Source organism: Methylomonas sp. Uni0009 (assembly GCF_054188105.3).
Genome location: NZ_JBTAFN010000001.1, coordinates 2294457 through 2409799 on the forward strand (window position 1 = coordinate 2294457; position 115343 = coordinate 2409799).

Annotated in this window: 108 protein-coding genes, 1 tRNA gene, 1 rRNA gene, 1 other RNA gene, 1 pseudogene and 1 riboswitch (2 of these 113 cut by a window edge); of the genes and pseudogenes, 47 read left to right on the plus strand and 65 right to left on the minus strand. The window is 52.7% G+C overall.

Features of this window, described 5'->3' with window-relative positions; translation table 11 throughout:
• From ACWAU0_RS10910 to ACWAU0_RS10925, 4 genes are all read right to left on the minus strand, one after another.
• Positions 1 to 133, minus strand: partial view of a 2OG-Fe(II) oxygenase gene (locus tag ACWAU0_RS10910; RefSeq protein ID WP_458139132.1) — the 5' portion only. The gene continues 797 nt to the left of window position 1, outside the view; 133 of the gene's 930 nt are visible here — the first part of the coding sequence; the start codon lies at positions 131 to 133; the stop codon falls past the left edge of the window.
• A 132-nt stretch (positions 134 to 265) separates the two neighbouring features.
• Complete coding sequence (locus ACWAU0_RS10915) at positions 266 to 1576, minus strand: hemolysin family protein (RefSeq protein WP_458139133.1); 1311 nt, start codon at positions 1574 to 1576, stop codon at positions 266 to 268.
• A gap of 89 nt (positions 1577 to 1665) precedes the next feature.
• Complete coding sequence (locus ACWAU0_RS10920; RefSeq protein WP_458139134.1) at positions 1666 to 2463, minus strand: transglutaminase domain-containing protein; 798 nt, start codon at positions 2461 to 2463, stop codon at positions 1666 to 1668.
• A 99-nt stretch (positions 2464 to 2562) separates the two neighbouring features.
• Positions 2563 to 4233 carry a glycoside hydrolase family 17 protein gene (locus ACWAU0_RS10925; protein WP_523070787.1) on the minus strand — a complete coding sequence of 557 codons (1671 nt, stop codon included), beginning with the start codon at positions 4231 to 4233 and terminating at the stop codon, positions 2563 to 2565.
• Positions 4234 to 4595: 362 nt separating this feature from the next.
• Between ACWAU0_RS10925 and ACWAU0_RS10930 the strand changes: the two genes are divergently transcribed.
• From ACWAU0_RS10930 to ACWAU0_RS10975, 10 genes are all read left to right on the plus strand, one after another.
• Positions 4596 to 5114, plus strand: coding sequence for a sigma-70 family RNA polymerase sigma factor (locus ACWAU0_RS10930; RefSeq protein ID WP_458139136.1), 519 nt, complete (start codon positions 4596 to 4598; stop codon positions 5112 to 5114).
• A gap of 137 nt (positions 5115 to 5251) precedes the next feature.
• Entirely contained in the window at positions 5252 to 6400 is a 1149-nt protein-coding gene (locus tag ACWAU0_RS10935; protein ID WP_458139137.1) for a FecR family protein, read from the plus strand.
• Positions 6401 to 6702: 302 nt separating this feature from the next.
• On the plus strand, positions 6703 to 9237 hold the full coding sequence (locus ACWAU0_RS10940) for a TonB-dependent siderophore receptor (RefSeq protein WP_458139138.1): 2535 nt from the start codon (positions 6703 to 6705) through the stop codon (positions 9235 to 9237).
• Positions 9238 to 9315: 78 nt separating this feature from the next.
• Positions 9316 to 9394, plus strand: a riboswitch (cyclic di-GMP riboswitch).
• Between the two features lie 72 nt (positions 9395 to 9466).
• Positions 9467 to 10255, plus strand: a complete 789-nt coding sequence (locus ACWAU0_RS10945; RefSeq protein WP_458139139.1) for a hypothetical protein — start codon at positions 9467 to 9469, stop codon at positions 10253 to 10255.
• Positions 10256 to 10410: 155 nt separating this feature from the next.
• Positions 10411 to 11253, plus strand: coding sequence for a hypothetical protein (locus ACWAU0_RS10950; protein ID WP_171697581.1), 843 nt, complete (start codon positions 10411 to 10413; stop codon positions 11251 to 11253).
• Positions 11250 to 12110 (plus strand): hypothetical protein, encoded by an 861-nt coding sequence (locus tag ACWAU0_RS10955; protein WP_171697582.1) that lies wholly within the window; start codon positions 11250 to 11252, stop codon positions 12108 to 12110. Before ACWAU0_RS10950 ends, ACWAU0_RS10955 begins: the two co-directional genes overlap by 4 nt.
• On the plus strand, positions 12107 to 13888 hold the full coding sequence (locus tag ACWAU0_RS10960; RefSeq protein WP_523070788.1) for a hypothetical protein: 1782 nt from the start codon (positions 12107 to 12109) through the stop codon (positions 13886 to 13888). Before ACWAU0_RS10955 ends, ACWAU0_RS10960 begins: the two co-directional genes overlap by 4 nt.
• 118 nt (positions 13889 to 14006) lie before the next feature.
• The gene (locus tag ACWAU0_RS10965) at positions 14007 to 14588 is read left to right on the plus strand and encodes a cohesin domain-containing protein (RefSeq protein ID WP_458139141.1); all 582 of its coding nucleotides are present in this window, start codon (positions 14007 to 14009) and stop codon (positions 14586 to 14588) included.
• Positions 14589 to 14729: 141 nt separating this feature from the next.
• The gene (locus ACWAU0_RS10970; protein ID WP_458139142.1) at positions 14730 to 15266 is read left to right on the plus strand and encodes a GNAT family N-acetyltransferase; all 537 of its coding nucleotides are present in this window, start codon (positions 14730 to 14732) and stop codon (positions 15264 to 15266) included.
• 54 nt (positions 15267 to 15320) lie between these two features.
• Positions 15321 to 16256, plus strand: coding sequence for a hypothetical protein (locus ACWAU0_RS10975; protein ID WP_033159075.1), 936 nt, complete (start codon positions 15321 to 15323; stop codon positions 16254 to 16256).
• Between the two features lie 469 nt (positions 16257 to 16725).
• Here ACWAU0_RS10975 and ubiH read toward each other — a convergent pair whose 3' ends face one another.
• Genes ubiH through ACWAU0_RS10990 form a run of 3 tightly spaced genes read right to left on the minus strand, consistent with a single transcriptional unit; the run spans position 16726 to position 19795 of the window.
• The gene (gene ubiH, locus ACWAU0_RS10980) at positions 16726 to 17940 is read right to left on the minus strand and encodes a 2-octaprenyl-6-methoxyphenyl hydroxylase (RefSeq protein ID WP_033159074.1); all 1215 of its coding nucleotides are present in this window, start codon (positions 17938 to 17940) and stop codon (positions 16726 to 16728) included.
• Positions 17941 to 17943: 3 nt separating this feature from the next.
• Complete coding sequence (gene pepP / locus ACWAU0_RS10985; RefSeq protein WP_033159073.1) at positions 17944 to 19251, minus strand: Xaa-Pro aminopeptidase; 1308 nt, start codon at positions 19249 to 19251, stop codon at positions 17944 to 17946.
• 16 nt (positions 19252 to 19267) lie between these two features.
• Positions 19268 to 19795, minus strand: coding sequence for a UPF0149 family protein (locus ACWAU0_RS10990; protein WP_101054119.1), 528 nt, complete (start codon positions 19793 to 19795; stop codon positions 19268 to 19270).
• Between the two features lie 103 nt (positions 19796 to 19898).
• Here ACWAU0_RS10990 and ACWAU0_RS10995 point away from each other — a divergent pair, with 103 nt between their 5' ends.
• The 7 genes from ACWAU0_RS10995 to ACWAU0_RS11025 all read left to right on the plus strand — a co-directional run bounded on the left by ACWAU0_RS10995 (position 19899) and on the right by ACWAU0_RS11025 (position 26702).
• A complete protein-coding gene (locus ACWAU0_RS10995) occupies positions 19899 to 20126 on the plus strand; it encodes a TIGR02449 family protein (RefSeq protein ID WP_033159102.1) in 228 nt (75 codons plus the stop codon).
• Entirely contained in the window at positions 20123 to 20422 is a 300-nt protein-coding gene (locus ACWAU0_RS11000) for a cell division protein ZapA (RefSeq protein ID WP_033159071.1), read from the plus strand. Before ACWAU0_RS10995 ends, ACWAU0_RS11000 begins: the two co-directional genes overlap by 4 nt.
• Positions 20423 to 20445: 23 nt before the next feature.
• A non-coding RNA gene (ssrS, locus tag ACWAU0_RS11005) (6S RNA) lies at positions 20446 to 20625 on the plus strand.
• 226 nt (positions 20626 to 20851) lie between these two features.
• Positions 20852 to 22750, plus strand: coding sequence for a GspE/PulE family protein (locus ACWAU0_RS11010; RefSeq protein WP_458139143.1), 1899 nt, complete (start codon positions 20852 to 20854; stop codon positions 22748 to 22750).
• 22 nt (positions 22751 to 22772) lie between these two features.
• Entirely contained in the window at positions 22773 to 23609 is an 837-nt protein-coding gene (locus ACWAU0_RS11015) for an HDOD domain-containing protein (protein WP_458139144.1), read from the plus strand.
• Positions 23610 to 23770: 161 nt separating this feature from the next.
• Positions 23771 to 25300, plus strand: coding sequence for a hypothetical protein (locus ACWAU0_RS11020; RefSeq protein ID WP_458139145.1), 1530 nt, complete (start codon positions 23771 to 23773; stop codon positions 25298 to 25300).
• 460 nt (positions 25301 to 25760) lie between these two features.
• Complete coding sequence (locus ACWAU0_RS11025; protein WP_458139146.1) at positions 25761 to 26702, plus strand: DUF1152 domain-containing protein; 942 nt, start codon at positions 25761 to 25763, stop codon at positions 26700 to 26702.
• A 367-nt stretch (positions 26703 to 27069) separates the two neighbouring features.
• On the opposite strand, the gene ACWAU0_RS11030 is transcribed toward ACWAU0_RS11025, so the two are convergent.
• From ACWAU0_RS11030 to nifH, 9 genes are all read right to left on the minus strand, one after another.
• Positions 27070 to 28032 (minus strand): hypothetical protein, encoded by a 963-nt coding sequence (locus ACWAU0_RS11030; protein WP_020483293.1) that lies wholly within the window; start codon positions 28030 to 28032, stop codon positions 27070 to 27072.
• Positions 28025 to 28789: a 4Fe4S-binding leucine-rich repeat protein gene (locus ACWAU0_RS11035; RefSeq protein WP_033159065.1), complete on the minus strand. Its 765-nt coding sequence runs from the start codon at positions 28787 to 28789 to the stop codon at positions 28025 to 28027. Before ACWAU0_RS11035 ends, ACWAU0_RS11030 begins: the two co-directional genes overlap by 8 nt.
• Positions 28790 to 28798: 9 nt before the next feature.
• Complete coding sequence (locus ACWAU0_RS11040; protein ID WP_026603355.1) at positions 28799 to 29065, minus strand: DUF6129 family protein; 267 nt, start codon at positions 29063 to 29065, stop codon at positions 28799 to 28801.
• Between the two features lie 2 nt (positions 29066 to 29067).
• A complete protein-coding gene (gene nifX / locus ACWAU0_RS11045; RefSeq protein ID WP_033159064.1) occupies positions 29068 to 29760 on the minus strand; it encodes a nitrogen fixation protein NifX in 693 nt (230 codons plus the stop codon).
• A gap of 4 nt (positions 29761 to 29764) precedes the next feature.
• Positions 29765 to 29965, minus strand: a complete 201-nt coding sequence (locus ACWAU0_RS11050) for a 4Fe-4S binding protein (RefSeq protein WP_020483289.1) — start codon at positions 29963 to 29965, stop codon at positions 29765 to 29767.
• Between the two features lie 4 nt (positions 29966 to 29969).
• Entirely contained in the window at positions 29970 to 30191 is a 222-nt protein-coding gene (nifT, locus tag ACWAU0_RS11055) for a putative nitrogen fixation protein NifT (RefSeq protein ID WP_020483288.1), read from the minus strand.
• A gap of 98 nt (positions 30192 to 30289) precedes the next feature.
• A complete protein-coding gene (gene nifK, locus ACWAU0_RS11060) occupies positions 30290 to 31873 on the minus strand; it encodes a nitrogenase molybdenum-iron protein subunit beta (RefSeq protein ID WP_033159062.1) in 1584 nt (527 codons plus the stop codon).
• Positions 31874 to 32022: 149 nt separating this feature from the next.
• Positions 32023 to 33504 carry a nitrogenase molybdenum-iron protein alpha chain gene (nifD, locus tag ACWAU0_RS11065; protein WP_033159061.1) on the minus strand — a complete coding sequence of 494 codons (1482 nt, stop codon included), beginning with the start codon at positions 33502 to 33504 and terminating at the stop codon, positions 32023 to 32025.
• Between the two features lie 103 nt (positions 33505 to 33607).
• Positions 33608 to 34486 carry a nitrogenase iron protein gene (gene nifH, locus ACWAU0_RS11070; RefSeq protein WP_033159060.1) on the minus strand — a complete coding sequence of 293 codons (879 nt, stop codon included), beginning with the start codon at positions 34484 to 34486 and terminating at the stop codon, positions 33608 to 33610.
• A 488-nt stretch (positions 34487 to 34974) separates the two neighbouring features.
• On the opposite strand from nifH, the gene ACWAU0_RS11075 reads away from it, so the two are divergent.
• The 3 genes from ACWAU0_RS11075 to ACWAU0_RS11085 all read left to right on the plus strand — a co-directional run bounded on the left by ACWAU0_RS11075 (position 34975) and on the right by ACWAU0_RS11085 (position 39825).
• Positions 34975 to 36300 (plus strand): cyclic di-GMP phosphodiesterase, encoded by a 1326-nt coding sequence (locus tag ACWAU0_RS11075; protein WP_458139147.1) that lies wholly within the window; start codon positions 34975 to 34977, stop codon positions 36298 to 36300.
• 153 nt (positions 36301 to 36453) lie between these two features.
• The gene (locus ACWAU0_RS11080; protein ID WP_458139148.1) at positions 36454 to 36930 is read left to right on the plus strand and encodes a type IV pilin protein; all 477 of its coding nucleotides are present in this window, start codon (positions 36454 to 36456) and stop codon (positions 36928 to 36930) included.
• A gap of 15 nt (positions 36931 to 36945) precedes the next feature.
• On the plus strand, positions 36946 to 39825 hold the full coding sequence (locus tag ACWAU0_RS11085; protein ID WP_458139149.1) for an EAL domain-containing protein: 2880 nt from the start codon (positions 36946 to 36948) through the stop codon (positions 39823 to 39825).
• On the opposite strand, the gene ACWAU0_RS11090 is transcribed toward ACWAU0_RS11085, so the two are convergent.
• From ACWAU0_RS11090 to ACWAU0_RS11110, 5 genes are all read right to left on the minus strand, one after another.
• Positions 39812 to 42886 (minus strand): multidrug efflux RND transporter permease subunit, encoded by a 3075-nt coding sequence (locus ACWAU0_RS11090; RefSeq protein ID WP_458139150.1) that lies wholly within the window; start codon positions 42884 to 42886, stop codon positions 39812 to 39814. The two genes, ACWAU0_RS11085 and ACWAU0_RS11090, sit on opposite strands and share 14 nt — an antisense overlap.
• Positions 42883 to 46005, minus strand: coding sequence for an MdtB/MuxB family multidrug efflux RND transporter permease subunit (locus tag ACWAU0_RS11095; protein ID WP_458139151.1), 3123 nt, complete (start codon positions 46003 to 46005; stop codon positions 42883 to 42885). Before ACWAU0_RS11095 ends, ACWAU0_RS11090 begins: the two co-directional genes overlap by 4 nt.
• Positions 46006 to 46007: 2 nt before the next feature.
• The gene (locus ACWAU0_RS11100) at positions 46008 to 47216 is read right to left on the minus strand and encodes an MdtA/MuxA family multidrug efflux RND transporter periplasmic adaptor subunit (RefSeq protein ID WP_458139152.1); all 1209 of its coding nucleotides are present in this window, start codon (positions 47214 to 47216) and stop codon (positions 46008 to 46010) included.
• A gap of 114 nt (positions 47217 to 47330) precedes the next feature.
• Entirely contained in the window at positions 47331 to 47606 is a 276-nt protein-coding gene (locus tag ACWAU0_RS11105) for a cupin domain-containing protein (RefSeq protein WP_033159054.1), read from the minus strand.
• 62 nt (positions 47607 to 47668) lie between these two features.
• Entirely contained in the window at positions 47669 to 49135 is a 1467-nt protein-coding gene (locus ACWAU0_RS11110) for a GumC family protein (protein WP_458139153.1), read from the minus strand.
• A gap of 691 nt (positions 49136 to 49826) precedes the next feature.
• On the opposite strand from ACWAU0_RS11110, the gene ACWAU0_RS11115 reads away from it, so the two are divergent.
• Together ACWAU0_RS11115 and ACWAU0_RS11120 are read left to right on the plus strand one after the other, a co-directional pair.
• Entirely contained in the window at positions 49827 to 51050 is a 1224-nt protein-coding gene (locus tag ACWAU0_RS11115; RefSeq protein ID WP_205451302.1) for an HD-GYP domain-containing protein, read from the plus strand.
• 46 nt (positions 51051 to 51096) lie between these two features.
• Positions 51097 to 51615 (plus strand): DUF3391 domain-containing protein, encoded by a 519-nt coding sequence (locus ACWAU0_RS11120; RefSeq protein WP_458139154.1) that lies wholly within the window; start codon positions 51097 to 51099, stop codon positions 51613 to 51615.
• Between the two features lie 12 nt (positions 51616 to 51627).
• Here ACWAU0_RS11120 and waaC read toward each other — a convergent pair whose 3' ends face one another.
• Genes waaC through ACWAU0_RS11135 form a run of 3 tightly spaced genes read right to left on the minus strand, consistent with a single transcriptional unit; the run spans position 51628 to position 54648 of the window.
• Positions 51628 to 52638, minus strand: a complete 1011-nt coding sequence (waaC, locus tag ACWAU0_RS11125) for a lipopolysaccharide heptosyltransferase I (RefSeq protein ID WP_458139155.1) — start codon at positions 52636 to 52638, stop codon at positions 51628 to 51630.
• A 3-nt stretch (positions 52639 to 52641) separates the two neighbouring features.
• Positions 52642 to 53667, minus strand: coding sequence for a lipopolysaccharide heptosyltransferase II (gene waaF, locus ACWAU0_RS11130; protein WP_458139222.1), 1026 nt, complete (start codon positions 53665 to 53667; stop codon positions 52642 to 52644).
• Positions 53668 to 53721: 54 nt separating this feature from the next.
• Complete coding sequence (locus ACWAU0_RS11135) at positions 53722 to 54648, minus strand: branched-chain amino acid transaminase (protein ID WP_415879082.1); 927 nt, start codon at positions 54646 to 54648, stop codon at positions 53722 to 53724.
• A gap of 360 nt (positions 54649 to 55008) precedes the next feature.
• Between ACWAU0_RS11135 and ACWAU0_RS11140 the strand changes: the two genes are divergently transcribed.
• On the plus strand, positions 55009 to 55218 hold the full coding sequence (locus ACWAU0_RS11140) for a hypothetical protein (protein ID WP_033159049.1): 210 nt from the start codon (positions 55009 to 55011) through the stop codon (positions 55216 to 55218).
• 62 nt (positions 55219 to 55280) lie between these two features.
• On the opposite strand, the gene ACWAU0_RS11145 is transcribed toward ACWAU0_RS11140, so the two are convergent.
• Genes ACWAU0_RS11145 through ACWAU0_RS11155 form a run of 3 tightly spaced genes read right to left on the minus strand, consistent with a single transcriptional unit; the run spans position 55281 to position 58806 of the window.
• Complete coding sequence (locus ACWAU0_RS11145; RefSeq protein ID WP_458139156.1) at positions 55281 to 56675, minus strand: DUF3526 domain-containing protein; 1395 nt, start codon at positions 56673 to 56675, stop codon at positions 55281 to 55283.
• Entirely contained in the window at positions 56672 to 58084 is a 1413-nt protein-coding gene (locus ACWAU0_RS11150) for a DUF3526 domain-containing protein (protein ID WP_458139157.1), read from the minus strand. Before ACWAU0_RS11150 ends, ACWAU0_RS11145 begins: the two co-directional genes overlap by 4 nt.
• A complete protein-coding gene (locus tag ACWAU0_RS11155) occupies positions 58081 to 58806 on the minus strand; it encodes an ABC transporter ATP-binding protein (protein WP_458139158.1) in 726 nt (241 codons plus the stop codon). Before ACWAU0_RS11155 ends, ACWAU0_RS11150 begins: the two co-directional genes overlap by 4 nt.
• A 540-nt stretch (positions 58807 to 59346) precedes the next feature.
• Here ACWAU0_RS11155 and ACWAU0_RS11160 point away from each other — a divergent pair.
• Positions 59347 to 59616, plus strand: a complete 270-nt coding sequence (locus tag ACWAU0_RS11160; RefSeq protein ID WP_458139159.1) for a site-specific integrase — start codon at positions 59347 to 59349, stop codon at positions 59614 to 59616.
• Between the two features lie 63 nt (positions 59617 to 59679).
• Entirely contained in the window at positions 59680 to 60207 is a 528-nt protein-coding gene (locus tag ACWAU0_RS11165) for a site-specific integrase (protein ID WP_458139223.1), read from the plus strand.
• Positions 60208 to 60217: 10 nt separating this feature from the next.
• On the opposite strand, the pseudogene ACWAU0_RS11170 reads toward ACWAU0_RS11165, so the two are convergent.
• Positions 60218 to 60785 (minus strand): annotated as a pseudogene (locus ACWAU0_RS11170) (IS5 family transposase); the annotation flags it as partial.
• A 277-nt stretch (positions 60786 to 61062) separates the two neighbouring features.
• On the opposite strand from ACWAU0_RS11170, the gene ACWAU0_RS11175 reads away from it, so the two are divergent.
• Positions 61063 to 62040: a glycosyltransferase gene (locus tag ACWAU0_RS11175; protein ID WP_458139160.1), complete on the plus strand. Its 978-nt coding sequence runs from the start codon at positions 61063 to 61065 to the stop codon at positions 62038 to 62040.
• Positions 62041 to 62076: 36 nt separating this feature from the next.
• On the opposite strand, the gene ACWAU0_RS11180 is transcribed toward ACWAU0_RS11175, so the two are convergent.
• The gene (locus ACWAU0_RS11180; RefSeq protein ID WP_458139161.1) at positions 62077 to 62529 is read right to left on the minus strand and encodes a transposase; all 453 of its coding nucleotides are present in this window, start codon (positions 62527 to 62529) and stop codon (positions 62077 to 62079) included.
• Here ACWAU0_RS11180 and tnpA point away from each other — a divergent pair.
• The gene (gene tnpA / locus ACWAU0_RS11185; RefSeq protein WP_458139162.1) at positions 62480 to 62917 is read left to right on the plus strand and encodes an IS200/IS605 family transposase; all 438 of its coding nucleotides are present in this window, start codon (positions 62480 to 62482) and stop codon (positions 62915 to 62917) included. The two genes, ACWAU0_RS11180 and tnpA, sit on opposite strands and share 50 nt — an antisense overlap.
• A gap of 119 nt (positions 62918 to 63036) precedes the next feature.
• Here the strand turns inward: tnpA and efpL are convergent, their stop codons facing one another.
• From efpL to ACWAU0_RS11230, 9 genes are all read right to left on the minus strand, one after another.
• Positions 63037 to 63603, minus strand: coding sequence for an elongation factor P-like protein EfpL (gene efpL, locus ACWAU0_RS11190; protein ID WP_033159245.1), 567 nt, complete (start codon positions 63601 to 63603; stop codon positions 63037 to 63039).
• A 3-nt stretch (positions 63604 to 63606) separates the two neighbouring features.
• Positions 63607 to 64329 (minus strand): arginyltransferase, encoded by a 723-nt coding sequence (locus ACWAU0_RS11195; RefSeq protein ID WP_458139163.1) that lies wholly within the window; start codon positions 64327 to 64329, stop codon positions 63607 to 63609.
• A complete protein-coding gene (gene aat / locus ACWAU0_RS11200) occupies positions 64326 to 65018 on the minus strand; it encodes a leucyl/phenylalanyl-tRNA--protein transferase (protein ID WP_458139164.1) in 693 nt (230 codons plus the stop codon). The genes ACWAU0_RS11195 and aat overlap by 4 nt, the downstream gene beginning before the upstream one ends.
• Before the next feature lie 121 nt (positions 65019 to 65139).
• The gene (locus ACWAU0_RS11205) at positions 65140 to 65868 is read right to left on the minus strand and encodes a response regulator transcription factor (protein ID WP_523070789.1); all 729 of its coding nucleotides are present in this window, start codon (positions 65866 to 65868) and stop codon (positions 65140 to 65142) included.
• A 13-nt stretch (positions 65869 to 65881) separates the two neighbouring features.
• Positions 65882 to 67468, minus strand: coding sequence for a sensor histidine kinase (locus ACWAU0_RS11210; RefSeq protein ID WP_458139166.1), 1587 nt, complete (start codon positions 67466 to 67468; stop codon positions 65882 to 65884).
• Between the two features lie 5 nt (positions 67469 to 67473).
• A complete protein-coding gene (locus ACWAU0_RS11215; RefSeq protein ID WP_458139167.1) occupies positions 67474 to 68049 on the minus strand; it encodes a hypothetical protein in 576 nt (191 codons plus the stop codon).
• Positions 68050 to 68054: 5 nt separating this feature from the next.
• On the minus strand, positions 68055 to 69506 hold the full coding sequence (locus ACWAU0_RS11220) for a sensor histidine kinase (protein ID WP_458139168.1): 1452 nt from the start codon (positions 69504 to 69506) through the stop codon (positions 68055 to 68057).
• A 327-nt stretch (positions 69507 to 69833) separates the two neighbouring features.
• A complete protein-coding gene (locus ACWAU0_RS11225; RefSeq protein ID WP_101052424.1) occupies positions 69834 to 70310 on the minus strand; it encodes a NifB/NifX family molybdenum-iron cluster-binding protein in 477 nt (158 codons plus the stop codon).
• Positions 70311 to 70488: 178 nt separating this feature from the next.
• Entirely contained in the window at positions 70489 to 70806 is a 318-nt protein-coding gene (locus ACWAU0_RS11230) for a hypothetical protein (protein ID WP_240348097.1), read from the minus strand.
• A gap of 399 nt (positions 70807 to 71205) precedes the next feature.
• On the opposite strand from ACWAU0_RS11230, the gene ACWAU0_RS11235 reads away from it, so the two are divergent.
• Positions 71206 to 72768 (plus strand): hypothetical protein, encoded by a 1563-nt coding sequence (locus ACWAU0_RS11235; protein ID WP_458139169.1) that lies wholly within the window; start codon positions 71206 to 71208, stop codon positions 72766 to 72768.
• 157 nt (positions 72769 to 72925) lie between these two features.
• Here ACWAU0_RS11235 and ACWAU0_RS11240 read toward each other — a convergent pair whose 3' ends face one another.
• The 14 genes from ACWAU0_RS11240 to ACWAU0_RS11305 form a co-directional block, all read right to left on the minus strand.
• Complete coding sequence (locus ACWAU0_RS11240; protein WP_523070790.1) at positions 72926 to 73234, minus strand: hypothetical protein; 309 nt, start codon at positions 73232 to 73234, stop codon at positions 72926 to 72928.
• A gap of 157 nt (positions 73235 to 73391) precedes the next feature.
• Positions 73392 to 74300 (minus strand): flagellar hook-associated protein FlgL, encoded by a 909-nt coding sequence (gene flgL, locus ACWAU0_RS11245; RefSeq protein ID WP_445367994.1) that lies wholly within the window; start codon positions 74298 to 74300, stop codon positions 73392 to 73394.
• A 9-nt stretch (positions 74301 to 74309) separates the two neighbouring features.
• Positions 74310 to 75977, minus strand: a complete 1668-nt coding sequence (gene flgK / locus ACWAU0_RS11250) for a flagellar hook-associated protein FlgK (RefSeq protein WP_458139171.1) — start codon at positions 75975 to 75977, stop codon at positions 74310 to 74312.
• Positions 75978 to 75986: 9 nt separating this feature from the next.
• The gene (gene flgJ, locus ACWAU0_RS11255) at positions 75987 to 77033 is read right to left on the minus strand and encodes a flagellar assembly peptidoglycan hydrolase FlgJ (RefSeq protein ID WP_458139172.1); all 1047 of its coding nucleotides are present in this window, start codon (positions 77031 to 77033) and stop codon (positions 75987 to 75989) included.
• Positions 77034 to 77078: 45 nt separating this feature from the next.
• Complete coding sequence (locus tag ACWAU0_RS11260; RefSeq protein ID WP_458139173.1) at positions 77079 to 78167, minus strand: flagellar basal body P-ring protein FlgI; 1089 nt, start codon at positions 78165 to 78167, stop codon at positions 77079 to 77081.
• A 22-nt stretch (positions 78168 to 78189) separates the two neighbouring features.
• Positions 78190 to 78894: a flagellar basal body L-ring protein FlgH gene (gene flgH / locus ACWAU0_RS11265; protein WP_051670499.1), complete on the minus strand. Its 705-nt coding sequence runs from the start codon at positions 78892 to 78894 to the stop codon at positions 78190 to 78192.
• Between the two features lie 15 nt (positions 78895 to 78909).
• Positions 78910 to 79698 (minus strand): flagellar basal-body rod protein FlgG, encoded by a 789-nt coding sequence (flgG, locus tag ACWAU0_RS11270; RefSeq protein ID WP_458139174.1) that lies wholly within the window; start codon positions 79696 to 79698, stop codon positions 78910 to 78912.
• Positions 79699 to 79749: 51 nt separating this feature from the next.
• Positions 79750 to 80493 (minus strand): flagellar basal-body rod protein FlgF, encoded by a 744-nt coding sequence (flgF, locus tag ACWAU0_RS11275; RefSeq protein ID WP_033159263.1) that lies wholly within the window; start codon positions 80491 to 80493, stop codon positions 79750 to 79752.
• Positions 80494 to 80509: 16 nt separating this feature from the next.
• A complete protein-coding gene (gene flgE, locus ACWAU0_RS11280) occupies positions 80510 to 81841 on the minus strand; it encodes a flagellar hook protein FlgE (protein ID WP_033159264.1) in 1332 nt (443 codons plus the stop codon).
• 13 nt (positions 81842 to 81854) lie between these two features.
• A complete protein-coding gene (locus ACWAU0_RS11285) occupies positions 81855 to 82535 on the minus strand; it encodes a flagellar hook assembly protein FlgD (protein WP_033159265.1) in 681 nt (226 codons plus the stop codon).
• A 7-nt stretch (positions 82536 to 82542) separates the two neighbouring features.
• A complete protein-coding gene (gene flgC, locus ACWAU0_RS11290) occupies positions 82543 to 82959 on the minus strand; it encodes a flagellar basal body rod protein FlgC (RefSeq protein ID WP_033159266.1) in 417 nt (138 codons plus the stop codon).
• Positions 82960 to 82961: 2 nt separating this feature from the next.
• The gene (flgB, locus tag ACWAU0_RS11295) at positions 82962 to 83357 is read right to left on the minus strand and encodes a flagellar basal body rod protein FlgB (protein WP_033159267.1); all 396 of its coding nucleotides are present in this window, start codon (positions 83355 to 83357) and stop codon (positions 82962 to 82964) included.
• Positions 83358 to 83535: 178 nt separating this feature from the next.
• Positions 83536 to 84402 (minus strand): CheR family methyltransferase, encoded by an 867-nt coding sequence (locus tag ACWAU0_RS11300; RefSeq protein ID WP_051670501.1) that lies wholly within the window; start codon positions 84400 to 84402, stop codon positions 83536 to 83538.
• A gap of 38 nt (positions 84403 to 84440) precedes the next feature.
• The gene (locus ACWAU0_RS11305) at positions 84441 to 85373 is read right to left on the minus strand and encodes a chemotaxis protein CheV (RefSeq protein ID WP_020483236.1); all 933 of its coding nucleotides are present in this window, start codon (positions 85371 to 85373) and stop codon (positions 84441 to 84443) included.
• 117 nt (positions 85374 to 85490) lie between these two features.
• Here ACWAU0_RS11305 and flgA point away from each other — a divergent pair, with 117 nt between their 5' ends.
• The 7 genes from flgA (at position 85491) to ACWAU0_RS11340 (ending at position 90469) form a co-directional block, all read left to right on the plus strand.
• Positions 85491 to 86180, plus strand: coding sequence for a flagellar basal body P-ring formation chaperone FlgA (gene flgA / locus ACWAU0_RS11310; RefSeq protein WP_033159268.1), 690 nt, complete (start codon positions 85491 to 85493; stop codon positions 86178 to 86180).
• Positions 86181 to 86249: 69 nt separating this feature from the next.
• A complete protein-coding gene (flgM, locus tag ACWAU0_RS11315) occupies positions 86250 to 86555 on the plus strand; it encodes a flagellar biosynthesis anti-sigma factor FlgM (protein WP_033159269.1) in 306 nt (101 codons plus the stop codon).
• 4 nt (positions 86556 to 86559) lie between these two features.
• Positions 86560 to 87054: a flagellar protein FlgN gene (locus tag ACWAU0_RS11320; protein ID WP_033159270.1), complete on the plus strand. Its 495-nt coding sequence runs from the start codon at positions 86560 to 86562 to the stop codon at positions 87052 to 87054.
• Positions 87055 to 87087: 33 nt separating this feature from the next.
• Positions 87088 to 87867: a flagellar brake protein gene (locus ACWAU0_RS11325; protein ID WP_033159271.1), complete on the plus strand. Its 780-nt coding sequence runs from the start codon at positions 87088 to 87090 to the stop codon at positions 87865 to 87867.
• A gap of 32 nt (positions 87868 to 87899) precedes the next feature.
• Positions 87900 to 87976: transfer RNA gene (locus tag ACWAU0_RS11330), tRNA-Arg, on the plus strand.
• Positions 87977 to 88863: 887 nt separating this feature from the next.
• Complete coding sequence (locus ACWAU0_RS11335; RefSeq protein ID WP_033159282.1) at positions 88864 to 89370, plus strand: hypothetical protein; 507 nt, start codon at positions 88864 to 88866, stop codon at positions 89368 to 89370.
• A 241-nt stretch (positions 89371 to 89611) separates the two neighbouring features.
• Positions 89612 to 90469 carry an SDR family oxidoreductase gene (locus tag ACWAU0_RS11340; RefSeq protein ID WP_458139175.1) on the plus strand — a complete coding sequence of 286 codons (858 nt, stop codon included), beginning with the start codon at positions 89612 to 89614 and terminating at the stop codon, positions 90467 to 90469.
• A gap of 50 nt (positions 90470 to 90519) precedes the next feature.
• Here ACWAU0_RS11340 and ACWAU0_RS11345 read toward each other — a convergent pair whose 3' ends face one another.
• From ACWAU0_RS11345 to ACWAU0_RS11390, 10 genes are all read right to left on the minus strand, one after another.
• Complete coding sequence (locus tag ACWAU0_RS11345; RefSeq protein ID WP_458139176.1) at positions 90520 to 92022, minus strand: B12-binding domain-containing radical SAM protein; 1503 nt, start codon at positions 92020 to 92022, stop codon at positions 90520 to 90522.
• Positions 92023 to 92340: 318 nt separating this feature from the next.
• On the minus strand, positions 92341 to 95355 hold the full coding sequence (locus ACWAU0_RS11350) for a FimV/HubP family polar landmark protein (RefSeq protein ID WP_458139177.1): 3015 nt from the start codon (positions 95353 to 95355) through the stop codon (positions 92341 to 92343).
• A 69-nt stretch (positions 95356 to 95424) separates the two neighbouring features.
• On the minus strand, positions 95425 to 96447 hold the full coding sequence (locus tag ACWAU0_RS11355; RefSeq protein ID WP_033159286.1) for an aspartate-semialdehyde dehydrogenase: 1023 nt from the start codon (positions 96445 to 96447) through the stop codon (positions 95425 to 95427).
• Positions 96448 to 96452: 5 nt separating this feature from the next.
• Positions 96453 to 97532: a 3-isopropylmalate dehydrogenase gene (leuB, locus tag ACWAU0_RS11360; RefSeq protein WP_458139178.1), complete on the minus strand. Its 1080-nt coding sequence runs from the start codon at positions 97530 to 97532 to the stop codon at positions 96453 to 96455.
• A 21-nt stretch (positions 97533 to 97553) separates the two neighbouring features.
• A complete protein-coding gene (gene leuD / locus ACWAU0_RS11365) occupies positions 97554 to 98192 on the minus strand; it encodes a 3-isopropylmalate dehydratase small subunit (RefSeq protein ID WP_171697639.1) in 639 nt (212 codons plus the stop codon).
• Positions 98193 to 98195: 3 nt separating this feature from the next.
• Positions 98196 to 99602 carry a 3-isopropylmalate dehydratase large subunit gene (gene leuC, locus ACWAU0_RS11370; protein WP_033159289.1) on the minus strand — a complete coding sequence of 469 codons (1407 nt, stop codon included), beginning with the start codon at positions 99600 to 99602 and terminating at the stop codon, positions 98196 to 98198.
• Positions 99603 to 99698: 96 nt separating this feature from the next.
• The gene (gene adk / locus ACWAU0_RS11375) at positions 99699 to 100337 is read right to left on the minus strand and encodes an adenylate kinase (RefSeq protein ID WP_319963125.1); all 639 of its coding nucleotides are present in this window, start codon (positions 100335 to 100337) and stop codon (positions 99699 to 99701) included.
• 163 nt (positions 100338 to 100500) lie between these two features.
• Entirely contained in the window at positions 100501 to 101292 is a 792-nt protein-coding gene (rsmA, locus tag ACWAU0_RS11380; RefSeq protein ID WP_445368010.1) for a 16S rRNA (adenine(1518)-N(6)/adenine(1519)-N(6))-dimethyltransferase RsmA, read from the minus strand.
• 8 nt (positions 101293 to 101300) lie between these two features.
• Positions 101301 to 102281, minus strand: coding sequence for a 4-hydroxythreonine-4-phosphate dehydrogenase PdxA (gene pdxA / locus ACWAU0_RS11385; RefSeq protein ID WP_458139179.1), 981 nt, complete (start codon positions 102279 to 102281; stop codon positions 101301 to 101303).
• 86 nt (positions 102282 to 102367) lie between these two features.
• A complete protein-coding gene (locus ACWAU0_RS11390) occupies positions 102368 to 102940 on the minus strand; it encodes a MarR family winged helix-turn-helix transcriptional regulator (protein ID WP_253734776.1) in 573 nt (190 codons plus the stop codon).
• A gap of 204 nt (positions 102941 to 103144) precedes the next feature.
• On the opposite strand from ACWAU0_RS11390, the gene ACWAU0_RS11395 reads away from it, so the two are divergent.
• From ACWAU0_RS11395 to nirJ, 9 genes are all read left to right on the plus strand, one after another.
• Positions 103145 to 104725 (plus strand): cytochrome D1 domain-containing protein, encoded by a 1581-nt coding sequence (locus ACWAU0_RS11395; RefSeq protein WP_458139180.1) that lies wholly within the window; start codon positions 103145 to 103147, stop codon positions 104723 to 104725.
• Positions 104722 to 105033 carry a c-type cytochrome gene (locus ACWAU0_RS11400; RefSeq protein ID WP_033159293.1) on the plus strand — a complete coding sequence of 104 codons (312 nt, stop codon included), beginning with the start codon at positions 104722 to 104724 and terminating at the stop codon, positions 105031 to 105033. The genes ACWAU0_RS11395 and ACWAU0_RS11400 overlap by 4 nt, the downstream gene beginning before the upstream one ends.
• A gap of 3 nt (positions 105034 to 105036) precedes the next feature.
• Positions 105037 to 105339 (plus strand): c-type cytochrome, encoded by a 303-nt coding sequence (locus ACWAU0_RS11405; protein WP_458139181.1) that lies wholly within the window; start codon positions 105037 to 105039, stop codon positions 105337 to 105339.
• Positions 105340 to 105423: 84 nt separating this feature from the next.
• On the plus strand, positions 105424 to 106602 hold the full coding sequence (locus ACWAU0_RS11410; protein WP_458139182.1) for a cytochrome D1 domain-containing protein: 1179 nt from the start codon (positions 105424 to 105426) through the stop codon (positions 106600 to 106602).
• Between the two features lies 1 nt (position 106603).
• A complete protein-coding gene (locus ACWAU0_RS11415) occupies positions 106604 to 107059 on the plus strand; it encodes an Lrp/AsnC family transcriptional regulator (protein ID WP_171697647.1) in 456 nt (151 codons plus the stop codon).
• Positions 107052 to 107618 carry a siroheme decarboxylase subunit beta gene (gene ahbB / locus ACWAU0_RS11420; protein ID WP_445368017.1) on the plus strand — a complete coding sequence of 189 codons (567 nt, stop codon included), beginning with the start codon at positions 107052 to 107054 and terminating at the stop codon, positions 107616 to 107618. The genes ACWAU0_RS11415 and ahbB (ACWAU0_RS11420) overlap by 8 nt, the downstream gene beginning before the upstream one ends.
• Before the next feature lie 2 nt (positions 107619 to 107620).
• Positions 107621 to 108064 (plus strand): Lrp/AsnC family transcriptional regulator, encoded by a 444-nt coding sequence (locus tag ACWAU0_RS11425; RefSeq protein WP_458136726.1) that lies wholly within the window; start codon positions 107621 to 107623, stop codon positions 108062 to 108064.
• Positions 108064 to 108543: a siroheme decarboxylase subunit beta gene (gene ahbB, locus ACWAU0_RS11430; protein WP_458136727.1), complete on the plus strand. Its 480-nt coding sequence runs from the start codon at positions 108064 to 108066 to the stop codon at positions 108541 to 108543. The genes ACWAU0_RS11425 and ahbB (ACWAU0_RS11430) overlap by 1 nt, the downstream gene beginning before the upstream one ends.
• 3 nt (positions 108544 to 108546) lie before the next feature.
• The gene (nirJ, locus tag ACWAU0_RS11435) at positions 108547 to 109686 is read left to right on the plus strand and encodes a heme d1 biosynthesis radical SAM protein NirJ (RefSeq protein WP_458136728.1); all 1140 of its coding nucleotides are present in this window, start codon (positions 108547 to 108549) and stop codon (positions 109684 to 109686) included.
• A gap of 16 nt (positions 109687 to 109702) precedes the next feature.
• On the opposite strand, the gene sixA is transcribed toward nirJ, so the two are convergent.
• The gene (sixA, locus tag ACWAU0_RS11440; RefSeq protein ID WP_458136729.1) at positions 109703 to 110200 is read right to left on the minus strand and encodes a phosphohistidine phosphatase SixA; all 498 of its coding nucleotides are present in this window, start codon (positions 110198 to 110200) and stop codon (positions 109703 to 109705) included.
• A gap of 237 nt (positions 110201 to 110437) precedes the next feature.
• Here sixA and erpA point away from each other — a divergent pair, with 237 nt between their 5' ends.
• Positions 110438 to 110770 (plus strand): iron-sulfur cluster insertion protein ErpA, encoded by a 333-nt coding sequence (gene erpA / locus ACWAU0_RS11445; protein ID WP_033159303.1) that lies wholly within the window; start codon positions 110438 to 110440, stop codon positions 110768 to 110770.
• Here erpA and ACWAU0_RS11450 read toward each other — a convergent pair.
• Positions 110762 to 111877, minus strand: a complete 1116-nt coding sequence (locus ACWAU0_RS11450) for an anhydro-N-acetylmuramic acid kinase (protein ID WP_458139224.1) — start codon at positions 111875 to 111877, stop codon at positions 110762 to 110764. The two genes, erpA and ACWAU0_RS11450, sit on opposite strands and share 9 nt — an antisense overlap.
• A gap of 4 nt (positions 111878 to 111881) precedes the next feature.
• Positions 111882 to 113174, minus strand: coding sequence for a peptidoglycan DD-metalloendopeptidase family protein (locus tag ACWAU0_RS11455; RefSeq protein ID WP_458136730.1), 1293 nt, complete (start codon positions 113172 to 113174; stop codon positions 111882 to 111884).
• Between the two features lie 147 nt (positions 113175 to 113321).
• Between ACWAU0_RS11455 and tyrS the strand changes: the two genes are divergently transcribed.
• Complete coding sequence (tyrS, locus tag ACWAU0_RS11460; protein WP_458139225.1) at positions 113322 to 114515, plus strand: tyrosine--tRNA ligase; 1194 nt, start codon at positions 113322 to 113324, stop codon at positions 114513 to 114515.
• Positions 114516 to 114890: 375 nt separating this feature from the next.
• A 16S ribosomal RNA gene (locus ACWAU0_RS11465) occupies positions 114891 to 115343 on the plus strand; it runs 1081 nt beyond the window's last position.

Below are 115343 nucleotides of genomic sequence, written 5' to 3' on the forward strand. Positions count from 1 at the left end.
CCCCATCCCGATGTTGCCACTCGGCATCCAGCAAAAATAAACGCTCAAGCGCCGCGCACTGCGCCTGGGAAAATGCCGAATTGTCGTAAAAAAACGGGAACGGGCTATCGTGGTGGATGGGCTGTGAGAGCAACAGCTAAGCTCCTATTAGAATCAAACTGAGAGGTAGCAATACAACTACAACTGATCATTCCCGCGATTACGCTTCGCTAATTGCGGCTACAAGGGGTGGCTGAGTCGCTAGCTACACTGTGAGCTTTTCACATTATTGCTTCGGATAAACCTGTACCCACTCGATGCGCGGGCCGTTCATTTCCTTGACGACGATTTCAAAGTCGTTAAAGGCGATGCGTTCGCCGGCATCGGGGATGTCGCGCAATTGCGCAAGGATCATGCCGCCCACCGAGTCGACATCGTCCAGATCCAGCTCTTCGTTTTCCACGTCGATGCCCAGAATCCGTTCCAGCGAGAAAATCGGCAAGCTGCCTTTACCCAGCAAGCTGCCGTCGTCCTGACGGGTCCAGTCGCTTTCGGTTTTCCGAAATTCGTCGCGAATTTCACCGACCATGGCCGACAGCAAATTGTCCAAGGTGATAAAGCCGTGTGGCTTGTGGCCTTTCTGACCGATGACGGCAAAGTGCGGTGAGCCTTGGGTAAAGCGGCGGAATAATTCCAGCGCCGGCATATGCGCGGAGATGTGTTGAATCGGCCGTAAATAGGGTTCCAAATCGTCGATTTGCTGGCCGTGTTGTTGCGCCAAAAATAAGTCCTTCAAATGAATCACGCCCAAGACGTCGATGCCGTTGCCATCGAAATACGGGTAGCGGCTGAAGCAACTGTTGTAAACCGTATCCAACATTTCTTGCTGAGATTGCCCTTGATACAGCGCGGTGATTTCGTGGATAGGCCGCATTAAATCCGACACTTCCAGCTTGCCGAAATCCAGAGCCTTGGCCAGCACATTGCATTCGTCGCTGGTCAGGTTTTCACCGGCCCGGCTGGAGCGCAAAATCAGTTTCAATTCGTCGTTGGAATAGTGGCTGTCTTGATTGTGGCTGTTGCTCAAGCCGGCTATGCGCAACACCAGATTGGCGCTGCCGTTCAACAACCAAATCGCCGGATACATCAACCAATACATCGCATACAGCGGTCCGGCGCTCCATAAACCTATGCCTTCCGGATTGCGGATCGCCAGCGATTTGGGCGCTTGTTCGCCCACCACGATATGCAGAAAGGAGATGGTGCAAAACGCAAAGCCAAACGAGATATTGTGGATGATTTCCGGAGAGGTGATGTCGGCTTTGGCAAACAGCGGGACTAACAGGTCGGCGAAAGCCGGTTCGCCGATCCAGCCCAAACCCAGGGAGGCGAGGGTAATGCCGAGCTGGCAAGCGGATAAGTAGGCATCGAGCTGTCTGTGTACTTTGGCAAGTATCCTGCCTCGCCAACCTTCGGTTTGTTCAATGGCTTTAATCCGGGTTTGCCGCAATTTAACTAAACTGAACTCGACTGCGACAAAGAAGCCGTTGAGACATACCAGCAGCAAGGCGCAGGCGACCAGGACAAGATTACTCATAGATAAAGCATTGATTACAGCGGAAGCAGCATTATACCGGTAATCCGGGTCTTTGCTTGTTACGTGATGTTGCTAAACTCAGACCGCGCTTATTCGGGCGGGCCGAGAAGGTGTTCAACATTGGCGGCCATATGCGTTGGATATAGCGCCGGGCCGAATTGGGTAAAGATTGCCACATCCGCCGCATCGTGGCCGTAAGCGACGATGACCCGGCCGCCGCAAGGCTCGGCTTGGGTGGGATCGAAGGTGTACCAGCGCCCATCCACATAAGCCTCGAACCAGGCGTGAAAATCCATGGGCTGCAAACCGTATAAATAACCGACCACCATTCGCGCCGGAATGCATAAAGCCCGGCACAGGGCGATGCCCAAATGCGCCAGTTCGCGGCACACGCCTTCGCCGGCCAGATTGGTTTCAACCGCCGAGAGCTGGAAATGCGGCGAATCCGGATTGAAGCGGATATTCTCGCGCAGCCAGCGGTGCACGGTGGCGACTTGGTCATAGCCCGGGATGGCGTCGGCGACGATGTCCTGGGCCAGGTCGATAAACCGGTCGGATTCGCAATAGCGGGTGGGTGTCAAATAGGTCAGCACACTATCCGGTAAATGTTGCACTTCGGTAAACGGTGCGCCGGGGCAGACGTCGATATGTTCATGGGTGTGAATATCGGCGCTGGTGCGCACGGCAAACTCGCCGGGTGGGGCAATCAGGCGCTGGCAGAGATTCCCGTAGTAGTCGGTAAACTCGAAGACCGGCACCGTCGGTGTCAAGGTATACGACTCCCGCGCCACCCATTGATTTGCGCCGCTACGCGGCCGCAGCATCAAAATAAAAGGGGTGTCGATGCTGACATCGAAGGTTATTTCGCAACTCGTGCGCAGCCACATATGAGGGTCCTGGTGTTGATTATCGAAAAATCAGCGTTGATGGCAAGCGCAGCCCGTTAGATGCCGATACCAGCCGCTTGAGCCACTTGGTCTTGCAGGTTAAATCTTGGCGTTGCCTGAGCGGAGAGGCCAGAACGGGATCGACAGCACCAGTATACACAGCAACCACGCGACGAGTTGCTGATTGTAAAACGTATACCCCAGCGCGACCGGCAAACCTTCACTAAAGCTGGGATGCGCTTGGATGAAATCGTAGGCCGCCATGAACTCGTGGGTCTCGCCTATCACCACAGCGAATGTGCCGGCGCTTAAAAAATAGGCCAGCAAGCGGTCGCGTGGCGTTTGCGAATCCCCGCCGGATAGGCTGTCAAAGCGCAGCATCTGCCGGTAAAAGCGCCGCTGGGCCAGGCATAGGCACACGATCAAACCGCAGACGCCGAGGGCCGGAATCGCGAATTGTTCGACGGGAAAGCTTAGATACCGACCGTTGAACGCCAGGCTGTAAGTTTTGTACAGCGCTAAAATCCCGAAAAATAGATAGGTATTTCTCAAACGATGGGCCAGGGTCGGCGCTACGGATTGCTCGGCTAAAATCGCATAACTGCGTTGCAGCAGCAAAGCGCTCAACACGCCGTTGGCGGCGATAATCAAGAGGGCGTAAGCCTGTTGCCAGAGGCTATAGCTGGTAAACCACGCAAAACTTGCCAGCGTGACCAGACAAACGCTAAATACTTGGGTCAGCGTCAAAAACACAATCTGGCGCGGCCAAGGCAAATGGGCCAATTTTTTAAAGTAGGCCGCAACCATTACCAGCCACAAACCCGTCGCCCAGGCAAAATGCGCTAGCCAGTCCGGATTTTCGTAAACCGGGCCGGTCAGCGGAAATACCGGTTCGCGGTTGATAGTCAGCAATCCCCAATTGGCGCCGACCACGCCTTCGTTATGGCTTTTCCAAGGTTGGTTAAAGGCTTCGACGATGTTGTAATCCAAACCGTGCCGGTTTACTACGTCAATCAGGCTGCGGATGAAGCGGGTTTCGTTGACCACGCTGGGCACCGCTCGGCCGCGCTGGCGGCCGGCGGCCGGCCAGCCGGATTCGCCGATTAGAATCGGCTTGTTCAGGCCCATGCTGTGGGCTTTGGCTTCGATTTGTTGGACGATCTTCTCCACATGTCCGGCCGCCTCCTCAATCGCCACCGGCTCGTCTTCCCAATAGGGCAGAATGTGTACGGTAATAAAGTCGACTTCCTGCATCAGTTGCGGATATTTCAAGTAGATAGACCAGACATCGGCATACGACACCGGCTGTTTCACCGCCTGTTTAACCTGGCGGATATAGCCGATCAGCGTGTCTACATCCATGTCTTTCCGTAGCAGCACTTCGTTACCGACCAGCACTCGTTTGATCACGTCCGGATGGGCGTTGACCGCTTCGATCAGCGCGGTGATTTCCTTTTTATTGCTGGCATGCCCATCTCCCAGCCAGCCGCCTTGGATCATTTCCACCCCGTGTTTGCGCGCAAATTCGGGCGTCGGCTGCATACCGCCGAGGATGGAGTAAGTACGGATGGTATGGGTTTTATCGGCAATCAAGCCCAGGTCGGCGTCGATATGCTCGGGCAACGGAAACTTTTCTTCAATTGGGCTAAACCCCTCGCGATAAGGCGCAAACGACAAACTGCGCAATTTACCCGAAGGCACATCGACACCGGCGTCCTGGGGGCGATTCAGGCTCCAGGCGATAGCGCCGTGAACGGCAAGGATGAACATGAGGCAGAAAAACAGATGGGTGGTGCGCATGACTGGGGGATGGTTAAGCTGAGTGAATAAATATGTGGGATTGCCGGGATTATACAGTCTTGGCGCGCGCTAAAAATCAAAGTCGGTGAGTCTGGCGGCGATTCTCGATAAAACTATGTTATCTGCCGGTTATGCCGCAGGTTATTTGCCGCATTCGCGGGCGGCCTGCCACTAAGGAGCAAAGCAGGGCAGGACGCCGGGCGGGGCTTGCCGGCAATATTCGCCTTTGGTTCGATAATTGCAAACGCTCTGACGCAGCTATGTGGTAAGGCTTTGGCGGGGTGCCGGCCGGCTGCTGTTTTTGATTGAAGCTTTGGATATTTCCGATACGCATGAGTGCACAGCCAATGACCGATATTTCCGCGTTCTGGACCGAGTCCTTGGCCGATGAGTTATTGCGCTTTTTAACCGGGCGCTTGAAATGCCCGGACATTGCCGCCGAATTAACCCATGACACCTACCTGGGACTGCGGCAAATAGCCGAGAAAACGCCGCCGGATAATGCACGGGCCATGGCGTTTCGGATTGCGATTAATCTGACCATCGATCATCAGCGCAAGACCATGGTCAGGGACCGTTACGGTGCCGACGAAGATATTGATGCGCTGGTTGATACCCTTCCCGGTAACGCCGCGCCGCCGGAACAGGTGTTGATCGGCCAACAACGTCTGGCCGCGTTGCAGCATGCGCTGGGCGAGTTGCCGCAAGCCTGCCGCACAGTGTTTTTACTGCATGGGGTCGATGGCCTGACCTATACCCAAATCGCCGAACGTTTGGGGATTTCCAAGTCCCTGGTCAATAAGCTGCTGGCCCAAGCCATGGCGCATTGCGCCCGGCAACTGGCCGATTAAACAGCAAGCCCGCATTATTTTTCCGCAACCCACTTCATCCCGATGCCGTTGACTGCCGCCGCTTGCCTTACTTGGTATGATCGCTTTCGCGCCTCGCACGTCTTTATCAATAACAGCCTTGCATAATGGGAGATTGCATGCCAGCGCCGTCCGACAAATCCGCTCACACCAGTCTGCAAGATCAGGCCATCGCCTGGTTGATTTGTCTGCGCGACGACAGATTGGACGATGCGGAACTCGAAGCCTTCGCCGATTGGTTGAGCCGCGACCCATTGCATGCCCAGGCATTTACCGAGGCTGAGGCTTTGTTCAGCGATATGGTGCTGGCAGGCAGTTTGTCCAGTGCGAGCGAATCGCTGCAACCCGCGTCTCGACACGCTGCGGAAAAAAATGCTGCCGCTGACCAGATTATTGACCCAGCCCTATTTATCAGAGGTATTCCGTGTGAGCCGAGCTCTTCGACGTTCAGGCAGATGCCCCCTCCGACAGGCTCAGGGCGAATGGTAATCAAGAGCCAGGCCGATAAACCAGCCAGCCGCCGGCCGTTGGCCAGGCCGCGCCGGCCCTGGTTTGCGGCCGGGCTGGCCGTCGCGGCGATGTGGCTGTTGGCGATTAGTCTGATCATGCCGCAACAAGCGCGCTTATTTAGCGATTATTTCAGTGACTACCGCACGCAAACCGGTGAAATTCGCGAGATTCAACTCAGCGACGGCAGCCGTTTGCTGCTGAACACCAATAGCGCGGTTTCGGTAGCGTTCACCGCCGCGGCCAGACGTATCATCTTGCACCACGGCCAGGTGCAATTTACGGTGGCAAAGGATAGCCGGCGGCCTTTCGACGTAGTGGCCGACGATTTGACGGTCCGCGCCTTGGGCACGGTGTTTGAGGTGTATAAAACCGCGACCGGGCCTACCGAGGTGAGCGTCCAGGAGCATGCCGTAGCGGTCAGTATGGCGGGTCAGGACAGTGACGTTACCGTCGCCCAGGGGCAGGGCTTGGTCTATCAACCCGGACTGCCGCTGCCGCATCCGCGGGCCGTGGGCGCGGAACAGTCCGCTTGGCGGCAGCATCGCCTGGTGATCAACGATAGACCTTTAGCTGACTTGATCAGCGAGTTGGAGCGCTATCGATTGGGACGGATATTTTTGGCGGATGCCGCACTTAAAAATCTGCGGGTAACCGGGGTGTTTTCTCTGGATGCGCCCGATGAGGCACTGTCCTCGGTGCGCAAAGCGCTTGCTTTGCAAGAAACCCGTATCGGTCCCTGGGTGTTACTGCATCGCTGATTTTTTGGGTGCTGTAAGCCACTCCGGGCAGCGCGCGCATGTCAAAAACGGTTTGGCGCATATGGGTCGAAAAATCCAGCCCACCGGCTCAAGCCTTCAACGGCTGTTCCCCATTTACCCGCATTCAAGCAAAAGTCGTCCTTCCGCCGGAAACTTCCTCAGGCGCGCAGCGCTGCGATTTTTTCAACGCAGTTTTGCCGGAATGGAGACGATTTTTTGCCAATCAGGAAATTTTTGTGATCGATTTTTGTGCTGAAACGACTTCTATGTTGAGAAACATTATTTTTCGGACAGGACGGATCTTGAAAGCACGGATTAACGATTTTCGCTACCCGCTGGCAGTGGGTGTATGGCATCGGCCAGCCGTATATCTGTGCTATGCGCTGAAAGGCAACCGTGTCGGTGTCGATACCTGGGTGTTGATCGGGCTGGTGGCGGCCGGCGGACAATTGAGCAGCAGCCAGGCGGTCGCTGTGGAAGTGGTTCGCCACTTCAATATCGGCGGCCAGTCCTTGAATAACGCGCTGATTCAATTTGCCGCGCAAGCCGAGTTGGAATTGATTTTTTCAGCAGATATGTTGCGTGAGCTCGCCAGTCCCGAACTGCGCGGCGACATGTCGGCAGAGCAGGCGTTGACACACTTGCTGCATGGTAGCGGTTTTACCTACCGTTTTATCGATACCGACACGGTGACTTTGGAACGCAGTCCGGCGGCAACAGAGCTGTCTAGCCTGCCGCCCCCCGTTACCTTGGATGCCATGACTGTCGTGGGCTCGAAAACAGCGGAGGCCGGTGCGGAAATCGCCACCGAGCCGATGCTTGACGAGGCGCGGACCTATGCCGTCAGGCATATTGCCAGCGCTACCGGAACCGACACGCCAATCAAGCAAATCCCGCAGTCCGTGCACGCGCTTAACCGCCCCTTGTTAGACGACCAGCAAACGATCAACCTCAGCGAATCCTTAGTCAATGTCAGCGGCATAGTGGCGCGCAATACGCTCTATAGTCCGGTTATCGAAGGCACATTGATTCGCGGCTTTCGTTCCGAACAACTGCTGGACGGCTTTACCCAGTACTACAACCCCGGTGACCGGGAAAGCACTATTAATATCGAAAGAATCGAAGTGCTGAAGGGTTCAAACGCCTTGCTTTACAGCGGCGGTTCGGGCTCGCCGGTGGGTGGGGTGGTGAATCTGCTTGCCAAATTGCCGCAGGCCAAAGCCTTCGGCGAAGCGGGTTTTAGAATCGGCAGTCACAGCTTTTATCAGCCGTTTTTCGATGTCAATCAACCGCTAAACGCCAATATTTTGTTGCGCATGACGGGCGAATATACCAACGCCAGAGATAACATCGACATAATCGAAACGCAGCGTTTTAACCTTAACCCGGCCCTGACGCTGACCGATAACGAGCAAACCCGTTTGACGATCCAAGCCAAACTGTCGCGTTGGCAGCAACCGGAGTACCAGGGCTTGCCCGCCACCGGCAGCATTGCCGGCGATTTTGCTACCCGGCCCGATCTGTTCCCGGGGCCGGCCAATCTGCCCGATAGCCATTCGGATGCCGATGCGGTATGGGCTACGCTGGACCGGCAGCTCACCGGGAGCTGGCGCTTAAACCTGAAGGCGCGCTATGCGCAGGCTAAATTCGACGAGAAAATTCAGACCCTGTTCGGCAGCGATGGCCTGGTCGCGGATCGGCCCTTGCTGCCGGCATCGCACTGGGCATTAGTGAACGCCGAATTGTTTCAACAACAGCATGAACGCAGCGTATTGGGCAATTTGCAGGGCAAATTTAAGCTGGGTCCCAGCGAAAATAATTTGTTACTGGGCGCGGATTACAGCCGTTTGCAAGATGCCGGCTTTATCGAGGGCGATTTCGGCGCCTTAGGATTCGGCGTAGGTACGGTCGATCTGCGGGCACCGCTATTTGACTCCCCTTATGCCGTACCCGGTCCGGGCCGGGAAAATCAGTTCATCGAAAACCTCACTTACGGCGCTTACCTGCAGTGGCAAAGCACGCTGTACCGGCGTTTGCATTGGCTGTCCGGTCTTAGGCTGGGCAAGGTGGGTATCGATTTTAATAACGCGCAAACTGGAGTAAATGTCACAACGGATACGCTGAAATGGTTGCCGCGCCTCGGCGGCGTGATCGACCTAAACGACGAGGTTTCCTGGTTTATTTCCCATAGCGAAGGCATGCGCGGCCAACCGTTTGTCAATTTCGTCGATACGCCGGCGCCGGAATTGTCGAATCATCTGGAAACCGGTCTGAAATTCAATTTTGCGAATGAATTCAGCGGCCAACTGGCGCTCTACCAAATCGAGCGCAGCCAGGTCGCGGTCACCGACAGCAGCGATTTCCTGCGGCGTTCGGTCGCCGCAGGGCAACAACGCTCGCGCGGTATCGAAATGGATTTGCTCTGGCAACCGGTCGAGGGCTTCAGCGTGCTGGCGAACTATGCGCATACCGACGCCCGCTTCATGGACGACAAAGCCGGGGTGGCTGCCGGCAATCGCTTGGCTCAAGTCCCGGAAGATGCCGGGCGGCTCTGGGCGCATTACCGTTTTCAGCAGAATGAGTTGCAAGGTTTTAGCTTGGGTTTCGGCGTGTACGCCCGCGCCGGCGCTTATTTATCCAATAACAATCGCTTTAAAACCGCCGGCTACCACAGCTTCGACGCGGCGTTGGCTTACGAAACCGGGCGTTTCAAATGGGCGGCCACGGTCAAGAATCTCAGCGATGAGGATTATTTTCAGCCCTACGGCTATTTCGAGGGTCGGGTAGCACCGGCAGCCGGTCGCGCCGGGTTTCTAAGTTTTTCAATCAAGTACTGATGCCGTCGTTAACTATTTGCCACAGGAGTTTTTCAGGAGCACCTCACTCAGGGATTTAGAGTGATGTCGTAAGGATCGCGACAAACATGCCACATCCGCCGCGAGACGGAGCCGGAAAGCCACGGGTCTTGGAGATTAAGACAGCCGGGTTACCTGCCAGTTTAAGACCCGAAATTCGGGTTGGCGATTTGCAGATTAACTTTAACCGTAATTTATTAAGGAATAAAAAATGACAATCTTGCACTACAACCGCACTCAATGGGCAAGCGCCGGCCTGCTCGCCTTCAGCGCATTGACCGCCGTTTTGGCGCCTGCTACAGCCAGCGCTGCACAAGTCAGCGGCGATGCCACCATTACCATCAACAATGCCGCTTTTGCGGCGGCATCGGTCAATGTTGGCAGTGGCTATCCGAATGGCTGGATTGTCGCGAAACATTGGGGTGCCAGCGACAATTTGCTGGGTATCACCGGCGCAACCACCGGCGGAACGACGCTATCGGCAACCGCCAGCACAGCGATGTCGTTTGCGGTTAACGCCAACACCACGACCAACAGCTATCCGGCTGCCGGCCCCTATGGCCGTACCGAACAAGCCACGACGATGGACGCCGGCAATACCTCGGTCGGTCAAATCGGTCTGAGCGGCGCCTGGTTGTTGACCAGCCAAGGCGGCAGCGGCATTTTGACGCCCTACGACTTTAGCCTGGTAAAAACCGGAAGCACCTGGAATATCAAAACCTACGATACCGGTTTTGGGTACCAAAATTTCTTGAAGCTGACCAACGTCTCCGAGTCGCTAAGCAGCAATGGCGAATTACTACTGAGCGGCGATTTGCAATGGACCGGATTGTGGGCCGGTTTGGTTGGAGCCAATACCAATGCCGTGGTCGGTACTTTTAGCCTGGCGCCCAGCACGGCGCCATCGGCGGTACCGGTACCGGCGGCGGTCTGGATGTTCGGCAGCGGGCTGCTGGGCTTGCTGGGTAAAAGTCGTAGAAAAGCCTCGGTCGCGGCCTAACTCGCAAATTGGGCTTGGGGCGGTCGCCAAGATTCGCTTCGGGCCCGGACTTTCGGCAATAAATCCCTCTTCGTGCCCGCATGCCGTCGACTACGGCCGCTTGTGTATTTAGGCAGGGAGAGGGCTTATTCTGACCATCCGCTGATAGGGATTTTATGAAGATCAACAAAAACTGTGGCTATCCCGCTTTGGTGGTACGGGCGATGCTAGCCATCGGTATGGGAATGGCCTCGGCAAGCGCCGACGCCGCGACATTGAATGCGCCATCCGGCGGTACGTTTACGATGAACCTGGACCGGAATGCGCTGGCACCTTATGCCGGGGGCTATTACTTGTCGACGTTTTGGAGTACGGCAACGTCCAATGCTGATAATCCGGCCAATACCGGCGACCATTTGCTTAGCCAACTCAATACCACCGAGATTTCCGGACTCAATCAGGTGTTCGAGTTGACGGCTATCGGTAGCGATCCCAGTCCGCAAGCCAGCCAGCGTTACGTCAAAGCCACATCAGCCGATTTTGCCATCGATACCGGCACGCTGGCCGGCGTGGCCGGGGCACAAGTGGGCATGACCGGCGTGCAGGGTTTTTATGCGCCGAACTGGCCGCCGACTGGAGCCGGCTTGGTCAACGGCGATTTTTCGCTGTTTTACGATGCCAACCGGCAAACTTTGGGCCGCACCGGTTGGTACCTGGCCAATAACATTTATTTCACGATGGCGGTGTACGACTTAAACAACCTGAGCCTGAGCTTTAGCAACCCCGGAAACTGGCAGTTGAGTGGCGATTTACTGATGTCGCCGGAAAACGCCGGCATGTTGCAAGGCGCGCAACTGGTCGATGTCGGCAGTTTCTGTTTGGGCACGGGTGCCTATGCCGGTTGCGGACAGGTATCGGCGGTGCCGCTACCCGCTGCGGTCTGGTTATTCGCTAGCGGCTTTTTGGGCTTTATCGGCATAGGCCGTAGGCCATATCTTTCAAGGAGTGTGACATTATGAAAATCAATAATCATCGATCATCCACCTGGCTATTAGCCGTTTTCGGTGTATTGTCGATCAGCCAAGCCCACGCCGCGACAGTCAGCGGCGGTGCGCTGGTCCTTAACCTAAACCGCGATGTGCTAATCGCCAGCCTTGATGTGAACGATTATCCGGACACGCCCACCGCGGACTTTCCGATTTGCTGCCGGCCTTCTATTTATCTGGAAGAGTTTTACGACGCTTCGGCGGCATCAAAAACCTTTGTTGAGCTGCGGGACGGCAATACGCCGGATTTGTACGATACGGTGGCCGATGAAATTCCGGCAACCGGGTTGCAATTTAGTGTCAACGGGGTGAGTCCGATAGTCAATCCGGGCGGGCGGCAGAACAGAAATACCACTTTCGCGTTCGAGCCCGGCAATTTGTTCAGCACTGCCAGCGGTAGTATCGGTCTGGGCGGTGTCATGCGTTTTAGAGTGGACGTCGATCCACCGACCAATCGAGTGTTGTTGGGCGATATGACCTTGGAATACGATCCTACACTTGAAGCGGCAACGCCCGGGCGTTCCGGCTGGGTGATTACCAATCACATCGGTTTCGATGCGGGCGGTTTTGAGTTGTTTGATGTCACCACCGCAATAGTCGGGAATACGTTAAGCCTTAACGGCAATCTTGGGTTAGGGTGGGGCTTCGATCATCTGGGCGCTCGCGACGCTCGCTTGCGCGATACGCGCATTGGTACTTTCAGCTTGCAAACCACCGTGGTGTCGGGAGAAACGCCGGCGGCGGTGCCTTTGCCGACGGCGGTATGGCTGTTTGCCAGTGGCTTGGCGGGATTGGTTATGAATGGTCGTTCTAAAAGAGAGATCGTGTGATGAAACGGGATGAAGTTGCAGGATTGACTCGGCCGCTAACTGCCCCTGGCGAATGGCGTACACCCCTTTTCCGTAACGTTAGGCTGGTAAAAATCGCGGCAGGCTTAGGCATCGTTTTGACATTGACGACAGCCGCGCAGGCAGGGCCTTCCCCGGTAATAAGCTTTGGACAGTACCGTAGCCATCAAGTCAATGTCGATGCGGAGGGGCAAAACATCGCCGGCGACAAAGGCAACGAGCCGACGCTGGCCTTGAATCCGCTAAATCCCGCCAATATTGTCGTGGGCTGGCGTAAGTTCGATTCACCGCCCACTGCCGTCAAACACGGCGGCTATGCCTATAGCTTTGACGGCGGCGCGAGTTGGACTACCGGCATGCTGCCGGCCTTGCCGCTGCAAACTCGCACCGATCCGGTGTTGGAGGTCGATGCCTTGGGCAATTTCTATTACCAGTCTTTGGCGGTATCGGATAGCACTTCGGTGTTTAAATCCGGCGACGGCGGCGTGACTTGGTCGGAGCCCGTGTATCAGTTTAAAGGCGACAAGAACTGGCTGGCCATCGATAAAACCGGCGGTCCCAGCGACGGGTATATGTACAGCACCTGGCGGCGGCCGGCCGACAGTAACCCCGATCCAAATTATGTCCCCAAATATTTCATCCGATCCACGGACGGCGGTGTCAGCTATCAAGAACCGGATGCGGCATTGCCGGTGGCAAACTTTGGCTTTGGCCGGCTGACCATCGGCGCGGAAGGCGAGGTTTATCTATTCGGCGTCGATGAAACGATTTTGTCCGTCAGTGCCTTGGGCATAGTGCGTAGCGGGCACTATTTCCTGAAATCGGTTGATGCCAAAGATCCCGCCGCTTCACCCACCTTTACCGCGCAAAAGGTTGATATGGGCGGCAACAGCATGATGTTCCTGTCGCCGAGCTTGCAGTTGCCCAATCCCTTGGGTGGCGACGGCGATGTGCAAATTGCCGCCGATCAATCGGCCGGGCCGTTGCGCGGCAATATTTACCTGCTGGCGCATGTCTCCCCCTATGCCTGGCAAACCGGCGGCGATCCGCAGGATATTCATTTCGTGCGCAGCAGCGACGGCGGCGTTACCTGGTCGGCGCCGGTGCGGGTGAATGACGATCCACCCGCCGCCAACGCTTACCAATGGTTCCCGATGCTGGGCGTGGCGGCCAACTCCCGCCTCGACGCGGTGTGGTACGACACCCGCAACGGCAGCGGCAGCGCGCCGTATCGCTATTCGCAGCTTTACTACGCCTACTCCTGGGACGGCGGCGTAACCTGGAGCAAAAATCAGGCGGTCACGCCGGTGTTCAATACGCATCTGCCGTATAACATCGTGAACGGCGAAGAGCGGCAAGGCGACAAAATGGGCGATTACACCCAGTTAGTCTCCGACGCCAACGGCGCGCACATTGCTTACACCGCCACCTACCACGGCGAGCAGGATGTGTATTACCTGAACGTGTTTCCGGACTGTAACAACAACGGCAAATCGGATGTGCTGGATATTCAAAACCGGGTCAGCGGCGATACCAATTTGAATCATCTACCGGATAGCTGCGAGAACATCGCGGTAAAAGGCGATCTGGACGGCGACCGCGATGTCGATCAACTGGATTTGAACGTGGTCATTGCGGCACGCAACCAACCGGCTACCGGAATAGCCGATCCCCGTGATCTGGATAAAAACGGTGTGATCAATGTGTTGGATGTGCGCAAGCTGACTTTGCTGTGTACGCGCTCGCGCTGTGCGATTTAAACGAGCTTGATTCAAGCGGCTGGTAGTCAGATTTCTCCAATCTGACGCACGCACCGAAATTACTCCGTCATTCCCGCGCACGCGGGAATCCAGGGTGCCGAATATAGGACTAACAACGATGATGAAACAACTAAAAGCCGGCCTGGTCGGTATAGCATTATTCGCCGCCAGCGGTGTGGCCGATGCGGCCATTGATTTACATTTCACGCCCCGTAGCCAAACCGTCGAAGCCATTGAAATCGGTTTGAACATTTCCGGTTTGGGCGGCGCTGCGTTAGCAACGTATGACTTTAATATTCAGTTTGACCCAACACGTTTGGCCTTCGCCGGCGCGGTTTTCGGCGATCCGGTGTTGGGTGACGAACTGGATGTGTTTGACTTGGGTGGCAACAGTACCGCCGCCGATTTGCTCGCTTCCGGTGTGTTGAATCTGTTCGAGTCGTCCTTGGACGACGCGGCCGATTTACAAGCCCTGCAAGCCGACAGCTTTACGTTGGCGATCATCCGTTTCAATGTGCTGAGCAGCGGTAGCAGTCAGCTTGATTTACTGATTAACGGTCTGGCGGATGCCGGGGGTGACGGCTTGTCGGCAAACACAGCGCCGCTCACCATCAACCCGGTCGCCGCTGTGCCGTTACCGGGGATGGTTTGGCCGATGATCGGTGGGGTTTGGGTGGTGCTTAGGCGGCGTAGGAGTTAGTCAAAGTAGCCTGGATGAAGCGGAGCGTAATCCAGGCGCTCTTTGGAAATACTCCAGTTTTCGTTGCACTTCATTCTGACTTATTGCTAAGCACGTGTTTGGGTGATATACGGAACTTTGAATTACTTGTTAAGCATCACAATGTCCGACGCTCCCAAATACATCGTTCGCAGGCTCGAGCTCTCAGATGCCGGGGCCTTCTATTCAGCCGTCCGCGAGTCTATTGATGAACTCGTTTACTGGATGCCATGGTGCTCTAAGGACTATACACCGCTGGATGCGGAAAACTGGATCAAGACTACCATGCAACTCTGGGAAGCAGATGCCGAGTATCCTTTGGGCATCTTCGATGCTGTCTCAGGCGCAGTGATTGGCGGGACAGGCGTCAACCACATCAACCGAGCCTACCGGATTGGCAATATCGGTTACTGGGTGAGCTCGCGGCATACTGGTCAGGGAGTCGCTAGGTTCGCAGCACACCATTCGGCACTACTTGGATTCAGTCAACTGGGCCTGACCCGCCTTGAAATTGTCGTGCTTACTCACAACAAAGCAAGCCAACGGGTGGCTGAGTCGCTCGGTGCCAAACTGGAATGCGAAGCGAGGAACCGTCTCTACTTTCAAGGCAAGCCGCACAATGCCTTGGTTTATTCGCTCGTACCCGGTGACTTGCGGTGATGCCTAAGCCCTGCCCCGGCGGGCGGCTTAGCTCGAAGATTGGATTCTAGAGTGATGTTCAGAAACGTTTTGATCATCGCTGCCGCGGCAGCTACTGCACTAGCCGCTTATTCCCTGTATGTGATGCAATCGGCGAAATCGAGCGCCGAGGAGACGGCATCAACATTTCCTTACTGCATTCAGATCGCTACTGGCGGCTCAGAGTACAAAAGTATCAGAGGCTTGATCGAACTGGCCGGTCTCTACATGAGAAGCAACGGAACTATAAACCACGCCGTGCTGGTCATCGGCAACCCAGATCAGCCCGTTCTTTATCATTGGTCGTATATGGAGAACCAATTTATAGAAGGCGTTTTCGGCGAGCCGCCGATTTACTGTGAGCCGGCCAGACACTTTTTGAGCAAAGTGGGCCTGTATGGAGCACCAGGAGCGCCAGGATCGAATTTTCGATTTCGCGGGTATCAGTTTTCGATTCCAAGCGAGTATGCGCCACTGGTTAGTTTCACATCTCCTACGCACATCGCTATCGCGGCGCTTTCGCCAACGTTTGCCCCGCAAAAGTCATATCAATGCGGGGAGGCGCCGTGCAACTATGTTGGTATAACCATTGGCTTCGACAGCAAGTTGGATGGCTGGCTCGACAAGGCTTCGAGGGTGAACCAAATCGAAGCCCTCGGACAACACAAGGGGTTAATCAAAGAGCGGATCTTGTCTCGATCATCGCACTCGCCGCGAATTCAGTACTACCGTCTAGGCCCGGACGGAAGAGTGAACACGCTCGTGCATTGCTTTGAGGGAAGCGAGCTTCAATGCACGCATTTGTTCACAGATGGCGAGTTCTCCTACTATTTTCACCATATGTCTGCGGATCCAGATAGTTGGTCAGACTTGCAGCAAAGTCTAATCACAACAGTATCCAAATTTATCGTCGGTAGACCGGCCCAACGAGCCGTTCGAGCCGATCACCGCGAAAACGCGGCTCCGGGTTAAATGGGGCCTCGTAGGTCAGGGTGCGCGTTAGCGTTCCTTGACATACACCGAAGCGAGTATTGAATGTCACATAACCGCTTCCGCGGCAATATGACCTACGGCTACAATTCGCACGAAACGCGAAAGCCGCATTCCATGTTGGTATCAAGCGCGACATTTTGTTCCGGGAGGTTCAAATCGGTTTCAGATGGTTGTTGCACCTGGCAGGTGCCATTCTCGCAGTCGCTTTGGGAGTCGGCTTGTGGAAGCAGTGGACATTAATCTGCAACGAAGCGTGTGCGCCGGGGCGGGCGTTAATGATGATTTTGCTGAGCTTCATACTGCCGGCTTCTGCATATTGCACGCTGTTGCTATGGACGGCTGCACGTCCTAGGCCCGTTGCCCGAGTTATCTCCGCTGCTTTGACTTTAGCTAGTCTTGTGGCGGCGATTTGGCTAAGTTTTTTTGCGTGAGGTGGTGTGGTTTGGGTTTATTTGCGTTCGCCGATTTTTGGCAGCCTATCCGCCAAGCCCATCGCATGCCGCGTCAGTAGTTTTTTCGCAAACGGCAGGTGGTCCAGCATGGTCAATCCGGCGTTGCGGACGGCGGCCAGCGGCAGGTTGTCGTTGGAGAACAGTTTCACCAAGCTATTGGTAAAACCGATGGTTTTACCGTGGTCTTGTTGGCGTTGCCGGCTGTAGTTTTTCAGCAGGCGGGCATCGCCCAAATCGCCATCGCGTTCGTGTTGGTCTATCAGCATTTCCGCCAGCAAGGCCACATCGCGTATCCCTAAATTAAAACCTTGGCCGGCGACCGGATGCAGTTGATGTACGGCGTTGCCGATAATGACGGTGCGGCCGGAGACCATGCTTTCGGCGCGGATCAGGCTTAACGGAAAGGCGCGGCGCGGCGCGGCTAATTTCAGTTCGCCTAAGCGGTAACCGAAGCAGTTTTGCAGTTCGGCAAGAAATTCGCGGTCGCTGACGTTAATCAGGGTCTCGGCCTGCTCGTGCGTGCGCGTCCAGACCACCGCCGATTGTTTGCCGGCCACCGGCAGCAAGGCCAAAGGGCCGAATTCGGTGAAGCGTTCGAAGGCAATATTGCGATGCGGCAGCGCCGATTGTACGGTGGTGACCAGCGCGGTCTGGCCGTATTCGGTGACTTGCTGCGGAATTTCCAGCAGCTTGCGCACCGTGGAATTGCCGCCGTCGGCACCGATCAGCAATTGGGCGCTGACATTTAGCGAGCTGCCGTCATGCTGTTTCAAACTGACGTTGACCGCATCGCGGCCGGACATTAAGCCGGCTACCCGAGTTTGATATAAGCAAACCGTGTCGGTTTTCTCGACCAGATCGGCCATATGCTGTTCGATGTCGCGGGCGACGATGACGTAACCCAACGCTTCGACACCTTGATCTTCCGCTGCCAAGCGGGTCTTGCCGAAATGACCGCGATCCGAGACGTGGATGTGTTTGATGGCGGTGGCTTTATCGGCCACGCCGCGCCAGGCGCCCAAGTCGTTGAGTAACTCCACCGTGCCGGCGGCCAAGGCCAGCGCGCGGTCGCCGGCCGGCGAGTGGCGCAATTGTTCGCGGCTATTGGCTTCGACCAAGGCTATCTTCAAGCCGCTGTTTTTCAGCGCCAGGGCCAGACAGTTACCGGCCAGGCCGGCGCCGACGATGATCAGGTCGAAATCGTGTTGCATTGCTTAGCCCGCCATCAGCGCTTCGATGTCGGCGATCGATTTCGGTACGCCGTGGGTGAGAATTTCATGGCCGTCTTTCGTCACCAACACATCGTCTTCGATGCGAATGCCGATGCCGCGCCATTGTTTATCCACCGTTTCGCAGTCGGCCGGCACATACAGGCCCGGTTCCACGGTTAACACCATGCCCGGTTCCAGCAAGCGCCATTCGTCCTTGATCTTGTAATCGCCGACGTCGTGCACGTCCATGCCCAGCCAATGGCCGATGCGGTGCATGTAAAACTGTTTGTATTTTTCGTCTTTGATCAGTTTTTTGGGTTTGCCTTTTAACAAGCCCAGTTCGATTAGGCCTTTGGTCAGGGTTTCTACCGAGGCGTCATGAGCTTTATTCCAAGGATTGCCGGGTTTGATTTCGGCCAGCGCCGCGGCTTGGGCATCCAGCACCAATTGGTATAACAACCTTTGCGGTTCGCTGAACTTGCCCGACACCGGAAAGGTGCGGGTGATGTCTGCGGCGTAATGGTCGCATTCCACGCCGGCGTCGATCAGCAGCAAATCGCCTTTGTTGAGTTTGTCCTTGTTTTCCACGTAATGCAGCGTGCAGGCGTTTTTGCCGCCGGCGACTATGGACGGGTAGGCCACCGCACGCAGGCCGTCCTGAATAAATTCGTGGATCAATTCGGCTTCGATTTGATACTCGTACAAGCCGGGTTTGCAGGCTTGCATGGCGCGAATATGGGCTTTGGCGGATACTTCGCCGGCGCGGCGCATCAGTTTTAGTTCTTCCGCGCTTTTGAATAAGCGCATTTCGTGGACGATGTGTTCCAGCGACACCAGTTCGCCCGGAGCGGTGACGCCGGTACGCGACTGCTTGCGGATGTGATTAATCCACTCCAGCAGCTTGTGGTCCAGATCACTGTCCTTACCCATCGGGTAGAACACTTTGCTTTTGTTTTCCAGCATGCCGGGCAGGATGTCGTCCAGATCGTCTATCGGGAACGAATCGTCGGCTTCGTAATGTTTGGTGGCGCCTTCCAGGCCGGCGTGGGCGCCTTCCCATTGCGCTTTTTTCTCGTCGAATTCGCGGCAGAACAGAATATATTCGCCTTGCTCACGGCCGGGGATGAACACGGCCATCGATTCGGCTTCGTTAAAGCCGGTCAGATAATAAAAGTCGCTGTCTTGACGGAACGGGTAGTGGACGTCGCGATTGCGGGTGCGCTGCGGGGCGCTGGCAATGATGGCGATGTTGCCCTTGCCGATTTGCTTCATCAGGCTGGCGCGGCGTTTTTTGAATTCGCTTTGTTTCATGGTCGATCTACTTAGATTAATGCGTTTGCGATGGGCCGAGTTCGGCAAATTGATCGCGCACGGTAAACACGGCGGCGCGCACATATTCGCGGAGTTCGACCAAGGCATTTTCGTCGTCTTCATCGCCGACGTCGGTGTCGATTTTGGTGAGCTCTATCATGTCGCGCATCACTTCAGCGGTATCGCCCGGCCAGTCGGCGCCGGTTTGCGCATAACCCACGCCGAACAAAAAGCCCTGGCACCAACAGCGCAAGGCTTCCACTTGCTCGTCGAGCGGATCGTCGTCGTCCGGCATCAGCAAATCGAAGGCGAAATCGTCGTTTTGATTTTCCAGCAATACTCGGGTTCTTTCGAACACACCATGCAGCAGCGCTTTGTCTTCGTCGATCAACTGTTGCTCGTCGTCAATGAGTTCCCGTAGCCAGTTTTCCGCATCGGCGCGGATTTCGACGCAGAGCATGCCGGTGGCGATACCGTGCGCCTCGGCAGCGCCGATGTCGGCGTCATGTTGCTCTAAAATTTCTTCAACCGAACGGTAGGTCATCTGGGCTGCGTTTCCTATATAAAGCTGTTTAATAACATGGCTTATGCTAACATTCTTAACCATCTTCGATGATTATAACGTCATATCGGCCCATACTCTTGCTATGTCTCAAACAGAAAAAGATCCATCAACCGAACTGGAAGCATTGGAAGCGAAACTGGATACGCTCATTGCCCAATTCAATCAAGTCAAAAGCGAGAATAAGTCCTTGAAAGTTAAACAGGATGCCTTAGTTAAGGAAAAAGCCAAGCTGCTGGAAAAAACCACGTTGGCCAAAACCCGGGTGGAAGCGATGATTGCCCGCTTGAAAGCTATGGAGCATGATTCGTGAGTAAAGCCGTCCAGCCCGTTTCACTGAATATCCTGGATAAGGAATATAAAATCGCCTGTGCCGCCGATGAAAAAGAGGGGTTGATCAACTCTGCCCGGGAACTTGACAGGCAGATGCGCAAAATCCGTGACACCGGCAAAGTCAGCAGCACCGACCGCATCGCCGTGCTGGCCGCCTTGAACTTGGCTCACGACTTGACGGCATCCAGCAAGAACGAAGCCAACGGCAGTTTGGATATTGGTCAACGCTTAGCCGATTTGCGCAGCAAAATAGAAAACGTTTTGGAAAATTCGTAAATCATCCGGTAGACTATCAGTCCAATCTCCTGCGGCGTTCGAGCAGTACTGGGTGTTTCCTGAACCTGTTTTTACCCCGGAAACTTTTTGCCATTCATGGTGCGCATGCCTGTTTATTCAGGAAGCCTAATTGACTGGATTTGGTTTCCACTTGAACCTTCGGTTCAAGGACGAAAGTATCAGACGGCGCAGGCGGGAGATCTCTTGATTTTGCTTGTCTCGGTTTCTCGTCTTCGTTCGAAGACCCCCTCGTGTTTGTTGTTAGTCTGCTGGTAGGTGGCGCGCAGGGTGGCGTAAGGCCTGGCGACTGTAGTCGCGGCTTAAAATTCGTTTAGCTAGCGCTGTATAGACTATGATCCATCCTCCAACACCTGTTGATAGCATGCCCCCTTTCTTTTCGCTCCGCTGGACAACGACGATTACGCGGCAATGAACATAAGCAACAGCAACGCTGGTGATTCCGGCAAAAGCTTCACAGAAAACTTCTTGGGCCTATTGGTTGATCAGGGCCTGATCGATGCCGAAAAACTGAAATACGCCTTGCGGGTGCAAGGCAAACTGGAGTCGCCAAAGCCGATTTTGTTGGTGCTTTGCGATCTGGGTTATGTCACCCACAACCAACTGGTCGAGTTGTTTCGTAACCACCCGGTCAAAGTCAAGTTAGGCCTGTTCCTGGTGGAGTTCGGGTACATCACCAACACCGACCTGGATTTAGCGCTGGCCGAGCAACGGCAAAAAGCAGGACGCAAACGCCTGGGCGAAATTCTGGTGGAACGTAATCTGATATCAGAAATGAAAATGCTCGAGGTTTTGGCGGACCTGATGGGCATTTCGGTTATCGATTTAAGTACTGCTGTGATCGATCAGACGCTGATGACCAGGCCGATGTTGAAGTCCGCCAACAAGCATTGTTTTTTGCCTATCGAAAAACAAATGGACGGCGTATTGGTGGCTTTCGGCGACCCGCTGGATCAAAACGCCATCGAGATGGCCCGGCACGTCTTGGGCGCCGAGATCATTCCGGCGGTGGGGCGGTATTCGCAGATCATGCGTTTTCTGCTCAATTACGAGCGTAATACCGGCGCCGAAAAAGTAGCTGTCGGCGAGCAGTCGGCCGTCGCGGTTGCCAACCGGATCTTTGAAGACGCGATACGCCAGGGAGTCAGCGATATACATATCGAACCGCTGGAGCATAAGGTCCGGGTGCGGCAACGGATCGACGGTGTAATGGTGCACTACCGGGACTTTCCGGTCGAAATTGCCCAGGCCTTGATTAGTAGGATTAAAGTGATGGCCGGCGCCGATATTGCCGAAAAGCGCCGGCATCAAGACGGTCGGGTCATGTTCGAACAGGCCAGCAGCAATCGCGTGATCGACATGCGCGCTTCGTTTTTCAGTACCATCAACGGCGAAAAAATCGTCTTGCGGCTATTGAACCGCAAGACAGAATTGCTGGACATACACGAAGTAGGCATGGCGCCCTTGATGCTGGAACGCTTTGTTCAAGATTCGCTGGACGTGCCGACCGGTGTTGTCATTATCACCGGACCGACCGGTTCGGGTAAAACCACGACGCTGTATAGCGCAGTGGATTACCTGAACGCCCCGGAAGTCAGCATCGTTACCGCCGAAGACCCGGTCGAATACGTGATTGACGGCGTCGCGCAATGTTCGATCAATCCGAAGATCAATCTGACTTACGAAGAAACCCTGCGCCACATCGTGCGCCAGGACCCGGACATCATCGTACTCGGTGAAATCCGCGACAAGTTTTCCGCGGATACCGCAATCCAGGCGGCCCTGACCGGCCACAAAGTGTTGACCACATTTCACACCGAGGACAGCATCGGCGGCCTACTGCGGCTGCTGAACATGGAAATCGAGGCCTTTCTGATTTCTTCGACCGTGGTTTCGGTAGTCGCCCAGCGCCTGTTGCGCCGAGTGTGCCGGCATTGTGCCGAACCGTTCAAGCCCGATCCGGCTTTGCTGCGCCGGCTGAATGTGACGCCGGATGACATTGCCGGTGCTCAATTTTTGTTGGGCAAGGGCTGCGAAAAGTGCCGTTTTACCGGATACTCCGGCCGGGTATGCGTGTTCGAGCTATTGTCGATGAACGAATTGGTCAAAGATGCGATATTGCAGCGTAAAACCTCCTACGAAATCCGGCGGGTGAGCTTGGAGACGGCGGGCTTGGTTACCCTGCTAGAGGATGGTTTGGTGAAAGCCGCCGCCGGTGCTACCTCGCTACAGGAAGTGATCCGCAATCTGCCGCGTTTTGGAAAACCCCGCCCTTTATACGAACTGCGCCGCTTGTTGGGCAGTCGATGAGCCAATAATACAATCCAATCTTATGAGTGAAAAATCGCTTTCCGAATTGATAGACGAGGCCATTACCTCGGGAGCCAGTGCCTTACCGGTATTTCCGCGGGCGGTAACCGAGCTGCGTTTGGCCTTGCAAGACGAAAATCGCTCGCTGGACGCGATTGCCAAACAATTGGCGATGGACGCCAGTTTAGCCAGCCAAATTTTGCGCGTTGCCAACTCGTCATTCTATGCCGGCTTGGGATCAATCAACACCGTCAAGGATGCTCTGGTCCGCTTGGGTTTGCCGCGCATCGTCCAGATTGCCACTTTGGTTACGCAGAAAGGCTTGTTTGCGGCAAAAGATGCCGCCACTCAGCAATACATGGTCAAACTTTGGCAGCATAGCGTTGCGGTGGCCTTGGGCGCCGAATGGCTGGCCAAGCGTTTGTCGTTCCAGACGATAGCGGAAGAAGCCTTCATGGCCGGCCTGTTTCACGACATTGGTGAACTGTTGCTGCTGCGCTGCTTGGAAGATCTGGCGGCCAAGGACCCCAATCTAAATTTACCCGCCGATTTGCAGCGAGAACTGATCATCCGCCAGCACGAGAGCAAAGGCGCATGGTTGCTGCAAGAATGGAATTTACCGGAAACCTATCGTACGGTTGCCGCCAACCATCATCAGCCGGCCACCGAACATACCGGCACAGTGGAACTGTTGGTGCGCGTAGCCGACATGGTCGCCTACAAACTGGGTATTGCGCCGCGGCCGCAGCCCGATCTGGTGATCTCCAGCAGCGAGGAAGCCGGTCGGCTCGGCCTGTCGGAGATTATGCTGGCCGAGCTGGAAATCGCGCTGGAAGATTCGCTGGCCTTGTCTGCCTGACACGCCAACCCCGTTCATACACCTGCGATGCAGGGTAATCCTGTTGCTACCGATTCCACCGGCTCGACTAATTGCCTTCGCTAAAACGCGAGGCTTTGCTTTAGAATGGCCGTCAGCCGGCATGGCCGCTTTCCCAAACTTTGCATAACCACGTTGGAACAATGACCATCGAATTTTTGATCAATTTTCTGATTCTGTTGCTCGGCACTCTGGCCGCCGGGTTTTTGGCTTACCGCTCGTTTCAAAAGCGCCGGATCCAGCTCGGAGCGGAACCGACCTTGCCGCAGTACTTTATCCGGCGCAGTACATACTGGAGTGGGATTGTCCTTTACTGCTCGTTGATGGCTGGATTGTTTTTATTGCTGACTTGGCAATGGCTGCCGCTGGAGCCGTTGGTAACGCTGATCGTTAGTCATTTACGCGCCGGTGAACTGGTGAATCTGCTCTACGGTCTGGATGGTAACAAACTGTTCCCGCTAATTGCTGCCGGCATCATGCTGTTTTTCGTCGCTTGGGAAAGCCCATTTAATCCGTTGTTGATTTTACGGGACAGCATTCACGACGCCTTTGCGATTCCGACCAAAGCCGTCGAAGTGTATAACGCGCTGATCAAATCCCGGCTGTCGGCGGCGGACGACAAGATAAAAGCCCAAATCGCTGATCGTCTGTTGGTGCAAAGCATCGACGCCGGCGATTTCGATAAATCCGGCGCCACGGTCGAATACAAATGGGCGCATAACAGCCTGCTGTTCGACCAAATCCAACACTATGCCGATCAATCTTCGTATCGTCGCCTGTTTAGCGAACCCTCGCTGAAATGGGGCGAGATTTGCATCTCCTATAATGCAATGTCGGAAAAGGTGAATATTTGGAAGGAAGCCGAGCCGCATTACACCAAGACTGTCAACTTGCTGAAGGATTTGGACCGACTGACCGGACTGCTGTGCCGATTGCTGGCGGCGGCGGTGGTATTCGGCAGTCCCAGCGAAAACGACATGTGGGAGACGGTCAGAAAACTCGGCGGCAATGTGCACGAAGCGCGCTTGAAGCACACCTATAAATATCTGCTGATATTCGCCGCGGCGACGGCGTTTGGCGTGATTTTGGGGCGGGAAGTGTCGGTGGCGTTGCACAACGTGTTTCTGTTTCCGGACAAACCGTTACCGCATTTTAGCTATACCACCCTGCGCTGGATAGCCTATTCAATCGCCATTTACGTGGTGCCCATTACACTGGTTTTTGCTTTGCGGAGCGTCGCATTCCGGCACCAACAGGAACCCGCCGAACATAATTACGGCTTTTACATGGCGATAATGTTCGTCTGCTTCCTGGTCAGTACCACCATCTCGACCTTTATCCTGGAGTTAACCTTTTATCGCCGGGATGATTTTAATTTCCTGGACAGTTTCCTCGATCACGCCCGCTGGGGGATTATGCCGGCGCTGATTTGCGGTTTTGTCGCCTACCGGATGGACGCGCCGGCCAGCGAAGCCGAAGCCCTGAGCAAAACCATCCTCTCCGCTGTGTTGGGTTTTCTGGCTTGGGGTGGGATTGCGGTGATTTTCATGCTGTATGCGACGGACGATTTGGCGATTGAGAAGCTGAATTTGCGGTTTACGTTGGTGGGGACGGCGTTTTTTGTTACTGGTTTGTTGGGGGCGGCGGCTCGGTTTAAGACGGCTAGTGATTGAGGTTTGTTTTTTGTGTCGCTAACGCGACGGCTTAATTTAATGTCGGGTCTCGGCCCGACAGCCGAGATACTTTCTTTTGCTTGGCCAAAAGAAAGTATCCAAAGAAAAGCCACCCGGATGCCGCTTGATCCTGCGCGCCGAAGCTTTTATCGAGGGTCGGCAGAAGGGGCTTCCCAGCCCCTCCGCCGACGTGCGGCATGCCCGAAAAAGCGGGGCAGGCTCTCCCTGCCGCACCCCTTCGGGCAATTCTCGATAAAAGCTCCGGTGCTCGGCGCGGCATACGGGAGAAACCCCGCGCGGAACTCGACAGATTATTTTGTATGAAATTTTGTAGGGCGCATTAGCGACAGCGTAATGCGCCGAATGATTTAAAGCCAACATACGGCGCAATACGGCTACGCCTATTGACGCCCTACCCATTGCAACTTACGGCCTTACATCACTAAGCTAAAGGTTTTACGTGAACATTCCATTTTTCGATGCGTTGGCAAATGGACAACGCTTTTTAATTGCTGGGGTTGGCGGAGGATTTGATATTGTCAGTGGTGTCCCCATCTACCTATATTTGCGTCGCCTTGGTAAGCAAGTCACGATGGCTAATCTCTCTTTTACAGAGCTTGGCTTAACGAATTGCGAAGAAATTTGCCCTGGCGCTTTTCTTGTCAATAAACAATCTGCCGACTTGCCGTATTTTCCAGAGAGGTGCATTTTGGAGTGGTTGTCGTCTCGGGGAGAAGAGTCGGCAATGTATGCGTTTTCGAATGAAATTGGCGTCTTACCGTTGAGAAGTGCTTACGCCGAAATAGTCGAGCGTCATCAAATCGATACGCTGGTATTGGTTGATGGTGGCACCGATAGTCTGATTTTTGGGGATGAGCCGGGGATAGGTACGGTTGTTGAAGATGCATGTTCGATGATTGCCGCTAGCGGCGTAGCCGTAAAACAAAGTTTGATGGCGGTGGTAGGTTTTGGAATAGATCATTTCCACGATGTCAATCACCACGCCTGTCTTGAGAATATCGCGACGCTAATCAAGGACGATGGCTATTTGGGAGCTTTTTCCTTAACCAAGGATATGTATGAGGGCAGAGGGTACCTGGAGTTGGTTGATTACCTCAATCAAAATATGCGTGTTAGGCATTCTATTGTTACAAATTCGGTTGCTAGTGCGATAAAAGGTGAATTTGGGGATCATCAAGTGACATCTCGAACTAGCGGTAGCGAATTATTTATAAATCCACTAATGAGTTTGTATTGGACTTTTTCCTTGTCTGCTGTAGTACGGCGAATGGGTTTTGCTGCAAAAATTGAGAACAGTACTGAAATGGACGAAGTTGCTAAATTGATCCGTTCTTTCCGTATTGGAAGTAGGCTAAGGGATCGCAAACGTATTCCATTGTAAAAATTCACGGCTCTCAATCAGATTTTCCAATGATATTTTGAATCCCGAGAGGGTTTTGGCCCCGTATGCCGCGCCGAGCACCGGAGCTTTTGTACGGATCAGCCCGAAGGGGTGCGGCATGGATGCCGCACGTTGCCGAAGGGGCAGGAAGCCCCTTTCGGCAACCCCGTTCAAAAGCGAGGAGCGTAGGGAATAAGCGGCATCCGGGTGGCTTTTTCTTTGGATACTTTCTTTTGGCCACACAAAAGAAAGTATCTCGGCTGTCGGGCCGAGACCCGACATTAAATTCAGCCGTCGCGATAGCGACACATAACCCCCATCACCGCGTCGGCACAAAAAACCGTGTTCACCCTACGTCAAACAAGAGTCATACGTTATACGGCGTAGAAATCCAATCCCTCAACACCGCCTCATCCCGCTCCGGCAAATAAGCAAAATCCCCGGAAATATCCTTGTAGACCGACTCGGCGCTATAGGTCGAAACCAACTTACCCTTGACCATGTAAAAAAACCAGGCAAACGGATAGCCGGCCTGACGGTCGAAACGGCTCAATACATTGCTTAACGCGCTGCCTTTTTTGCCGGCAAAGTCTTCCAGATGCGGCAGGTTGTTTTTGTGGGTGTTGACGATTTCCACGTTGACGATTTGTTCGCCGAAGCGGCCGGTGTGCCGGTAGGGGCGGATGATCCAGTCTTCGGACATGCTGTGCTTCTGGCCGGCGCTGCTGCGGTTCCAGTCTTCCATGAAGCGTTGTACCGGATGTTCGCCGGGGTGTCGCTCGTTAATCACTTCCATGAACAGCTTGACATCGGTCTTGCGCCGGTAGGTGTACCGAGAATGCCCAAAGCCGAAGCTCTCGATGCAAAAGGGTTGCAGCGGGTCGATGAATTCTTCCAGATCGTCGGGTGGATTGTTTTCGTCGACAAGCATTCGATCAGAGACTTCGTGAGTCTTGTCAATTTCGATCAGCGTAAAATCTTCGGCTTTGGTGCCGGTCTGTACCACAAAATACAGGGTTTTGCCGGTCTGTTTGGTGGCGATCAGTTTTTGTTCCAGCGTGTAATCGATCAGGGTTTGCAGGTTTTGCCCGCATTCCAGATAGGTGCGTTCCACCCATTCGATTAAATCGTTGGCGATGCGTTTGCCGTCCATATCCACCACGCCGCCCAGCCGGTACCATTCATCACCGGTCAAAGCCAGGCGGATGGGGTGGTCGGGAATCAGCGCCTGTAGTTTGCTGAGCAGCAAATCGTCGGTTTGGCCGGGGATGATTTTTTTACAGCAATCGGTAATGTCTTGTCCGGCAAGATTGAGTCTTGATTCAGTCATGATCGGCTTCAGGTGTGGAGTTTGAATGTAAGCGTTGCCTTACCAGTTCGCGGACATCCGGTTCCGGATCCTCGGCGAGAGCGGCGAGTTGCGCGGGATCGACCTTTAGTGCCGCTGTGTAGCGCACAACCCAATCTTCGTCGTTTAACAGCATGGTTGCGTCTTCCGGCGCCATGCGTTCCGCGACGATGCGCCGCACATCCGGCGAACGGTCGTTAGCCATCAGCCCCAGGCTGACTTCCGGCAGCCGTTCGGCAACGCGCTTGCGTACTTGTAAGTCTTCGTCTTTGATGAAACGAAACAAGCGGCCCGGCGGTAGGCGTTTGGCGACCATCAAGCGCACGATATAGTCGGGGTCGTCAGCCAGCAACTCCAGGTGTTCCGGATCGATACGGTCCGCGACCGTCATGCGTACTTCGCGGTCCGGGTCGTCGATCAAGGCTTGTAGCTGCTGGGCCGGCAGACGAAACGCGACAGCGCGGCGCACCACTTCGTCTTCGTCGGTGATCAGCGCCGACAAGGCTTTTAGCGGTGCGTAGCGCACGGCGATGGCCCGGCGTTCCCAGAACGGGTCTTGCAAATAAAGCGTGGCGTAGGCCGGATTGACCCGAAAGAAACGGTCGATTTGCCGGCCGCTATTGATGAACACGCAAGTATCGCCGGGCATGCACCGGCCCATCAGCAGGGTTTTCCCCCGGAACGGGCAGAGGCTGCAATCGGCGACGGGCAGAGTAACAGGGCTGTCTTGTTCCGCCATATTATCGTCTTATTCGGGAATAACTTCGGCGATCACAATGCCCGAGGCATTTTCGTAATTATCGGTAATGCGTAAGCAATGTTCGCGGCCATCGACCAAGTACAGATTGAATCCCGCACCTTCCAATAACGGTTCATTGTTGGGCAGGTCGTCGTCCATGCAATAGGTGAAATGGACGCCGGGGTATTCGCCGCGCAGTCCACTGACGACGGTTTCGTTCAAGGCTTGGCCGTTAATTTTCTCGGCTATGGTTTGCAGTTGCTCTGGACTAATCATCGCTAGGATTCCTGTTCGAAACAAACGCGCTGCACGGGCTGGATGCCCATCGATTTAGCCAGCCACGGCGGCGGGGCATGCGCTAAAACGATTTGCAGTTGTTTGATAATTTGAGTGATGGCTTCGCCCTGGTCGGCTTTAACCGGATGAATGCCGTATTTGATAAGTTTTGCCGCCGCCGGGCCGCCGATAGAAGCAATATACAACACTCGGCAATCGGCGATCAGTTCTGCGCGATACACATTCTTGTCGTCATGCTGCCGTTGCGCGTCGCTATCGATGCTGCGCACATCGACGAGCCGGGCGTCGTCCGCGGCAATCTGATAAATCAAAAACTGCCGGCACGAGCCAAAATGACCGCTAATTAACTGCGGATCGTCGCTGCCGATGGCAATTCGGATCGAGCTGGCGGATGCAATTGTCTGGCAGGGATCGGCTATCGGCGCGGGTTCCTCGCTGTTTTGCAGAATGCGCAACGATTCACGGATACTGTCGGCGTTGGCCACAATGCCGAAATTGTTTAAGGCTTGTTGGAACTGGGCTTTGCCGAGTTCGGCCAGGTTTTTGTCGTTTAATGCTGTGCCTATACAGGCACGGAGCACGGAGATAAACAGTTTGGGAGGGGTATCGGGCAGGGCGCGAGCCGCCAGCCCGATGCGCAGTGCCAGTTCCCGGGTTAAGGTAGACTGGCTCATGGCGTCAAGCCACTAAAGGCAGAATGCAGTTGTCGATTGGGCAAACCTTGACGCATTGCGGTTCGTCGTAATCGCCATTGCATTCCGTGCAAGTTTTTTTGTTGATTTCAAAAACAATTGCCCCTTCCTTGATGGAGTCGGTAGGGCACACCGGCAGGCAATCGCCGCAGGAAATGCATTCTTCGGCAACAATATACAGAGACATGGCTTTATTCCTCCGATAACCGTTTAGCTTGCAAAGTTGTAGGGATTTTAGGCGGAGGTGACAGCGGATCAAAGTAATATTTGGATCCGTCACCCAAAACCACTTCACCGCCCCATTTATCGGCGCTGTCAAATTCTAAGGATTCGATGGTTTCTTCAAGGTCTTTTTTAGCGATGTAGAACAGCAATTTGCCGTCTTCGCGTTTCCTGAGCATGACGCTAGGCATTGGGATTCTCCAGACAAGTGTAGGTCGGGTTAAGCCTGCGCTGTAACCCGACACGATATGATTGACTGGTGGGCACCGTGGCGGTGCCCACCCTACGCTTAACGAATCAAGTCGTAGTTGTAGTCAGTGGTTCCCATACCTTTGGTTTCTTTGTCCAACTGCTCCAACAAGGCGTTAACGATGGTGGTCAACATGTACATGCCGCCTTCGTAGCCCAATGTGGTCATACGGTGCAAGTGGTGACGATCAAAGATGGGGAAGCCGATACGGATCAACGGTACTTCGAACTCTTCGCCTTTGTAGAAGGTGTCACGTTGGATAAATTTGCCGTAGGAGTTACCGATCATGAAGTCCGGTTTGTTGGTGAACATCAATGAACGGAAGTGCCACAAATCTTTGCCGATATGTACCGTCGCTTCTTGGCCGTAAGGCGAGGCTTTCAACACTTCTTCAACCGCTTTTTTGTAGCGTTTGTTGGCGTGGTTGACTAACACGTCTGTTACCTCGGCGCCCATTTCCAGCAGGAATTTGGTCATACCCAAAGCAAAGTCTGCGTCGCCGTACAGGGCAAATTTTTTGCCGTGTAACCAAGCGTGCGAGTCGGTCATCATGTCCACATAACGGCCTCGTTCCACTTCCAGCGATTTTGGAATCGGTTTGCCGGTCAGTTCGGAAATTTTCATCAGGAACTGGTCGGTCCATTCCAAGCCCATCGGGATGTTCAGTTTGGGCGCGTCGTGTTTCCAGCTAGTTTCAACGAATTTTTTGGTTTTTTCCAACTGCCAAGGTTGCAGCAACACGGTAGTGATCGCGTTAGGCGCATCTGCAACTTCGGCGATGGTAGTGCCACCGGCATACATGTTGAAGTGGCCATCAGCAGGCGTATCCAGTACTTCGGTAGGATCGCTCAACAAAGTGTGGTCAACGCCCATTTCGTTCAACATCCGGTGAATGACGCGGAAGTTGCCCAAATAGGTTTCAAAGCCGGGGACTAAGTTGATTTTGTTGTTACTGCCAACTTCGTATTTACCTTCAGGCAACATACCTTTTTCAAGGGTGAAGTAGCGGGCAATGCCTTCGAACATGTTGTCCCAACCGGTGGTATGGCTACCGACGAAGCTAGGCGTATGCGCAAATGGTACAGGGTAGTCTTGATCGACGTGGCCTTCTTTTTTGGCATTGTTGATGAATGCGTTCAAGTCGTCGCCGATAACTTCCGCCATACAGGTGGTTGATACTGCGATCATGGTGGGTTTGTAAAGGGCTTTCGCGTTTTCCAAACCGGCAAACATGTTTTTCTGACCGCCGAATACCGCCGCGTCTTCTGTCATCGAGTCAGATACGCAAGAGATAGGCTCTTTGAAATGACGGTTGAAGTAAGTACGGAAATAAGCCACGCAGCCTTGCGAACCGTGCACATAAGGCATGGTTTTTTCAAAACCCAGTGCGCAAAGTACCGCGCCCAAAGGTTGGCAAGCTTTAGCAGGGTTAACCGTGATCGCTTCACGTTGGAAGTTCAGTTCTTGATATTCCTTGGTAGTCGTCCATTGGAACACTTCATCAATGGTGTCTTGTGGATGACGTTCTTCGTACTGTTCGCGTTTGTTGGCCAAGCTTTCCTTGTACTCGTCATTTCTGAATAAAGGATAACTGGGTTCTATTTTATCGACATTTTGGCTCATGATAATCTCCTAACGCGCCACTAATCTGTGGTCCGGCGTTGATTGGATTTTGCCGGGAATGAAATCCCGACCGACATTTTGGCTCCTAGTAGGGTGGGCAGTTTGCCCACCTTTCCGGGAGTTAAGATGGGCAATGCCCACCCAACGGATTACGCAACCGCTTTGACAGGTTCGCTCTCGGTCGCTTCGGTTTTCCAAGGCGCTTTGAAGCTTTTCCAGCAAGGGTTGTTGATGGTCATGTCCATATCGCGGGCGAAGATGGCGAAACCGTCGTAGCCGTGATAAGGGCCTGAGTAATCCCAGGAGTGCATTTGGCGGAAAGGCACACCCATTTTTTGGAAAATGTATTTTTCCTTGATGCCTGAGCCGACCAAGTCAGGTTGGACTTTTTTCACGAACTCTTCGAATTCGTAACCGGTGACGTCGTCATACAACAAGGTGGCGTTGCCCATTTCTTTGATAGTACGGTCGTAGTCGTCGTTGTGACCGAACTCGTAACCGGTACCCACCACTTCCATGCCCAAATCTTCATAAGCGCCGATAACGTGGCGCGGACGCAGACCGCCGATGTACAACATCACCCGTTTGCCTTCCAGGCGTGGTTTGTATTTAGCGATGACGGCATCGTATTCGGCTTTGTAGCGTTCGATGACGCGCTCAGCACCTTCTTTGATAGTGTCATCGAAGTGAGCGGCGATTCTGCGCAAAGACTCGGCGATTTTAGTCGGGCCAAAGAAGTTGTACTCGATCCAAGGGATGTTGTACTTTTCTTCCATGTGGCGGGCGATGTAGTTCATCGAACGGTAGCAGTGAATCAGGTTCAGTTTCACTTTTGGGGTTTTTTCGATCTCGGCAATGGTACCGTCGCCAGACCATTGAGCAACCACGCGCAGACCCATTTCTTCCAACAGGGTACGTGAAGCCCAAGCGTCACCACCAATGTTGTAGTCGCCGATTACGGCTACGTCGTAAGGGGTGGTGGGGAAACTTTCGTCGCCGTCGCGGTTTTCCAATACCCAGTCGCGAATTGCGTCGTTAGCAATATGGTGACCCAAGGATTGAGACACACCGCGGAAGCCTTCGCAACGTACTGGCACGATGGTTTTGTTGTACTCTTTGTTTTTAACTTTAGAAACCGCTTCGATGTCGTCGCCGATCAAACCGATTGGGCACTCGGATTGAATGGAGATGCCTTTATTGAGCGGGAATAAAGTTTCGATTTCGTCGATACATTTAGCCAGTTTTTTATCACCGCCGAATACGATGTCTTTCTCGGTAAAGTCCGAGGTAAAGTTCATGGTACCGAAGGTGTTGACGCCTGTAGTACCTACATAGTAGTTACGGCGACCAGCACGGGAATATTGACCACAGCCAACCGGGCCGTGTGAAATATGGATCATGTCCTTAATAGGACCCCAAACCACCCCTTTGGAACCCGCATAGGCGCAACCACGAATGGTCATCACGCCGGGTAGGGATTTACGGTTGGAAGTGATACATTTGTTTGATTTTTCCAAGCTTTGATCGTTGATGGCCAAATGTTTGGCGCGATCGGCTTTGGCTTTTTCGGGATAGACTTCCAGCACTTCTTGAATAAGCGCTTCGGTCTCTTCTCTTGTCATGGCTGCCATGATGAAATCCTCCTGGTAGTCCTGGGTAATCCCCCACAGACTTGTTAGGAACTATGCGAAAGCAGGTTGGACAGGCTAACAGCCGGCCCAACCTACATACTGATTAAGCTTCGGCTGCGGCGGTTACACCGACAACGCTTTCGTCAACTTCTTCCATGACGCCGAATTCCATCAACAAGTCTTCCAACTCGTCCATAGTGATTGGAGTTGGGATCACCAAGTTGGTGTTGTTGATGATTTTTTGCGCCAAGTCGCGATACTCTTGTGCTTGTTTCGCGGTTGGTTCGTACTCGATTACTGTCATACGACGGATTTCAGCACGTTGGACAACGTTGTCACGTGGTACGAAGTGAATCATGTGTGTGCCCATTCTGGCAGCCAATTGCATGATCAGTTCGTCTTCGCGAGCGGTGTTACGGCTGTTGCAGATCAAACCGGCCAAACGCACGCCGCCTGAGTTAGCATATTTCACGATACCTTTAGCGATGTTGTTGGCAGCATACATAGCCATCATCTCGCCTGAGCATACGATGTAAATTTCTTGGGCTTTGTTTTCACGAATTGGCATCGCGAAACCACCGCAAACAACGTCACCCAATACATCGTAGAATACGAAGTCGAGGTCGTCGGTATAAGCACCTTCTTCTTCCAAGAAGTTGATCGCGGTGATAACACCACGGCCGGCGCAACCTACACCTGGCTCTGGACCGCCTGATTCAACGCATTTAACGTCGCGGTAACCCACTTTCAATACGTCTTCCAGTTCCAAATCTTCTACGCTACCGGCATCAGCTGCCATTTGCATGATAGAGTTTTGCGCTTTTGCATGCAGGATCAAACGAGTAGAATCGGCTTTAGGGTCGCAACCGACGATCATTACTTTTTTGCCAAGCTCTGCCAAGCCAGCAACCAGGTTTTGCGTGGTGGTAGATTTACCGATACCACCTTTACCGTAAATAGCACATTGACGTAATTTCGCCATGATCTTCTCCTCTTGAGTAGGTGTTGTTAATAACAACCTGATAATTGCAATGGCCGTGCCAAAGTTTTGATGTGTTTTAAGTCATTGAAAATAAAGGATAAAAAATAATATTTCTAGCTTTTTCGATGGTCGGATTAGCAACATTCTTTGTAAGGCCTGTTATCTAACCAACATAAATCGCGGGGTTTTTATTTGAAGCGGGGGCTAGGTGCGTATTCGCCGCGGATTTTGGCCCCGGTCCTTTAGCGATCACGCTGTGTCTTGATTTGGCTTGCCGATAAAGGGAGTTTGCTGCTTTGCCCGGACGACTTCGGTGAATAATCGCCTACACACTCTATAATTGATGCCAATCTTGGGCGCCGGGCATAAGCAGGCGTATATCCGGTTTTATCACGGGACCTGTAGGTGGCGGTTTGCAGCCACATTTTTTACCTGGGAATGGTTACGCATGCGGTATTTCTTGAATTTAATAATGATATTGTCTTGGTATGTTCTTTAAGAATTGGTGGCCTTTTCGCCGCAAGCTGAAAAATCAGGCGAAGAAGGATGATTCCTTCGATGTCAATCAGCGCATCTACACGCCGGTTAGCCAGTTGACCGTCGGCATGTATGTCATCGAACTGGACCGGCCTTGGTTGGAGAGCCCGTTCTTATTTCAAGGGTTTGAACTGGAAACGGAAGCCGATATTCGCGCGGTAAAAGATGTTTGCCAGTACGTCTATATCGACGCCACCCGCAAAAGAAAACGCCCGGTCCAGGCTAAAACCACTCAAGACAGTTTGCTCAGCGAGAGCAATATTGATTTTGGTGCGCCGCCGCCGCCAAAGCTAAGCGTTTTCGAGAAAGAGTTTGCACGTGCCGAACATGTTCATAAAGAAGTGGGTCAGTTGGTATCCAACTTTATGGAGCGCATCGCCAATGGTGAAGGGATAGACACTCAAGCCGCCAAAGAAGCGGTCGCGCAATGCGTGAACAGTATTTTGCATTCGCCGGATGCTTTTTTGTGGCTGAACCAGCTCAAGAACAAAGACAAATACACCGCACAACATAGCTTGAACGTTTGCGCCTTAGCCATTGTGTTGGGCCGCTACCTGAATTTTTCCGTAGCCAACCTCAACAATGTCGGCTTGTGCGGGATGATGCACGACATGGGCAAAATGTTGGTGCCTTTGGATATTCTGAATAAGCCCGGCAAGTTGGAACCTGAGGAGCTGGCGATTATGCGCTCGCATGCCGCTCTGGGCTACGAACTGCTCAAGTCCAGCGATCAAATGTATCCAGGGGCGATAGACACGGCCTATTCTCACCACGAAACCTTGGACGGCAAAGGTTATCCCCGGCGTATCGGCGAAAGAGGGATTTCGCTCTTCACCAGAATCGTTACCATCGTGGATATGTACGATGCCATCACCAGCGACCGGGTGTATCAGAAAGGCCGGACGCATCTGGAAGCGACCAATATCCTGGCCAATATGGCCGGCTCTCAGCTGGATGAGCGTTTGGTGATCAAATTTATAGAATGTCTGGGGGTTTATCCGCCCGGCAGTATCGTCATGATGACCAACGGGTACATCGCGATTGTGGTGGAAGTCAACGAATTGCAGAAGCTACGGCCCAAAGTCATCATGTTGCTTGATGCGCAGAAACAGCGGATTCCGGAAAGAATCGTCAATCTTGCGGATATGCTGCTGGACGAACACGGCAAGGTGCTAACTATCAAGGGGATAGTCAAAGCTCAGGATTACAACATCGACATCAAAAAATATTATCAACAGGGCGTATTGCAAAAGGGATTTGCTAATGACAAACGCTAAGGTACGTTAACAAACCGGACGTTTAGAGCAATTCTGCTAGAATGAGGAACCTGATTATGGGCTCGTCACAGTTTGTTGGTGGGCTAAATCGTCTTGATTGTCGCGGCTTGCCAAGCCATGGCTACAAATTTTCTTCTGGCGTCTTGGAATTCAATGTACAGAAAAAACCTGATCGGAAACGGATTTACGCTGATGGAAATGCTGTTGGCGGTCGCCATCATGGCAGTGTTGACCGCCATTGCCATACCTGCCTACAACGGTTACATAGATAAAAGCAAGAACGACCTTGCGATTAGCTACCTTTTAGCCATACAGACGGAAATCGAACGCTATTACACCCGCGAATTTCACTATCCGAATGCGCTTAGCGACATTACCTCTGCTCTGCCCAACAACGGCAAGGACCCCTGGGGTAGAGACTATGTCTATCTCAATATCATAGAGGGCGGTCCGGGTACCCAAGGCGATGTACGCAGAGACGGCGCGCTTAACCCGATCAACACCAAATACGATTTGTATAGTTTGGGCAAGGATGGCGTTACCAAGAAACGAATCAGACTGGATGATAGTCTAGACGATATTATCCTGGCCCGAGATGGCGGTTTCGTCGGTTTGGCGGCAGATTTCTGAGAGAACCCCTTAGCAATGGAGCGCAAGCTGTCTTTTAGCCATAGCAAGGTTGCCCGCCGCATTCTGTTTTCTTTCGTGTTGGCCGCGCTGATCCCAATCGCTATATTGGGCATCCTTTCATTCCAGCAAGTCAAGCAGCAATTGCAAGAGCAGACTGCCAAGGCATTGCAGAGAGGCTGTAAGGAGTACGCCTACGGACTGGTCAGCCGCTTGTTGTTTGCCGAAAATTCCCTGCGGCTGGCGGCCTTGAAAATTCATAAATCTAACAAGGACGATAAATCTGTGGCGCTGGCCGGCGAACAATGGTTGCAAGGCCAGTTCACCAGTTTGGCATTACTCCGCGCCGATGACCAACCCGCCACATTATCCCGAGACAACACGGCAATACCGACGCTGGCGGCGGAAGAGCTTGCGCGGATTGTGGCCGGGAAAACGCTGATTAAACCGGTGAGTGGCCAGCGGCTTAAAGATAATCGTTTATGGATGGCTATCAATCTGGTCGAAAACTCACCGAAAGCCGGCATCCTGATGGCCGAATTGAAACCCGACTTGTTATGGAATTCCGAAACTATCGATCCCAACAATCTGCTGTGGGTGATAGATGCGGATTCGGTACGGATGATGTTCGCGCTGGAGCAAGATTTCGAACCATCCCCCGAGCTTAGGGCGCAAGTCGCGCAAGCCAATAGCGGCCGCTTTTCGTGGCAAATGGATGGTAAAGCTTATCTAGGCGCGTATTGGAAATTGCCGGTCGCGACGCTGTTTCTGGGGCCGGACCTGATCGTCGTGCAAAGCCAGCCTGAATCGTTGGCGTTTGCGGCAATTCGGCAATTTAGCGCGATTTACCCACCGGTGATTCTGCTGGCCGCGCTGATTGTCGTGTATTTAAGCAGTAGGTTGATTGCTAAATATTTAACGCCGCTCGAACGCTTAAAAATAGGCACCCAACGGGTTGCCGACGGCAATTTGGAATGTCGAGTAGATATTGATAGCCATGACGAATTTGAAGAGTTGGCGGATTCGTTCAACGAAATGACGCGCCGCCTGCGTAGCCAGTTCGATATTCTCGCCACCATGGCGGAAATCGACCGCAATATTCTCTCCGCCTTAAATGCCGAAGACATTATCGACACGGCGTTGAATCGCTTGCCCAGCATATTGTTTTGCGATTTGATTTCCATCGCCGCGGTCAATCCCGATACCGGTATCGCCGACGAGATTCGGGTTCGGCGTAGCGGGCACGATGCCGAAAAATTAGCCGAACCGGTGATTCTGAGCCAACAGGATGTAGCGGATTTGCGCGCCATGCACAATGGCGCCCTGGAGATTGCTAACAATGACGAGCGGATGTCCGAGTATTTGCAGGTGCTCGGCGTGTCCGGCGCTTGGCGCTATTTGCTGGTTCCCGTTCATGTCAACGGCGCACTGGCTTCGCTGATTTGCTTGGGTTATCAAGCGCCAAAGCAAATTCCACCGGAATCGCGCAACGCGGCAATTAGTTTCGGCGACCGCATCGCCGTCGCGCTGTCCAATGCCGCCTGGGAAGAGAAGCTATACCAGCATGCGCATTACGATTCCTTAACTGGCTTGCCCAATCGCTTGGTACTGCATGACAGGCTGGGGCAGGAAATTGCGCGGGCCCGGCGCGATGACGCGCAGCTGGCCGTGTTTTTTATGGACTTGGATCGCTTCAAAAACGTCAACGACTCCCTGGGACACGCGGCCGGCGACGAATTGTTGCGGCAAGCGGCGCGGATTTTTCTGAATTGCGTTAGAGCGACTGATCTGGTTGTCAGACTGGGCGGTGACGAGTTCGTCATCGTGATCGGTGAATTGCATACTCAGCATAACCCGGCGGCCTTCGTCAGCGCGGTTGCCGAGAAAGTTCTGGCTGCGCTGAAGCAACCCGTGACGGTGGCCGGATTGCCCATGACCGTGACGACCAGTATCGGGATTGCACTGTTTCCCGACGATGCCGACAACGTGCCGGATTTACTGAAAAATGCCGATGCCGCCATGTACCACGCCAAGAGCGAGGGGCGCGCCAATTTCCGGTTTTATTCGCCGGAGCTGAATGCGGCGGCATTGGAAAATATCAAGCTGGAACAAGAACTGCGCGGTGCTATCGGCAGAAACGAGCTACTGGTGTTCTATCAACCCAAGGTCGATTGGGATGGCCGCATCGTCGGCGCCGAAGCCTTGATCCGCTGGCGGCACACCGAGCTGGGCATGATTTCGCCGGCTAAATTCATTCCGTTGGCCGAACAGACCAGTTTAATCGTGGAGATCAGCGATTGGGTCTTGGAGCAAACCTGTTTGTGGGTAAACGCTTGCCATGCCCAAGGCCTGGGGCCCTTGCGGATTTCTGTCAATCTTTCCGCGGTCGATTTTAAGCACCCGGAATTGGTCGAGAAAATCGCGGCGGTGTTGAGCAAAACCGGCACCGACCCAAGTTTCATAGAACTGGAACTCACCGAATCGGTGGCTATAGGCAACATCAAGGCTTGCATCGAACGCATGCATCATTTGAAAGCGCTGGGACTGACCCTGTCCATGGACGATTTCGGGACCGGTTTCTCCTCGTTGTCCTACCTAAAAGAATTGCCGCTGGATGTGCTGAAGATCGATCAATCGTTTGTCCGGCAGCTGGAAAGCGACGACAGTAGCGCTGCTATCGTCCGCGCGATTCTGGCACTTGCCGACGGCTTGGGTATGGAAACTATCGCCGAGGGCGTGGAAACCGCAGCGCAACTAGAACTATTGAAACAACATCACTGTGGCTTATTTCAAGGCTATTTATTCAGCCGGCCGGTGCCTAGCGATGAATTTTTAAGTTTGTTGCAGGCCGACGCTGCCAAGCGTGGCGCAGACCTGCCGGCGATTAGTTCCAGCTAAACCAGCGGCGGCCCCAGGCACTGACACCATCCAGATACAGATACACCACCGGCGTGGTGTACAAGGTCAGCAATTGACTGAAAATCAAACCGCCGACAATGGAAATTCCCAAGGGCTGGCGTAACTCCGCGCCGTAACCCGAACCCAAAGCCAAAGGCAACGCGCCAAACATCGCCGCCAGCGTGGTCATCATGATCGGCCGAAACCGCAACAAACAGGCTTGGAAGATGGCTTCCTCGGCGCTCAGCCCTTTGTGGCGTTCGGCGTCCAAGGCAAAATCGATCATCATGATCGCGTTCTTCTTCACAATGCCGATCAGCAAAATCACGCCGATCAAGGCGATGATGCTGAACTCGGTATCGCAAGCCAGCAAGGCCAGCAAGGCGCCGACCCCAGCCGAGGGCAGGGTGGACAAGATCGTCAGCGGATGGATATAGCTTTCATAGAGCATGCCCAGCACGATGTAAATACTCAGCAGTGCCGCCGCGATCAACCAGGGTTGGTTGCGTAGCGACTCCTGAAAAGCCTTGGCCGAGCCCTGAAAACTGCCGCGCACCGCAGCCGGCGTGCCGAGGTCTCGCAGGGTTTGCTCGATGAATTGGGTGGCGGTGGACAGCGAGGTACCGGGCATCAGATTAAAGGACACGGTGGCGGCGGCGAACTGGCCTTGATGGTTGACGGTCAGCGGCGCGTTGCTGGTCTGGAAGCTAGCCAGCGTCGCCAGCGGAATTTGGGTGCCGGTGTTGTTGCTGACGTAAAGCTGTTGCAGCGTGCGCGGGTTTTGCCAGTATTCCGGTGCCAGTTCCAGCACCACCCGGTATTGGTTCAACGGTTTATAGATCACCGACACCTGGCGTTGCCCAAAGGCGTTGTTCAAGGCGGTATCGATAGCCGCCTGACTGACGCCCAAACTGGCGGCTTTGTCTCTATCCACCACCAGCGATATTTGCCGGCCCTTGTCTTGCTGATTGGTGTTGACATCGGTCAGCTCCGGCCGCTTGCGCAATGCCGCGACGATTTTGGGCGTCCATTCGCGTAACAGGTTCAAGTCTTCGGATTGCAAGGCAAACTCGTACAGCGCCGCCGAGCCGCGGCCGCCGATGCGTAAATCCTGCACCGGCTGCAAAAACAGGTTGGCGCCGGGTTCGTCGGCCAGCTTTTCCCGCATGCGCCGGCTGATTTCAGCCATTGGCGCGTCACGCTGCTCGGGCGGCTTGAGTACCGCAAACATCAAACCGGAGTTGGTGTTTTGCATGCCGCCGGCGAAGCCCACCACATTGGTTACCGCCGGGTCTTGCCGCAAAATATCGACAAAATCATGCAGCTTGCTTTGCATGGCCTGGAAGGAAATGCTTTGATCGGCCTGGATGGTGCCGCTGAGCCGGCCGTTGTCCTGCACCGGGAAAAACCCTTTCGGCACGATGATGTACAAATACACGTTCAAACCAATGCAAGCCAGCAGCACGGTCAGCATCAATTTGGGATGGTGCAGCGCCCAGCTTAAACTGCGGCGGTAGCCGTTTTGCAAGCGCTGGAACTGCGCTTCCAGCCAAGCCGAAAGCTTGCCGGGCGTATGATTTTCCGCCGGTTCCAGCCAGCGGGCGCACAGCATCGGCGTCACGGTCAAGGACACTACCAGCGACACCAGCACCGCCGCCGACAGCGTCACGGCAAATTCCCGAAACAGCCGGCCGACGATGCCGCCCATCAATAATATCGGCGTGAAGACGGCGATCAGCGACAAACTCATCGCTAACACGGTGAAGCCAACCTCGCCGGCTCCGCGCAGCGCGGCCTGGAACGGCGGCACGCCGTTTTCGATATGCCGGCTGGTGTTTTCCAAGACCACGATGGCGTCATCCACGACAAAGCCGGTGGCGATGGTCAAAGCCATCAGCGACAGATTATCCAGGCTGTAATCGCACAAATACATCACCGCGCAGGCACCTATCAGCGATACCGGCACCGCTACGACCGGGATCAGCGTGGAGCGCAGCCGGCGCAGAAACAGCAAGACTACCAGGATCACCAGCACCACCGCGATCAACAGGCTGCGCTCGACTTCATCGACCGAGGCGCGGATGGTTTGCGAACGATCCGAGACAATCGACAATTCCATCGCTGCCGGCAACAGCGCGCGCAACTGCGGCAGCATGACTTTGACGTGTTCGACGGTGTCGATAATATTGGCGCCGGGTTGTTTATTGATGATCAATAACACTGCTGGCTGGCCGTTCTTCAGGCCGGTACTGCGCAAGTCTTCCACCGAATCCACCGCGGTCCCCAGATCGGCGATGCGCACCGGCGCACCGTTGCGGTAAGCGACGATCAAGGGCAGGTAATCGGCGGCGTGTTCGGCTTGATCGTTGGCGTGAATTTGCCAATGCCTCTCGCCGTGTTCCAGCGCGCCTTTGGGGCGATTGGCGTTACTGGCGTTGATGGCTTGGGCGACCTGATCCAGGCCGATGCCGTATTGTGCTAACGCGCCGGGATTCAGTTCCACCCGGACAGCCGGCAGGGAACTGCCGCCGACATTGACCTGGCCGATGCCGGGCAACTGGCTGATTTTCTGTGCCAATATCGTTGACGCGGCGTCGTACATTTGACCGCGGCTGAGGCTGGTGGAGGTGAGCGCCAGAATCAGAATCGGTGAATCGGCCGGATTGACTTTGCGGTAGTTGGGCCGATTGGGCAGATTACTGGGCAGCAAACTGCTGGCGGCGTTGATCGCGGCTTGCACGTCGCGGGCCGCGCCGTCGATGTCGCGATTTAAATCAAACTGCAAGGTGATCCGAGTCGAACCCAGCGAACTGGCCGAGGTCATTTCGCTGATGCCGGCGATACGGCCCAACGCCCGTTCCAGCGGCGTGGCGACCGTGGCGGCCATGGTCTCCGGACTGGCGCCGGGCAGGTTGGCGGACACGGAAATAGTCGGGAAGTCCACTTGCGGCAAGGGGGCGACCGGCAGTTGCAGGAAGGCTATGATGCCGGCCAATGCCACACCGAGCGTCAGCAGCGTGGTAGCAACCGGGCGGTAGATGAACAGCGCCGATATGTTCACGGCTGGCGGTCGCCGCTGTCGGCTAAAGGCGATTCGGCCGCGCCGCGCAAGCTTCGGGCCAGCCGGTCCAGGCTCAAGTAAATCACCGGTGTGGTGTACAAGGTCAGCAATTGGCTGAGCAATAAACCGCCGACCATACTGATGCCTAAGGGATGGCGTAATTCCGAGCCAACGCCGCTGCCCAACATCAACGGCAGGGCGCCCAACAATGCCGCCAGCGTGGTCATCAGAATCGGCCTAAAGCGTAGCAGGCAGGCTTGGAAAATCGCCTCGCGCGGCGGCAGGCCTTGCTTGCGCTCGGCTTCAAGTGCAAAGTCTATCATCATGATCGCGTTCTTTTTGACGATGCCGATCAGCAGCACGATGCCGATCACCGCGATGATGCCCAAATCGTGGCCGGACAACTGCAAGGCCAGCAGCGCGCCGACCCCGGCCGAGGGCAGCGTGGACAGGATGGTGATGGGATGAATATAACTCTCGTAGAGCACGCCGAGCACGATATACACCGTGACGATGGCGGCCAGGATCAGCCACAGCGTGCCGCCGAGCGAGGCGTTAAACGCCAAGGCCGCGCCCTGATAATCGCTTTGCACCGCTAAAGGTAAACCGATGTCCTGCTTGGCCTGCTCGATGGCTTGAATGGCGTCGCCCAAGGCGGCGCCGGCGGGCAGGTTGAAGGAAATGGTCGCGGAGGGAAACTGATCCAGATGGTTGATAGCCAGCGCGGTTTGCCGTTCGGAAATACTAGCCAGGGCCGACAGCGGCACTTGGCTGCCATTGCTGGAAGGAATCCGCAGTTGCTGCAAGCCTTCCGGGCCGCTCTGCTGCTTGGGGTCTACTTCCAACACTACCCGGTACTGATTGGACTGGGTGAAAATGGTCGAGACCAGGCGCTGGCCGTAGGCATTGTATAAAGCGTTATCGATGTCGGCGGTGCTGACGCCTAGCCGGCTGGCGCTGGCTCGATCGATTTCGATATAGGCTTGCAGGCCTTGGTCCTGCACGTCGCTGGCGGCATCGGCGATAGCGGGCAGGGCGCGCATGCGCTCAACCAGGCGTTGGCTCCAGCGGTTCAATTCGGATAAATCCACGGTCTGCAAGCTGAATTGAAACTGGGTGCGGCTGACCCGGTTTTCCAAGGTCATGTCCTGCACCGGTTGCAGATAGACAGAGATGCCAGGCACGTCGGCTAGGCGTGGCCGCAAGCGTTCGATCACTGTGCTGGCCTTGTCGCGTTGGGCTTGCGGCTTCAGGTTGATTAAAAAGCGGCCGCTGTTCAAGGTCGGATTACTGCCGTCCACGCCTATAAACGACGACAGGCTGGCCACGGCCGGATCGGCCAGGATCTGTCTGGCCATGGCTTGCTGGCGTTCGGCCATCGCCGCGAAGGAAATGCTGGGCGGCGCCTCGGTAATGCCTTGAATCAGGCCGGTGTCCTGGATCGGGAACAGGCCCTTGGGCATGGCAATGTACAACAACACGGTCAACGCCAGCGTGGCGATAGCGACCAGTAGCGTCAGGCCTTGGCGCTTAAGCACCCATTCCAGACTGCGGCCGTAAGCGGCGATGACTTTGTCGAGGAAGCCGGCGTGTGAGTCATGGCCGGCTGCACTGGCCCGTAGCAGCCTAGCACACATCATCGGCGTCAAAGTCAGCGACACTACCGCCGAGATCAGAATCGCCACCGCCAAGGTGATGGCAAATTCGCGAAACAAACGGCCCACCACGTCGCCCATGAACAGCAGCGGAATCAGCACCGCCACCAGCGAGATGGTCAAGGAGATGATGGTGAAGCCGATTTGCTCCGAGCCTTTCAGGGCTGCCTGCAAGGGCGACTCGCCGCGCTCGCGGTAGCGGGAAATGTTTTCGATGACGACGATGGCGTCGTCCACCACAAAGCCGCTGGCGATGGTCAGCGCCATCAAGGTCAGATTGTTGATGCTAAAACCGGCCAGGTGCATCACCGCAAAGGTGCCGACCAACGACAATGGCACCGCGACCGCCGGGATCAAGGTTGCCGGTAGGTTGCGCAGAAATAGAAAAATCACCATCACCACCAGCGCCACGGCCAGCAGTAACTCGAACTGCACATCGTGCACCGAGGCGCGGATGGTGACGGTGCGGTCGGTCAAGGGCAGCACTTCGACCGCGGCCGGCAAGGTCGCCCGCAGTTGCGGCAGCAACTTGTTGATGCGGTCCACTACTTCGATGATATTGGCGCCGGGTTGGCGTTGGATATTGACGATAACCGCAGCGTTGTCGTTAGCCCAGGCCGCCAGTTTGACGTTTTCGGCGGCGTCGACCGCCTCGGCGACCGCGGATAGCCGCACCGGGGCCCCGTTACGATACGCCACCACTAAGTCGCGGTATTCAGCCGCTGAGCGCAGTTGGTCGTTATTGTCGATGATGGCCGAGCGCTGCGGGCCGTCGAACATGCCTTTGGGTTGGTTGACGTTGGCGGTGGCGATGGCGTTGCGCAGGTCTTCCAAGCTGAGACCGTAGGCGGCCAGGGCTTGGTGGTTGGCCTGGATTCTGACTGCCGGCCGTTGGCCGCCGCTGATGCTGACCAGACCGACGCCGGGCAATTGGGCGATTTTCTGTGCCAGACGGGTATCCACCAAATCCTGGACTTTAGGCAAGGCGAGGCTTTTGGATGTGACCGCCAAGGTCAAAATCGGCGTGTCGGCTGGGTTGACCTTGTTGTAAATCGGCGGCAGCGGCAAGTCTTTGGGCAGGAAGTTATTGGCGGCGTTGATGGCGGCTTGCACGGTTTGTTCGGCAATGTCCAGATCCAAGGCCAGATCGAATTGCAGCGTCACCACGGACGCGCCGCCGGAGCTGGTCGAGGACATTTGCCGCAGGCCGGGCATCTGCCCGAACTGGCGTTCCAGCGGCGCGGTAATCGCCGAGGTCGTGACTTCCGGGCTGGCGCCGGGATAGAGCGTGGTGACTTGAATGGTCGGGTAATCGACTTGCGGCAGCGCCGAGATCGGCAATAAGCGGTAAGTCAAAACCCCGGCCAGCAGCAGGGCCAGCATCAGCAAGGAGGTGGCGACCGGACGCAGGATAAAGTGTCGCGACGGGTTAAAGCCGGGAAGCGGGTTTTGCGCGGCGGCCATGTTTAGTTGGCGGTTTTGCCGGAGGCGGTGGGTTGGGTTTTATCGATTACCTTGACTTGGCTGCCTTCGCGCAGTTTGTCGGCGCCATCGATCACCAGCTTTTCGTTCACGCCCAGACCTTCCGGAATCGCGACCGTTTCGCCGTCAGCCGGTCCGGCTTTTATCCGCTTTACGCTGATGGTGTTGTCGTCCTTCACCACGTAGACGAATGCGCCATTGGCCCCGTGCTGAATGGCGGAGCTGGGGACTAAGGTGGCGGCACGCAAGGTGTCCAGACGCATTTTGATATTGACGAACTGGTTGGCGAACAGGGTGCGGTCTTCGTTATCAAATTGGGCTTTTAATTTCAGTGTGCCGGTGCTGGCGTCGATCTGGTTGTCCACCGCCAGCAGCTTGCCGCTGGCTAGTTTTTGCCGGCCGGCCCGGTCGTAGGCGTCAATGACCAGCGTCTCGCCGGAACGCCAGCGCCGCATCACCTCGGGTATCACATCTTCCGGCAGCGTGAATACCACCGAGATCGGCTGAATTTGGGTGATGACCGCCAGTCCACTGACGTCGCTGGCGCGGACCATGTTGCCTTGATCCACCAGCCGCAAACCGATGCGGCCGGATACCGGCGCGGTGATGCGGGAATAACTGAGTTGCAGTTTGGCATTGTCGAGTTGGGCGCGGTCGATTTCGACGCTGCCGCGATATTGCTTGACCAGCGCGGCTTGGGTGGCGGTTTGCTGGGCGGCGATGGAGTCTTGCTCCAGCAAGGTTTGATAGCGGGCTTGGTCGATTTCGGCGTTTTTTAGCAGCGCTTCGTCGCGCAGCAATTGGCCTTCGGCTTGTTGCACGGCCACTTGATAAGGTCGGGGATCGATTTCGGCGAGCAGTTCGCCTTGTTTAACCGCTTGGCCCTCGGTAAACGCCACCCGGATCAGTTCGCCATCGACGCGCGAGCGCACTGTCACGGTGTGCAGTGGGGTGACGGTGCCCAAGCCGTTTAGGTAAATCGGCAAATCGCCTTGCCAGCTTGAGGCGACTGCGACGCTGATGGGAATGTTTTCGTTGGGATTGGCGTGCGCATCCTGGTTTTCCCGCGGATGCTGGCCGGCATGGTGCAAATAATAGCCGCCCGCCGCGACAGTTAATAGGAGAATGGTCGCCCAGTGCCAGCGCGACCTCGGCTTTAATGCGGAAAAATCCTGATCCTGGTTCATAGCCATGCGAATAACAATAAGTGGGTGCCGGCGTCATGCCGGCCAGCCGAGTCTAGCGGCACAACTAAAAAAGGCATCTTGAAGATGCCTTTTTCGGATTGTCTGCCGCTGTCGTGACGATCAATCGTAATGGTAGTGTTTGCGCAAAGGCTTGACCACTTCCCAATGGCTGTCCAGGCCTTCATGAAACATCACCAGGTCGCCCGGTAAAATCCGCACCGGCTCGCCGCCCACTGGAGTGACGATGATTTCGCCTTCCAACACATAAGCGGTTTCGGTTTCGTCGAAATCGATGGTGAATTTGGAAATTTCTTTTTCCCAGATCGGCCAGCTCGATACGCCCAGCTCTTTTAAACGTTCTTCGCTGGGGTTATGTTCAACGGTAATTTGGCTCATGGGTTTCCTGTTTGAATGAAGTTGATCGAGCGGCGGATTTTAGCATTGTTGCCGAGCCGCAGCTATGAATCGGTGGTTTCGTCCGGTAATTGCTTGAGATCGTCCGCGCGGCGCAGCCTGTTACGCCGTTCCGTCCCGACCGTGAGGTTGTCGGCATTGTTCTCCAACTTGGGCTCGCTTTGCTGGTAGATTTGAAATTCGGTGACGGAATTTATCGTGGTCAGCGTCGGCTCCTTGTTCAAATAATCGTTAAGCCAGACCACCAGTAACGCGATTGCCAGGCTGGCCGCGCCGGCGATGCCGGCGTCCCGGCCGTAATCGGGTTTCACCGGCTTATCGGGCAGCGAGGCCCAATCCACGACGTCCAGTTGCGGATTGCTTTGCCGTTGTTTGACGTCGATTTCCACTAGACGTTGTTTGGTTTGTTGCAATAATTCCTCCAACTTAAGCAGTTCTTCCTGCATGGCTTTGTGTTTGGCGAATTGATTGGTGTATTCGGCGGCTTTTTGTTTATGCTCGGCCATTTGCTTTTGAATGGTCAATACGGTGCGGTGCGCCGCACCGTAGGCGTTTTCGGCCTCTTGCGTGGCATAGCTCGAGCCGGCTTGTTCTTTGCTTGCAATTTTTTCATCCAGCTCGGCCAATTGGGTTTTTAAATTGCGCAGGCTGGGGTGAAATTCGATGTATTCGTCGGTGTATTGGCTTCTTTGCGCTTCCAGGCGTTCGCGTAGGCGTTCGGCTTGCTGGGTTAACGCCGCCAGACTTTGCGAATCGGCTTCCGGCACCACGGCTTTGCCTTCCGCGACGGCGGCATGAATGGCGTCCAGCTTGGCCTTGGCTTTCGCTTCTTCTTCCAAGGCGGCGTTCAAGGAATTATTTAAACCTTGTAAGCGGGCGTGGGCCTCGTTATCGGTGCTCTCCAGGGAGAGGATGTCATGCTGCAAGCGGAACGATTCAATGTCCTGGCGTTTGTCGCGCACTTGTTGTTCCAGGCGAGTCAATTCCGATTTGATCGAGGTACTGGCTTTATCGGTGATTTCGGCAATGTAATCCGCGCGAATTTGTTGGTAGGTTTTGATCCAGGTATTTAAGGCCATTTGCAGGAATTGCGGATGACTGCCTTCAGCCGCTAATTGCACTAGATTGGTGTCCGCAACCGGTTTTACCTGGAACAGCTCTTTTAACTGGTTGATATTCGGATGCTCGATACCATCCTGCTGTTTTAGCGTCTCGGCGGTTTTTTCTAATACCGGCTGTCCGAGCAAGACCTGCTTTTGAATGTTGACATGCTCCAGATCCGCCTCTGCATGCGTTTGATCAATATCGGTTGCCGCAGTCGTCAATACCAAGGCTTGGCTTTCAAAAACCGCCGGCTGGAGAAAGACATAGGTTTCGGTAATCAGCAGCAAGGGCAGAAGTACCAGCAAAAATAGGGTCCGGCGCCGTAAACGGCGTGGCCAAGGCGTTGGATGGGAACGGTAAAAGTCGTCTCCGACGATCTGGAAATCATGGCGATAAGGAAACATCACGATTCTCTCCCTGGCGCTTAGTCCGCAGGTTATAGTTTTTGTTGTAATCCGCTTTGCGGAAAATTTTCTCAGCGATCCCTGCCGAGAAAATTTTTAACGCCCGGACCGAGTCTGTGCACGTCCGCTTCGGTCAAGGGCGATTAAACGACTGTCTGGTTTTGTTGTTGTCGCTACTGACTGCTAACTTCAGTGGGAATTTTGATTGCTCAAGACTTAATTGATAGCCCATTTTCAGGCTTTAGAGCTCAAGATCCGCGCTGGCTGGTCTGCTCTGGTGCCTAAACAGTCAATATCGGCGAGCTGCCAGTTTAAACCAATACAAAAATCAAGCAATTCTTAATTTGCCAACGGCTATAAAGGCTGGGCTTCAGTTTGAGGTTATGTCGGGTCAATAATCGAAGGCGCCAAAGGCGGTGACTTGAACCGAAAGCGATTGGCAAATCGGTTGTAGGCGTGTCACTCAAATCCGAGATATTAGGCCACGATAAAATCTGCTTCGCCTATACTAAAAAGCCAATTGGATTTGTGATCCGCCGCCGGTTTGCGGGCTTTTTGTTCGGACAAGATCGGGTGAACTAGGTATGCTGGCTAACTGGCGTCCGAGGCCTGTCGGACACAATTTTCCTTGATGCCGTTTTGGCGGCTATTTTTCAAATTTTTTGGATTTCTACAAATCCCCGATTGGATTGGTATGGCAGATAAAGAGGATGGAATACTCAGAATTCATGTATATGAGCTGAGAGTGGGTATGTGCGTAAGCCGTCTGGAAGCGCCGACGGCGGATTCACCTTTTTTATTGGATAGAATTGTGATTGAAAGTCATGCGGATATCCAAGCCATCCAGGCGATTTGTGATTATGTCTATATCGATGTCAAATACCAAAAGTCCTTCTCCGGGGCGATTCCCACCAGAAATACCGAAGCGCGTAAACATCTGAGCTTTGCGCGATCTTTTAACCAAACCGCCAATACCTTTCAACGCACCGGTAATTTAATTAAAACGGTGATGGACGATATTCGTTTTGGGAATCAATTTAGTGTCAGTGAGGTTAAACAAGCTGTTTCCGAGTGCGTCGATAAGGTATTGGAAAACCCCGATACGATGCTGTTGCTGACCCAAATTAAAGATCAGGATCAATATACTGCGCAACATAGTATGAATGTTTGCATATTGTCTATTCTGTTGGGTCGGGAGTTGAATTTTTCGATGGAAGACCTGAATAAAGTGGGTTTTTGCGGCTTGATGCACGATGTCGGTAAAATGAAAGTGCCGCTGGAAATCCTTAATAAACCCGGCTCTTTAGAAGACTATGAAATGGACATCATGCGTAAGCACACGCTCTACGGACGCAACGTGTTAATGTCGGCCCGTAATGTCTATCCCGGCGCTGTTGACGTTGCCTACGATCATCACGAACATTTGGCCGGTACCGGTTATCCCAGAGGTTTGAACAAAACCACGCTATCGATATTTACCAAGCTGGTAGCGGTGGTCGATACCTACGATGCCATCACCAGTGACCGGGTGTATCAGCGTGGTAAGCCGCATCTTATGGCGTTGGGAATTTTGGTAAAAGGGATGGGACAGCAATTTGAAGCTAATTATGTGACGCAATTTATCAATTGCATCGGATTTTATCCGCAGGGCAATTTAGTGGAATTAAGTAGTGGTGAAATCGGCTTAATAGTCGAGCAAAATAAGGCCGATAGGCTTAAGCCAAAAATATTGTTGATTCAAGATGGCAATAAAAACCCTATTGAAGAGAAGATACTCGATTTGTCCTTGAATATCGCCGATGCAAGCGGTAAACGCTATGGTGTCAAACAGGTGATACGGCCGCAGGATTGTGGTGTCGATTTAGCCAAGTATTATCAAGACGGCAAGTTTACGAAAGAATATGCGGTAGTTGGCTAAGGTTTTAGTTCTGTAAATAACATGCCTTGGATATTATTTTTTCAACATGGTTAAAAAAATTAATATTAACCAGCTCAGAAAAGGCATGTTTGTTTGCGGCACTGATCGGAAATGGATAGATACACCTTTCTTTCGAACTAAATTTCTGATTTCATCCGATAAACAAATTAATACTTTAAAAGAGTATTGCCAAACCGTTTCTATCGATACCGGCAAAGGTATCGACGTGGATAAGCCCGCTGAAACCGACATAATCGATTTCGGCAGCCCTGCGGCTGCGGAGATGCGCAGCTGCGCCGAGGAAAGCGATTCTGCTTACCCAGTGAATTGCATCGTCGAATTGCAGACCGATGAATTGGCGGTGGTGGTCCAGGAAAACTCACAATCGCCCTTGCAACCGTTAGTGAAGGTGATCACCAATCCGCAGAAACAACTGCTGTTTCATGAGCGCCTGCTTGATCTGGCCGATGAGCGGCAAAATCAGACCAAGATAATCAGGGTGTTGGCTAGTGACGAACCGATTGTCGAGTTACTGAAAATGTTTGTCGAACTGGAAAAAACTTAGCCGGCCATTTACTCAGGCGCGTTGTTGGGTTTTGCCGAATAGCTCGTTACTCAGGGCTATGACAGCACGCGGGTCGATTTCGGCAATCGAAAAATCGTTTTTATCCAGCTTGAACGGATTGACCGGTGAAGGCGACTTCAAGGCTTTATTGATGGCGGTTTGATAAATTCGACTGACCGGCGTTGGCCCGAACAAGGTAATCGACGGCCGGTTTAAACCCCAGGCCATATGCGTCGGCCCGGTATCGTTACCGATCACTAAATCGGCTCTGGCCAGCGCCGCTTTCAAATCATTGAGGCTTAATTGCGGTAATACCCGCGCCAGGCTGCGTTCTGCCAGCCATTGCGCCATCCAGTGCTCCTTCTCGTTGCCCCAACTGATCAGAAAATTAGCTTCCAGGCCGAAGATGACCTGTAGAAATTTTTCTAATGGGTAGTTACGGCTGGGCCAAGTCGAGCCGATGACCAGAATGATGTTGGGTTGATCGGCTAGAAAATATTCATCCAAGGCGGTTTGCGGCGGCTGAAAAAACAAAAATGGCTGCTTTGCCTGGATTTGCTCCGGTGTCACATTTAGACCCAGCGGCTGGGTCAGCACGGCGACATTGCGATCAATGGTGTTGGCGTCGTAAGGGTAGGCGACATGCCGGCTGTAAAAAAAAGCCGCCCATTTTTCCCGGATCGAGTCATGATCGAAACCCACACAATTGGCCGACAGCAAGCGCGCGACCACTGCGGACTTAATCAAACCTTGAGCATCCAGCACTAAGTCATAACCCTGCTCGGCATAAGTACGTATTTTGTTTATCTCGGCAAAGACACGCCATTTGTCGGTTTTCAGGGCTTTTAAATTCACACCCAAAATATTATCCAGGTGTGGATTGTCGGCCAGTACGCCGACGAAGCGTTCTTCAACTATCCAGTCGATTTGCGCCAGCGGTAAGGCGGCTTTGATGAATTGCAAGGCCGCCATCGCATGAACGATGTCGCCCAAAGCCGACAATTTGACGATGGCAATTTTCATCGCTCAGGCTTCCAACGCCGCCAGTACCTGTTCCGGCCTAATTTCCGTCAAACAGCGAGTATGGCCCAACGGACACTCACGCTTAAAGCACGGCGAACAATCCAGGTTTAAATCCAGAATCTTCGCCTCGGGATGTAGCGGCGGGGTAAAGCCGGGGTCGGAAGAGCCATAAACCGCGATCAGTTTTTTATCCAGTGCTGCAGCGACGTGCATCAGGCCGGAATCGTTGCTGACGACCGCGTCAGCCAAGGACAACAAGTCCACCGCATCCGCCAGCGAGGTAATACCGGCGAAGTTACGGCAAATGCCGCCCGATAGGTCATTGATTTGTTCCGCAACGGCTTTGTCTTTGTCGGAACCGAATAACCAGACTTGCCAGCCTTGTTCTTCAATTTGCCTTGCTATGGCGGCGTAATGCTGGCTCGGCCAGCGCTTGGCCGGACCGTATTCCGCGCCGGGACACAGGGCCAGGATTTTACTGACAATAGGGCGCAACTCTTCCGAGCCCTCAAGCAGAGAGCTGGGGTGGGGGATTTCGATTAAATCCGCGCCGGTGATCTCGAATTTTTTGCAGACGCTTAATTGTTGCTCGATTGTGATCGCCAGCTTCGGAACCGGGTAAGTTGGTGGCTGCGGCGCCTCTTTCGGCAAACCCAGCGCCACGAAACGTTGCACGGTCATGGTCAGCACAGTCTTATCCAAGGTGTGCACATCGTTCAATAGGCCGCGGCGCAGTTCGCCGAGAAAGCCGGTGCGTTTGGGGATATGCGCAAAGAACGGGATAACGGCCGATTTCCACGAGTTGGGCAGCACAATCGCCTGATCGTAATGCTGGCTTTGCAATTCCCGGCCTATGCGGATTCGCCCCCGCAAATCAAACTGTCCGTGGCCCAACGGCATCGTCAGGCCTTTGTGCACTTCCGGCATACGCTCCAATAGAGGTAAGGACCACGCCGGGGCCAGCACGTCGATCAGGCAGTCGGGATGTTGTTGCTTTAGGGTGATGAACAGGCTTTGCGCCATCACCATGTCGCCGACCCAGGACGGGCCGACGACCAGGATTTTATAAGCTTGTTCCGTCACTTAAGAAACGAGCGTCAGCCATTCCTTATGGTCGGCGCGGCGGCCTTGCACGTAGTCGAAATACAGGGCTTGCAGTTTTTCGGTGACGGGGCCGCGGCTGCCGGAACCGATGTCGCGGTTGTCGTATTGGCGAATCGGCGTGACTTCGGCGGCGGAGCCGGTGAAGAATGCTTCGTCTGCCACATACACTTCGTCGCGGGTGATACGTTTTTCGATCACTTCGTAGCCTTGTTCGCGGGCGATGGTGATCAGGGTATCGCGGGTGATGCCTTCTAAGGCTGAGGTAGTTTCCGGCGTGTAAATTTTGCCATTACGGACGATGAACAAGTTTTCGCCGCTGCCTTCCGCGCAAAAACCTTCGTGGTCCAGCAGCAAGGCTTCGTCGTAACCGGTGGACAAGGCTTCTTGCAGGGCCAAGATGGAATTGATGTAGTTGCCGTTGGCCTTGGCTTTGCACATGGTGCTGTTGACGTGGTTGCGGGTGTACGACGAGGTCCGGATGCGGATGCCTTTTTCCATGTTTTCCGCGCCCAGATAGGCGCCCCAAGTCCAGGCCGCGACCATGACGTGGACTTTCAGGTTATCGGCGCGCAAGCCCATGCCTTCGGAGCCGAAGAACACCATGCTGCGGATATAAGCGCTGTCCAGATTGTTTTTGGCGACGGCGTCGCGATGCGCCTGATTAATCTCTTCCTTGGAAAACGGCATTTTCATGTTCATGATATGCGCGGAGCGGAACAGACGGTCGGTATGCTCGGCCAGTTTGAAAATCGCGGTGCCGGCATCGGTTTTATAAGCGCGCAAACCTTCGAAGACGCCACAGCCGTAATGCAGGGTATGAGTCAAGACGTGGACTTTTGCATCGCGCCAATCAACCCATTTTCCGTCTAGCCAAATCAACCCGTCTCTATCATCCATCGTTGCCATTATCTGAACCTGTTTTGTTTAGTGATTATTGCTGCGCCGCGTCGGCTTAAAATTGACGGAAATTGTACTATAAAGCGCTCTCCGGCAATACCGGCTGCGCAGAAGTCCTGATTTTGGCGTGAGACTGCGTTTGGCAGGCCCAAGATGGATTGTGGACACCGGTGAAATAATTCACTGATTCCACGTGGCATAGGCTACCGACGGCAAGCGCTGTTTGCGATAAATTAAACTCAGCGTCAATTTTTAGAAGTTGCCTAAGGTTGGGAAAATCTTACTGCCATGATTTTTAAAGGCTTTTGTTAGTTGGCGTCACTTATGCTGGTCATTTAGTAGTCAAATCGGCAGATTCGGGAGAGCGTCATGGAAACAAGCAATGAAGTCAACGAAATCAGCACCCTGCGTATCGTGTTTATCGAAACGTTAAGCAGGCAGTTTATCGCCATTACCGGTTGCGGCATTTATGTATACCTCAATCCGCTGACGATTAACGAATTGTTCAACCGCTATTTAAGCAGCAGCGTGCCTATCAATGTATTTGCCAGGCAATGCGTCAGAAATATAGTGGCTTAACTTTGCGCAGCCGACCCGGACGACTAGAGTCGTCCAGGACGTCTTTTAGCCAAATAGCGTCGTCAGGCTTTGGCAAAGCGCCGGCGTGAGCCGAAGAGTACCGCCAACAACAGAAACGCCAAAGCCGCTTGTCCGGCAATCAAGCTTAGACACGCAGCCGGATTTACCGGATGCGCAAAGGCAAAGCGCGGTTGGTCGTGACTAAGTTCATCGCTCCACGCGCTATCGCTCATGATCTTGGGGACGAAATAGTCGCGCCATTGATCTTCAAAGTAATTCACCGCCTTAATATACTCGGCATAGCGCGGCGCATCGATGCCGGCCAGCCTATCGGCCATTTGCACAGCTGCCAGCGCCGGCGACAGCCAAGACCACGCTTCCAAAAACTCGAATTGCGCCTGGCGGGCGCTGTCGAAGCGGGACATCACCGGTCTGATCTGTTGATCCAGAACCAATCCGGCCGGCAGACCGGCGATTTCGCGCGGTAACTCTTTGCCCGTTTGCGGCATCGTCAGGTCGGGATGATCGCTATACCACTGCGCCAGCAGCGCTTGGCGTTGTTGATTGTTTTGCTCCTGGAACTGGCGGATGGCGATGATGCTATCCAGCCGGGAAGGCATCGGTGCATGTTGGTCGGCTGCCCAGGTCAGCAAGGCCGGGCCGGCAAAGGTCAGTATCAACCAGACGCCAAGCATGCCGATGGCCGCCGCCCCTGAGGAGAAGGGCAGCAGCAGAAACAAGCCGGCGATGCCAAACCACACCAGTGTGTATATGCCTGCGAACACCAGCCAATAAGCCAGTGTATCCGCGCTAAATTCGGGATCGAGCAATAGCGCCAACAGCGAACTGTTGAAAACCACCAGTACCACCACGCCATAGCGCACGCTCAACGCCGCACACACCAAGCGCCAGGGTGCCGACATTTGCGTGCAGACTAAACGCCAGACTCCGCTCTCCTGGTCTTCCTGCACCAGGCCGTAGCTCAAGGCAATCACCATCAGCGGCGTTAGTAGCGCGAACACGGTGGCAAAATCCAGCATGCCCAACTCATGCAGCATCGGGTTGAACAACTGATCGCTGTTACGGCCGTCGGTGTGGCGGCTGCGAGTGGAGATTTTGATGCCGGTACTTAAAAAATCCAGTTGCCGCACGCTCAAGGCCAAACCGCTCAGGGCCGGCAGCCGCAAAGGCGGCGCGGCGGCGCTGGCGGCGCTGGCGGCAAATGCATTGGCTTTGGGGGTGTGGTCCGCCGCTTTCGGGGCGTCATGCATCTCCGCTTGATTGGACATCGCGTTGACGGTCTGCGGGGCTGCGGTGCCGTGTTGACGGAATTCGCGCGCAGCCAAACCCGACCAAACGGCGCTAGCCAGCATCACCAGCAGAAACAAACCTGTCACCCACAGATTTAAGCTGTTGCGTTTAAAACGCAGCCATTCGATGGCGATTAACTGCATCATGGCACCAGCCTCCGAGCGGAAAGACTCAATAAGCCCACCGATAAACCCAACCACAGCAATAGCACTAGTAGATCTAGCTCGGCGGTGCGCAAGGCAAAGCCGATGTCCGGGGCTTGATAGCTAAAGTCCGCCACGCTACGCCAATCGGCCTCAGCGCCGGTGGCCTTGCGCTCCGTGCCGCGGCTACGCTCGCGATCCCAGTCTTCGGTCAGGTTGATAAAATAGTGCCGATATTGTTCGGCGGCGTCTTCAAAATGCCGTTGATGGCTCAAATCCATACCGGCCAAGGTCATGGATAAAGACCGTAGCGCTAGGCTCGGGCCCAGCCAGGACCCCAGATGGCTCAAGTGTTGTTGCTTAATAAAATTGTCGCGCAAGGCGTCGAAATGCAGGGCATGGACCTTAACGGAATAAGCATCGTTGTGCTGACGATTTAAGGACACGAAACCGACCGGCAAATCTTCCTTGCGGGACACCCCGTACTGCGTCAACACTTGTGCTTCGAAGGCTTTGGCGCGTTGCTCGTGGTCGCCGTCGTGGTCCAGGCCGTGGTCAATGTCGTCCTTGATCTCACGCCAAAACTCGCTGGCGCTGGGGTTGGGTGCCAACATTTCCGCAGTCACTGCGCCGAGGCGCGGGGTGATAAACACGCTGGCTAGCCAAAAGCCCAGCAGGCAAAACAAGGTGGTACGGCTGGTGCTAAAAGACGCGGAAGCGGCGATGGCGACTGCGGCGAAGATGCCGTAGTACAGATTTAACAGCAGCAGCAACACCAGCAGGCGCAGCACGTCATCCAGGGTAAACGCGAAGTTGCCTAGCAGTATCACGGCTGCTACCAACAGCGCCGGTGCCAAGACCAGAGCAAATGCGCTTAACAAGCCCAGCAATTTGCCGAACAACAACTCGCCGGCGTTCACCCCCACACTGTGCAACATCCGCAAGGTGCCGGATTCGCGCTCCTGGCTGACCGCATTAAAGGTCAAGGCCACGATCAACAGCGGTAACAGCGCAGTCAGCACGAAACTGGTCGTGGCTTGACCGAAACGGCCGGCCAGCACTTGATCCGCCGCCGGGCTGAAGCGAGTGAGGTTGCGTTTATGCGGTTCCAGCCATAAAGACTGGCCGATATAAGGTCGCAAGCCCGGATCCAGCGCCGCCACCGGCGTGTCCGGCTTGAACACGTAGATGCCGTAATGCGCGGCGGAGTGCGGATTTTTCACGCTCTGCGTATTCCACTGTTCCTTGGCGGTGGTGCCGACGCGGTGTTTCTCCGCGCGCAATTGCTGCAATTCGTAGGCTGATGCCAGGAAAAAACCAACAAACAGTAGCAAGAGGGCGATGCCCAAGGTCAGCAAGCGGCCGTCGCGCAGTGTGGCGAGAAATTCTTTGCGGATGATGGTTTTGATCATGCCAAGCCCCGGGCATGCGCCAGATATTTTTGCTCCAGTTCGTCGTGTTGCACGGTGTGGGCGTCGAATTCTTCTACCAGTCGGCCGCTTTTCATGATGCCGATGCGGTCGGCGACTTGCTTGGCGTTGAACAAATCATGGGTGGCCATCAACACCGCCATGCCTTGATCGGCGGCGGCGCGGATGCGTTGGGCAAAGTCGTTGGCCGCGCTCGGGTCCAGGCCGGAGGTCGGCTCGTCCAGCAACATGGCTTTGGCCTGTTTCGCCGAGGCAATCGCCAAGCCCACTTTTTGCCGCATGCCTTTGGAATACGCCGCCACCCGTTTACCGTGAGCATCCGCTTGCAGGCCGCTGTCCAGTAACAAACGACGGGCTTGCTCGTCATGCAAACGAATATTCGCCAGCGCGCAGAAATAAGTCAGATTTTCCAAGCCGCTCATTACCTCGTACAGCGCGACGTTTTCCGGTAAATAGGCCAGTTTCGTCCGCACCAGATCGGGATTGGCGTGCGGCGATTCGCCTTCGATCAGCACCTGTCCGCTACTGGGCTGGTTGAAGGTCAAAAACGTGCTGATGGTTGTCGACTTGCCGGCGCCATTGCCACCCAGCAGCGCGTAAACGCAGCCCTTGGGGATGTGTAAATTTAAATTATCGACCGCACGGTGTTGTCGGTACTCGACAACCAGGTTGCGGGCGGCCAATACGGGGGACTCAGCGTTCATATAAGGTATTTGGATTAAGGTGAATGATCTGCGACGGTCAGCCGGATGGCCTGCCGCCGCGCCCGGCATGTTCAGTATTTTAACGATAGACTGGCGTAATGGGGGCGTTGTACTAACGGGATATTTTCCTGGATATACTGATCCAGGGTATTGTTGATAGCCGATGACGCAGTGTTTTGTTCTGGTGAAGAAGACCTCTGCAACCGTAAAGCGATAGGTTTTGGCGAATTAGTAACGGAAATTCCAGCGGTAATAGCTCGTTCTCAGAGAACGAAAAAGCCGATTGGTACTCGGCGTCTGAGAGCCCGAGTCGGAGGCCTGTTTGTCAAGCCAATTGCGCGCTATTTGATTTGTTTATGAATCGATAGTAAATGATCGTTATCGACCCCTATGTGTAGTTGCAAACTATGTGTAGCTTGTTGATCTTTATTGCCAGAGAGGCCGAGCGCGATTGGGTTTGAGCCGAGATGCTTTAGCCGTAGCTTGAGATAGTTTTACCTGTTTCCTGAAGTGGAATCTCACCCACCTCAGGAAATAATATTGTACGTTGACCATCACGCCGTTAGTTGTCTACTGGATAGCACACTGGCACCCCACGTTGATGCATTCATGCTGCATCTGTTTGATTGCCACTATGCATCCAATACCATCGATAACTACCTTGCCGGACTGACGCATTTTGCTCACTGGCTCACCGAGAGCCATATTGATGTCAAATCCATCGACGAAAGGCTCATCCAGCGTTTCCTGGATGAGCATCGGCCGAGCTGTTGCTGCGAGAAACCGGCATTCTCGGATTCCAAAGACTGACATGCGGCACTGGGACATTTACTGAGAATCCTACGCGCCAATGCCATCATCGCCGATCCATCGATAGGCCATACGCCGGTTGATGAGGAGCTTCGACGATTCAATGACCACATGTATAACGTGCGTGGACTCGCTGCCAGAACACGTAAACAGTATCTTGCCATCGTTTGCAGTTTGTTATTGGCACAGTTTGCCGATCGCGACGTGGTGATTGATGCGATCAAGCCAAACCAGATACGCCAGTTCATAGCCAGCCAAAGCACGCGATGTCATAAAGCGGTTAGTATCGGCGCTACGGTTTCGGCATTACGCGGTTATTTTCGCTATCGCGCCACCCTGGGCGATGCCGTCTATCATTTGATCGGCGTCACCAGTTTTCCGGCCAACTGGCAACAAGCCTCACTCCCGAAGACACTGACCAAAAACGAAGTCGAACGCTTGCTAGGCGCACTTACCCATGATGGCCCGGCGGCACTCAGAACGGCGGCCGTTGTGCATTGCTCAGATAATCCGTGTATAACTCTAATTCTGCTTTTTTCATCCTCTCAGAATATCGTAGTTCAGCGTGGGCTGCGTAACATCAGATCCTAACCTATACATTTCGTTCGGCAATCGCAGCGTGATCGCGCTTGGTATCATAGGTGCCATAACCACTGACGGAGTTGATCCGTGCGTCCTGAGGAATCTGGTTAAGAATCCCAATACTTGTGCGTCACCGATACGATTCCACGTGACTTCAAAGGCTCGAATTTCCAGTGTTTCGGCGTCGATTCCCAGATGAACCTTACGCCATTGTCGACGATACTCGGCGCCTTGTTTCTTGTGTTTTCCACTCACCTTCGCCCAGCATTTTCAAGCCTGTGCTGTCGACCAGTAAATGCAAGCCGTTCGGATTAGCCCGATAGGCAGTGCACACCAGCAAACGCTGCTGGTCACAACACAGCGTTGAGTAATATGGCGTCGGCCAATCCGGGTAGGATAACTTCAATAATTTTTTCCGCCAAGCCGGTGACTTGCCGTAATGCCAACCAGAATAGGTTCTTAACCATCAGGTAAAAGTGAATGGTAGCGTCGGAAAATTTCCTTGCCCGACCTCGTTTATCACTAGCAGGCGAAACCCAATCCATGTTCTTATCAACCCAAAACAGCATTGAGACAAGCTGTTTCAAGGATCAGTTTTAGTCTCGCCAATTGGTGGTTCTATAGGTTTTGGCTTGTGGTTTGGGCATTTCGGCTCGCTTACATTGAATTTCCCTACACCATGGGGGACTATAATCAATTTATGCAACAAAGCCGATCTGAAGAGAAAAGCGCCGTTGCAGGCTATACCAGATTTTCTGGAGGGGATTATAATGTTAATCTGTCCTTGGCCAGGAGCTTGGATAGAATAGGACGGCTGCTGAATTTTAGTGCAGCTTATCTAAAACAATTTGTCTGAGCATGCGAATGATAGCTTCAATAGAATTAATAACCGGCGGCACACGGGGACTAACAAATGACGCTAAGATTGTAAAAACCACCCTTGGCGAAAAGTTCGAAGTTAATGTAAATGTGTCTCGCGAAAGAAACTTACATTCGCTTCACAAAAGATTTTTAATAGCTTGCAATCTATTAACTCCTGCAAGTGATCGACTTTTCATATATTTTCAGATTTTGCCGACTGCTTGGCTAAAGCTATCCGAAAATAATATTTTTATCCCTAATCAGGAGTTTGTCAGGGAAGAAACGATAGCAAATCTGGAAAAATGTCATCAGATCTGGTGCAAAACCAAATATGCCCATAAAATATTTCAGAATCGCGGACTCGACTCCCGGTACATCGGCTTTTCTTCGGAAGACATGTACCTGCCGCAGATTGAAAAAGATTTCAGAAAATTTATTCATGTTGCCGGCCGCAGCCACCTAAAAGGAACAAGGATGTTGCTCGAATTATGGGTCAAAAATCCAAATTGGCCCATGCTGAATATAATAACTAGCCAGAGTTACTTTAAAGACAATTTCAAGGCCGATAACATAAATTATCTAAGCGATTTACCCGATACTGCTTTACGGCAGCTAATGAATAAGTGCGGAATCCATCTTTGTCCCTCCGAGACCGAGGGCTTCGGTCATTACATAAACGAAGCAATGTCGACTAAAGCCCTGATTATTACCGTGGACGCACCGCCAATGAACGAGCTGGTACCTCCTGGGCAAGGTTTACTTGCAAAATATTCGCGCGAAGAAATCATGAGTTTAAGTCAGCGATTTTTTGTTGATAAAAACGACCTTCAGAGTCAGATTATCGCTGCGATAGACATGAATCAGGAAGAAAAAGCCGGGATCGGTGAGCTGGCTCGTCAGAGTTTTTTAGCCAGAAAAGTGGAGTTTTCAATGCTACTAAATTTGCAGGTTAACGATTTCCTACAGAAAAAAGTTGGATAGCAATAAAAACCCCATATCGCTGGGGACGTTAAGTGCCTAGCAAAAAGTCAACATGTATTGAGAGCCAAATTCGCGCCCAATTTCGTCAATGGCTTGCTCCAGTTCATCCGGTGTAAATGTCTTGAAAGGCAACCATTCATATTTCATTTTGTGCCACAGTAATTCAATGCGGTTGAGCTCCGGACTATAAGGTGGCAAGAAATAAAATCGCATGCCTTTCTCTTCCAACAAATCCCAATAATGTTTCAGTTTTTTGGCGGTGTGAATGGATGCATTATCCAAAATCACCATCAAGGGTTTGCTGATGCGTTCGATCAAAGCCATCAGGAAACCAAAGAACCACAGACCATTTACGCTGTGCCATAGATGGGCCAGCAGTAGTCGACCCGATGAAAGCAGCGCCCCCATGACATTCATGCGTTGAGCAAGTTTGGCGATAATGGCATGCACTGCGCCGCATTTCGTCCAAGCCTGCAAAACGGAGTGCAAATATCACGTTGTGTTTATTCCGAAGTGCCGTCGCCGAACGCTGTATAGGGCGTTGCGCAAGCATTTGGGCGAGGTGTTCCGAAGGCTAGCAAGTCAAAAAGAAAGCCGAATATTGGAAGGGCATTTGATGCCGGATCATTTGCATATGTTGATATCGATTCCGCCGAAATATGCGGTGTCGCAGGTTATTGGCTACATCAAAGGGAAGAGTGCGATTCACTTGGCCCGTGTTTATGGTGAAAAGAAGCGTAACTTTGTCGGTCAACATTTCTGGGCGCGAGGGTATTTTGTTTCAACAGTGGGTCGAGACGAAACGATGATACGGGAATATATCCGGCATCAAGAACAGGAAGACCAACGAATCGAACAAATGAACCTTTGGCAATGAGTCGCCGCCTGTTGGTGGCTAATGACAAAGGGCCGCGTCAGCGACCCTATTTACCGCTTTGAGCGGTTCACAACATAAAGCCCCCGGCTTTGCCGGGGGATATTTACTTAAGTTGCTCCTCAAGCCCTAGACGAAAACTCGCCGGTTTCGGTGTTGACCTTGATCATCTCGCCGGATTCTATATATTCGGGGACTTGTACTTCCAGGCCGGTACTGAGTTTGGCGGTTTTGGTGCGTTTGGTGGCGCTGGAGCCTTTCATGGATGGCGGGGTTTCGACGATTTGCAGCGTAATGGTGGTTGGTAACTGGATACCTAGCGCGGCGTCGTCCATCAACAGCATGATGATGCCTTCCAGGCCGTCGGTCAGATATAGGGTTTGGCCTTCCAGGTCGTCAGCCGCCAGCGCGTATTGATCGTAAGTTTCGCTGTTCATGAAATAGTAGGTGTCGCCGTCCTGGTAGGAAAACTGCACGTTGCAACGTGAACAATCGGCGGCTTTCAGCATGTCGTCACTTTTGAAGGTTTCGTCCAGTTTTTGCCGGGTTTTCATGTGAGTGAAACGGACTTTGTATAGCGTGGTGGCGCCGCGCGAGGTAGGGTTGCGCACGTCGATGTGTTTCACCACATACGGCTCGCCGTTGATTTCGATGGCGGTTCCCTGTTTTAGTTCGTTGGCTTTCGGCACGGCTTAATCCTCGTTAAATGTTTGATTTGAAATAAATTGCCACTGGCCGTTTACTAGGCCGGACAGCGGTTGATAATCGATTTTGTAGCGCATTTTACGACAGTCTTTGATCCAGTAGCCCAGATAAACGTAGGGCAGGCCCATTTGCTTGGCGGTTTCGATTTGCCACAATACCGCGTAAACGCCGGGGCTATGGTCGGCAAAATCCGGGTCGAAAAAGGTATATACCGCCGATAGCCCGTCGGCTACCACATCGACCACCGCGACCGCCGCCAATTGGCCGCCGATTAAAAACTCCACAAACAGCGTGTCGCACCAGCTGCTGCCGAGGAATTTGATGTAGTCATCGGGCGTGGTTTCGGTGTCTTCACCAGGTTTGTCGTGACGGGCACTTAGATAACGCTGATAAAGCCGGAAATGCCGCGGGTCGAACTCGGCGTTTTTGACGACTACCCGGGTTTGCGCATTGCGCTTGATACAGCGCTTTTGTTTACGGTCAGCTTGGAATAAGGCCACCGGCAGCCGCGTCGGCACGCAAGCCTGGCAGGCTTCGCAATAGGGTTTGTAGACATGGTTGCCACTACGCCGGAAGCCCTGGGCTATCAATTGCGAGTAAAGTGGCGTATCCATTTTCACCGACGGATGTACGAAGCCGGAACGTGCCAGATGATCGTCCAGATAGCCGCAGGCGTGGCCGCTGTCCAGCCAGAGCGGGATGGAGTTCATGCTTGCCAAGCGTCGGGTGTCGGTGCTTGATCGCAGAGCCGGTCCAGCAGCTCCACGAAGCGGCTGCGGCGGATTTCCGCCGCCCCCAGGCTGAGTAAGTGTTCGCTGCTGACCTGGCAATCGATGACTTGATAACCCCAGGCGCTAAGCTGCTGCACCAGATGCACAAACACCACTTTGGAGGCATCGGTTTTACGATGGAACATCGATTCGCCGAAAAAGACCTGGCCGATGGCAATGCCGTACAGGCCGCCTACCAACTGGCCGTCCTGCCAAGCTTCGCAGCTGTGTGCGATACCCAGGTGGTGTAGTGTGGTATAGGCTTGGCGGATGTCGTCGGTAATCCAGGTGCCACCTTCGTCGCGACGCGGCGCCGCACACGCATCGATTACTTGACGAAAGGCGCTGTCGTAACGAATCTCAAACAATTGTTTGCGCAGGGTTTTCGCCAGGCTGCGAGAAATATTCAGTTGTTCCGGAAACAATACCAAACGCGGGTCGGGCGACCACCACAGAATAGGCTCGCCGGGATTGAACCAGGGAAATACCCCGTGCCGGTAGGCATTGACGATGCGCTGTGGCGACAGGCAACCGCCAAAGGCCAGTAAGCCGTTGGGTTGTTTCAAGGCCTTATGCAGTGGCGGAAAGGCTTGGTGCGGATGATCCGGGTCGAGCAGGGTGAGTTGCATAGGAGGCGCGTGATGTCCGGGTTGGCGCTGGTTTGTTCAGTAAGCTAGCTTACCAAGGTTTGTAGGCTGCCGACCAGACTGTTGATAACGGTGCGTAGACACAAAATTTCGCACGTCCAACTCAAGATGCATCCATTTTGTATCCAAAGCCGCGCACGGTTTTCAGCAATTTCAGCTCGTAATCGTCGTCTATCTTCCGCCGCAGCTGGCGAATATAAACATCCACCACATTGGTCAGCGGATCGGCACTATAGCCCCAGACTTGTTCCAGAATACGTGTGCGGCTCAATACTTTACCCGGCATACGCATAAAGCATTCCAGCAAGGCAAACTCCTTGGGGGTTAACTCGATAACGTTATTGCCACGTCTTACCTCGTGAGTTTCGCCATTAAGTACCAGGTCTTCGATACGCAATTCTTTGTCGTCCTGCTTCACTTCGCCGCCGCGCCGCCTGAGTAAAACTTCGATACGGGCCAGCAATTCTTCAAAGGCGAACGGCTTGGTCATATAGTCGTCGGCACCGGAGCGCAGGCCGGCTACTTTGTCTTGTACGGTATCGCGCGCGGTCAGCATCAAAATCGGGGTGTCGATGCCGTTGCTGCGCAAGCGTTCGCAAATCTGCCGGCCGTTCATGTCCGGCAGGCCCAAGTCTAGAATGATCACCTGAAAGCTGCCTTCGGTACCCAAGGCAATGGCCTCTTGCCCGCTACGGGCCACCTCCACGGCATAGCCCTCGGCTTTTAAGCCGCGTTGCACGAAATCGATGATACGCTCGTCGTCTTCAACCATCAGTACCCGCATATAGCCTATTCCCGTCAGAGTATTGGTTGTCATGTATTTATCATTCATATGAAAATCCGTCCTATGCTACCGTAAGCAGGGGTAGTGTAACCGTAAATGTCGATCCGGCGTTTTCGACGCTACGTACCGCGATTTGCCCGCCGTGGGCTTGCAGGATGGATTTGGCCATCGGCAAACCCAGGCCGGAGCCGTCGTCTCGGGAATGCTGGGCATTGCTGCTGCGGAAGTGGCGCTCGAAAATTCGATCCAGATCCTCGGAGGGTATGCCTATGCCCTGATCGGTCAGGCTGAAACAGGCCTGTTTACCGTCGCGCCATAACGCCACGGCGATATGCCCGAGCGGTTTGGAATAGCGGCAGGCATTTTCGCCCAGAATGAACAGCACTTGCCGTAACCGTTGCTTATCGCCGCGCACCCATAGCGGCCCGGACGGCGCGTCCAGGCTGACGGAAATCGAATATTCTTGCGCCATCACTTGAAAATCCTCGACGCTGCTGGCTACCAAATCCGCCAAATCCACTTTATTCCATTCGAATTGCAGATTGGCCGTGTCGGCGCGGGCCAGAAACAGTAAATCGTTCACGTATTTACCCAACTGCATCGACAGCTCGACGATGCGTTGCAATGCGTCTTTGTATTCTTCGGCATCGCGGTCCTGGCCGCGCAACGTCACTTCCGCTTCGCCGCGAATCACCGTGATCGGCGTGCGCAGTTCGTGGCTGATGTCCGCCAAAAACTCACGGCGGGCATTATCCATGCGCTTTAATTCTTCGTTCAATAGATTAAGCTCAAAGGTCCGCTCGGTCACTCGCTCTTCCAACACGGCGCGGCCTTCGCGTAGTTTATCTTGTTGAACTTCCAGTTCCTTGGCCATTTGATTGAAGTGGCTGGCCAGATAGGCAAATTCGTCGCGGCTGTCCAAAGCGATGCGGTAATCCAGGTTGCCGGAGGCGATTTCGTCCGTGCCTTTCATTAGCGCTTCGATAGGTTTTTTAAACGCGCGCAGCAACATGATGCCGGCTACCAAGCTGAATAACGCCGCGGTTAACGAGGCCAGAATCGCCGTCCAGCGCGACTTTTCCACCAACATTTCCAACTCGCGCTTGGCTTTTTGGGCTTTTTCCCGTTCGGCGTTGATGGCGGCGTCGATCAGGGGTTGGAATTTACCGTCGATTTCCTCTTCAGTGAACTTGGCTAAAGCCTGGACGGCGGTAGTCAGCTTACCTTGCAAGCGCAGCCGCTCCACTTCTTCGAAGCGATATTCGCTGGCTTCCAGGAAAGCGGTGAGATGGGCGACTTTCTCCAATTCCGCGGGCTTATTGGTCCATTCTTCGCTGGCGCTGTCTGTGTCCGGCGCTTTGACGGCGGTGTCGCGCAGGGTTTGCATGGCCTCGTAAAGACGGCGTTTGGAAGATTCCACGCCGGTTTCCGAATTGGGGTTGGCGGTGATCAGCCGGTCCATGCGTTGCTTGAAATGGCGATAAGCTTCCTGCGAAAGCTGTTCGTAATCGTCGAAGGTTTCGTAGGCGGTTTGGCTGTGTTGAAAATAGCGCGCTACTTCGTCGGCGCCCCAATACAAGGCAATGCCCAAACTCAACACAAAGCAGAAAGAAACAACAATGACTATCGCCAAGCGAAACCGAAACATTGGCCCTATTTGCCTTCGCTAGTCTCGTCCAGTTGCTTTTCCATCGACCGGATGGCTTCCAGTTTCTCGCGCAGCAGTCTTGATTCTTCTTTCTTGGAGCCGGCGGCGTCTTTCGTTTCCAGCACGTTTTGCACGGTTTTGTGTTTGCGTTCCAATGAGCCGAGTTTTCTTGATGCGCTGTTGATGCGTTTTAATGCTTCGGTGTGAATGGCAACCAGGTGGCGCATCCGTTCGTCGCTCAGGCCTGCGGGCGGAATGCCGGCAATTTCATCGAGAATTTTGGGAATGTCGCCACAGGCATCTGACAATAGGCGGCCTACCATCAAATGCAGTAACACGCCAATCTCGGGCTCGTCTTTTTGGCGCTTCATCAAAGACCGGCATGTCTCGGTGCGGCTCGCCGTGGTCATGTTGGCCAGATTGTTGCCAAAATCCAGCAACTCGTCTATGTCCGAATGCACCACCGGCGCACTGTAAACGGTTGGAAAATGTTCCTTGACGCTGGAATCCATCTCGGCGCAGCCGCTGATTGCCAACAATGATGCGATCAGTGCCAATACGCGCATGAATTGTGCCTGCATGTTGCTTAATTCTCCCCGGTTAACGGAATCTGAACCCTGATGCGGGCTCCTTGTTGGTCTTGACGGGCATCGATGACTTCCACTTTGCCTTGATGATTGGCGACGTATTCCTTGACGATGGCCAAGCCCAGGCCGGGGCCGTCGCCGGTATCGCCGGCCTTGCCGCGATAAAACGGCTCGAAGATATGATCGCGTTCGTCGATGGCGATACCGGGGCCTTCGTCTTCCACTTCCAGTTCCATCAAAGTACCGGCGTCGCGTAATATGACGCGAATTTCACCGCCTTCCGGCGAAAATTTCACGGCATTGGTCAGCAATTGTTCGATGATTGCCCGCAATTGTTCGGGAATGCCGGCAATTTCCACCGGCCTTGCCAGCATGCGGATAGCGATGGCTTTACTGCTTAAAACCGGTTGAAAATCGTCAACGACGGTTTCCAGCAAATCTTTGATGTTTACGCTTTCCTTGCGATTGATGTCGGGCAGGGAATTGATCCGACTGTAGCGCAGTAATTCCTCGGATACGGCGCTTAACTTTTCGATATTGGCGCATAAATGCAAAACAGTGGCTTGCCGCTTGCTGTTGGGGTCGTAGTCGGTTTCGCCGGCCAGCAATTCGGCATCCTGACGCAGGCTTGCCAAGGGCAGTTCTATCTCGCGGGCGACGTTTTGCATAAATTGTTGCTTGGACACTTCCAGTTCCAGTAAGCGAGTGCGCAGCCACTCCAAACGGTTGCCCAGGTAACGTAAATCCGACGGGCCGTTCACCAGAATCGGTTCGGCCAGCTCGCCCGCGCCCAAACGGCGGATCGAAAGATCAAGTTGCCGCATCGAACGCGACAATACGACCAACAGAACGGCAATCACACCGAACGAAATCGCCAGTAATACTGCGCCTTTGACCAACAGGCCATGCTCCAGCGATTCCGACAATTGGTGCAGTTCGTTGAATTCGTGATCGACGTGGTTTTCAAACTCGCGCGACAGGGTGGCGGCAGATTCGCGCAAGCCCTGGAAAGCCTCGTCTATCGGTAATTCCAGATTATTCTCGTCATCCGAGCCGATGATTTGCTGGTAAATCAGGTTTTCTTTTTCGGATAATTCATTGACCAGCAGTGCGATTTTGTTATCGACGTGCAGTTTTAGTAAATCACCCAAAGCCTGTTTAAACGAGGCCCGCACGGTTTCGTAGGATTGCCGTTCGTAGGGTTGGCGCAGCGTCGGGTCGGACAGCAACACAAACAGTTTGGCCTTGCGCTCTATATCGGAGGCTTTTTGTAAAACCAGGCGGATGGTTTTGGTTTGTTCGAAAACATGCGTGTTGACGGTGCGGCCCAGCGCCGAGGTCTCGCGCATGCCAAAAGCAGCGTACATCACGGCCAGAAACAGCGGAATCACCGCAATGACAAAGCCCAGAATGATCAGGGACTTTAACGATAAAAAATTTTTAAATTTCATCCTTGTGCGAGAAGCAATAAATCACTCCATAGTATAGTTGAAACGGTATCCTAAAAATTGGCCCTAAATCCTTCACAAACGGCATTGCCCAGCGGCCATAAGGCTGGCGGCGGCAAATACCGTGAGGCGCAGGCCGGATGCCCTGAGTTTAGAAAAAGGTGGTTTAGCGTTGGCGATGGTGGCGCAAATGTCGGTCGCCGGCCCAAGCGTGCGATTATTTTCGCCCGGCCTTCACATACCATCGCTGCTGCGGGGATGACGCTACCCGGAAATGTAAGGACAGGGGTAGTAGAGTTGGAGGGTATTAAGGCAAAATTGCCCGGCAGATTATTCAGCCCATTCTTCGTCAGCCATCTCTGCAAAACGGCTCTGATCTTTACCGGATTTTTGTTTAAAAATACGTTCCAGCAACGGTGACATGGCACCGGTAAGGTCTTGCTGTAACTCGGCAATGATTTCTTCAATGTCGGGACCGCCTTTAACAATGACCGGATGAGCGCCCAATTTGATTAATTCATTGGTGGCTGTGCCACCAACCGAGCCGCAATAAACCATATCGCAGCCGGTTAACCAGGCCAGCTTAGGCTTTAATTTCTCTTCATTCCCGTCACGCTGTTCCTTACCAAACGACTTAGCCGCCAAAGGCGTCGCGGAACTGCCGTCTATAGCGTAGACATGAAATCCCAAGGATGAACCGAAATGCTGATTGATCATTTCCCCATCGGAACTGGCAAAAGCCACGATCAGCTTATTCGCATCGACTTCAAGCTCCGCGACACTGTTTACATCGGCAAGTTGATTCATATGACACTCCGTAATGAATATTTGGGCCAAAGGACGACTAAGGCTAGGTTTTAAAACTGATGGTCTTGGGTGTTGTTAATCCGTGCCTTACTTAAATCCGGCGCTTAAATACCGTTCGACCAGAGCCTGTCGAAGGGCACACCAGCCGTGGGTTTTTACGAGCTCGGTACAAACCGCGCTACTTTCGTTGTCGGTATTCCGCAACCAGCTCTTTAATCTTCAGTCGCATAATGTCTTTCAGCATTTCTATTTTTCGGTCATGTTCCTGATGGGCAATATCGTAAATTTGTTTTCTGAGAGTTTCGTTACTATCCTCGGGTAGGCTCAAAGCCCATTCAGAAAAAAAGGCATCGTAGCTGTCTATCGTTTTGATCAACTCAAACCTGAGCTTTTCTCGGTCTTGCCTCGGGATAGCCTTTAGCGCTGCATCGATAACCGCATCAAGATCCGATTTTTGTTGTTGGTTGGGAACGGGAAACGGGATGATTTCAGACATAGGCACCGTAAAATGATGAGCAACCGGACATAGCATTGATTTGTGCACGGCTTGCTTAATTCATATTTCGCGCCAATTCCTAAGAGATTGATTAATAAATGAAAAATGCTGTGGGTATCTGTTGTGTTTGTAACAAACAAAACCCTTTTGAACCGCAGATGTTTGAATGGCAGCAGTTGCGCTTAATCAACTACCGCAATCCGACTTGAAATGTTAGCGCTATAGCAGGTGTAAATGGCGGAAGTTGCTCGGTCAGAATTAAGCGGGTAAAACCGATCGGTTGCGGACTATCGGTTGATCTGATTCAATGGCCGTAATTTGATGTTTTACCAGTCATACCTACTAAGTTCCGATGATATACAGAACTATCTAATCACTAGTTAGCACAATAGGGAAAATATGAGAGACGTAGGCTTAATGGGAGAAAGTACTTTCACTCTTTGGTGTGCTGATGCTGGACTTATTTCAAATGGTTCAAAAATAGATAAAACAGAATGGGATTTTTTTGTTGAATTTCCCTTCAACTCGGAACTTGAAAGAAATCCTATTGAGCTTCATAAAGCTGCGTTTGAATGCAAAGTTCAAGTCAAAGCAACTGATAAGCAAGAAAGAAAGCTTCCTATAAAATTATCAAACTTAAGGCGATTAATCACAGCTCAAATGCCTGCATTCTTTGTTTTCATTGAGTTTGATGGTGCTGATTCCGCAAAAAGAGCTTTTATTGTTCATGTTGATAATGAATTAATTTCTAAAGTACTTAGAAATCTGCACAAAATTGAACAAAGTGATGTTGAAAATAATTTTAATAAAAGAACAATGACCATTCACTATGGTAAAGAGCATGAGATGTCTGTGCTTAATGGAAGCTGTCTTAAGGGTATTTTAAACAATTATATTGGTACAAATTTATCAAAGTATGTATCAAATAAAATGACACATCTTAAGTCTACTGGCTTTGAAGATGGTTTTGCACAAATACACTTTACAGTAGAAGGTGAAGATAATTTGAAGCAACTTATAGATGTTTCCTTGGGCATTGAAAATGATGTGGGATTATCTACATTTAAAGGAACTCATACTCGATTTGGTATCGTTTCTAAAAAGCCATTTATAGCGAACACTGGTGGTCGACTAGAAATGCCGAATCTTGAACCAAATGGGGAAGTTTTAGTTAGTTTTAAAGAAAGTAAGCTATCTCCTGGAGTATCATTTAAATCGAAATATTTTAGCTCGCCATTTAATATTTTGGTTCCTGATGAACTAAAAAAAATTAGAATTGAAGGTGACTTTTTTGATTTGGCCTTAAACCCATATACTGGTTCTGCAAATTATTCATTTTCCCTAGGAGAAGGAGTTAGACTAGAAGTAAAAAAATTTAGAGATGCGTTAAAACTCCTTAATTTATTGAACTCCTCAGGAAAAAATATTTTTGCTGAATTAGTTTTTGAAGGAGGGGGAAGTATAGAATTCAAAGTAGGTTGTACAGATGCACGGTTCGATTTTTCAAAAGAGCTAAAAACCATTGAATGTGCTGTAAAATTGCTTTCGGATTTTGAGGTATCAGAAGTTGTGGATATATCATTTTCTGAAATATATCAATATGAAAAAGAAATATGTCAAATGGCAAGTTTGATAAATGCTTCACCTAACCTTTTTAGGGTTGAATTTAATGTAGACGGTGAGGGCTTTGATCCCAACAAAAATGTTGCAAATATTTTTCTAATGACAACTCCAATAGGAAGTCATACCTTTGGTTTAATTATCGTTTTAACAGGTACGGTGAAAGTTTTGGACAATGAACGCTACGAGCTGTTAACAAATAATGCTTCAATTGAAAAACGGTTGATTTCAAGAAGAGATAATTCTATCAAAAACGAAGACTTATTATCTGAAATAGAAATTGTAGAAGAAAGATACGATGCCGATTATTCCGTTGTTACTATGTTTGACAAAAAGTGCTAACACCCAAATCACTTGATTTAAACCGGCCATTCAGAGATCAACCTCAAAGGTCTGAAATTAGACGAAATTTGCCCATCAAGCCACTCCAGAACGCCTACCGAAAAATCAGGTTCGCGATAGGTTTAAAGACAATTCACAAAGATCCGAAACAGCAGCATCAGGCTTCAAAGCCCATCTCGAAGGAAGAGAAGCCCGACTCGTCGCCGTATATCAACGACAGGCCGGACGGGTCAGGAGTTTTGCTTTGTTTGGCCGAGTAGGCGTCCAGGATTGGCGTGATGTGGCGTACCGATCTGGGTGTGGTGTAAACCAGGAAGGCCGTGTCGTCGTCGGACCAGCCGCCGAACATCGCCATGCCCTCGGGGCCGTTTCGCGCCACGTAGGCGGCTCGGAAAGCGCCTAACAGCACGTAGATTTCACCGGATTCGTATTCCTGGCGGGACAGGGTGATGCGGTGCCAACTCATGGTTTTTGCCATTTCATGCCTTCCGTCACTAAATCAACTTAATTGACCTAAATCGTCTTGCTGCTTGATTTTGCTCAGCCCCAAGAATCTTAACATCGGAAGGCAATACAGACCATACAGGTGCCCACCGGGATGGATAATCCCGGTGCCAAGAAAATTACGAAATGTAATTAAACAACGACAGATTTTGCACCTTGGTAAAGGCTTGCTGCGCGGCTTGCAGCGATATTTGTTGCAGATTGAATTTGCTCAAAGCTTCGGCATAGTCCAGGTCGCCGATGTCCGAGGCGGTGGATTTGTTGTCCAGAATGTAGTCGGCGTTTAAATTTTCCTGGTCGTCCAATGCGTTCAGGCGGGCGCCGGCCGAGGCGCGTATCGTATCGAAGCGCACCAGAGCGGTATCGATGTCGTTCAGGGAGTTCTTGTTGGGAGTGTTGGCTTTTAAATCGGCGGATATTTGCGCGACTGCTTGAAACACGTTGCTGATGCTGCCCGCTGTCAGCGGCGCGACTTGAATGCTGCCGAATACCGACTCGCCGGGGTCGCCGTCGGTCACTTGCCGGCTGGGGCCTATCGCGATACTACGTTGGTTGGCGTCACCCTGATAGGCGTAAGCCGGGGTGTCGGTAAATGCGGCCTGGTCAGTTTTGTATCCGGAATAAATATACTCGCCGTTGGCATTTTTGGTGTTGGCGATGCTTAGTAATTGCTTGTTCAGCTCGTCGATTTCCATCGCGATTTGTTTGCGGTTGGTGGCGGTGTTACTGTCGTTCAAGCCTTGTACGGTCAATTCCCTGATTCTATGCAACACGCTGCCGGCATTATCCAGACCGGATTCTTCCAGGTCGAGCCTTTGCCGCGCCGCGCCGATGTTGACTTGGTATTGCTCATTTTCCTTAATGTTGTGATTCAGGTCGATCATACTGGTGGCGGCGACCGCATTTTCGGCCGGGCTCAGGTATTTCTTGCCGGACGATAGTTTTAGCTGAGTCTCGCTGAGTTTGGATTGTTGATCCAACATCGCGTTAAGGCCGAGCTGATGATTCCATGAAGTTGAAATGCGCATAATAATCTCCTAGCGAAATGCCCCGATCAGCGTGTCGAACAGTGAGTTAGCCACCGACACGGCTTTGGCTGCTGCCTGATACGAATTTTGAAAATTGATGAGATTGGCCGCTTCTTCATCCAAGTTGACGCCGGATACGTTTTCCTTGGCGCTGGTGGCTTGCTTTAGCAGGGTTTCCTGCGCGGTGCGACCCACCGAGGCGGCATGCGTTTGCGAACCCACATCCGAGATCATTTGCCCATACACTTGGGTAAAGCTGGCTTTACCTCCGAACATTTTTGCTTGGGTTTCCAGGTTAGCCAATTTCAGCGCATTGCTGTTGTCGCCGGGCAGGCCGGTGGCGCTGGCGGCAGCAATTTGTCTGGGATTGGTGATGGCCGCGTTCACTTTGATTTTGGCGGCGGCATTAAAGTTGGGGCTGATCTGGAAGGAATCTCCGCTGGTCAACGAGCCGCCGCTAAAACTGATACTAAAACCGTTAGTGGCGGCGGTGGTCGCCAGAGTAGCGGCGCTTAAGCCTGTGGTAGTGGTATTGTCGCTTAAATTGGTCAGGCTGAAAGTGGCCGCCGGCACCGTTGCGGTCACATCAAGCCGGTAAGCGGCGCCCAAGCCGGATGCTGATGTTGGGGCAACAAATGCGCTGGAAACCACCAAGGTGCTGTCGCTGACGGTGGCTTTCACTTGCGGAGTCGGCGAATTCAAATCAAAAAACGCCACATTGGTGTTGCCGTTGATGTCGTAGCCGGCTTTATGAATATTGTTAAATTCCGTAGCCAAACCGGTTGCCAGCAAACCCAGCTGTTGTTGCGCGGGGTCCAGTACTTGATCTCTAAAGCGCAAATTGCCGGAGATTTCGCCGCCGGATAACTGTTTTGAAATATCCTGGCCATTCAGCATGATCAGCTTTTGATTGACGTCGTTACTGTCGCCTACTACCGATAGCGTCGAAGCCGCACTGCCCAAGACCAGTGGTTGGCCCTTGCCGATAAACACGTTGTAAGAGCCGTCGGCTTGGGCGACATAGGAAACATCGGCTTTTTCGGCAATTTTAGTCAGCAATAGATCGCGCTGATCCATCAACTCGTTGGGCATTTGCTTGCCGGACGAGCGGCCGATGTCCGACACGATTTTCACATTCAATTCGGCCAGGGTTTTGGCAAAGCCGTTTAGCTCTTGTACCGAGCTGGTGATGTTATCGTTGACACGCTTACGCAAGTCGCCGAAGCGGGTGCTCATGGTGTTGAACTGCTGCGTTAGGGATTCGGCTTCGGTCAGCATTACCTGGCGGGCGGCCACCGAGCTGGGATCGTTGGCAACGCTGTCGATCGCATCGAAAAAGCTTTTCATGGCCGGCGCCAGACCAGTGGTTTCGTCGGCGGTGATATTGTCGATTTGCGAGGACAAGGTGTAAAAACTGTCTATATCGTGAAACGTCGCGGTGCTGGAGCGGACCTGATTGCTGATGAACTGGTCGTAGCTGCGGGTGATATTAGCAACCTCGACGCCGTTACCCATATAGCCGTTGCCGGTAAATTGCTCGGGACGTGTAGCCAGTTCGACGCGCTGCCGGCTGTAGCCTTCGGTGTTGGCGTTGCTGATGTTGTTGCTGGTGGTTTCCAGCGAGCGTTGGAACGCCGTCAGCCCCGACAATGCGTTTCCGAGAATGCCAATGGCCATGGTCGCCTCCTATCCCGCGCTTTTTAGAGCTGCTACCTGGGCCGCGGTTTGGCTGTGGTAGATGGTCATGACTTTTTCGGCATACCGCGGATCGGTGGCATAACCGGCTTGTTGCAGCTCGTGTAAATAGTGTCCGGCGTTGCCGGCTTTTTTCAAAGCTTCGCTGTAACGCGGATTGGTTTTGATAAAGTTCACGTAATCGTCGAAGCTCTCTTTATAGGAATCGTAAGCCCGGAAGCCGGCCATTTCTTTTTTGGCGACACCCCCGGCATATTCCAGCGTCATAGTTTTGGCTTGTTTGCCTTGCCAGGACCTGTCGGCCTTGATATTGAACAAGTTAAAGCTGTTGTCGCCCTGGGGATTTTTCACCATGCCTTGGCCCCAGCCGGTTTCTAATGCCGCTTGAGCCAGCAAGACATTGGGATCTACTCCCAGGCTGCGCGCGGCTTGTTCGGCATGCGGACGCAATTGGTTAACGAACTCGTCTCTGGAGGTTAGCGGCCGATCATTTTCGCTGCTGACTTTGTCATCCAGGGTTTGCCATTGGTCGGCTAGCGCATTCTGGCTACGTTCCAAGCGGGCCAAACTCCGTTCCAGGCTGCTCAAGCCGGAGGCATCCAGCGGCAGGGATTCTTCGCTTTCCTCGCCGGCTCGCAACGACTGATGATGGTCGGGGGTGCTGCTGGCGCCGGTGCCGGCCGCGCGATTCAAGAAATCGCCAGTGGACAGTTGTTTGTCTTGTTCTTCGTCTTTGTTTTGTTTGGGCGACAATTGTTGGGCAATTAAATCCGCAAAACCGATGCCGGGTTTGCCGGCCAGGTGCACGGACATTTGTTGGTCGTACATGTCTTGATAAAACTGGGTTTGTTGGCTATCCAAAATGCCTTCGGACAATTTAGCCTGACGCATATTTTTCATGATCATGCCTAAAAATACCGACTCGAATTGTTTGGCGACTTCCTTGATCGCCTCGGGCGATTGCTCGCGGGCGCCTTGTTTAAGTTTCGCCAGGCCGTTGAAGTCGGTATAAACCGAAGCGCTGTCTACGTTTAACATGGGAATCTCCAAAAAATCATGCAATTGGCGGCTGTGTTACGTTGTTTAAATCACGATCAGCTCGGCTCTGAGCGCGCCGGCGGATTTCAATGCTTCCAAAATCGCCACCAAGTCGCTGGGGCCTGCGCCGACGCCATTTACCGCTTGGACGATCTCGTCCAGCGATACGCCGGGGTTGAAGACAAACATGTGGTTTTTGTCTTCTTTGACCGAGACATTGGATTGCGGTGTGACTACGGTACTGCCGCCGGATAAGGGGTTGGGTTGGTTGACCTGTTGGTTTTCGCTGATCGTCACCGTCAGGCTGCCATGAGAAACGGCGGCTGGTTGTACTCTGACTTTGCTGTTGATAATCACGGTGCCGGTGCGGGAGTTGACGATCACTTTGGCCGGCGCATCGTCGGGAGCCAATTCCAGGTTTTCGATAACCGAGGCAAAGCCGACCCGTTGGTTGGGGTTAACCGGCGCTCTGACGCTGACCGAAGTGGCGTCGACGGCTTGCGCGGTGTCGGCGCCTAAAGCCTTGTTGATCGAGTCCGCCATGCGCTGCGCGGTGGTGAAATCGGACGAGTTCAAATTAAACACCAAGTCAGCGCTTTGATCGAATGAACTGGGTACGATGCGTTCCACCGTGGCGCCGTTGGGCACCCGGCCCACCAGCGGATTGTTGACTGTAATTTTTGAGCCGTCCTGGCCGCCGGCGCTAAGGCCGCCTACCACTAAATTCCCTTGTGCCACCGCATACACATTGCCGTCGGCACCGCGTAAGGGGCTCATCAACAGCGAGCCGCCGCGCAAACTTTTGGCATCGCCTATCGACGACACCGTGACGTCAATTTTTTGACCGGGTTTGGCGAAAGCGGGCAGGTCGGCGTGAATGCTGACCAATGCGACGTTTTTGGCTTTGGGATCGGTATCCGGCGGCAAGGTCAGGCCCAGTTTGCCCATCATGCTGCGCAGGCTTTGGCCGGTAAATTTGGTTTTGTCGCCGGTTTTATCCAGGCCTGTGACTAGGCCATAGCCTACTAATTGGTTGGTGCGCACGCCGGCGATGGCGGCGATGTCTTTGATGCGTTCCGCTTGCGCGGTATTTGCCAAGAGCAGCAAGGCGATTGAAAAGAGTATTTTGTTCATCAGATTTCTCCGTCAGCCTCGGCTAGAAAGGAAACAAGGGGCTGGAAAGAATTCGCGAGATCCAGCCGGGCTTGCTGCTGTCGGCCAAGGCGCCGTCGCCGGTGTACATAATTGTGGCGTCGGCCACTTTGCTGGAGGCCAGGGTGTTGGCGACGTTGATGTCGATAGGCCTTACGATGCCGGACAGGCGGATATATTCGCTGCCGTCGTTCAGCGTCACACGTTTTTCGCCGCGCACGCGCAGATTGCCGTTGGGCAACACGTCGACCACGGTCACGCTCATGCTGCCGGTCAACCGGTTACTTTGCCGGGAGTCGCCTTTGCCTTCGCTGCTGCGGTCGGTACTGTATTCGAGCGATGAGGCCAGGTCATGTCCAAGCAAAGCCTCGCTGGCGACGCCGAATAGAGTTGGGGCGGAGCCTTTGATATTGATGTCAGAGTTTTTACTGGCCTTGGAATTGGCTTGCTTGGTGGCGTTGGTGTTCTCGTCGAAGGTTACCGTCAAAATATCGCCGACCCGGCGCGCGGCATGATCTTCGAATAAACGCATGTCGTAGCCGGCCTGGTAAATCGCGCCGTTGCTTTGTTGGGGCGGACGCAGATCGGCGGGTTGTACCGGGGCGAAGTCGGGGTCGCGTTTTGGCAAGGTATCGCAGCCTGCCAGCAAGGCGATTGCCGCTACCAGCAAAATTTTGCCGCCTGCTTGCCGTGTGATGAATGTATTCATGAGCTTTGTCCTGAATTAAAGTTGTTGCGTGACAAAGGACAACATCTGGTCGGTGGTGGAAATGGCTTTGGAGTTCATCTCATAAGCACGCTGGGTTTCTATCATGTTGACCAGCTCTTCCACGACGTTGACGTTTGAGGTTTCCAAGGAACCTTGAATAATGGTGCCAAGTTCGTTTTCGCCGGGCGCGCCGATAATCGGCGCACCGCTGGCGACAGTTTCCCGGAACAGGTTATCGCCAATCGGCTCCAAGCCGGCGGTATTGATGAAGTCGGCAATTTGAATTTGGCCTACTTGATTGGCCGCCGCGGCGCCGGGTTGGGTGACCGATACCGTGCCGTCCTGGCCGATGGTGACGCTTAGCGCGTCTTGCGGAATGGTGATGGCCGGTTCCAGAGGCATGCCGTTGGAAGTGACCACTTGGCCGGTGGAATCCATTTTGAACGAGCCGTCACGGGTGTAGTTGATGTCGCCGTTGGGCATTAAAATCTGCATAAACCCGCGTCCGCTGACCGCTATATCCAGCGAGTTGCCGGTTTGTAGAATATTGCCTTGGGTGTGCAGTTTTTCGGTCGCTACCGTGCGCACCCCGGTGCCGAGCTGTAAGCCGGTGGGTAATTGGGTGTTTTGGGTAGACTGTGCGCCGGCTTGACGGACGTTTTGATACATCAAGTCGGCGAAAATCGGTCTGGCTTTCTTGAAGCCGGTGGTGTTGACGTTGGCCAGGTTATTGGAAATAACCGCCATGCGGGTTTGTTGGGCATCCAAACCGGATTTTGCGACCCATAATGCTCGTTCTGTCATGACAATCTCCTAATCTGACAATTTTTTGTCTTATCAGGAGTAATGCAGAAACTATGCCACTTGCATCAGTTTGGCGCTGGCGCCTGATGTGTCATCGATGTTTTTCATGACTTTGGATTGCAATTCGAAGTTCCGAGACAGCTCTATCATTTCCACCATCGCCGCCAAAGCATTGACGTTACTGGATTCCAGCGAGCCTTGAATCAGCGTGACAGTGGCGTCGGCCGGTATGGCGCCGGCTTGCTTGGCGTGCATCAAGCCGTCTTCGCGTTTTTCCAGATTGGCCGGATCGGGGTTGACCAGCTTGATCCGTTCAACAATCACGCTATTGGTGGCATTGACGCCTTGCGGGACGATGGAGATGGTGCCGTCGGTGCCGATTTCCAGTTTTTGGGCGGGCGGAACCGTGATCGCTTCGCCGCCTTCGCCAAGCACCGAGAGTCCTGCGCCGTTTTGCAGTAAGCCTTCCGGGGTGAGGCGCAAATCGCCGGCTCGGGTATAGGCCTCCTGGCCCTCGGCATTACGCACCGCGATCCAGCCTTGGCCGTTGATGGCGACATCCAGGTCGCGGCCGGTGGTGTGGATACTGCCGCTGGCCATGTTGGTGCCCGGGCGTTCGGTCATCGAATACACCCGTGAGGGATAACCGGGACCGAAAGCCGGCATCGCGCGAAATTGCTCGAAATCGGCCTTGAAGCCGGTGGTTTGGGCGTTGGCCAGATTATTGGCGTTGGCGCCTTGCGCCAGCAAGGTCTGCTTGGCGCCGTTCATCGCAATGTATAGGCTACGGTCCATGGTTATTCCCCATTAATTACCGAATCTGCAGTATGGTTTGCATAATGCTGTTTTCAGTGGTGATGGTTTGCGCATTGGCCTGGTAATGCTGTTGGGCTACGATCAGGTTGACCAGTTGCGCGGATAACTCGACATTCGAGCTTTCCAACGCGCCGGCCTGAATCAAGCCGAAGTTATTCGCGCCGGCCTCACCGGGAATCGGTTCCCCGGAGTTGGCGCTTTGTCCCCAAGCGGTGTCACCGATTTTGGCCAAGCCGTTGGTATTGGCGAAGCGGGTCAATGCCACTTTACCCATGGTCTGTGAGCCGCCGTTACTGAAGCGGGCAAATATCACCCCTTCGTCGTCAATATCAATGCCCGTCAAGCGTCCGGCCGGTAAGCCGTTTTGCGTCATCGTATTCACGCTGAATTTTTCCTGAACCTGGGTGGAGCCGAAGAAGTCCATGGTGCCTACCTTCACAGGGGCCGCGCCGGTCGCCGGCAGTATGGTGTAATCACTCAAGGCGAAGCGTCCGGACACCGGGGATTGTAATTTGCCGGAGGAATCAAAAGTCATCACGGCCGGCGTCGGCAAAGTGGTGGTCGTGGCCGGGGCGGCGACCGCCGTGCCATAGGTGCCGGCATTGATGGAGGTTCGGGCGTTTGGGGTGGCTGGCTCGGCCATAAAATGATACACACTCCAATTCGTAGTGGAGGCTGTCGAGGCGCCTTTCACATAATAGGTGGAAAGAATATGCGGCGACCCCAGCGAATCGTAAACAGTCACCGAGGTTTGCGAGTTGTAGGAGTTATTGTTGGTTGGGTCGAACGGAGTTACGCTGGGAACGGTTTCGTTGGCGTTGAGATTTACCGCCAGAGAGACAGTGTCGGTGGCGCTGGGTAAACCGGTGAGGGTATTGATCTGCACCGGTTGCGTCACCCCGGTGCTGAAGCCGTCGGAGACTGCAGTGCCGTTGGGTTTATAAACCATCAGTGATTTGCCTTGGTTGTTAACCAGATAGCCGTCCTTGTCCAGTTTGAATTCGCCGGACCGGGTATAAGTGATGTCATTGGTTTCTGTTGGGCTTTTGGCCATGGTAAAGAAGCCTTCGCCGCTGATCGCCAAATCCAGATTGTTGTCGGTGAACGACAAGCTGCCTTGGTTGAATTGTTGGGCGACGTTGGCAACTCTGACGCCGGCGCCGGCCGTGGTGTTGCTGACTCCCCCCAGACTGGAGGCGTAAACGTCGGCAAATTCCGACCGCGACTTTTTAAAGCCTACGGTGTTGGCGTTGGCAATGTTGTTGCCGGTCACCGCCAGATTGTTGGATGCGGCGTTTAAGCCGCTTAATGCTGTTGTAAAAGCCATGATGCCTTCTCCTTCACAAGATTTGTTTAATTTGACTGAATTTTACGGTGCCGACGCCGTCCAGATTGACTTGCAGGCCGTTGCTGCCGCTGCCCATCGTCACGCTTTTCACTAGCGATTTAATATTGGTGGCTAATACCGTATTGACGCCGTCAATTTTGGCTTCCGCTTGAATTTTGTAGACGCCGGGGTCGGCAAATTGTTTATTGCTGTCTTTGCCGTCCCATTCGAAGGTGGTAGTGCCCGCCGACTGTGCGCCCATATCGATTTCTCTGATGATGGCGCCGGTTTGCGGGTCTATGATTTTCACGCTGACATTCGGCGAACTGCTGGGCATTTCGAAATCGCCCGAGACGCTGCCGCCGGCACCCAGCAAAGCTTCCTTGGAGGGTGCCGAAACATGGCGGCCAACCAAGCCGGCTGCTTGCAGGGCTTGGTCTGAGCTGAGCGAGCTGGCAAACTCTTTGAACGAAGCCTGTAGATCTTGAATACCCGATACGGTGCTGAATTGCGCCATCTGGCCAAGAAATTCGCCGTTGTCCATGGGCTTCATCGGGTCTTGATGCGTCATTTGCGTGGTCAGCAGTTTCAGAAACTGGTCTTGCCCCAAGCTTTGTTTTTTTACGCCGCTTGATGTGTCGGAGCTGGTAGTGGCCAAGCCGAGACTTTTAAAGGTGTCTATTGCGCTGGTCATAAATGCCTCACTGTCCCATTTTCAGGGTTTGCAAAATCAGGTTTTTAGCCGTATTCAACACCTCTACATTGTTTTCGTAGGAGCGGGAAGCGGACATCATATTGGCCATTTCTTCCACGGTGTTGACGTTGGATTTATAGATGTAGCCGGTCGCGTCCGCCAACGGATGATTGGGGGCATATTCCATCACCGGCGGCGCTTGGTTTTCGACGACGCCCAGCACGTTGACGCCGCTGGCGGTGCTGTTCTTGTCCATTGCATTTTTCAGTTCGGCGGCAAACACCGGTTGACGGGATTTGTAGACCTGGTCGATGCTGCTGCTGACGCTGTTGGCGTTGGAAATATTGCTGGCGACCAGATTGAGTCTCAGGTTTTGCGCGTTCATACCGCTGCCGGCGACATCGAAGATGCGAAATGCAGACATGGTTATTCTCCTTTAATGGCCGACATCAGGCCGGAAAACTTGTTGTTGATAAACCGTAAGCTGGCTTCGTACTGCACGGCGTTTTCTGCGTATTTGGCTTGTTCGATGTGCGATTCGACGGTATTGCCGTCCAGCGAGGCTTGTTGCGGATTGCGGTACAGCAGGTCTGCGCCGAGTACATTATTCTGGCTAGACAGATGGCCTTGCTGGCTGCGTTTCAGCTCTGATCCTGCCCCGGCCAGGGTTTGTTGAAACACCGACTTGAAGTCCAGATCGCGGGCTTTGTAATCGGGCGTGTCGGCGTTGGCCAGGTTTGATGCCAGAATTTCGCTGCGCTTTTCGCGCAACGCTAATGCTTGCGGATGAATGCCTAAGGCACTGTCGAAATTAATAGCCATAATTGCCACCTTTGGGTTTTTTAAACTTTAAAGCAGTATATGTGCCATAAAATAAATGTGCTGTTATTTCATTTGTGTAGCGGATTTTAGGGATGGCGAGAGTGTCAAAAAACAGTGCTTCGGGCGGGGCGGCAAAATGCTGCCGCTGTGTTAAGTCGTCAATAAACTGACGAGCGACTTAACCGATTTTTTTGAAGTAGCTGGTTAAGCCGGAACGAACCAATTCAAAGCTGTTTAAGCCTGTCGGCATCGCTTCGGTACTGCTGAGGAACAGATAGCCGCCGGGTTCCAGGCTGTCAGCCATGCGGGAGAGGATGTCGCGTTTAACTTGATCGGAGAAATAGATCAGGACGTTGCGACAGAAGATCAGGTCAAAACGGCCCAAGGCAGTGAACGATTTGAGCAGGTTGAATTGTTGAAAACGCACGAGTTGGCTGACTTCCGGGCTAAGTAAGTAGCCGTCGTAATTTTTGTGGAAATACCGGGCTTTTGCCGCGCTATCCAGGCCGCGAGATAGTGCGGCTTCCGAATAAACCGCTCGCTTGGCTTCTTCGAGGATAGCTTCCGAGATGTCCGTGCCGATAATTTGCACGGAGCGGGATTTGCTGGAGGCTCTGATGGCTTCCAGGGCGCAGATGCCTATCGAGTAGGGTTCTTGGCCGGATGAGCAGGCGGCGGACCAAACTCTTACGTTGCCGTTTTTGCTGTTTAACAAGCCGGGTAAGACCTTGTCTTTGAGTTCGACGAATTGCCGTTCGTCGCGAAACCAGAACGTTTCATTGGTGGTCATCGCGTCGATGACGGCGCTTTTGATTTTTTGCGCGGAAAATGACGCGGATTGCAGGCTGTTGGCTAGCTCAGCGAAACTTGTGAATTCAAATTTGCCCATCAAGGGCAATAATCGGCTTTTTACCAGGTATTGTTTGCTGTCACCCAACTCGATGCCGCAGCTCTGGCTGAGGAATTGTTGTATGGTTTGGTACTCCGCGGCGGAAATGTCGATAATTTTACCCGCCGGACTACCCGGTTCAGCCTGGTTCAACATGTCTAAGCTTTGCGGCTGGACGGCGTCTCGAGTATCGGTCAGGAATGGGCTGCATGATAAAGTTTGAGCTGATGCTGAATGGAATTCATCAACGAGTCTGGGTCAAATTTGGCCAGAAATTCGTTAGCGCCGACTTTTTGGACCATTGATGTGTTAAACACGCCGCTTAATGAAGTATGCAAAATCAAATAGATTTTTTTCATGTTGGGGTCGGCCTTGATTTTGGTAGCTAGGGTATAGCCGTCCATGCGCGGCATTTCTACATCGGAGATGATCATCGAGTATTTGTCCTGAATATCGATGCCGTCGGCCACCAGCGCGTTTAAATGATCCCAGGCTTCTTGGCCGTCTTTTAGCAGCGTACATTCGATGCCGATTTGCTGGCAGACCCGTTTAACCTGGTTCCTGGCCACCGATGAATCGTCCACTACCAAGATATGATCGTTTTTGCTGGTTACTTCCATGTCGATGATTTCTGCAGAAGCTTCTTCGCGGCCGCCGATGACTTCTTTCATCACTTTTTCGACGTCAATCACCTCTATCAGCTCACCGTCGATTTCAGTCACTGCAGTTAGATAGCTTTCTTTGCCGGTGCCGGTAGGTGGGGCTTTTACTTGTTCCCAACCGATATTAATGATCCGGTCTACCGAGCCGACCAGAAAGCCTTGAATGGAACGGTTGTATTCGGTGACGATGACGTAGCAGCCGGCGTCGCGGACCAAGGGTCTCATGCCGATAGCCATCGACAAATCGAGTACGGGAATGGTTTTACCGCGCAGGTGGGCCACGCCGCAAATCACCGAATGTGAATTGGGAATTTGCGTTAAGGGCGGGCATTGAATCACTTCCTGAACTTTGAAAACATTAATCCCAAAGCGTTGTTTACTAACAAGTTTAAACAACAAGAGTTCGAATCTGTTGTGCCCCGCTAGTTTGGTGCGCTGATCGACTCCGTCTAAGACTCCGGCCATAAAACCCCCTGAAATATACTGCTTGCAATTATAGACACTTTACTTTTTTTTACTTTATAAAATTACTGGTATGTTTCGTGCTGTATTCTTGCAAAAGTCAAAAAAATGGCGACTGCAATGAAGATCAAAAATTTGAGAGTGATTTGGCTGTTGGTCTGCGAAACAGCGTTAGCGGGGCCGATGCAGTCGGTGCCGTTAATCCAGGATGCGGTTAACCAATACATCAGCACCAATCTTGCTCCAGGCGGCAAGTACGAAATAGGCGGAGCGCAAATTGATCCGCGTTTGCAATTGCCGCAGTGCGAACAACCATTACAAGTATTTACCCAATCCGGCGAAATAAAGCCTGGCAGGAATACGGTGGGGGTGCGATGCCAAGGCGAAAGAGGCTGGACGATTTACAGCATGGTATCGGTAAGGTCGTTTAAAGACGTACTGGTCCTGAATCGTTCATTACAGCGCAATGATGTGATTCGTGCCGAGTATTTGACTACGGAAACTCGCGATATTGGCTTGTTGCAACAGGGTTATCTGACTGAGTTGGATGATGTCGTTGATAAGCAGGCGGTACGTAATATTCCCGCCGGCAGTGTGTTGAGTAAGCTGCACGTTACCGAGTTGACGTTGGTCAAGCGGGGCGAGCGGGTGAATATTCAATCGGGCAAGGCCGGAGTGCTGATTAGCGCGGTCGGCACGGCGATGGCGGATGGCGCAAAAGGTCAGAAAATCAATGTAAAAAACTTGTCTTCGCAACGGGTAATCCAGGCCACCGTGGTGGATTCCGGTCAGGTATCGGTTTATTTTTGATAAAGCGTTAAAGGAATTTATGATGATGCCGCTAAATGCTACAGATAAAACTAATTTAGGAATACCGTCATGGCTATCGACCCTATCACCAGCAAATCTGTTAGCACACCGCTACCGGCAAAACCAGCGGTTAAGGACTCGGCCGAACTTAAAGAGAAGCCCGTCAGCGGCGCCTCCACGGACACAGTCAACATCACAGCGACCGCTCTGGACATTAAATCGGCAACTGCTGCAAGCGCTACCGCCCCCGTGGTGAACGAAGACCGTGTGGCGGCCATAAAAGCCGCTTTGCAGGACGGCAGCTATCAAGTCAACGCCGAGCGCGTTGCCGAGAAAATGTTGCAATTTGAAGGTCAACTAACCAATAGCACATGACGTCATGATAGAGAAAACTTATCAAATCACCGAAAAACTATTAAATAACGGTTTAAAAGCAACGCAAAGTTTGCACGAGCTGCTGAACGCCGAAGCCGCAAACCTGAAACAAAAAACCGATGCGGATGCCATATCGGCAATCGCTACCCACAAAAAAGATCTGGTTGCCCAGCTTGAGCAATTCACCAAGCAACTTGGGCAGGTACTCGCCACCGAGCAACTGGTGGTGAGTAACGATGGCATGAAAGCCTATCTGGTCAAAGCTAAATCCGCCGGTATCAATATTTCCGAATCCTGGAATTATTGGAATCACATCGTTAGGCTCTCTCAAACCTGTCGCACAATTAACGAACAAAACGGTGCCAGCATTGCGTTATTGAGTCGACATACGCAAAGATCACTGCAAATCTTAAGAGGCAAGTCGCCGTTAGCTGCTACCTATGGGCCTGATGGCGTCACCCGCAACGAGCTGTTTTCGCATACATTAATTTCGGTGTAGACTGAGCGACGAATAACCAGATAGGTCGCTCATATGCTGCGAAAACTCAAGCATTTATTTTCAAAACCGTTGCCGACGGAGCCCGCTCACGATGACGATGACGAGCTATTGAGTTTTGAGAACCCCAACTTTATTACCGAATCTGACAAGATTGCCAAATTACTGGGGGAAATTGAAAATAGTTCGCCGCTATGTACCGTTCAGGTTGAGGGCGAGGACTTTAGTTCTTCAATATTGGCAGTCAAACTGGATAAAAAGGTCATTATCCTCGACGAGCTGATGCCCAAACACGGTAACGATTTTCTGTTGCTTAATCGCTCGCTGAAACTCTCTACCTTTCATAAGGGTATCCATTTATCGTTTAATCTGGCGGGAATCGAAGTCGGTCATTCAAGGGGAATCAATTACTACAAAGCCCCGTTCCCTGATCGCGTGTTTTATCCCCAGCGGCGGCGCACTCCGCGTCTGGAAATTAGCAGTATCGATATTCCGTTTTCCGGCGTTGTGCAGCGCACGGGTATTTCGGTTGGAGGTAGTCTGTTCGATTTATCCAGAGGCGGAGCGGGGATTACCGTTCCCGTTAATAGGGCGCGGGTTCAGCGCGGCGATACCGTCAAAAACTGCCAAATCACCTTTGAAGATTATGTTATGGATTTTGATCTGTCCGTACGCTTTGTAAAGCCGGTATCGGCGGCATCAGCCAAAGTGCAAATCGGCGGATTATTCGAAAATCTGTCTGCAAAAAGCCAATCCAAGCTGTCCTATTTCATCACTTCACTTGAGCGCGTGGAGATTAGAAAACAGAAAGCCTAGCCTTCTGGCCTGTGGTAAAATCACCCTCCAAGGTCCCGGTAGCTCAGCAGGATAGAGCGGTCCCCTCCTAAGGGACAGGTCGGACGTTCGAATCGTCTCCGGGACGCCATAACAGCCGTTACGAACTGCTTTTGGCTGACCAAAGCTCTCGCAATCGTTGCATCAAACGCCGGTTTAAAGTCTGGACATGAGGCATAGTTTTTTGCAAATCCAACTCCCATGTGCGCTCAACGCTGATGGCGTTTTGAAATAGTTTTCCCGTGCGAGCTTATTTTTCTGCGCATCCGCTATCTTCATTATGAGTCTTGTAGCGGCCATGATTCATGCCAGTTTGGCACGCTGATGAACTTCAATAGTCGGTCTTACAGGGTGGTAGCCCAGCTAGCAAAGCATCGTTCGTTAAAGGCTTTAATCAAAACTTAATATTTTGTTAATAAAGGATTAAGTTGCCGGCTGTAGAATCTCGGCATACCCAATTTCTAATTGCAGTTTTTAGTCTTGAACAACCGATTTGTCCGACAGGTGCACGACCTCTCATAGAGGTGAAGGGCGTTTCTGTCTTAACAATGGATTGTGGCGCATTATATTGCACGGTAGAGTTGGGGGCGATTGGTGTTGGGTAGCGGGGCTTGCATTCAGTGGTTTATGCCGTGGTATAGGGATAAGTCTAGGGAGAAAGCCGGAGGGGTATGCACCCTATGTAGCCAGGTTATTCAAGTGGTTGCCATGCCTTTGTAAAAAGCGCCGTTTCAGTAAAGTCGTTTGAATATATCAATTCATCTATTGAACTTGATCTCTGTTTCAGGGATTAACCATTTTGAGCTATTGCCTTGCGATCAACGAATGTTCGGCAGTAGCGGCTTACGAGAGTTGAAGACTCGTAGTAAGCAGACAGAACTCTGCTAAAGCTGATGTTGTTATGCAATATCGGCTTCGGAGTATAAGGTGGCTAAAGGATAGCCGTTTGTTAACGTAAGTGAAAATGGGGAACAATCCATGAAAATGCTTTTATCTTTAAAACTTTGGCTTGCTGTTTGCCTGTTTGCAGTTTCGACTGCAAGCTCAGCAGGCATCATTTGGGAAGCTACTGACGGCGATAGTAATTTTATCTCCTTCGGCTCTAGTGCATTCCCATTTACTTCAAGTGACACCTTCGGTATCTTTGCTGCTACCGCTGATCTGGCTGCTGATGCACCTGTGTACACTTTTAACGGTGTAGGTAGCTTTGCCTCTGCTAGCCCTTTTAAATTGGGCCTGTTGACAGCAAGCGGTTGGGTTAGTGAAGCCGGTAATTACGAGCTGAGTGCTCCTAATACCTTCTTGTTGTCCTTTGTAAAACCTGGCGTGATTACCAACAACTTAAGCTTTCTGTTTGGATTTGATCTGAAAGCAGCCGCTAATCAAAATCCTGTCACTAGCGTGCCTCTCCCTGCTTCTGTATGGTTTATGACGAGTGCATTGATGGGCTTTCTGTATATAGGTCGTCGTAAACAGGTCGTTTAATCCCAAGTTATCATTGGGCTTTTAGGCCGGTTGGAGTCCAGTACTCCACCCGGTTTTTTTATGCCTATTGAACAGAGGCCGGTTTGTTCATAAGTGCTTACACAAAGTTGTGAGCAAATCCGGCAACGCACTAAAATCAGCGCACTCATTTTCGAATGCGTTCGAGACACGGTTTTTATAGCGTTTATCTTGCTGCGGCAGGCCATAATAAGCGGTGTGCAGATTATCTTGGGTAAATACTATGGCGAAAATACTAGTGATCGGTTGTGGAGATATTGGCTATCCGGTGGCTTTGCGCTTGCACCAGCAGGGGCATCAGGTAACCGGGTTGAAGCGCAGCGCGCCGGCTACCTCGACCCCGTTTCCCATTTTTATTGCCGATGTAAGATTGGCCTCGTCATTGGTTGCTTTACCAAGCAGCTTTGATGCGGTGATATTTATCGTAGCTCCCGATAGCCGACAGGCTGAGGAATATCAGGCGCTGTACGATGTTGGTTTGCGCAATTTGTTAGCGCATTTTGCGGCAGCTGAAACATCACCTTGTTGGTTGATGGTGTCGTCAACCAGTGTTTACGAACAGAATAGTGGTGAATGGGTCGATGAAACCAGTGTCACTGAACCGGCTAGCGCCACGAGCCGCTGGCTGGCTGCGGCGGAGAAACGCTTGTGGATTGCGAGTGACCGCAGTTGCGTCGTGCGTTTTTCCGGAATTTATGGACCGGGTCGTGATTGGTTATTACGCCGAGCGGAGCGAGGGGAGGGCATCCAACAGCAACCGCCCAGTTATACCAACCGCATTCACTCGGAGGATTGTGTGGCGGTGTTGTTATTTTTACTGGAAAAACAACTCACTGGTGTAGCCTTGGAGCCATGCTACTTGGCGACCGACGACGAGCCGGCCCCGCTTTGGGAGGTGATGAATTGGTTGTCTGAACAATTTGCTTGTCCTCAGCCTTCACCGTTGTCAGTAGCTCCGGATGCCCCGCAAAACAAACGCTGTCGCAACACCAGGCTCAAGGCCTTGGGTTACCGCTTTTTGTACCCTAGTTATCGGGATGGTTATGCAACCGTGCGACCGTTGCCGGGCGCGGATGACTGAGCTCAATGACTTTTTGATGCCCTCTTCATGTTATTCAAGCTCAAGCAAGTTTATAGGTGTTGAGTTTGCCGTTTATTCGCCACACCGCGCTTCGTCGCGAACACTGTTGCGGCTTGTTGTAAGAACGCCGGCCGACTTTTTTCGCCGCTCCTTAGATAGTCCTCGTCTAACGCAGCCATCGCTTCGACTGGCGGTACAAATAGTGTGTCAGTCATGACCGAGTAGGTTAATTCGAATAAGCGTTTCAAAGCAATTTGCCAGGTACTGTCCGTTAAGGCGTATAGCGCATCGCTAAATTGTAAAAAGCGGGTAAACGGTTGTTCGGCGACAATGAGCGGCAAACTCGTGGCAAACCGGCCGGAATTGCCGATCAAATCCCAAAAGCGGGCGAATCGCGTAATACGTTGCAAGTCAGTAAAACTTATATCTCGCGTGCTGAGAATGGCGTAGGGTGGCTGCGGGTCATAACGTAGCTGGTAGCCGTCATTGTGTCGGTTGATTGGCGCGCCGCGCAGGCGTTTTAAAATCCCGACCTGAATTTCTTGCGGATTCAGCGCAAACAATTTATCGAAACTGGCACCGAAGCCGGCAAGGGTGTCGCCAGGCAGGCCGGCAATTAAATCGGCATGGATATGAGCGTTGGAATACTGCCGGAGCCAGCTTAAATTGGCTTCAGTCTTCTGGTTATCCTGTTTGCGGCTGATCAGATTTTGAATGGCAGGATCAAAGGTTTGTACGCCCACTTCAAATTGCAGTACTCCGGGCGGGAATTGGCTGATGGCCTGCTTCAGCCGTTCAGGCAAATTGTCCGGTATCACTTCAAAGTGCAAATATAGATCTTCGCTCAAGCGAGTCAAAAAAAACTCAAGGATAGCAACGCTGTTGTCTACTTTTAGATTGAAGGTGCGGTCGATGAACTTAAAGTGTCGTGCACCGCGCCGGTATAGAGTTTCCATTTCGCGCAAAAAGCCGTTTAAGTTGAACGGTTTGGCGGTAGTGTCCAGCGACGACAGGCAAAATTCGCATTTGAACGGACAGCCGCGCGATGCTTCCACGTAGATAATCCGTTGACGGATGTCGGTGTCGGTATAGTGTGGATATGGCGACGCCAGGGTGTCCAATGCGGCCATCTCGCCGGCCACGATTTTTTCGGTTGGTTTAAATCCTGACAGCAACTGCCGGCATAATTGCGGAAAACTTAATTCGCCGTTACCGGTGACGACATAGTCCGCCGATTCGGCAATGCTTGGTAAATCGGGCGGATGACTGACTTCCGGCCCGCCAAGTACGATGATAATTTCTGGTGCGACTTGTTTCAGGATGGCTACCACGGCGCTGATTTCCGCCACATTCCAGATATAAACGCCGAGGCCGATAATCCGCGCTTGTTGTTGCAGTAGTTTTTCGACAATTTCGATTGGGCGCTGCTGGATGCCGAATTCTAATAAGGCCGTGTCTGTTTGCAACGTGCCCATGTTGGCGTAGAGATAGCGTAAGCCAAAAGCAGTGTGAATGTATCGGGCGTTGAGGGTCGATATAACGATGCTGGGCATGTCTGATGTGGCAGATGGCGTCTAAATTGCGGAATGCGCCAGCATAGCATCAATTTGGTGTTGGAAGCTGCTCTCGGCTGGTCTGCAAATGCAGGCTACGCGCTAGTGCAAACTATTGTGGAAACTGGCATTGTGCTGAAAATGCCCGGCCGTATCAGCATGGCTGGGTGAATGATGTTGCCGGTTTCTGATTAGGCCGGCGATAGTTTGGGAATAAAACGCTTGTGCTAAACGGCCTATGAAATAACTGAGCCGCTACCGATTTTTCCAAAAAGCGGGATCTAACAATTTAGAGAAATCGGCTGCTGCAATCGATGCTTATTTAAGTTCGTCAAGTAAAGCCTGTGCGGCTTGTTGTTGTTGTTTTGAGCCTTTGGACAAGACATCCTCGGCTATCAATTTTGCCGCCTCGGTGTCGCCCATATCGATATAGGCTTTCGCCAAATCGATTTTGGTTTCGAATTCGTCCATATCGGTCAAATCGGAAACCCCCAACTCAAACTCGTCGGTGTCTGTAGTGCTGATGATTGGCGTGTCAAAGTCGAAGTTGAAATCGAACTCGCCGCTCGGTTGCACAGATGTTTCCAAAACCTGATCTGAAGATTGGGCTGATTTCGGGGTGATATTGTCGAAATCGGAAAAGTCGAATGTTTCCAGTTTCAACTGCGATTCTAAATTCAGTTCAGGTTCGATGCTTAGGCTATCGTCAGTTTGCGCTTTAGAGGTGATGCTTTCGAAGTCGAAATCGAAACTGTCTGCGTCCGCTAACGCTTCTTTGCTGCCGTCCGTAAGGTCTGAAGCAGTCTTTTTTATGTCATCGAAATCACTAAAGTCGAATGATTCTATATCTGTTGATATCTCGGCTTTTGCGGCATCCTCGTTAGATTTATCCGCAGTTGCTTCTGGAGTTGCATTGTCGACATCGAAGTTAAAATCGAAACTTTCCAAAGCGTCCATCGAGTTAGGAGATTTTGTTTCCATCTCCTCTTTGTTGTCAGTCGTTTCGGATTCAGTATCCGCAGCAATTTCGGCAAAACTGGCAAAATCCAAAGATTCAAGCGCCAAGGCAGCCGAATCCGCTTCAGTTTTTTCCGAGTCAGAATCTAGCGCAAAGTCGAAGTCGAACGATTCTATGTCATCGTTGCTGGAAACTGCACTACTTTCCGTGGTTTCGATAGTCTTCGCCGCGGATTTAGAAACCGGTGGCTGATCGAAATCAATACTTTCGATATTTGCATCGGCTTGCTCGTTTTCAAGCGGTGACCTGGCGCTGCCGCCGAAACTTCCCAAATCAAAATCCAGTCCGTTGTCTTCGAGTGCCAAATCTTTATCGATATTCAGATCCGACAAATCGTCGTCGAGCTGCGCAAAGCCTTTATCCAAATCGATAATTTCCGTATCGGCCGCGGTGGAACTCGCTGCGCTAACAGTAGTATCGCCTTTGCTGATGGGCGCTGTGGTAGCGGCAAAACTGCCGCCAAACAAGGCTAAATCTGGGACGATTTCTTTAGCCATGTCGGTGACTTTTTTCCAGAATGGCTTATCGGCTTGTTTGCCGGCGTCGGCCAGTTCTTGCGCATAACCGGCAAAGCCGTCTTTGTTTTCACTGGCGTAATAGATTTCCAGTAATTTCAGTTTGCATTCGTCGCGGTTAGGCTGTTCGCTTATTGCATGGCGGATCAGTTCTTCCGCTTGTTGATAGCGGCCATACGCCAAGTACACGTCGGCTTCCGAGATCGGATCAACTTCATTTTGATCGGTGTCGAAGGCATCGAAATCGCTAGGAGTAAAGTCGCTGATAAACGAACTTTCGCCTACGGTGCCGACGTCGTATTCATCGGTACTGCTGATGTCCATAATCGGCACGGAAAGGCTGCTCTCAGAATCGGGCAGCCGAATTTGACTGGCCGATGCGAACATGCTTTCGGTGTTGGTGCGTTCGTCGATTTTACGTTTGCGCCATAACAACCAACCCAGCAAGCCCAAAATACCAGTGCCTAAGGTGCCGGCAACCCAGTAATAAGCATCCGAGCTAAATAAGCCTTCGTCTTCTGCAACAACCGGTGGAGGTGGCGGTGGGGTAACTTTGGGTGCGGGTGGCACAACGGGTTTGGGTGCCGGTGGTGTCACGACGGCAGGTTCGGAAACCGGTGGCTGTGGAGTCGGAGTCGGCATTACTGCCGGAGCTGGGGCCTCGGGGCTGGCAACGGGTGGCTGAGGTGCCGGTTGCGCGGGCTGAGGGCTAGGCTCGGCCGTTGCTGGTTTATTGTTTTGTAAAGTGGCTAGTTGCTGATCTTTTAAGGCCAGCAATTGCTGCATCATGCCTAGTTGTTGCTCGAGCTTTTCGATGCGAGCTTGTAATTCCAGGTCTTTCCCTTCGCTGGCTTGATCGGCAGCGCTATTTAAAGCAGGATTAGCTGTCGCAGCCGAATTTTGTTCGGTTTTTGTTGAACCCGTGCCGGCGGCCTTCGCGTCGGTAGGTGCTACCAATTCAAGCGCTTTCTTGGTGGTTTCTGCTTGTGCGGTCTCCGGTTTGACCTGCTTATTGGTGGCTTTTCGCTCATTTTGCGCTTGTCTTTGCGCCGGATTCATAATTGCATCCGGCTCAGGAATCTTTAAGGTGGCGCCTTCTTTCAGCGAATTGATATTGCCGTTGTTAAATGCGTCCGGATTGGCTCTGTACAAAGCGGTCAACATTTTCTGGGTCGGAATGTTCTTTTCCTGGCCCACTTGGGCGGCGATACTCCATAAAGTATCCGATTTTTGGATAGGGCCGAATTCGCCGCTAGTGGGTGTTTCTGGCGTAATGTTGTCGGCAGGGGCGGCTCGCACTGCTCGTTTTGGTGCGGTTCGAGTTTTCTTGACCGGTCGCTCTAGTGGCTCAATGGGTTCGGCGCTGTAACCGCTGGTTTCCACGACAGGCGTGACCGGTTGGTTATAAGCGGCCGGTGGGTCGATGAGCAATGTGAACTCGCGCATCATGCTGCCTTGCGGCCAAGTGACTTCCAAGAGGAAATCCAGAAACGGCTCTGTCAACGCTTCCCTTGAGGAGACTTTTACGATGATGGAGCCGTTTGCTTGCACAACCGGCTCCAACTTGATCTTGGACAGAAAATAATTCCAAACTACGCCGGCTTGGTCAAATTTTTCCGGCGGGGCCAATTTTACCGAGACATCGGCCGGGTTTTCGCCCGGCGCGACGCTGAGTCTGATTTCGGCATTGAGTTTTTGGTTTAGGGCAGAATGTAATTCAATTTCGCCGATACCTAAGGGTTGGGCACTGACTGGTGCCAGTAACGATACAACCGCTAAGGCTTTAGTTAAATTGCTCACATTGCTTTCCTTCACTTGTAATACCTCGGTACTTACTGACCCACTATAAAACACAGAGCTAAGCGTAGACTAGATGTAGCTTTTTACCAGCACTTCGGCTATTTGCACACTGTTAAGCGCAGCACCTTTTCTGACGTTATCACTCACTACCCATAGATCTATACCAGTCGGATGGGAAATATCTTCGCGGATTCTGCCGACAAATACATCGTCGTTGCCGGATGATTCCGTCACCGCCGTTGGATAACCGCCGTTCTCACGTTCGTCCAACAACGTTACCCCGGGGGCAGACGCCAACAGCTCGCGAACCTGCTCAGCGGAAATCTTGGTTTTAGTCTCAATATGCACGGCTTCCGAATGTCCAAAAAACACAGGCACCCGCACCGCTGTGGGGTTGACCAGAATATCGGCATCACCGAGGATTTTTCGAGTTTCCCAGACCATTTTCATCTCTTCCTTGGTGTAGCCGTTATCCATGAATACATCGATTTGCGGCAACACGTTGAAAGCAATTTGCTTTGGATACACGCTGGGCTCGACCGGCTTGGCATTTAACAAATTCGCAGTTTGCGTGGCCAATTCTTCAATCGCTTCCTTGCCGGTGCCGGACACTGCTTGATAGGTGGCAACGTTGATGCGGCTGATACCTGCCGCATCGTAGATAGGCTTCAGGGCCACCAACATCTGGATGGTCGAGCAATTGGGGTTGGCGATAATGCCGCGATTTTTGTAGTCGGCAACTTTTTCCGGATTGACTTCCGGCACCACCAGCGGAATGTCGTCGTCGTAGCGAAATTGCGAGGTGTTGTCGATCACCACACAGCCGGCCGCGGCGGCTTTGGGCGCATACTCCGCAGACACTGACGCGCCGGGAGAAAATAAGCCGATCTGCACTTTCGAGAAATCGAAGGTCGCCAAATCTTCCACCACCAACGAGCCGTCTTTAAACGGGATACGTTTGCCGGCCGAGCGCTCGCTGGCTAAGGCATAGACTTTGCCCACCGGAAAATTGCGTTCTTCCAAAATGGAAATCATGGTTTCGCCGACCGCGCCAGTGGCGCCGACGACTGCTACATCATAAGTTTTAGACATATTGCTTATCCTTTTAAGGCGTTAAGAACAGCATCGCCCATGCCGGAAGTGCTGACTTTGGTCATGCCTTCCGAATAAATGTCCGCGGTTCTGACTTTACTATCCAATGCGCTGTTCACCGCGCGTTCGATACGCTCGGCGGCTTCCGGCTGGTTAAATGTATAACGCAGCATCATCGCCACCGACAAAATGGTCGCCAATGGATTGGCGATACCCTGGCCGGCGATGTCCGGCGCGGAACCGTGAATCGGTTCATACATGCCCTTGGCATTGGCATCCAGGGAAGCCGACGGCAGCATGCCGATGGAGCCGGTCAGCATTGCGGCGATGTCGGACAGAATGTCGCCGAACATATTACTGGTGACGATCACATCAAATTGTTTCGGCGCCCGTACCAGTTGCATCGCAGCATTATCGACATACAAATGACTCAGTTGTACGTCCGGATAGTCCTTACCCACTTCGGTCATCACGCTGCGCCATAGTTCGGTCACTTCCAGTACATTGGCTTTATCGACCGAGCACAGTTTTTTGTGACGTTTTTGCGCAATCTTGAATGCGGAATGGGCGATGCGGCGGATTTCTGATTCGCTATAAATCTTGGTATTGATGCCGACTTTCTCGCCGTTTTCGGCGACATGCACACCGCGCGGCTGGCCGAAATAAATGCCGCCGGTCAATTCGCGGACGATCATGAGGTCCAGGCCCGACACCACTTCCGGTTTCAAGGTCGATGCGTCGACCAATTGCGGATACAAAATCGCCGGACGCAGGTTAGAGAACAGATTTAGCTCGGAGCGAATGCCCAATAAGCCGCGTTCCGGACGTACCGCATGGGCCAGCGGCTCCCACTTAGGGCCGCCGACCGCACCCAGCAGCACCGCATCAGCGTTTTTGCACAGATTCAGCGTGGTTTGCGGCAGGGGAGTGCCGAAAGCGTCATAAGCCGCACCGCCAATCAAGGCGTTTTCGAATACCAACCCGAGATTCATGTCGGTATTTAGAAAGCTCATGACCTTGATCGCTTCGGCGACAATTTCCGGTCCGATGCCGTCGCCGGCCAGGACTGCTATTTTTTTGGGCATTTTTTTACCTTTCAGTGGCGCTTATGCGTCTTTGAACAACCACGGTGCGCGTTTGGCGCGCTCGGCTTCGTAACTCTTGATTTTGTCGGCATGTTGCAGGGTAAGTGCGATGTCGTCCAGGCCGTTCAGCAAGCGGTAGCGGCGGTTTTCATCGACAGTAAAGGCAATGTTTTGTCCGCTTGGTGTGGTAATGGTTTGGCTTTGCAGATCGACCGTCAATTGGTAACCGTCGACAACTTCCTTGAACAACAGGTCCACGGTTTCCGCCGGCAACACAATCGGCAGAATGCCGTTTTTAAAACAGTTGTTGAAGAAAATGTCGGCAAAGCTCGGCGCGATGATCACGCGGAATCCGTAGTCTTCCAGTGCCCACGGTGCGTGTTCGCGCGATGAACCGCAACCGAAGTTTTCCCGGGTCAGCAGAATCTGCGCCCCTTTGTATTGCGGTTGGTTCAAAACAAAATCCTTGTTCAACGGTCGGTTGGTGCAATCCATTTCCGGTTCGCCATGATCCAAATAACGCCATTCGTCGAACAAATACGGACCGAAGCCGGCGCGACGGATCGATTTCAAGAATTGTTTGGGGATGATCGCGTCGGTGTCGATATTGGCGCGGTCCATCGGCACCACCAGGGCGGTTAAAGTGGTAAAAGCCTGCATGATTTAAGCCTCCTCGGCGACGTTGACAAAGTGGCCGGCAATCGCAGCCGCGGCAGCCATGGCGGGACTCACCAAGTGGGTACGGCCGCCGTAACCCTGACGGCCTTCAAAATTACGATTCGAGGTCGAAGCGCAATGCTCGCCGGCATCCAGACGGTCGGCGTTCATCGCTAGACACATCGAGCAACCCGGTTCGCGCCACTCAAAGTCGGCGGCGGTGAAGATTTTGTCCAGGCCTTCCGCTTCGGCTTGTTGTTTGATCAAACCCGAGCCGGGCACTACCAACACTTGTTTGACCGACGCAGCTTTTTTGCGGCCTTTGATCGCCGCAGCCGCGGCGCGCAAATCTTCGATGCGCGAGTTGGTGCAGGAACCGATAAACACCTTATCCAGCTTGATGTCGGTGATTTTTTGGCCGGCTGTTAAACCCATGTATTGCAGGGCGCGTTCGATGCTTTGCTTCTTGACCGGATCGGCTTCCTGAACAGGATCGGGGATGGATGCATCGACTGGCAACACCATTTCCGGCGACGTGCCCCAGCTGACTTGCGGTTTGATCGCGGCGGCGTCGAATTCGATGACTTTGTCGAATTTGGCGTCGGCGTCGGAATGCAGTTTTTCCCAGTAACGGACCGCCATATTCCAGTCCTCGCCTTTGGGTGAATAGGGCCGGCCTTGGTAAAACTCGATGGTTTTCTCGTCGCAACCAATCAAACCGGCACGGGCACCGGCTTCGATAGCCATATTGCAGACCGTCATGCGGCCTTCCATGCTCAGCGCGCGAATCGCGTCACCACCGAATTCGATGGTGTAACCGGTGCCGCCGGCGGTGCCGATCTGTCCGATGATCGCCAATACGATGTCTTTGGCGGTGACGCCCGGACCGGTTTTGCCGTTGACTTTAATCAGCATGTTTTTAGCTTTTTTCTGCACCAGCGTTTGCGTGGCCAGTGCGTGCTCCACTTCCGAGGTGCCGATACCGAAGGCCAGCGCGGCCGAGGCGCCGTGAGTAGATGTATGCGAGTCGCCGCAGACCACGGTCATGCCGGGCAGCGTGGCGCCTTGTTCCGGGCCGACCACGTGCACGATGCCTTGGCGGATGTCGGCCATGTCGAATTCGGTGATGCCGAACTCGGCGCAGTTGTTTTCCAGGGTTTGCACTTGCAGACGGGAAACCGGGTCGGCGATGCCTTGCGCGCGGCCGGAGGTCGGCACGTTATGGTCGGCGACGGCCAGATTGCGGGCGACCCGCCACGGTTGGCGGCCGGACATGCGCATGCCGTCGAAAGCTTGCGGTGAAGTCACTTCGTGCAGCAACTGCCGGTCGATATAGATCAGGCACGAGCCGTCGTCTTCGGTATGGACGACGTGGTCGTCCCAGAGTTTGTCGTATAAGGTTTTACCTGCCATTTGGATTTCTCTTTTTAGGTGGTGTACGCATTTATGCCCCTTGGGGTATCGCGTACCGAAAGCTAAAAGGTACGTGTTGCGTACCCTACGAAGTTTTTATGCCAACACCGCTAACACTTTGTCGGTGATTTCGCTCACCGAACCGACACCAGCAATCGACGCGAATTTGACGTTTTGACCGGGCGCGGAATAAAAGCCGACCAGCGGTTTGGTTTGCTCGTGATACACGCTTAAGCGCTTGCGAACGGTTTCTTCTTTATCGTCGTCGCGTTGGATCAAAGGCTCGTTTGTAACATCGTCCAAGCCTTCCTGTTTCGGTGGATTGAACACCACGTGATAGGTACGGCCCGAGGCCATATGTACGCGCCTGCCGCTCATGCGTTTGATGATCTCTTCGTCATCGACGGCAATTTCCACGACGTAATCCAGTTCTACGCCCATTTTTGCCAGACCTTCCGCTTGCGCAATCGTGCGCGGAAATCCATCGAGCAAAAAGCCGTTTTTGCAATCGTCCTGAGTGATGCGGTCTTTAATCAAACCCAAGATGATGTCATCGGAAACCAGGCCGCCGGCATCCATGATTTTTTTGGCTTCAATACCCAGCGGGGTGCCTTCGCGGACGGCGGCGCGCAGCATGTCGCCGGTGGAAATTTGCGGAATCGCGAACTTCTCCGTGATGAACTGGGCTTGGGTGCCTTTGCCCGAGCCGGGGCTGCCTAACAGGATAATGCGCATATCAATCACTCCAGTGTATGAATCAGGTTGGTTGCCTTATATAAAGAGAGCCGGCTCAAGCGCATCAGTTCGTGAGCCTGGCGGAAAAATCCTGCATTTTATCGCACTTGTCCTGTAAATGCCGTCAAATCTTGTTGAACTGGCGGCGCGAGGAGTTGCGAACTTAACTGGCGGTGCTTGCTTGGCTGTGAGTGCTGAGCAGGGCGAACTCGGCCAGGCTAATCGACTCCGCACGTAAATTGGCGTCGATGCCAAGCTCGATAATCTGCTGCTCGGAGATGAAGTTTTTCAGCGAATTGCGGATGGTTTTTCGGCGCTGCGAAAAAGCCTGGGTCACCAATTGGCTAAAGCTTTTTAGGTCTGGAATGTCGACCGGCGGTTGGCTGTGTGGGGTCAGGCGGACGATGGCCGACATAACTTGCGGAATTGGATCGAAACTTTCCGGTGGCACGTCGAACAGCAATTCCGTTTCACAGTAATACTGCATCATCACGCTCAACCGGCCGTATGCCTTGCTGCCGGGCTCGGCGCAAATGCGGTCCACCACTTCTTTTTGCAGCATGAATAGCATATCTTCCACGCAATCGGTGGATTCCAGTAGGTGAAACATTAGTGGTGTGGAAATGTTGTAAGGCAGGTTGCCGATGATGCGCAGTTTCTCGCCGGTTTGTGCCAGCGCGGCAAAATCGAACTTCAAAGCGTCGGCGCTATGCACGGTTAAATTGATGTGGCCGGCAAACTGTTTTTGCAGACGGCTCACCAAATCGCGGTCCAGCTCGACCACATCGAGTTTAGTGCCCGATTCCAGCAAAGGCTGGGTCAGCGCACCCAGGCCGGGGCCGATTTCCACCCAATGCTCACCGGCGACGGGATGGGCGCTGGCCAGGATGTTGTAGATGATGCTGTGATCGTGCAGAAAATTCTGGCCGAAACGTTTGCGGGCGGTGTGGGTCATTTTTAATTTTATAAGTGGGGAATCATATCCAGCGCAGTCTGCAACGCAAATCGCAAACTGCCGAGATTGGCTTTGCCGGTGCCGGCCAGTTCCAGGGCTGTGCCGTGGTCGACCGAAGTGCGGACGATAGGTAAACCCAGCGTGATATTCACGGCCTGGCCGAAGCCTTTGTATTTCAATACCGGTAGACCTTGATCGTGATACATCGCTAACACGGCGTCGGCGGTTTCCAGGTATTTGGGTGTAAACAGGGTGTCGGCGGGTAGCGGGCCGTATAGGTGAATGCCTTCGCAACGCAGGCGCTCCAACGTCGGCTCGATAATCTCGATTTCTTCCCGGCCGAGATGGCCGCTTTCGCCCGCGTGCGGATTAAGGCCGCAGACCAAAATTTTCGGGTCGGTAATGTTGAAGCGTTGGCGCAGGTCGCGGTCCAGCAACCGGATAACGGTCGCCAATGCGTCCGAGGTGATGGCGGCGCTTACTTCTGACAGCGGCAGATGCGTGGTCGCCAAAGCGACGCGCAGGCCGGGTGTCGCCAGCATCATGACTGGGGTGCCGCTGGTCAGTTCGGCGATAAATTCGGTGTGGCCGCTGAAGGGAATGTTTGCGTCGTTGATCACGCCTTTGTGGACCGGGCCGGTCACCATTGCGGCAAATGCACCGCTCATGCAGCCCAAGGTGGCTTGGCGGATGGTTTCCAGAACGTATCGGCTATTGATGGGATTGAGTCTTCCGCAAACGGCTGGTTCGCTTAGGCTGATGGGCAGTACGGTTAAGGTCCCTGCTGACTGTTTTGTGGCAGCGTGATCAATGTCGAAAAGTTGAATTGTTAGAGGCAAATCCAGTTGTTCGGCCCGTTGCTGCAATAATTCCGGATCGGCAATAGCAATCAGTTGGCAAGCTTGTTCCTGCTGCGCCAATTGTATGCATAAGTCCGGGCCGACGCCGGCCGGTTCGCCGGGCGTCAAGGCGATGCGAGGTATAGACATATTAACTCCCAAATCGAACCGGTGAATGACGCAGCGTAAACCGAGCCAAGACTTGTATATTGTCTATCTGTGCATTGGCCGGACGGTTAAACAGGGTTGTGTTCCTGGCAAATTTGCTCGCTATCGGCTGTGCTGAGCTTTTCCTGGGTTAGCTGGCAGAAAAAGCCGCCGTCTTTTTCGCTGAAATTGCGGCAGGTTTTGCAAACGCCGAATGATTGCGACTGATTTGCTTTTTGCAGCGCGGTAAGGGCTTGCTGAAACACATTAGCGTCTGAAGGCGGTGAATCGCTGCTTTGCAGGATGGCCGTGGCGCCGTGGAATAAATCAGACGGTCGCGCTTGTTTGAGTATGGCTGCGCCGTCCGCCAGCAACTGCAAATGCACCACGCGCTTGTCGTTGGCATCCGGCGTTTTACCGATATAGCCCTTTTTCTCGAGAATAATTAGCGATTGCGAAACGGTGCCGCGAGTCATGCCCAGATAATTGGCGACAGCTGCTGGGGTGTTGCTATATTTATTGCAGCGCGAGAGGTAATTGAGCACTTGGAAGTGTACCGGCTGCAAACCCAGTTCCGTACACTTTTTCCGTTCCTCGGAGCGGATCAAGGTGGTCATGCACTCAATAAGTTCGTAAATATCAGTTTGTTGCATAAATTGCATTCTCATCGTGACCCACAAAGTTGACAAGGCGATGGTTTAAGGGGTAAATTGATAGCGAATCGAAACTTTACTTTATAACATCGGCCTGGAGTCAACAAGTTGTTATTTTACCATGCTAAATCGGGTGGCTGTTCGTCCTGGTCTTTTATGGTTTAATGCACCAAGTTGGCTCTTTTTTTAACTTGCGGGTGGCAGGAATTTTAAATGAAAAATACTATAAAAATACTCAATAAATCCCTACTGGCGGGTTCCATCGCCATGCTGTTGTCATCCGGACTGGCAATGGCGAAATCCGACGATTTCCATAAGCTCTATCAAGACAATTGCGCCAGCTGCCACGGTTCAGATCATGGCGGTTATCTGGCGCCCGCGCTGAATTCCGCCACTTTAAAAGGCCGCAGCCCCACCGCACTGCGCACCATTGTGATGGCTGGCAGCTTCGATACTTTGATGCCGCCGTTCTACGGCAAGCTTGATGACGACCAAATTCGCGGCGTCATTAAACACCTGCAAGAAACACCCAAACAACCTAATCCGGCCTGGACTATCGACGATATGAAAAAGTCGCTGAAAGTCTATGTCAAAGACGAAAGTACATTACCGGCCAAGCCGACTTTTCAAATCGACGATAAATTTGAAAACTTGATAGGTGTCGCGGCGCGCGGCAAATACGGTCGTGGCGAAGGCTCCAAAGCCATCTTTATTAATAGCTCCACCCATCAAAAAGTCGGCGAAGTACCTACCGGTACTGCCGCACATATTATCGATTTCAACCCGGCCAACCCGCGCTGGGCTTATGTAAAAACCGATACTGCCGAGATTTTTAAAGTCGATTTGTATTCCATGCAAGCGGTGCGCAGCATCAAAACCGGCTGGAACGGCCCGGGCATGGGCGTATCGCGCGACGGTAAATATATTATGGCCGGTTCTTTCGTACCGCATAACGCCGTGATTCTGAATGCCGATACCCTGGAACCATTGAAAACCTTCGAACTGGAAGGCACCGATCCGGATGGTAAACACGTTTCGTCCGACTCAGGCATGATTATCGGTACTCCATACGCGGACGTTTTTGCGATTGCATTGGAAAATGCCGGCCAGGTTTGGGTCATCGATTTAAACAAAGAAGGTTTCCCTGTCACCCGGATCGAGAACGTAGGCCGACATTTGCATGACGCCTTCCTGACTCACGGCGGCAAAAAACTGATGATCGCGTCTTACGACGACAGCATCGTCGCTGCCATCGATCTGGAAAAACGCGAAATCATCAAAAAACTGGAGGCCGGCTGCGTGCCGCACGTTGGCGGCGGTTCGGCGGTGAAAGTGGATGGCCGTACCTTGGGCTTTGGCACCAACTTTGGCGACTGCGACAAAACCGTGGTCAGCGTTTGGGATCTGGACAAAATGGAAGTCGTCAAACAAGTACCGGTTTCTGGTGGCACCGAATCGCCCGCTGCGCATGCCAACGCCCCTTATGTGGCGGTTGACATCATCAGCAAGGATAGACGCGCCCGCACTGTACAGTTGATCGACAAGAAAACCCTGGAAGTGGCTAGAACCCTGGATGTCGGCGGCCACGCCTACTTCCCGGAATATAGCGCCGATGGCAAATTCCTGTATATCAGTGCCGGTTACAACGGCGACGAAGTGGTGGTGTACGATTCCAACACCTTGCAAAAAGTCGCCAGCGTACCGATGGAAAGCCCCGCAGGTATTTTCTCGCGCGGCCGGGTTAAATACATGACCCGCGGCTTGTCGCCCGACGAAATGGAGCAATCAAAATGAAGATGACTCATTTTATCGTGTCGTTGCTGGCGGGGTTGCTTGCCGCCGGTAGCGCACAGGCTACCAGTTTGTATGTCGGTCAAGCTAAAGCGGGCGCGGTGTGTGCGCAATGTCACGGCATCCGAATGCCCAGTGCCGATGCGCCGTTTCCACCGTTGGGCGGCCGCGATCCCGAGTATTTGAAAACCGCGATCAAACAATATCGCGACAAAACTCGGAAATCCGACATTATGAATGCGATCGCCGGTTCGCTGACCGATGCCGAAATCAACGACATCGCCGCGTATTACGGCAGCGTTAAACCCTAGTCAATGCGTTATTGCTGGGTGTTGATCGGTTTGCTATCCACCTGCGCCGTTGCGGAACAACCCAATCCGCAACGGCAGCAGGAGCTGTTGAATATGCTCAAGCATGATTGCGGCTCCTGCCATGGCCTGCCGCCGAAAGGCGGCTTGGGACCGTCGTTGATGCCGGAAGCGCTGGCTGGCAAAAGCGACGCTCTGTTGGCGGATGCGATTCAAAACGGTCGAGCAGGCACGGCTATGCCGCCGTGGAAGAGTTTTTTGACTGTCGATGAAACTGCTTGGCTGATTCAACAACTAAGAACGCGCTGAAGGCTGTTTTCGCAGTAGCTAGGCCTAATCGCCTAATGGGCAGATTTACTTCTTGAATGATCGACGCTAAATAACACGCGCCCTATGAAACTTTCTTATTCCCGGAGTCTCCTGATTTTCCTGTTGTCGTCTGCGCTACCCGGTCATGCGGAGCTCAGAGCCACCGGCGATCTCGGCGTAGTGATTGAACGCGAAACCGGCAGTATACAGATTGTCAATACCACGAAGCCCGCCTCGTTGAGCCATATCCAAGGCTTGGGCGATTTGTCTCACGCTTCGATAGTGTTTTCCCGCGATCAGCGCTACGCCTATGTGTTCGGCCGTGACGGCGGTTTGACCAAGATCGATTTGCTGCAAGACAAAATCGATAAACGCATCATCCAGGCCGGCAACAGCATCGGCGGGGCGATTTCTCAGGACGGCAAAGTGATTGCGGTTTCTAATTACACACCCGGCGGCGTTAAGCTGTTCGACGCGGTGACGCTGGAACAACTGGCCGAAATCCCAGCTATTTACGGCGAAGACAACAAATTATCCAAAGTCGTCGGTTTGGTTGACGCGCCGGGTCAACGCTTCGTTTGCAGTCTGTTCGAAGGCAACGAAATTTGGCTGATTGATGCTAAAAATCCGCGTCAGCCCGTCGTGAAAAAATTTAAAGACATCGGCAAACAACCTTACGACGCCTTATTGACGCCGGATGGCCATTACTATGGCGCTGGATTGTTTGGTGAAAAAGGTTTGGCTTTGCTGGATTTGTGGCAGCCGGAAAAAGGTGTCGAACATATTCTCGAAGATTACGGCAAAGACGATGAACAAATGCCGGTCTATAAGATGCCGCACCTGGAAGGTTGGACCGTGGCCGGCGACTGGTTGCTGGTGCCGGCAGTGGGATTGCATGAGGTGTTGGTGATCGACACCCGCGAATGGGAGTTGGTCAAGCGTATTCCGGTGGCTGGCCAGCCCGTGTTTGTTACCTCGCGGCCGGATGGTCGGCAAGTTTGGGTGAATTTCGCCTTTCCGGACAATCAAACCGTGCAAGTGATCGATTTGAAAGATTTTAATGTGCTTAAAACACTGCAGCCCGGCAAGGCCGTGCTGCACATGGAATTCAGTCCGCGCGGCGAATCGGTATGGCTGGCGGTGCGCGACGAGGACCGGGTGATGGTTTATGACACTGAGACCTTTGCCGAAACCGCCCGCCTGCCGGCGCAAAAACCCAGTGGGATTTTCTTCACTGATCGCGCCAATCGCATAGGTTGGTAACATGTTGGCACCCTTGCACAAACGCTTGCTCAACGACTATCAACAGGATTTTCCGTTGAGCCCGACCCCCTACCGCGACATTGCCGAACAGCTTGGCGTCAGCGAGGATGAGGTGTTAAATGCGTTTCAAACTTTATCCGAACAGCAGATGATCAGCCGCATCGGTCCGGTTATCGCGCCCAATAGCATCGGTAATAGCGCGCTGGTGGCGATGGCGGTGCCGGAATTTGATTTGGCGAGGGTCGCCGAATTGGTTAGTGCTTATCCGGAAGTCAATCACAACTATGAGCGCGAAAATCGCTTCAATTTGTGGTTTGTATTGATTGCGGACAGTGAGGCTCATCTTAAATCTGTGATTGCGGATATCGAAACTCAAACCGGCTATCCGGCGATGCTGCTGCCGATGCTGGCCGACTATTTCATCAACCTGGGATTTGAGCTAAATCTGCATGATTGACGCGATCGATTATCAACTGATTGCCGCCGTGCAAACCGGTTTGCCGATTGCGGCGAGGCCCTATGCGGCGATAGCAGGGCAGTTGGCGATTACCGAACAAGAGGTGATTGAGCGTTTGGCGCGCTTAAAGACTCAAGGTTTGATCAAGCGGTGGGGCGTGGTGGTCAAGCATCGCCAATTGGGTTACCGGGCCAATGCAATGATAGTGATGGATGTGGCAGACGACAGGGTGGCTCGGGTGGGCGCTTTGATCAGCCAGCAGGCTTGTGTGAATCTGTGTTATCAACGCCCGCGCCAGGGCGAAATCTGGCCGTATAACCTGTATTGCATGATTCATGGCAAGACCCGGGACGTGGTGTTGGAACAATGGGCTGAACTGCGGCATGCCTGCAACCTATGCGAGTATCCATTCGAAGTATTGTTTAGCCGGCGTTGTTTTAAACAGCGTGGCGCTCTGTATGCTCACCCCAATGGCAATGGGGCCGTTCCCTCTATTGCCGGAGAGAGCAGGACTGAGGAGATTAAAAACAAGCAGTCTTTTGGTATGCACTTCGCCTAAACATGGACGCCATAGACAAAGCCATTATCAACCGCCTGCAACAAGGCTTCCCGATTTGCGCAGCACCCTATCAACGAGTTGCCGAGGAATTGGGGCTTGTGGAAGCCGAGTTACTCTCAAGATTGCAAAAAATGCTGGCCGAAGGCGTCTTGTCGCGCTTTGGGCCTATGTATCATGCCGAACAAATGGGCGGCGCCTTGACCTTGGCGGCCCTGAAAGTACCGGAGGCGCGCTTCGATGAAGTAACCGAAATCGTCAATAGCTTCCCGGAAGTGGCGCATAACTATGCCCGCAATCATCCACTGAACATGTGGTTTGTGCTGGCTACCGAACAACCCGAACAGGTAGCAAAGGTCATCGCGGAAATCGAGCGTCGAACTGGTCTGCCAGTCTTCAACATGCCAAAGATCAGCGAATACTATGTTGGTTTGCAATTGGAAGCCTGATGTCCATTGATGAGATAGACCGGAAAATTATCCAAGCCACCCAGGCCGGTTTGCCTTTGGTCAGCGAGCCCTACCAATCCGTTGCCGAGCAATTGGGCTTGTCCGCCCAAACCGTGATGTTACACCTGGCCGAAATGCAACAGACCGGGGTGGTTCGCCGCATTGCTGCGGTGCCCAATCATTACAAACTGGGTTACCGCTTTAACGGTATGACAGTGTGGGATGTCGAAGATGACTATGTCGACGAACTGGGACAAAAAGTGGCTATGCTGCCTTTTGTCAGTCATTGCTATCAGCGTCCCCGGCACTTGCCTGAGTGGCCCTATAACCTGTTTGCCATGGTGCACGGCAAGACCGAGCAGGATGCCGGCGAGCAAGTGGCTATCATTGCCGAACTATTGGGTGCGCAAGCACGCAACCACGAGGTGTTGTACAGCACTAAAATTCTAAAAAAAACCGGTTTGCGTATCGGAGGATAGTGCATGTTCAGACTGAGCCAATACATGCGCGAATTGCTGCATCCCACCCCGTTGACTACGCCGCGCAAACCCGCCGGGCCGGTGGTGATCTGGAATTTGATTCGCCGTTGCAATCTGACCTGCAAGCACTGCTACACCACCTCCGCCGACATTAATTTCCCTGGCGAACTGAGCACGCCGGAAATTTACACGGTGATGGACGACTTGAAGGCCTTCAAAGTGCCGGTGTTGATCTTGTCCGGCGGTGAGCCGCTGCTGCACCCGGACATTTTTGCGATTTCGCAACGTGCCCGCGACATGGGGTTTTATGTGGCTTTGTCCAGCAACGGTACGTTGATTGACGAAAGTAACATCGAGCAAATCGCCGCCATCGACTATCAATATATTGGTGTTAGTCTGGACGGCATTGGTCAGACTCATGACTCATTCCGGCGGAAACAAGGCTCGTTCGAGGCGTCGTTGGCCGGTATACGTTTATGCCGCGAACACAACATCAAAGCCGGCGTCAGGTTTACGCTAACTCAAGACAACGCTCACGATTTCGAAGGTCTGTTGCAATTGATGGACGACGAAGACATAGACAAATTCTACCTGTCGCATCTGAACTACGGCGGTCGTGGCAATAAGAACCGCAAGGACGACGCCGAATTTCAATTGACCCGTAAGGTGATGGACGCCATGTTTGAAAAATCCCTGAGCTGGGAGCAACAAGGCCTGCATCGGGAAGTGGTAACCGGTAACAACGACGCTGACGCCGTATACTTTCTACATTGGGTCAAACGCCGTTTTCCGGAGCAAGCGGAGCATATTCAGGCGAAATTGCAGCAATGGGGCGGCAATGCCTCCGGCGTCAACGTCGCCAATATTGACAATCTCGGTAATGTCCATCCAGATACGTTTTGGTGGCATTACGGCTTGGGCAATGTGCGTAAACGACCTTTCTCCGAAATCTGGATGGACGTCAATGATCCGTTGATGGCCGGATTGAAAGCGTCGCCGCGGCCGCTGAAGGGACGCTGTGGTGAATGCCATTATCAAAGCATCTGCAACGGTAATACGCGGGTTCGCGCGCAGCAAATGACGGGCGATTTTTGGGCCGAGGATCCGGGCTGTTACCTGTTGGACGAAGAAATTTTTGCTTAGATGGGCTTGAGTTTGGTTAGGTTTGACCTTGGTGCATCAATGCGCATGGGATGCTCCACAGCAACTTAGCCGAAGCTTGATCCGAAAAATCGGTATCCAATCGAGTCAGAGAGGCTTTTTTGATAACAATGTTGTCGGGAGTCGTGCCCAGAAGCCGGGAAATGGTAGTCGAAAAGTCCGGTTCGTGCCCGACTAGCCATGCGTCGCTTATGCCACGCTGGGCGAGTTTGCTAAGTTCGGTGAGTATAGTGGGTGTAGCTGTTTCGATTGCCAACCAACTAACGGTTTGCGGGGCTGGGCTGCCAGGCAGGCTTTGGTTGAGGATCCTTGCGGTCTGTTGGGCGCGTAACAGCGGGCTGCAATAAATTGATTCCGGAATTAAGCCGTTGGCCAAACAAAATGCAGCGATGCGTTTTACCTGCTTTTCGCCTTTATCGATTAAGGCTCTGTCCGAGTCGGGCAGCGATAAGCCACCAACTTCTGCGGTAGCGTGTCTGAGGAAGGTGATAAGCATGGTTGGTCTCCTTGTCGGACAGTTTTAACTGGAATCTTCAGCTATCGACACGTTTGGGCTTTCGGCGAAGCAACGCAGTGTGTTTAAGTTTCAGCTAAATTTAGCGCAAATAGTTGCCTGGTTGCTACGCCTTTAGGGCTTTAACCGCTAGCCAGGGAAATATAGTGGATAATTCTTGACTGAATTACTGGGTATAGTCATAATCGCTCAATCTTTCAATTGCTTATAGAGTTTTATATGTCCGATCCTATTGTTTTTACCGACAGTGCAGCGCAAAAAGTAGCGGGTTTAATTCAGGAAGAGGGTAACGATAATCTTAAGCTCAGAGTTTATATCAGCGGTGGCGGCTGTTCCGGATTTCAGTATGGTTTTACCTTTGACGAAGAGGTGAATGACGACGATACGCAAATCCTCAAAGACGGTGTGACAGTGCTGATCGATTCGATGAGTATTCAGTATCTTAGCGGTGCCGAAATCGATTACAAGGAGGACTTGTCTGGTGCGCAATTCGTGATTCGCAATCCAAATGCGACCACTACCTGCGGTTGCGGCTCGTCTTTCTCAGCTTAAGCCGTTTTTACCCGGATAAATCCCACCTAATACCACGGGCGTAGCTGCGCCCGTGACGCTGCATAGATTTCCCGGCAGATTGTTCAGGGTTTGCCGTGCCAGCCAGGCAAAAGCAATCGCTTCGACATGGTCCGGGTCGATTCCCCGTTCCGCTGTCGACGTTACAGACATATCCAAATTTTTCCGTAACAGCTTCATCAATTGGCCGTTATGTGCTCCGCCGCCGCAAATCAAGGTTTGCAAGGTATTTGGCGCATATTGGCGAATGGCATCGGCGATAGTATCGGCGCTGAATTGACAGAGTGTGGCTTGAATATCTTCGGGCTCAAGGTCTGGAAATAAGCTGAGCTTTTGCTGTAACCATGCAGGCGAAAAATATTCCTTGCCAGTGCTTTTCGGTGGCGCTAGCCGGAAGTAATCGTCGTCACTTAAAGCTGCGAGTAAGGCAAGGTGGGCTTTGCCCTTTGCTGCCCAATCGCCGTTACGGTCATAAGGCTGGTTGCAATGTTTTTGACACCACCAGTCCATTAAGCCATTGCCGGGGCCGGTATCGAAGCCGATGACCGGTTTATCGTTTAACACCGTGATGTTGGCGATGCCGCCAATATTGACGATGACTCTGGCTTGTGCTGCGTCGCCAAAAACCGCTTGATGAAAGGCTGGAACCAGCGGCGCGCCTTGGCCGCCGACGGCAATGTCGCGGCGGCGAAAATCGGCGACGGTGGTGATGCCGGTGATTTCGGCGATGCGATTCGGATCGCCGATTTGCAGAGAAAAGCCATTGGCAGTCTCCGGGGCGTGATAAACGGTTTGACCGTGACTACCGACAGCTTTGATTGCGCTCGCTAGGATCTGAGCGTTACTTAATAAAGTCAGCACAGTTTCGCCGAATAAACGACCGATCTGGCTATCCAGCGAGCCGTAATCTGTTAATAAAACAGGTTGATTCGCTTGACTAAGCTTGTGAATTTTTTGCCGGAGTTCGGGGGGGAATGGTTGGTAATGGAATGCGACAAGTTGTATTTTGCCGTTGCTAAAATCCACAAGACCAGCATCGATACCATCGACGCTGGTCCCTGACATTAAGCCTATATAAAGCTCGGACACTGTATTAGTTTTGAGCAACCAGTGCGTCGCCTTTGGCTTGTTTCAGTTGCGCCAAAAATGGCTGGGTTTGTGCTTTGAATTTGGCCAATAAGGCTTTGTCCATAGGCATGGAGTGAGGTATTTTGGCGGTAACCGGGTTGACATGCATGCCACCGATACGGAATTCATAATGCAAATGCGGGCCGGTAGCTAAGCCGGTTTTGCCGACATAACCGATCACGTCGCCTTGTTTGATGGCGCTACCGAGTTTTTGACCGGATTTGAAACCGGACAGGTGGGCGTACAAAGTTGAGTATTTTTGGCCGTGTTCGATTTCCACTACATTGCCGTAGCCGTTTTTCACGCCGCGGAAGACGATTTTGCCGTCGCCGGTGGTTTTAACTGGTGTGCCGATGGCTGCGGAATAATCGACGCCTTTGTGAGCGCGGATGGTGTTCAGGATGGGATGCTTGCGGTGCAAATCAAAGTGCGAGCTGATTTTGGCAAAATCCATCGGCGTTTGCAGAAAGGCTTTGCGCAGGCCGTTGCCGTCCGGGGTGTAATAACCGGTGTTGCCTTGGTTGTCTTCGAAGCGCACGGCGGTATAGGTTTTGCCCTGGTTGACGAATTCAACTGACAGGATATCGCCGGTGTCGAATTCTTTGCCGTCTACAAACAGCTTTTCATAGACGACGGTAAATTGGTCGCCATCTCTTAAATTCAGCGCAAAATCAATGTCCCAGGCAAAGATGTCCGCCAGTTTCAGGATTAATTTTTCCGGCAGGCCTGCTTCCTTGCCGTCTTCGAACAGTGAGGAATCGATAGAGCCTTTGGCGCTGGCAATTTGGTAATCAACTTTTTTACTGAGTAGTTCCACGTCGAAATTGTCGTCATGCCGCGTGGCTATCAATGTTTCGAACGGATTTTTGCTGTAAGTCAACTGTTCCAGTTCGCCTGAAGCGTTCAACGTAGCGACGACGTCTTGACCTGGTTCGACGTCGGCGAATTGTTTGCCCGTAGGGTTGGCGTGGATGATTTTATGCAAATCTTCCCGGCTTAAATTGAGTGCGGAAAAAATGCTGGAGAGGTTCTCGCCGGATTTAACGGTGTGTTCAAGTTCCTCGGTGATGTTGAGGTGTTGCGCTTCGGGAGGTTCTACGTATTTGGTGTATTGGTTGATCTTGGACGAGATCAGTCTGTCTTGCTCCAAGGTTTTTGCGTCTTCAAAACCTTTATGCGGTATCAATCCGTAACTTGCGCTGGCGGCAACAACGGTGCAGGTGCCTAAAAGCACCGACTTGAGTATTCTGTTCTTCACAGTAATCACACTTCATTGTTTGTCGAGCGTTTCATTGTAGGGAATTTTGGTGCATAAGGCCAACAAAAGGCCATTTTTTATCCTTCCCTACAATTCCATCACTTATAATGCGCGGCCAAAACTTAAGGCTAATTGGAGAATAAATTGTTGCAAGAAACCTTGGCTCAGTTGCGTTACGGCGCTGAAGAAATTTTGCTGGAATCTGATTTGGTCAAAAAATTGGAGGAAAATCGGCCGCTAACAATCAAGGCCGGATTTGACCCGACCGCGCCTGATTTGCATCTGGGGCACACGGTGCTGATTAATAAGCTGAAGCAATTTCAGGATGCCGGGCATAACGTGCAATTTTTGATCGGCGATTTTACCGCGATGATAGGTGATCCGACTGGCAAAAACGTCACTCGTAAGCCGTTGAGTCGTGAAGAAGTGGCGGAAAACGCGAAAACCTATCAGGCGCAGGTGTTCAAAATTCTTGATCCCGATAAAACTGAGGTTAAGTTCAATTCGGCATGGATGGGGGCGATGACCAGTGCTGAGCTAATCCAGTTGGCGGCAAGAAATACCGTGGCGAGAATGCTGGAGCGTGATGATTTCAGTAAGCGATATAAGGGTGGTCAACCGATTGCAATTCACGAATTCTTGTACCCCTTAATACAAGGCTATGACTCGGTGGTCATGAAAGCGGATGTTGAGCTGGGTGGTACGGATCAGAAATTTAACTTGTTGATGGGTAGGCAATTGCAGGAAGGTTATGGGCAAAAACCTCAGGTCGTGTTGACTATGCCGATTTTGGAAGGGCTTGATGGCGTGCAGAAAATGTCCAAGTCACTTAATAACTACATAGGCATTGCGGACGCGCCTGACGAGATGTTCGGCAAGATCATGTCGATTTCTGACGAGCTCATGTGGCGTTATTTTAAATTGTTGAGCTTTAAGCCAATGACTGAAATAGAAAGTTGGCGGGCTGCGTGCGAGAGTGGCGAGAACCCAAGAAATTACAAAGTTGCGCTTGCGCAGGAGATTGTTGGTAGATTTCATGGGTTGCAGGCTGCAAAAACGGCTCTGGAAAGTTTTGAGGCTCGGTTTCAGCGTGGAGCTTTACCGGATGTTATCGAAGAGGTTCAAATAAAGGTCGATGAGCAGGGAATGCCGATTGCTAATGTATTGAAAAATGCTGGTTTAGTGGAAAGTACTTCTGAAGCGCTACGTTTGATCAAACAAGGTGCAGTAAAGATTGATGGTGAAAAACTGGAGGATCCCAAAGCTTTAATTTCGGCGCCTGCGAGGCATGTTTATCAAGTAGGGAAAAGAAAGTTTGCGCGAATAGAAATAATTTCTTGACGTGGGGATGTTGGGTGATTAGAATGAGCGGCTCTTCACTGCTCTGGCTTTTAAGTTTTAGCGGTGAAGCGGTCGACTTAGTTCGGCGGGTTTGAAGTTGTTGATTGACGGGTTTGTTTTTTTAGTTTCTGTTTTTGAAGCGACTTAAAAATAAATTTGACAAACACTGAAAACGCTGTAGAATATGTCGGCTCAATAGGGCGAAATGCTCTGGCTCTTTAACAAACGAAATCGAAATAATTTGTGTGGGTATGTGTAGCGACTATGTGCTGTTTAAAAATAGTCGACACAGAAACCACGTCAATTCGCAAGAAAAGATGTTCTGTAGTCGAGCCAAGATTGGTTGCTAATCTTATTTAGTAACAGTTAAAAATTAAACTGAAGAGTTTGATCATGGCTCAGATTGAACGCTGGCGGTATGCTTAACACATGCAAGTCGAACGGTAGCAGGCCTTCGGGCGCTGACGAGTGGCGGACGGGTGAGTAATGCATAGGAATCTGCCTATTAGTGGGGGACAACGTGGGGAAACTCACGCTAATACCGCATACGCCCTACGGGGGAAAGCTGGGGACCTTCGGGCCTGGCGCTAATAGATGAGCCTATGTCGGATTAGCTAGTTGGTGGGGTAAAGGCCTACCAAGGCGACGATCCGTAGCTGGTCTGAGAGGATGATCAGCCACACTGGGACTGAGACACGGCCCAGACTCCTACGGGAGGCAGCAGTGGGGAATATTGGACAATGGGCGAAAGCCTGATCCAGCAATACCGCGTGTGTGAAGAAGGCCTGAGGGTTGTAAAGCACTTTCAATAGGAAGGAATACCTATCG

Excerpts from the sequence above, each read along its gene's own strand:
- aat (WP_458139164.1), bottom strand. The coding sequence starts at position 65,018 with ATGCAACTCACCCTGCTCGACCCGGATCATCCGCACCAAGCCTTTCCG.
- ACWAU0_RS10930 (WP_458139136.1), top strand. The coding sequence starts at position 4,596 with ATGAGTGCACAGCCAATGACCGATATTTCCGCGTTCTGGACCGAGTCC.
- flgJ (WP_458139172.1), bottom strand. The coding sequence starts at position 77,033 with ATGTTAAACGTAGACAGCGCTTCGGTTTATACCGACTTCAACGGCCTG.
- pdxA (WP_458139179.1), bottom strand. The coding sequence starts at position 102,281 with ATGTCTATACCTCGCATCGCCTTGACGCCCGGCGAACCGGCCGGCGTC.
- ACWAU0_RS11015 (WP_458139144.1), top strand. The coding sequence starts at position 22,773 with ATGAGTGAAAAATCGCTTTCCGAATTGATAGACGAGGCCATTACCTCG.
- ACWAU0_RS11100 (WP_458139152.1), bottom strand. The coding sequence starts at position 47,216 with ATGGCTATGAACCAGGATCAGGATTTTTCCGCATTAAAGCCGAGGTCG.
- flgF (WP_033159263.1), bottom strand. The coding sequence starts at position 80,493 with ATGGACCGTAGCCTATACATTGCGATGAACGGCGCCAAGCAGACCTTG.
- ahbB (WP_445368017.1), top strand. The coding sequence starts at position 107,052 with ATGATTGACGCGATCGATTATCAACTGATTGCCGCCGTGCAAACCGGT.
- ACWAU0_RS11230 (WP_240348097.1), bottom strand. The coding sequence starts at position 70,806 with ATGTCTGAAATCATCCCGTTTCCCGTTCCCAACCAACAACAAAAATCG.
- ACWAU0_RS11345 (WP_458139176.1), bottom strand. The coding sequence starts at position 92,022 with ATGCCCAGCATCGTTATATCGACCCTCAACGCCCGATACATTCACACT.
- ACWAU0_RS10995 (WP_033159102.1), top strand. The coding sequence starts at position 19,899 with ATGTCTCAAACAGAAAAAGATCCATCAACCGAACTGGAAGCATTGGAA.
- ACWAU0_RS11225 (WP_101052424.1), bottom strand. The coding sequence starts at position 70,310 with ATGAATCAACTTGCCGATGTAAACAGTGTCGCGGAGCTTGAAGTCGAT.
- pepP (WP_033159073.1), bottom strand. The coding sequence starts at position 19,251 with ATGAAACAAAGCGAATTCAAAAAACGCCGCGCCAGCCTGATGAAGCAA.
- flgL (WP_445367994.1), bottom strand. The coding sequence starts at position 74,300 with ATGCGCATTTCAACTTCATGGAATCATCAGCTCGGCCTTAACGCGATG.
- ACWAU0_RS10915 (WP_458139133.1), bottom strand. The coding sequence starts at position 1,576 with ATGAGTAATCTTGTCCTGGTCGCCTGCGCCTTGCTGCTGGTATGTCTC.
- nifT (WP_020483288.1), bottom strand. The coding sequence starts at position 30,191 with ATGCCTAGCGTCATGCTCAGGAAACGCGAAGACGGCAAATTGCTGTTC.
- ACWAU0_RS11390 (WP_253734776.1), bottom strand. The coding sequence starts at position 102,940 with ATGCAATTTATGCAACAAACTGATATTTACGAACTTATTGAGTGCATG.
- ACWAU0_RS10950 (WP_171697581.1), top strand. The coding sequence starts at position 10,411 with ATGAAGATCAACAAAAACTGTGGCTATCCCGCTTTGGTGGTACGGGCG.
- ACWAU0_RS11395 (WP_458139180.1), top strand. The coding sequence starts at position 103,145 with ATGAAAAATACTATAAAAATACTCAATAAATCCCTACTGGCGGGTTCC.
- ACWAU0_RS11205 (WP_523070789.1), bottom strand. The coding sequence starts at position 65,868 with ATGAATGATAAATACATGACAACCAATACTCTGACGGGAATAGGCTAT.
- ACWAU0_RS11175 (WP_458139160.1), top strand. The coding sequence starts at position 61,063 with ATGATAGCTTCAATAGAATTAATAACCGGCGGCACACGGGGACTAACA.
- flgA (WP_033159268.1), top strand. The coding sequence starts at position 85,491 with ATGAAGATCAAAAATTTGAGAGTGATTTGGCTGTTGGTCTGCGAAACA.
- waaC (WP_458139155.1), bottom strand. The coding sequence starts at position 52,638 with ATGAAAATTGCCATCGTCAAATTGTCGGCTTTGGGCGACATCGTTCAT.
- ACWAU0_RS11355 (WP_033159286.1), bottom strand. The coding sequence starts at position 96,447 with ATGTCTAAAACTTATGATGTAGCAGTCGTCGGCGCCACTGGCGCGGTC.
- ACWAU0_RS11120 (WP_458139154.1), top strand. The coding sequence starts at position 51,097 with ATGGTTAAAAAAATTAATATTAACCAGCTCAGAAAAGGCATGTTTGTT.
- ACWAU0_RS11425 (WP_458136726.1), top strand. The coding sequence starts at position 107,621 with ATGGACGCCATAGACAAAGCCATTATCAACCGCCTGCAACAAGGCTTC.
- flgH (WP_051670499.1), bottom strand. The coding sequence starts at position 78,894 with ATGAATACATTCATCACACGGCAAGCAGGCGGCAAAATTTTGCTGGTA.
- ACWAU0_RS10955 (WP_171697582.1), top strand. The coding sequence starts at position 11,250 with ATGAAAATCAATAATCATCGATCATCCACCTGGCTATTAGCCGTTTTC.
- ACWAU0_RS10965 (WP_458139141.1), top strand. The coding sequence starts at position 14,007 with ATGATGAAACAACTAAAAGCCGGCCTGGTCGGTATAGCATTATTCGCC.
- ACWAU0_RS11305 (WP_020483236.1), bottom strand. The coding sequence starts at position 85,373 with ATGGCCGGAGTCTTAGACGGAGTCGATCAGCGCACCAAACTAGCGGGG.
- ACWAU0_RS11415 (WP_171697647.1), top strand. The coding sequence starts at position 106,604 with ATGTTGGCACCCTTGCACAAACGCTTGCTCAACGACTATCAACAGGAT.
- ACWAU0_RS11260 (WP_458139173.1), bottom strand. The coding sequence starts at position 78,167 with ATGAACAAAATACTCTTTTCAATCGCCTTGCTGCTCTTGGCAAATACC.
- nifD (WP_033159061.1), bottom strand. The coding sequence starts at position 33,504 with ATGGCAGCCATGACAAGAGAAGAGACCGAAGCGCTTATTCAAGAAGTG.
- ACWAU0_RS10970 (WP_458139142.1), top strand. The coding sequence starts at position 14,730 with ATGTCCGACGCTCCCAAATACATCGTTCGCAGGCTCGAGCTCTCAGAT.
- ACWAU0_RS10975 (WP_033159075.1), top strand. The coding sequence starts at position 15,321 with ATGTTCAGAAACGTTTTGATCATCGCTGCCGCGGCAGCTACTGCACTA.
- ACWAU0_RS11105 (WP_033159054.1), bottom strand. The coding sequence starts at position 47,606 with ATGAGCCAAATTACCGTTGAACATAACCCCAGCGAAGAACGTTTAAAA.
- ACWAU0_RS11085 (WP_458139149.1), top strand. The coding sequence starts at position 36,946 with ATGGAGCGCAAGCTGTCTTTTAGCCATAGCAAGGTTGCCCGCCGCATT.
- ACWAU0_RS11220 (WP_458139168.1), bottom strand. The coding sequence starts at position 69,506 with ATGAAATTTAAAAATTTTTTATCGTTAAAGTCCCTGATCATTCTGGGC.
- ACWAU0_RS11095 (WP_458139151.1), bottom strand. The coding sequence starts at position 46,005 with ATGGCCGCCGCGCAAAACCCGCTTCCCGGCTTTAACCCGTCGCGACAC.
- flgE (WP_033159264.1), bottom strand. The coding sequence starts at position 81,841 with ATGGCTTTTACAACAGCATTAAGCGGCTTAAACGCCGCATCCAACAAT.
- ACWAU0_RS11335 (WP_033159282.1), top strand. The coding sequence starts at position 88,864 with ATGAAAATGCTTTTATCTTTAAAACTTTGGCTTGCTGTTTGCCTGTTT.
- leuD (WP_171697639.1), bottom strand. The coding sequence starts at position 98,192 with ATGCAGGCTTTTACCACTTTAACCGCCCTGGTGGTGCCGATGGACCGC.
- waaF (WP_458139222.1), bottom strand. The coding sequence starts at position 53,667 with ATGGTGATGGCGCAAAGCCTGTTCATCACCCTAAAGCAACAACATCCC.
- ACWAU0_RS11135 (WP_415879082.1), bottom strand. The coding sequence starts at position 54,648 with ATGGCAACGATGGATGATAGAGACGGGTTGATTTGGCTAGACGGAAAA.
- adk (WP_319963125.1), bottom strand. The coding sequence starts at position 100,337 with ATGCGCATTATCCTGTTAGGCAGCCCCGGCTCGGGCAAAGGCACCCAA.
- ACWAU0_RS11240 (WP_523070790.1), bottom strand. The coding sequence starts at position 73,234 with ATGAGTTGGCACCGCATCACCCTGTCCCGCCAGGAATACGAATCCGGT.
- ACWAU0_RS11050 (WP_020483289.1), bottom strand. The coding sequence starts at position 29,965 with ATGTCTCTGTATATTGTTGCCGAAGAATGCATTTCCTGCGGCGATTGC.
- rsmA (WP_445368010.1), bottom strand. The coding sequence starts at position 101,292 with ATGACCCACACCGCCCGCAAACGTTTCGGCCAGAATTTTCTGCACGAT.
- ACWAU0_RS11400 (WP_033159293.1), top strand. The coding sequence starts at position 104,722 with ATGAAGATGACTCATTTTATCGTGTCGTTGCTGGCGGGGTTGCTTGCC.
- flgK (WP_458139171.1), bottom strand. The coding sequence starts at position 75,977 with ATGGCCATTGGCATTCTCGGAAACGCATTGTCGGGGCTGACGGCGTTC.
- flgM (WP_033159269.1), top strand. The coding sequence starts at position 86,250 with ATGGCTATCGACCCTATCACCAGCAAATCTGTTAGCACACCGCTACCG.
- ACWAU0_RS11040 (WP_026603355.1), bottom strand. The coding sequence starts at position 29,065 with ATGATTAGTCCAGAGCAACTGCAAACCATAGCCGAGAAAATTAACGGC.
- flgC (WP_033159266.1), bottom strand. The coding sequence starts at position 82,959 with ATGTCTGCATTTCGCATCTTCGATGTCGCCGGCAGCGGTATGAACGCG.
- nifK (WP_033159062.1), bottom strand. The coding sequence starts at position 31,873 with ATGAGCCAAAATGTCGATAAAATAGAACCCAGTTATCCTTTATTCAGA.
- ACWAU0_RS11215 (WP_458139167.1), bottom strand. The coding sequence starts at position 68,049 with ATGCAGGCACAATTCATGCGCGTATTGGCACTGATCGCATCATTGTTG.
- tnpA (WP_458139162.1), top strand. The coding sequence starts at position 62,480 with ATGGCATGCACTGCGCCGCATTTCGTCCAAGCCTGCAAAACGGAGTGC.
- ACWAU0_RS10935 (WP_458139137.1), top strand. The coding sequence starts at position 5,252 with ATGCCAGCGCCGTCCGACAAATCCGCTCACACCAGTCTGCAAGATCAG.
- ACWAU0_RS11150 (WP_458139157.1), bottom strand. The coding sequence starts at position 58,084 with ATGATCAAAACCATCATCCGCAAAGAATTTCTCGCCACACTGCGCGAC.
- nifH (WP_033159060.1), bottom strand. The coding sequence starts at position 34,486 with ATGGCGAAATTACGTCAATGTGCTATTTACGGTAAAGGTGGTATCGGT.
- ACWAU0_RS11075 (WP_458139147.1), top strand. The coding sequence starts at position 34,975 with ATGTTCTTTAAGAATTGGTGGCCTTTTCGCCGCAAGCTGAAAAATCAG.
- flgG (WP_458139174.1), bottom strand. The coding sequence starts at position 79,698 with ATGACAGAACGAGCATTATGGGTCGCAAAATCCGGTTTGGATGCCCAA.
- ACWAU0_RS11320 (WP_033159270.1), top strand. The coding sequence starts at position 86,560 with ATGATAGAGAAAACTTATCAAATCACCGAAAAACTATTAAATAACGGT.
- ACWAU0_RS10925 (WP_523070787.1), bottom strand. The coding sequence starts at position 4,233 with ATGTTCATCCTTGCCGTTCACGGCGCTATCGCCTGGAGCCTGAATCGC.
- ahbB (WP_458136727.1), top strand. The coding sequence starts at position 108,064 with ATGTCCATTGATGAGATAGACCGGAAAATTATCCAAGCCACCCAGGCC.
- ACWAU0_RS11235 (WP_458139169.1), top strand. The coding sequence starts at position 71,206 with ATGAGAGACGTAGGCTTAATGGGAGAAAGTACTTTCACTCTTTGGTGT.
- ACWAU0_RS11140 (WP_033159049.1), top strand. The coding sequence starts at position 55,009 with ATGGAAACAAGCAATGAAGTCAACGAAATCAGCACCCTGCGTATCGTG.
- ACWAU0_RS10990 (WP_101054119.1), bottom strand. The coding sequence starts at position 19,795 with ATGACCTACCGTTCGGTTGAAGAAATTTTAGAGCAACATGACGCCGAC.
- ACWAU0_RS10945 (WP_458139139.1), top strand. The coding sequence starts at position 9,467 with ATGACAATCTTGCACTACAACCGCACTCAATGGGCAAGCGCCGGCCTG.
- ACWAU0_RS11210 (WP_458139166.1), bottom strand. The coding sequence starts at position 67,468 with ATGTTTCGGTTTCGCTTGGCGATAGTCATTGTTGTTTCTTTCTGCTTT.
- ACWAU0_RS11035 (WP_033159065.1), bottom strand. The coding sequence starts at position 28,789 with ATGGCGGAACAAGACAGCCCTGTTACTCTGCCCGTCGCCGATTGCAGC.
- ACWAU0_RS11405 (WP_458139181.1), top strand. The coding sequence starts at position 105,037 with ATGCGTTATTGCTGGGTGTTGATCGGTTTGCTATCCACCTGCGCCGTT.
- ACWAU0_RS11300 (WP_051670501.1), bottom strand. The coding sequence starts at position 84,402 with ATGTTGAACCAGGCTGAACCGGGTAGTCCGGCGGGTAAAATTATCGAC.
- ACWAU0_RS11325 (WP_033159271.1), top strand. The coding sequence starts at position 87,088 with ATGCTGCGAAAACTCAAGCATTTATTTTCAAAACCGTTGCCGACGGAG.
- leuB (WP_458139178.1), bottom strand. The coding sequence starts at position 97,532 with ATGCCCAAAAAAATAGCAGTCCTGGCCGGCGACGGCATCGGACCGGAA.
- erpA (WP_033159303.1), top strand. The coding sequence starts at position 110,438 with ATGTCCGATCCTATTGTTTTTACCGACAGTGCAGCGCAAAAAGTAGCG.
- leuC (WP_033159289.1), bottom strand. The coding sequence starts at position 99,602 with ATGGCAGGTAAAACCTTATACGACAAACTCTGGGACGACCACGTCGTC.
- ubiH (WP_033159074.1), bottom strand. The coding sequence starts at position 17,940 with ATGCAACACGATTTCGACCTGATCATCGTCGGCGCCGGCCTGGCCGGT.
- ACWAU0_RS11410 (WP_458139182.1), top strand. The coding sequence starts at position 105,424 with ATGAAACTTTCTTATTCCCGGAGTCTCCTGATTTTCCTGTTGTCGTCT.
- ACWAU0_RS11030 (WP_020483293.1), bottom strand. The coding sequence starts at position 28,032 with ATGACTGAATCAAGACTCAATCTTGCCGGACAAGACATTACCGATTGC.
- ACWAU0_RS11115 (WP_205451302.1), top strand. The coding sequence starts at position 49,827 with ATGGCAGATAAAGAGGATGGAATACTCAGAATTCATGTATATGAGCTG.
- nifX (WP_033159064.1), bottom strand. The coding sequence starts at position 29,760 with ATGAGCCAGTCTACCTTAACCCGGGAACTGGCACTGCGCATCGGGCTG.
- ACWAU0_RS11020 (WP_458139145.1), top strand. The coding sequence starts at position 23,771 with ATGACCATCGAATTTTTGATCAATTTTCTGATTCTGTTGCTCGGCACT.
- ACWAU0_RS11340 (WP_458139175.1), top strand. The coding sequence starts at position 89,612 with ATGGCGAAAATACTAGTGATCGGTTGTGGAGATATTGGCTATCCGGTG.
- ACWAU0_RS10920 (WP_458139134.1), bottom strand. The coding sequence starts at position 2,463 with ATGTGGCTGCGCACGAGTTGCGAAATAACCTTCGATGTCAGCATCGAC.
- nirJ (WP_458136728.1), top strand. The coding sequence starts at position 108,547 with ATGTTCAGACTGAGCCAATACATGCGCGAATTGCTGCATCCCACCCCG.
- flgB (WP_033159267.1), bottom strand. The coding sequence starts at position 83,357 with ATGGCTATTAATTTCGACAGTGCCTTAGGCATTCATCCGCAAGCATTA.
- ACWAU0_RS11155 (WP_458139158.1), bottom strand. The coding sequence starts at position 58,806 with ATGAACGCTGAGTCCCCCGTATTGGCCGCCCGCAACCTGGTTGTCGAG.
- ACWAU0_RS11285 (WP_033159265.1), bottom strand. The coding sequence starts at position 82,535 with ATGACCAGCGCAATAGACACCTTTAAAAGTCTCGGCTTGGCCACTACC.
- ACWAU0_RS11080 (WP_458139148.1), top strand. The coding sequence starts at position 36,454 with ATGTACAGAAAAAACCTGATCGGAAACGGATTTACGCTGATGGAAATG.
- ACWAU0_RS11145 (WP_458139156.1), bottom strand. The coding sequence starts at position 56,675 with ATGATGCAGTTAATCGCCATCGAATGGCTGCGTTTTAAACGCAACAGC.
- sixA (WP_458136729.1), bottom strand. The coding sequence starts at position 110,200 with ATGCTTATCACCTTCCTCAGACACGCTACCGCAGAAGTTGGTGGCTTA.
- ACWAU0_RS11195 (WP_458139163.1), bottom strand. The coding sequence starts at position 64,329 with ATGAACTCCATCCCGCTCTGGCTGGACAGCGGCCACGCCTGCGGCTAT.
- ACWAU0_RS11010 (WP_458139143.1), top strand. The coding sequence starts at position 20,852 with ATGAACATAAGCAACAGCAACGCTGGTGATTCCGGCAAAAGCTTCACA.